At 56.7% G+C, this 83,767-nt stretch carries 67 protein-coding genes and 9 pseudogenes; 47 read left to right on the top strand and 29 right to left on the bottom strand.

Going from position 1 to position 83,767, the window contains the following annotated elements; genetic code table 11:
• The first annotated feature begins 155 nt into the window (after positions 1–155).
• Together ACSQ3J_RS27480 and ACSQ3J_RS27485 are read left to right on the top strand one after the other, a co-directional pair.
• Positions 156–608 (top strand): DUF1810 domain-containing protein, encoded by a 453-nt coding sequence (locus ACSQ3J_RS27480; RefSeq protein ID WP_060504938.1) that lies wholly within the window; start codon positions 156–158, stop codon positions 606–608.
• 841 nt (positions 609–1,449) lie between these two features.
• Positions 1,450–1,701 (top strand): DUF3606 domain-containing protein, encoded by a 252-nt coding sequence (locus ACSQ3J_RS27485; protein WP_436040745.1) that lies wholly within the window; start codon positions 1,450–1,452, stop codon positions 1,699–1,701.
• A gap of 324 nt (positions 1,702–2,025) precedes the next feature.
• Here ACSQ3J_RS27485 and ACSQ3J_RS27490 read toward each other — a convergent pair whose 3' ends face one another.
• Positions 2,026–2,208, bottom strand: a complete 183-nt coding sequence (locus ACSQ3J_RS27490) for a hypothetical protein (protein WP_060504929.1) — start codon at positions 2,206–2,208, stop codon at positions 2,026–2,028.
• Here ACSQ3J_RS27490 and ACSQ3J_RS27495 point away from each other — a divergent pair.
• Together ACSQ3J_RS27495 and ACSQ3J_RS27500 are read left to right on the top strand one after the other, a co-directional pair.
• Entirely contained in the window at positions 2,134–2,469 is a 336-nt protein-coding gene (locus ACSQ3J_RS27495) for a hypothetical protein (protein ID WP_436040775.1), read from the top strand. The genes ACSQ3J_RS27490 and ACSQ3J_RS27495 overlap by 75 nt on opposite strands.
• Positions 2,466–2,711: a DUF6894 family protein gene (locus tag ACSQ3J_RS27500; RefSeq protein WP_060504930.1), complete on the top strand. Its 246-nt coding sequence runs from the start codon at positions 2,466–2,468 to the stop codon at positions 2,709–2,711. Before ACSQ3J_RS27495 ends, ACSQ3J_RS27500 begins: the two co-directional genes overlap by 4 nt.
• 786 nt (positions 2,712–3,497) lie before the next feature.
• On the opposite strand, the gene ACSQ3J_RS27505 is transcribed toward ACSQ3J_RS27500, so the two are convergent.
• The 6 genes and pseudogenes from ACSQ3J_RS27505 to ACSQ3J_RS27530 all read right to left on the bottom strand — a co-directional run.
• The gene (locus tag ACSQ3J_RS27505) at positions 3,498–3,713 is read right to left on the bottom strand and encodes a hypothetical protein (protein WP_060504931.1); all 216 of its coding nucleotides are present in this window, start codon (positions 3,711–3,713) and stop codon (positions 3,498–3,500) included.
• A gap of 4 nt (positions 3,714–3,717) precedes the next feature.
• A complete protein-coding gene (locus ACSQ3J_RS27510; RefSeq protein WP_436040746.1) occupies positions 3,718–4,047 on the bottom strand; it encodes a hypothetical protein in 330 nt (109 codons plus the stop codon).
• A 638-nt stretch (positions 4,048–4,685) separates the two neighbouring features.
• Positions 4,686–5,091 (bottom strand): annotated as a pseudogene (locus ACSQ3J_RS27515) (transposase); the annotation flags it as partial.
• Positions 5,092–5,311: 220 nt separating this feature from the next.
• The gene (locus ACSQ3J_RS27520) at positions 5,312–7,009 is read right to left on the bottom strand and encodes a sensor domain-containing phosphodiesterase (protein ID WP_436040747.1); all 1,698 of its coding nucleotides are present in this window, start codon (positions 7,007–7,009) and stop codon (positions 5,312–5,314) included.
• Between the two features lie 1,197 nt (positions 7,010–8,206).
• Entirely contained in the window at positions 8,207–8,683 is a 477-nt protein-coding gene (locus ACSQ3J_RS27525) for a hypothetical protein (protein ID WP_060504934.1), read from the bottom strand.
• Between the two features lie 178 nt (positions 8,684–8,861).
• Positions 8,862–9,223: pseudogene (locus ACSQ3J_RS27530) on the bottom strand (zinc-binding dehydrogenase); the annotation flags it as partial.
• On the opposite strand from ACSQ3J_RS27530, the pseudogene ACSQ3J_RS27535 reads away from it, so the two are divergent.
• Both ACSQ3J_RS27535 and ACSQ3J_RS27540 read left to right on the top strand, forming a co-directional pair.
• Positions 9,168–10,035 (top strand): annotated as a pseudogene (locus ACSQ3J_RS27535) (LysR substrate-binding domain-containing protein). The pseudogenes ACSQ3J_RS27530 and ACSQ3J_RS27535 overlap by 56 nt on opposite strands.
• 623 nt (positions 10,036–10,658) lie before the next feature.
• Positions 10,659–12,140: a pyridoxal phosphate-dependent decarboxylase family protein gene (locus tag ACSQ3J_RS27540; RefSeq protein WP_436040748.1), complete on the top strand. Its 1,482-nt coding sequence runs from the start codon at positions 10,659–10,661 to the stop codon at positions 12,138–12,140.
• Positions 12,141–12,273: 133 nt separating this feature from the next.
• Here ACSQ3J_RS27540 and ACSQ3J_RS27545 read toward each other — a convergent pair whose 3' ends face one another.
• Positions 12,274–12,459 (bottom strand): hypothetical protein, encoded by a 186-nt coding sequence (locus ACSQ3J_RS27545; RefSeq protein ID WP_156397681.1) that lies wholly within the window; start codon positions 12,457–12,459, stop codon positions 12,274–12,276.
• A 32-nt stretch (positions 12,460–12,491) separates the two neighbouring features.
• On the opposite strand from ACSQ3J_RS27545, the pseudogene ACSQ3J_RS27550 reads away from it, so the two are divergent.
• Positions 12,492–12,871: pseudogene (locus tag ACSQ3J_RS27550) on the top strand (Tn3 family transposase); the annotation flags it as partial.
• A gap of 335 nt (positions 12,872–13,206) precedes the next feature.
• Here ACSQ3J_RS27550 and ACSQ3J_RS27555 read toward each other — a convergent pair.
• The 4 genes from ACSQ3J_RS27555 to ACSQ3J_RS27570 form a co-directional block, all read right to left on the bottom strand.
• Positions 13,207–14,130, bottom strand: a complete 924-nt coding sequence (locus tag ACSQ3J_RS27555; RefSeq protein WP_060504172.1) for a homocysteine S-methyltransferase family protein — start codon at positions 14,128–14,130, stop codon at positions 13,207–13,209.
• An 821-nt stretch (positions 14,131–14,951) separates the two neighbouring features.
• Positions 14,952–16,265: an adenylate/guanylate cyclase domain-containing protein gene (locus ACSQ3J_RS27560; RefSeq protein WP_244482094.1), complete on the bottom strand. Its 1,314-nt coding sequence runs from the start codon at positions 16,263–16,265 to the stop codon at positions 14,952–14,954.
• 499 nt (positions 16,266–16,764) lie between these two features.
• Positions 16,765–17,130, bottom strand: coding sequence for a DUF4180 domain-containing protein (locus ACSQ3J_RS27565; RefSeq protein WP_436040749.1), 366 nt, complete (start codon positions 17,128–17,130; stop codon positions 16,765–16,767).
• A gap of 734 nt (positions 17,131–17,864) precedes the next feature.
• The gene (locus tag ACSQ3J_RS27570; protein WP_060504218.1) at positions 17,865–19,610 is read right to left on the bottom strand and encodes a tetratricopeptide repeat protein; all 1,746 of its coding nucleotides are present in this window, start codon (positions 19,608–19,610) and stop codon (positions 17,865–17,867) included.
• A gap of 217 nt (positions 19,611–19,827) precedes the next feature.
• On the opposite strand from ACSQ3J_RS27570, the pseudogene ACSQ3J_RS27575 reads away from it, so the two are divergent.
• The 9 genes and pseudogenes from ACSQ3J_RS27575 to ACSQ3J_RS27615 all read left to right on the top strand — a co-directional run bounded on the left by ACSQ3J_RS27575 (position 19,828) and on the right by ACSQ3J_RS27615 (position 25,248).
• A pseudogene (locus ACSQ3J_RS27575) lies at positions 19,828–20,222 on the top strand (PIN domain-containing protein).
• 382 nt (positions 20,223–20,604) lie between these two features.
• Complete coding sequence (locus tag ACSQ3J_RS27580) at positions 20,605–21,144, top strand: DNA-3-methyladenine glycosylase (protein WP_082512109.1); 540 nt, start codon at positions 20,605–20,607, stop codon at positions 21,142–21,144.
• Between the two features lie 114 nt (positions 21,145–21,258).
• Positions 21,259–21,496, top strand: a pseudogene (locus ACSQ3J_RS27585) (DUF763 domain-containing protein); the annotation flags it as partial.
• 171 nt (positions 21,497–21,667) lie between these two features.
• Entirely contained in the window at positions 21,668–21,871 is a 204-nt protein-coding gene (locus tag ACSQ3J_RS27590) for a hypothetical protein (RefSeq protein WP_060504219.1), read from the top strand.
• Positions 21,871–22,113 (top strand): hypothetical protein, encoded by a 243-nt coding sequence (locus ACSQ3J_RS27595; protein ID WP_060504178.1) that lies wholly within the window; start codon positions 21,871–21,873, stop codon positions 22,111–22,113. Before ACSQ3J_RS27590 ends, ACSQ3J_RS27595 begins: the two co-directional genes overlap by 1 nt.
• 760 nt (positions 22,114–22,873) lie before the next feature.
• Positions 22,874–23,131: pseudogene (locus ACSQ3J_RS27600) on the top strand (cysteine hydrolase family protein); the annotation flags it as partial.
• A gap of 745 nt (positions 23,132–23,876) precedes the next feature.
• Positions 23,877–24,272, top strand: coding sequence for a hypothetical protein (locus ACSQ3J_RS27605; RefSeq protein WP_060504180.1), 396 nt, complete (start codon positions 23,877–23,879; stop codon positions 24,270–24,272).
• A 36-nt stretch (positions 24,273–24,308) separates the two neighbouring features.
• Positions 24,309–24,581, top strand: a complete 273-nt coding sequence (locus tag ACSQ3J_RS27610) for a hypothetical protein (RefSeq protein WP_060504181.1) — start codon at positions 24,309–24,311, stop codon at positions 24,579–24,581.
• Positions 24,582–24,801: 220 nt separating this feature from the next.
• Positions 24,802–25,248: a hypothetical protein gene (locus ACSQ3J_RS27615; protein WP_060504182.1), complete on the top strand. Its 447-nt coding sequence runs from the start codon at positions 24,802–24,804 to the stop codon at positions 25,246–25,248.
• Positions 25,249–25,701: 453 nt separating this feature from the next.
• On the opposite strand, the gene glgX is transcribed toward ACSQ3J_RS27615, so the two are convergent.
• Both glgX and ACSQ3J_RS27625 read right to left on the bottom strand, forming a co-directional pair.
• Positions 25,702–27,783, bottom strand: a complete 2,082-nt coding sequence (gene glgX / locus ACSQ3J_RS27620) for a glycogen debranching protein GlgX (RefSeq protein WP_436040750.1) — start codon at positions 27,781–27,783, stop codon at positions 25,702–25,704.
• Positions 27,784–28,954: 1,171 nt separating this feature from the next.
• A complete protein-coding gene (locus ACSQ3J_RS27625; RefSeq protein ID WP_060504184.1) occupies positions 28,955–29,203 on the bottom strand; it encodes a hypothetical protein in 249 nt (82 codons plus the stop codon).
• A gap of 749 nt (positions 29,204–29,952) precedes the next feature.
• Here ACSQ3J_RS27625 and ACSQ3J_RS27630 point away from each other — a divergent pair.
• From ACSQ3J_RS27630 to ACSQ3J_RS27640, 3 genes are all read left to right on the top strand, one after another.
• On the top strand, positions 29,953–31,002 hold the full coding sequence (locus tag ACSQ3J_RS27630; RefSeq protein WP_060504185.1) for a chemotaxis protein CheB: 1,050 nt from the start codon (positions 29,953–29,955) through the stop codon (positions 31,000–31,002).
• A gap of 87 nt (positions 31,003–31,089) precedes the next feature.
• Positions 31,090–35,031 carry a CheR family methyltransferase gene (locus ACSQ3J_RS27635; protein ID WP_436040752.1) on the top strand — a complete coding sequence of 1,314 codons (3,942 nt, stop codon included), beginning with the start codon at positions 31,090–31,092 and terminating at the stop codon, positions 35,029–35,031.
• 1,291 nt (positions 35,032–36,322) lie between these two features.
• On the top strand, positions 36,323–36,685 hold the full coding sequence (locus tag ACSQ3J_RS27640; RefSeq protein ID WP_060504187.1) for a response regulator: 363 nt from the start codon (positions 36,323–36,325) through the stop codon (positions 36,683–36,685).
• A 1,906-nt stretch (positions 36,686–38,591) separates the two neighbouring features.
• Here the strand turns inward: ACSQ3J_RS27640 and ACSQ3J_RS27645 are convergent.
• Positions 38,592–38,786: a hypothetical protein gene (locus ACSQ3J_RS27645; RefSeq protein WP_060504189.1), complete on the bottom strand. Its 195-nt coding sequence runs from the start codon at positions 38,784–38,786 to the stop codon at positions 38,592–38,594.
• A gap of 226 nt (positions 38,787–39,012) precedes the next feature.
• On the opposite strand from ACSQ3J_RS27645, the gene istA reads away from it, so the two are divergent.
• Both istA and istB read left to right on the top strand, forming a co-directional pair.
• Positions 39,013–40,299: an IS21 family transposase gene (gene istA, locus ACSQ3J_RS27650; RefSeq protein ID WP_060504190.1), complete on the top strand. Its 1,287-nt coding sequence runs from the start codon at positions 39,013–39,015 to the stop codon at positions 40,297–40,299.
• Positions 40,299–41,098 (top strand): annotated as a pseudogene (gene istB, locus ACSQ3J_RS27655) (IS21-like element helper ATPase IstB). The gene istA and the pseudogene istB overlap by 1 nt, the downstream one beginning before the upstream one ends.
• Positions 41,099–41,780: 682 nt before the next feature.
• On the opposite strand, the gene ACSQ3J_RS27660 reads toward istB, so the two are convergent.
• From ACSQ3J_RS27660 to ACSQ3J_RS27675, 4 genes and pseudogenes are all read right to left on the bottom strand, one after another.
• Complete coding sequence (locus tag ACSQ3J_RS27660; protein WP_060504191.1) at positions 41,781–42,218, bottom strand: GFA family protein; 438 nt, start codon at positions 42,216–42,218, stop codon at positions 41,781–41,783.
• Positions 42,219–42,310: 92 nt separating this feature from the next.
• Positions 42,311–42,595, bottom strand: coding sequence for an SDR family oxidoreductase (locus ACSQ3J_RS27665; RefSeq protein WP_436040754.1), 285 nt, complete (start codon positions 42,593–42,595; stop codon positions 42,311–42,313).
• 100 nt (positions 42,596–42,695) lie between these two features.
• Positions 42,696–43,028: pseudogene (locus ACSQ3J_RS27670) on the bottom strand (SDR family NAD(P)-dependent oxidoreductase); the annotation flags it as partial.
• A gap of 407 nt (positions 43,029–43,435) precedes the next feature.
• Entirely contained in the window at positions 43,436–44,155 is a 720-nt protein-coding gene (locus ACSQ3J_RS27675) for a Crp/Fnr family transcriptional regulator (RefSeq protein WP_060504192.1), read from the bottom strand.
• A gap of 89 nt (positions 44,156–44,244) precedes the next feature.
• Between ACSQ3J_RS27675 and ACSQ3J_RS27680 the strand changes: the two genes are divergently transcribed.
• From ACSQ3J_RS27680 to ACSQ3J_RS27690, 3 genes are all read left to right on the top strand, one after another.
• Entirely contained in the window at positions 44,245–44,490 is a 246-nt protein-coding gene (locus ACSQ3J_RS27680) for a DUF6894 family protein (protein WP_060504193.1), read from the top strand.
• Positions 44,491–44,823: 333 nt separating this feature from the next.
• Entirely contained in the window at positions 44,824–45,192 is a 369-nt protein-coding gene (locus ACSQ3J_RS27685; protein WP_156397540.1) for a response regulator, read from the top strand.
• Between the two features lie 35 nt (positions 45,193–45,227).
• The gene (locus tag ACSQ3J_RS27690) at positions 45,228–45,620 is read left to right on the top strand and encodes a response regulator (protein WP_436040756.1); all 393 of its coding nucleotides are present in this window, start codon (positions 45,228–45,230) and stop codon (positions 45,618–45,620) included.
• Positions 45,621–45,631: 11 nt separating this feature from the next.
• Here ACSQ3J_RS27690 and ACSQ3J_RS27695 read toward each other — a convergent pair whose 3' ends face one another.
• Complete coding sequence (locus ACSQ3J_RS27695; protein WP_436040757.1) at positions 45,632–46,120, bottom strand: sigma-70 family RNA polymerase sigma factor; 489 nt, start codon at positions 46,118–46,120, stop codon at positions 45,632–45,634.
• 123 nt (positions 46,121–46,243) lie between these two features.
• Positions 46,244–46,552, bottom strand: a complete 309-nt coding sequence (locus ACSQ3J_RS27700) for a hypothetical protein (RefSeq protein ID WP_156397535.1) — start codon at positions 46,550–46,552, stop codon at positions 46,244–46,246.
• Positions 46,553–46,703: 151 nt separating this feature from the next.
• On the opposite strand from ACSQ3J_RS27700, the gene ACSQ3J_RS27705 reads away from it, so the two are divergent.
• Positions 46,704–47,177 (top strand): NUDIX hydrolase, encoded by a 474-nt coding sequence (locus ACSQ3J_RS27705; protein WP_060504197.1) that lies wholly within the window; start codon positions 46,704–46,706, stop codon positions 47,175–47,177.
• 5 nt (positions 47,178–47,182) lie between these two features.
• Here ACSQ3J_RS27705 and ACSQ3J_RS27710 read toward each other — a convergent pair whose 3' ends face one another.
• Both ACSQ3J_RS27710 and ACSQ3J_RS27715 read right to left on the bottom strand, forming a co-directional pair.
• Entirely contained in the window at positions 47,183–47,533 is a 351-nt protein-coding gene (locus tag ACSQ3J_RS27710; RefSeq protein ID WP_280140013.1) for a PAS domain-containing protein, read from the bottom strand.
• Complete coding sequence (locus ACSQ3J_RS27715; RefSeq protein ID WP_436040759.1) at positions 47,487–50,174, bottom strand: PAS domain S-box protein; 2,688 nt, start codon at positions 50,172–50,174, stop codon at positions 47,487–47,489. The genes ACSQ3J_RS27710 and ACSQ3J_RS27715 overlap by 47 nt, the downstream gene beginning before the upstream one ends.
• 441 nt (positions 50,175–50,615) lie before the next feature.
• On the opposite strand from ACSQ3J_RS27715, the gene ACSQ3J_RS27720 reads away from it, so the two are divergent.
• The 9 genes from ACSQ3J_RS27720 to ACSQ3J_RS27760 all read left to right on the top strand — a co-directional run bounded on the left by ACSQ3J_RS27720 (position 50,616) and on the right by ACSQ3J_RS27760 (position 64,652).
• Positions 50,616–51,134 (top strand): alpha/beta hydrolase fold domain-containing protein, encoded by a 519-nt coding sequence (locus ACSQ3J_RS27720; RefSeq protein WP_060504200.1) that lies wholly within the window; start codon positions 50,616–50,618, stop codon positions 51,132–51,134.
• Positions 51,109–51,558 carry a DUF4142 domain-containing protein gene (locus ACSQ3J_RS27725; protein ID WP_436040761.1) on the top strand — a complete coding sequence of 150 codons (450 nt, stop codon included), beginning with the start codon at positions 51,109–51,111 and terminating at the stop codon, positions 51,556–51,558. The genes ACSQ3J_RS27720 and ACSQ3J_RS27725 overlap by 26 nt, the downstream gene beginning before the upstream one ends.
• The gene (locus ACSQ3J_RS27730) at positions 51,555–53,363 is read left to right on the top strand and encodes a YbhB/YbcL family Raf kinase inhibitor-like protein (protein WP_436040762.1); all 1,809 of its coding nucleotides are present in this window, start codon (positions 51,555–51,557) and stop codon (positions 53,361–53,363) included. Before ACSQ3J_RS27725 ends, ACSQ3J_RS27730 begins: the two co-directional genes overlap by 4 nt.
• Positions 53,364–53,374: 11 nt before the next feature.
• A complete protein-coding gene (locus tag ACSQ3J_RS27735; protein ID WP_060504203.1) occupies positions 53,375–54,544 on the top strand; it encodes a zinc-dependent alcohol dehydrogenase in 1,170 nt (389 codons plus the stop codon).
• 17 nt (positions 54,545–54,561) lie between these two features.
• The gene (locus tag ACSQ3J_RS27740; protein ID WP_436040764.1) at positions 54,562–55,356 is read left to right on the top strand and encodes an SDR family NAD(P)-dependent oxidoreductase; all 795 of its coding nucleotides are present in this window, start codon (positions 54,562–54,564) and stop codon (positions 55,354–55,356) included.
• Positions 55,357–55,580: 224 nt separating this feature from the next.
• Positions 55,581–56,744, top strand: coding sequence for a glycosyltransferase (locus ACSQ3J_RS27745; RefSeq protein ID WP_436040766.1), 1,164 nt, complete (start codon positions 55,581–55,583; stop codon positions 56,742–56,744).
• A 74-nt stretch (positions 56,745–56,818) separates the two neighbouring features.
• Positions 56,819–59,176, top strand: a complete 2,358-nt coding sequence (gene glf, locus ACSQ3J_RS27750) for a UDP-galactopyranose mutase (protein WP_436040767.1) — start codon at positions 56,819–56,821, stop codon at positions 59,174–59,176.
• Between the two features lie 65 nt (positions 59,177–59,241).
• Positions 59,242–62,412 (top strand): glycosyltransferase, encoded by a 3,171-nt coding sequence (locus tag ACSQ3J_RS27755; protein WP_082512115.1) that lies wholly within the window; start codon positions 59,242–59,244, stop codon positions 62,410–62,412.
• Positions 62,409–64,652 (top strand): glycosyltransferase family 4 protein, encoded by a 2,244-nt coding sequence (locus ACSQ3J_RS27760; RefSeq protein WP_060504206.1) that lies wholly within the window; start codon positions 62,409–62,411, stop codon positions 64,650–64,652. Before ACSQ3J_RS27755 ends, ACSQ3J_RS27760 begins: the two co-directional genes overlap by 4 nt.
• A 249-nt stretch (positions 64,653–64,901) precedes the next feature.
• On the opposite strand, the gene ACSQ3J_RS27765 is transcribed toward ACSQ3J_RS27760, so the two are convergent.
• Positions 64,902–65,216, bottom strand: a complete 315-nt coding sequence (locus tag ACSQ3J_RS27765; RefSeq protein ID WP_060504207.1) for a hypothetical protein — start codon at positions 65,214–65,216, stop codon at positions 64,902–64,904.
• Between the two features lie 83 nt (positions 65,217–65,299).
• Positions 65,300–66,397 carry an extracellular catalytic domain type 1 short-chain-length polyhydroxyalkanoate depolymerase gene (locus ACSQ3J_RS27770; protein ID WP_060504208.1) on the bottom strand — a complete coding sequence of 366 codons (1,098 nt, stop codon included), beginning with the start codon at positions 66,395–66,397 and terminating at the stop codon, positions 65,300–65,302.
• Between the two features lie 623 nt (positions 66,398–67,020).
• Between ACSQ3J_RS27770 and ACSQ3J_RS27775 the strand changes: the two genes are divergently transcribed.
• Positions 67,021–67,881, top strand: a complete 861-nt coding sequence (locus ACSQ3J_RS27775; RefSeq protein ID WP_060504209.1) for a Ku protein — start codon at positions 67,021–67,023, stop codon at positions 67,879–67,881.
• 11 nt (positions 67,882–67,892) lie between these two features.
• Here ACSQ3J_RS27775 and ACSQ3J_RS27780 read toward each other — a convergent pair whose 3' ends face one another.
• Entirely contained in the window at positions 67,893–68,690 is a 798-nt protein-coding gene (locus ACSQ3J_RS27780; protein ID WP_060504210.1) for a Ku protein, read from the bottom strand.
• A gap of 402 nt (positions 68,691–69,092) precedes the next feature.
• Between ACSQ3J_RS27780 and ACSQ3J_RS27785 the strand changes: the two genes are divergently transcribed.
• From ACSQ3J_RS27785 to ACSQ3J_RS27815, 7 genes are all read left to right on the top strand, one after another.
• Positions 69,093–69,476, top strand: coding sequence for a hypothetical protein (locus ACSQ3J_RS27785; protein WP_436040769.1), 384 nt, complete (start codon positions 69,093–69,095; stop codon positions 69,474–69,476).
• A 109-nt stretch (positions 69,477–69,585) separates the two neighbouring features.
• Positions 69,586–69,738 carry a BA14K family protein gene (locus tag ACSQ3J_RS27790; RefSeq protein ID WP_244482102.1) on the top strand — a complete coding sequence of 51 codons (153 nt, stop codon included), beginning with the start codon at positions 69,586–69,588 and terminating at the stop codon, positions 69,736–69,738.
• A 126-nt stretch (positions 69,739–69,864) separates the two neighbouring features.
• Complete coding sequence (locus tag ACSQ3J_RS27795; RefSeq protein WP_436040770.1) at positions 69,865–71,265, top strand: sensor histidine kinase; 1,401 nt, start codon at positions 69,865–69,867, stop codon at positions 71,263–71,265.
• Positions 71,262–71,909, top strand: a complete 648-nt coding sequence (locus tag ACSQ3J_RS27800; RefSeq protein WP_060504212.1) for a LuxR C-terminal-related transcriptional regulator — start codon at positions 71,262–71,264, stop codon at positions 71,907–71,909. Before ACSQ3J_RS27795 ends, ACSQ3J_RS27800 begins: the two co-directional genes overlap by 4 nt.
• 132 nt (positions 71,910–72,041) lie before the next feature.
• Complete coding sequence (locus ACSQ3J_RS27805; protein ID WP_060504213.1) at positions 72,042–72,443, top strand: DUF1236 domain-containing protein; 402 nt, start codon at positions 72,042–72,044, stop codon at positions 72,441–72,443.
• Between the two features lie 180 nt (positions 72,444–72,623).
• The gene (locus ACSQ3J_RS27810) at positions 72,624–72,791 is read left to right on the top strand and encodes a hypothetical protein (protein WP_156397537.1); all 168 of its coding nucleotides are present in this window, start codon (positions 72,624–72,626) and stop codon (positions 72,789–72,791) included.
• A 19-nt stretch (positions 72,792–72,810) separates the two neighbouring features.
• Positions 72,811–73,002: a hypothetical protein gene (locus ACSQ3J_RS27815; protein WP_060504214.1), complete on the top strand. Its 192-nt coding sequence runs from the start codon at positions 72,811–72,813 to the stop codon at positions 73,000–73,002.
• Positions 73,003–73,012: 10 nt separating this feature from the next.
• Here the strand turns inward: ACSQ3J_RS27815 and ACSQ3J_RS27820 are convergent, their stop codons facing one another.
• Positions 73,013–73,417, bottom strand: a complete 405-nt coding sequence (locus ACSQ3J_RS27820) for a hypothetical protein (protein ID WP_082512114.1) — start codon at positions 73,415–73,417, stop codon at positions 73,013–73,015.
• A 1,223-nt stretch (positions 73,418–74,640) separates the two neighbouring features.
• Between ACSQ3J_RS27820 and ACSQ3J_RS27825 the strand changes: the two genes are divergently transcribed.
• Positions 74,641–74,961: a PepSY domain-containing protein gene (locus ACSQ3J_RS27825; RefSeq protein WP_060504215.1), complete on the top strand. Its 321-nt coding sequence runs from the start codon at positions 74,641–74,643 to the stop codon at positions 74,959–74,961.
• Positions 74,962–74,977: 16 nt separating this feature from the next.
• On the top strand, positions 74,978–75,586 hold the full coding sequence (locus ACSQ3J_RS27830; protein ID WP_060504216.1) for a general stress protein: 609 nt from the start codon (positions 74,978–74,980) through the stop codon (positions 75,584–75,586).
• A gap of 530 nt (positions 75,587–76,116) precedes the next feature.
• Here ACSQ3J_RS27830 and ACSQ3J_RS27835 read toward each other — a convergent pair.
• On the bottom strand, positions 76,117–76,341 hold the full coding sequence (locus tag ACSQ3J_RS27835; RefSeq protein WP_060504217.1) for a hypothetical protein: 225 nt from the start codon (positions 76,339–76,341) through the stop codon (positions 76,117–76,119).
• Between the two features lie 136 nt (positions 76,342–76,477).
• Complete coding sequence (locus tag ACSQ3J_RS27840; RefSeq protein ID WP_436040773.1) at positions 76,478–78,817, bottom strand: OmpA family protein; 2,340 nt, start codon at positions 78,815–78,817, stop codon at positions 76,478–76,480.
• A 739-nt stretch (positions 78,818–79,556) separates the two neighbouring features.
• Here ACSQ3J_RS27840 and ACSQ3J_RS27845 point away from each other — a divergent pair.
• From ACSQ3J_RS27845 to treZ, 3 genes are all read left to right on the top strand, one after another.
• Entirely contained in the window at positions 79,557–80,216 is a 660-nt protein-coding gene (locus ACSQ3J_RS27845) for a DUF6766 family protein (protein WP_060505607.1), read from the top strand.
• Positions 80,217–80,286: 70 nt separating this feature from the next.
• A complete protein-coding gene (locus ACSQ3J_RS27850; RefSeq protein WP_060505608.1) occupies positions 80,287–81,063 on the top strand; it encodes an SDR family oxidoreductase in 777 nt (258 codons plus the stop codon).
• Positions 81,060–82,850, top strand: a complete 1,791-nt coding sequence (treZ, locus tag ACSQ3J_RS27855; RefSeq protein WP_082512239.1) for a malto-oligosyltrehalose trehalohydrolase — start codon at positions 81,060–81,062, stop codon at positions 82,848–82,850. Before ACSQ3J_RS27850 ends, treZ begins: the two co-directional genes overlap by 4 nt.
• The last annotated feature ends 917 nt before the right edge of the window (positions 82,851–83,767 follow it).

An 83,767-nucleotide genomic window follows, 5' to 3' on the forward strand; every position in this document is an offset into this window, starting at 1 on the left:
ATTGGCCGTCGCCGGAGCGATCACGTCAGCTTCGCTGAGTCGCCAAATAAGTCGTGATGCACTCGGATGATTCACTGACATACTCATCAGAAATGGTAAAATCTGCGGACAGTGCCAGCGGCGCAGGCCAGATTCTCGAGTTTGGAGTACAGCACATGAGCGACCCCTATAATCTCTCACGCTTCATCGAGGCGCAGGCACTCGTTTATGACACTGCCCTTAGAGAGTTGGAGCGGGGCCGCAAACAAAGCCACTGGATGTGGTTCATTTTCCCGCAGGTCGCTGGCCTCGGCCATTCGCCAACCGCGATTAGGTTTTCGATTTCCGGGCTGGACGAAGCTCATGCCTATCTCGCCCACCCGTTGCTTGGTGATCGCCTCGTCCAGTGTACCCGCGCGATTAACGTGGTCCCCAATCGCACTGCCCACGAGATATTCGGCTCTCCCGATGATCTAAAACTGCACTCGTCGATGACGCTGTTTCGGGAGACTGCCAACGATCCCGAGCCGTTCCGCACAGCCATCGAGCGCTACTTCGGCGGTAAGGCCGATGCGAGGACCCTCGAACTCCTTAAAGAAGGACTTGGCAGGGCAGGACCTCGATCGTAGGCATTTTATTAGGATTGTTGGCAAAGAGTCCTTGCTTGTAGCCGACCGAATTCGTCGGGAGTGCGTTGTATTCGCGATGTCCGCGCCAGGCGGAGGAAGGTGCTGTCGATTGGGTCGTTCGGCGACGGCGCTCCAATTATTCGCGGGTCTTGAAAACCCCGCTTGCCAATCTCATTTATGGACATCACCCGTTTCGATGGCTTGCCACAGTGACTTCGTCGCGTGGCGTGCTGCCCGGGTCTGCGAAGGGCGCTCTCCAGAAATGGATCGAGCGCCCTTCGTGTTTCACGGTCGGCTTTTCGGGCGACCAATGAAAGCCATCCGCTGGCGCGGCTACCATGCCAGCATTTTCATCACCGCCTTGCGGTTCTTCAGTTCCGTCGCCAGGGACTTCTTCAGGGCATCCATGATGTTCACAACGTTAGAACAATGCCCTCGTCTCGGGGTTCCAGCACGACAGCACGTTCGCGGCGGCCGATTACCACACGCTAATCGAAAAGGAAGAGAGCACTCCGCGGACACTCTAGCCACGAGACGGTAAATTTTAGACAACAGGGGATTGGACAATGATCGCCGGGACGGACCTTCTTCAAATATCCCTTGCTCGCGAGAACGTGGATCGAGCTGCCCTCGAGACGGCAGGCGTTATCGAGCGCGGCCAAGCAGGCGATAAGGCGTGGTCAAACTTTGGACGTGACATGGATACGTTCATACTCAAGCTGCCGGAAGAGCGACGTGCCGCCATGGCCCTTATCATTCAGCAGGCTTCGTTGATGAATGAGACGCCTCCTGAATGCATCGTTCAGATCTGCTCCCAAAAGCGACGCAGAGGCTGCCGAATATGCTGATTGTCAGTCGCGGTCGACGAAACCTGAAGGGCAGGGAGGAGTTAAGCCGTTTTCGAAACGGAGTTTTGAAAATGGCAACTGGCACTCGCGGAAGAAATCAGGATCGAGCGCGTGTCGCAGCCGGACAACATCACGAGCTGAGCTACGAAGCGAAGAAAGAGGTCCTATCGAAGGCTCAGGTGAAGGAAGCCGTGAACGTCGCGGGTGACAACCGGAGTATGGTTGAGGAAAAGCTCGAAAAATGACCGAAAGCGGTACGGACAATTCCCTGCCAGAAGTCCAACGGGCAGAAGTTTCGTTGATGGTAGCTAAGGAGAGCGGCTTTCGCGCGCGGGCGGAAATTGCAAATCGCGGACTGTTGTCCGTTGCAGTTCTGGTATCCTCAATCTCCCCTCTACCGCGGTTCTCGTCCATGCGGCCGTTCGCGCGCAACGGGGGGACGAGATAATCAGCCTCGCCATAACGCCGCGCACGTGGAGCTGCCTCATTCGAATTCCATTCGATCTTCGGTCTCACCCACCCGGTGCTGAGCGACGTACGTCCATCTGCACCATTTGAGGAACTATTCGTCATGTTAAAGATTTATGGCGGATGGAAAAAGCAGAATTCGAAAGCTCGCGATACCGATCGCACTTATCGTGGATGACGAACCCTTGATCCTCATGGACACCGCCGACATGCTCGCGGACGAGGGAGATGTCGGCGTAGAAGCCACGACCGCCGGCCAGGCATACGAATTCCTCAACCGGCATTCTTCGCTCCAGCTTGTTGTCACGGACGTGCAGACGCCTGGCGAACTAGACGGTTTCGTCCTCGCCCGTGTCGTTGCGGAACGTTGGCCCCACATCTGCGTCGTCATCGCCTCCGGAGCAGCCTGCTGCAGGAGACGTACCCCGAAACGCCACCTTCATTTCCAAGCCGTTGACCCCGGAGTTAGTCCATCAGCTCCTTCGAAAACACTGCGACCATATCAATTCCGCCAAGATGCCATCACGAGAGCTCCGCAACGATGACGACCCGATACTTTTTCGACATCCATAACGGCGACGGTCAGGTGATTGACGATGTCGGCATGCTGATTTCATCAAAGGCAGACTTGCCGAGAGAGGTCGCGCGGATCATGTCGGATATCGCGAGAGACGAGCTTCCCTATGACGAGCATCGCGGGATAGTAACCGTGAAAGTCAGAGACGGCTCCGGCAAGTCGATCTCTGTCGGATCGCTGACATTCACTTACGAAGTGACATCTGAATGACACTTACGAAGTGACATCTGAATGACCGCTTCCCGAGAGTCGTCCCATTACAAGGGGGATTGGTGTACATGTCTATACCCGCCAGTACTGGACGGACCCAAGGTCAGGCTTGGAACAAAAGCGGGGTTATCGCTATCCCTTCTCCTCCACGAGCTGGCCACCCACGCCATCAAGTACGGGGCTTTTTCAAACGATGTCGGACGTGTGTCGGTGAAACGGTGGTGCAAAAGGTGAAGCGGTGTTGTCGCCGAGACGCCTGTCTCGGCTCTACGACACCGCCTTCAAGGAATTGGAGAATGGCCGGAAGCAAGGCCTCTGGATTGTGGTTCATCTTCCCGCAGCTCGAGGGCTTAAGCCATTCTCCATTTCCGGGCTCAATGGCCCATGCCTATCTCGCTCACCCTGTGCTTGGCGGACGGTCTTGAAGATATACCTTTGTAGGTCAACCGCGGTATTACTTTTGCTGCGTATCCAGTTCTGGCACGGGTACGTGCTTGGCCGCAGGTCAAACGATATCGTTGTGTAGTTTACGTGCGTCTCCAAATTCTGCCTCGGGACAAGTTCGCCCGTAAAAGAAGCATGTTTGAACAATGACTTATAGAGGAAGCTATTGGAGTGGAATCGCTATAGACGCTCCGTGTAGGAGGTGATGCGTGCGAGGAGTCTTTCAGGCTGGGCCGGCCGTAATAATAGAGCGCCGCCGTCCGTTCGTCTACTCGGTCGTAAAGCCCAAACGTCCCGGCGTCGGAAAGGCTAAAAGCGGGATCGCTGCCGATGTCCTGATTGTCAGCCTTCGGGATGATTTTTGTGCACAACATGGGCTTCCGTACCGATGAAGTCTTGCACTTCCGGCTGGTCCAGTAGGCAAAACACGTTGTAATAGTGCCGCAGGAAATTAGCGGGAAACTGGCCGGTTTCCTGCTGTTCGCGATATTTGGTGGAAATGGTATGGAGCTTCTCGACCAGCGTGTAGCCGGGCTCGTAGCAGGGAACGGCCAGCACGCGATTATCGATCAGCTCGACGCGCGATGCCGCGTAATTTTAGGCCAGGAGCTGATATCCTTGTCGATATTGGGAGCCACCGTGTCGAAGCCGGCTTCGAGCAACACGCCGTTCTTGAGATCCGATTCGTGCCGGACGTCTCGGGGTAGTAGAGGCGGATGCAGCCACTGCGATACGTCTCATTGTCGAATTCGGTATCGCGCTCTATCTTTTGGATACCGTTGATCGTGATCGTGATCGTGATCGTGATCGTCTCGGCCAGCCAGTCATAGAAGGCCTTCCGGCTTTCACGATGCGCCGTCTTGTCGTGATTGGGGCCGGTTTTTACGTCCATTGCCTTCCGGGGCGGATCACCCCTTCGAAGATTCATCTGCGGCGGATAGGCAGCGGGGCCCCCCACCCGATCATTTTTCACTGACAGTTTGGACCCAAACGGAAGGCATGGCTTTCTGGTTTTTGCGTTCGGCTGCCCAGCGGCTGGCCAGCTATAGGGTTGCGTGGCTTCATGACTACGCATCGCGGCGGCGCCGTCACCATGATTAATGCGGCATCGGGGGCGTGTCCAAAAACAACTGATGGCTATCAGCAGGTAAGTAGCTGCCCGGGTTGGAAAATCTAATACGAATACATCTGCTGAACGACGGGCCGTCGGTTCGCATCCTCTCACATCAGGATCCTTGTCAATTGTTCATCCGAGTGGCATCGAATTTCTCCTTCGTAGGCAACGGGCTTGGCAATCGGATTCACACACCATGACGGTGCGTTCATATGTACGGCCTTTGAGTGCGGTACATGACCGCTGGCCTCGTTGAGATCCGCGAAACGAGGAGCTAAATCACATCCACGCACTTTAAGTGCAGCGTCGGCGGCTTCACTCGTTCCGGAATTTCGTCCCATGGGTTCATGGCTTGCAGTAGCCCCTGCATCTGCCGGACGACGCCGGCCAGATCAGTTTATCGGTGCCGAGACTCGTCAGATTGTCGCAGCAATTGAGGATGGCTCGGGAGGATTGTAGATCCCGCCCTTAGTCAGAAGGGCCCAGATGATCCGTGCCATCGTGTTGACTATGCGACAGCAGCAACCTTGAAGGGACGCCTGGCGAGCAGCGCTTTCAGCCAAGGTCGCGCGCGGTCACGTTCGGGGCAATCCGCAGAACGGCTGGTGCCGCGAGAACGAGGTGAACACGAAGTTCGGGATTGCCCATTTTGCAGATTCCACCCAATCGCTCCTTACCTCCGCTGGAATGAGGTCTGGGTGTCAGCCCAACCCAAGCAGCAAAGTGGCGCGCCGACTTGAACCCGCCTGGATCAGGAACCAAAGCCTTTATCGTCGCCGCGGTGATGGGACCAACCCCGGGAACCGTCGTTTGTCGGCGCATGCCATAACCAATGCGTTCAATGTAGCGGACGGATCAAGCGGCTCGTCGTCGGCTATTAGCACCCTTCGAATGACATCGTGACCAGGGCAGGGTGTCAGAGGTTGATTCACGGCGAGGCATGTTCCATTCTGCGGCTTGAGACAAGTGCTGCCGGTCTCGTATCCGCAAGAACGGCGCTGCGTCCCTTTTCACACCTTCAGCTCAAGCTTAACGTCAGAAACTAACGTGCTAGTAGATGTTGCTTAAATGCCTCGGCTTCGAGCGGCTTGGCAAACAGGTACCCCTGCAACTCATCACAGCCCCATTGGACGAGTTTCTCTTTGATATCGGCCGTTTCAACGCCTTCGCCGACAATGCGATAGCCGAGTTGATGACCCATCGCGATGATGGAGGCGGTGGCGGTAGCGTACGAAGGCTTGGTCAGTATGCCAGCCACGATGGAGCGCTCGAGCTTGAGCACCGTGGCTGGAAGTTCCAGAAGATAGGCAAGATTGCTGTATCCGCTGCCGAAATCGTCGATTGCGATGGTGACTCCGAGATCTCGGATGGCGATCAATCTGGACAAGATCGTCTCATTTTCGGTGGCTGAGACGTCTTCCACAATTTCGATTTCCAGCCAGCGGGGATCGACGGCATGCTCCGCCATTACGCTGGCGAGTCGTTCCACGAAATCGTCCTCTTCCAGATTGCGGGCACTGACGTTGAATGAACAGCGCATATTAAGGTTTTCCGCCTGCCAGCTGCCGAGCTGCCTACACACTGCATCCATGACCCAGTCGGTCACATCCCGAATCAGCGGCGTCTTCGTAATCAGCGGTAAAAAATTTCCGGGGGTTAAGACGCCGAGCGATGGATGGCGCCAACGCAATAAAGCCTCGGCGCCTTCCCACAATTCGGACTGTGCGTTAACGCGAGGCTGATATACAAGAAAAAGCTCATCTGCGCTAAGCGCACGCGGCATTTCGACAACCAGCGAAAAGGCTTGTCGATGGGCCCCGTCGGCGATCGGATCATAAAGCGCGACACCTCGGGGACTATCACGCGCTTCACGCGCGGCTTGAAGGAGCGTGCGTAAAACCTCGGGAGCAAACAGTTCCGCGCCGGTTATGTTGCGGGCGCCACAGCCAGGTGCGAGCTTCGCAGGAATGCCTGAGCTGGTAATGAACGGCTGGCGCAGTCTCGCCACGACGCTATCAAGGATTTGAAGCGCATCTTTATCCTTATCCAGGCAGAAGGCAAGGTGGGCAGGCCCGACATGATAAACCGTCGCGTTATCAACGGTGAAACGTATCCGTTCCGCGGAGTGGGCGATTTGATCGTAGATATATCCGAGCCCAAGAGCCCGGACGGCGTCGTTTGCCTCATGCATGCCCATCAATTCGATCAACACAACCCACTTGTCCTGCGCCTCGTGCGTGCGGCCGAATTCGGCGAGGTCCGTGAAGAATTGAATGCGGTTAGGCATGTTTGTAGCGGTATCGCGGTGGGTCAGGTCACTGTCCACGCGCATCTGCGGCATCACAAGATCAGCTAGGGCCTGCAGCATATACTGATCTTCGTGCTCGAACCGTCTCGGCTGTTTGTCCATCACACAAATCGTGCCTATGGGATAGCCTTCATGGGTCAGCAGCGGTGCGCCGGCATAAAAGCGAATGTGGGGAGCGCCAACGACGAGAGCGTTGTCGTGAAACTGCGGATCGTCTGGGGCGTTCTCAACGACCAATACTTGTTTAGCCGTCATGGCATGGGTGCAGAAACTCTGAGTGCACGGAGTCTGTGTCAAGTCCGTTCCAAGGCGGGACTTGAACCAATGCCGATCGCCATCGATGAATGTGATCAGGGCAATATCTGTTGCAAAAACCCTCTTGGCGATTCCGGCTATGCGGTCATAAGCGTCCTGACTACCGTCGTTATTCATCAACCCTAGTTCTCGGACGAGTCCGGTGCGGCGCAGTTCGTAGGATTCTAGTGATGGGCCCTCCCGCATTGAGAACTCCCTTTTGTGACGGCAAAATACGCTGCTTCTGCTTTATCGCGGTAAACTACTATCAACCCCCGACACTCAGATTAGTTCGCCAAGGGGGGAAATAAGCCCTTAAATACGTGAGATCCACTACGAGCGTCGCAGGTTTTGCTGCGAGGCTCAGCGACATGTGGCAACAGTCCGCAGGCTATGTCCCCGCCCTCTGTCACGCATCTTGGGACATCTAGGCCATCGACCGATTTCGGCTGACTTCACGGACGATCAATTCTGGCCGAAAGCTGACGCCAGGTGCCACACGGGTAGCCACTTCGGAGACGGGCTATGTTCCGACCATACCGTCTGACGACGATTATCCATTAGCCGTCACACCTGAATCCTCTCGGGCCAGACTACAATGACACATTTTCTACAACCTCTAAAAACGACGTTTTTAAAGGCACCCGGCCGCCGCCCGACTAAAGCGACGGGCTTGGTGCTTGGCGTGTCACGGCGCAAAGCTGTTGGCGCATATCAAATAAACATTAGTAGTGGAAGAGATAGGATAGCCAACGTTAGCCCCAGCCCTGTCGTGATGCGTGCCGCCCTGGCTAGCCGGTTCCGTCGTCCATCCCAATCGTAAGTCATTGCTACCCCTCGCTTGTGCACAGACTTGGTGTGGCGCGGCAGAAGGTCAATACCTACAATCCCATAAAATCAACATGATCCGTGCCTCAACGGCGAGGCCTGATCGCGCCAGGCAGGCGAGGCCTCCAACTGGCGATCCGAGGGAGTGGTTCGAAAGCCAGCTGTCTAGCAGCTGCCACGCCGATCTATCATGATCTTTCGCAAGCACACATAGTGGGCGTCGGGAACCTCACGGCCACTCCCCCCGGTTGAAACAGGATAGTCTGCGAACGCGCGAGGGAGTCATGGGGCGGCATAGTGAAGTTGTCGCGAACTACATAGCCGACGCCGCTACGCCCCGCGATGACGCTAACGCGTCACGAGCATCTCTCCGACCTCGAAATTCTTGACTATTGACCACGGGGCGGAGGAACGAGTTTCGTTTTATCATATTTTATCTCGTGCCAGAAAGAGGAGAAACCCATGCCGGCGGAGCGACTCTTTGACGTTGCGTTAGTTGGCCGTCGTCTAATCGCGTGAGGCAAGGCAGGGGTCGAGAACCGCGTGTTTGCGATCTTGGATTTCCAACGCGCCCGCCAGAACGACGTGATCGCCTGTCTTCATGCCATTGTCGGAATAGGTGATGCACATCACGCGAATTCCAGTGTCCGGACAGACTGCAAGATACCAGAGGACCTTGTCGGTATGCACGAGCGTAAGCGGACCGGAGATCCAAAGATCAACCCGATCCCGCTGTGGCTGGAAGCCATCCAGTGTCTGTTTGATGGTTTTGCAGGTCGCAATTTCAAGCGGAGTCCCCTCTGGCTCGGCGAGACCTGGCCGCCCAACGTAAAGCGTCTCTTGAGAAAACGCCCGATTGCCGAGCCCCGACCAGCTGACGGCTGCCCATAACGCAACTATCGTCATCGGTCGTATGGTGCCGTACATCCAGAAGCCCGCGATATTTCGCCGCCGTGTCCGTCGTTGATCAACCCAGTTAAGCATCAATAGTTCTCCTCCCAGAATGTCTGGTCTGCCAGCTTCTCTAGGAAATCAAAATGGCGAGAATGTCATTGCAATGGAAGCATGCTGCGGGGCTCACCACCTTGGTTGACTTTTCGCAGCATGAGGACACGAAGTGCGACTGATGTCGCCCGAGTACGTTCGCTCTACCGATTTGGCATCAAATCCTCACGACGATCTTGCCGAATTGTTCGTTCGATTCCAAGTAGCGATGCGCTTCGACAATCTGGTCAAACGGAAAGATTTTGGCGATTTCCGGTTGAAGCTCGCCGGACGCCAGTCCTTCAAGGATGAATGCCTTTGCCGCGTCCAGGCGCACCGGGTCGCCACGATCTCGTGGACGAGGTAGCCGCGCAGCGTCAAGCGCTTGCTCAAGACCGCGAACAGCGGGAAGGGCGCTGGCCTCGGGCGCTAAGCCACGGCTGTCAGTGCCTCGAAGATCGAACCTCCGATGGGATCAAACACCATGCGGGCGCCAGTGGGGGCGGCAATTTCTTTCAGCCGCAGTTCAAGATCCTCCTTGTCGGTCTTCGTGAAGGCCGTTGATCTGGGCTCGTTCGCGGCGGTGGCCGCGGCACTCGGTATGTCCGGACCAACATATACGCCTATTCGAGGAATGCCTGGGAGTGCGTCTGATCAACCGAACTACGCGCCGTCAGAGCCTGACGGACTTCGGGCGCGACTACGACGAGCGATGCCGGCAAATTCTTGCTGAGATCGACGCGGCCGATGCTCTTGCGGCCGAACAGCTATCGGAACCGCGTGGAAGGCTGCGCGTTACGATGCCCGCCCTTCTCGGGCGGCGATGCGTGAGCCCGATTCTCGTGAAGCTTGCGCGGCAATATCCTGCCATGGAACTGGATCTGTCGTTCCGTGATGACATCGCCGACCTTGCCGAGGATGGGTATGATTTGGCCATCCGGACAGGCGGTCTCGAGAATAGGGCGGGATTGATCGCACGACGCATCGCCCGTCACAGCATGGTCGTTTGCGCTTCGCCGGCTTATCTCGAGATCAACGGCAGGCCGCTTAAACTGGAGGACCTCGACCGGCATCACGCCATTCGCTATAGTCGGCCCGGGTGGTCCCATCCCTGGCTGTTTCCGCGTAATGGGCAACCTGCGGCCGAGATCACGCTGAACAGTCGGTTGCGCCTGGACGATCTTGAAGGAATTGCCGATGCCGCGATGGCGGGCATGGGGATCGCCTGGCTTCCCTCCTGGCTCATTCGCGAACGCGTAGAAGCTGGCATGCTCATGCCGCTGTTGCAGGGTGAGCCGGGGCACGTATTTGAGAATTACGCCCTGTGGTTGCGAACACCTCATCTTGCGTGAAAAGTTCGCCTTGTTGTCGATACGCTGGCCACCGAATTGCCGAAGCTGATGATGTAAATATGCCAGCGGCTACTTTTTTGGAACGGGACGCAGTCGCGTTCAACTTGCTCGCGTGCGAGATTGCGTGTCCTCGAATTCTGGCGTGGCCTTTGCAGGGACTTATCAACTGCAGTTGGTGCCGTCCTCCAACACGAGCGTAACCAAGCTGTGGCGTTGCGTGTGCGATCCCATCCGGCTTGGCGGTCTGGGCCGCCGCAATGACGATGTTATAGAGCTGCCGCGCGCTGTCCGGGGACCGGTCCTCGCGTACCCCGTCAAGGCGAGGAACCCACCTCCCACGGACCGGAAGGCGCGCGAGGCAGCAGCCGTTGAGCGCACCGATTGATCTCGCTTGGGACTTCAAGGTGTCGGAGAACTTGACGCAATGGCGTGACGCAGCGGTCACCGCAAGATTGCGATTTTCACAAGCCTGGTAGACGTCCATTGAAACCTTGAGAAAGAAGCCACAAGCTGACCGAAGGCGCCAGTTGACAGTATCGGACCCAATCGCGAACCCCGTTGGATAGCTTTCATAAGGAGATGCGTATATAATCTTAAGGCATCAGTATTTTTTGGGGGTTCTGATGGTTGACGTTACAGCAGCAAGCCCGATCGAAGAAACGCTTGACCCAACCAACTGGTCGGAAGTTGAAGATATAGCGCACAAAATCGTCGATGATGGAGTTAGGTATCTGCGTGACGTCCGCGACCGTCCAGTTTGGCGGGAGATGCCGGCGGAGGTAAGGGTATTCTTCACATCCCCCTTGCCAAGATCACCGGCACGACTGGCTGATGTTTATCGCGAGGTAACCGAAAACGTGATGCCCTATCCCATGGGCAACGTGCATCCGCGCTTTTGGGCCTGGTATATGGGGGCAAGCAATTTTACGGGGGCGCTGGGAGATTTTTTGGCGGCCATCCAAGGCTCGAATGTTGGCGGCGGAAACCATGCGGCCCCAATGGTCGATCAACAACTGGTGGCCTGGTGCAAAGAGATGGTCCGCTTTCCTGTGTCTGCCAGCGGCACGTTGGTGGCCGGCGGCTCGATGGCCAATATTATCGGCTTGAACGTGGCTCGAAATGTGAAGGCGGGCGTCGACGTGCGTGAGCACGGTGTCGCAGCCATGGCGAAGCCCTTGCGTTTCTACGGCTCTGATCAAATTCACAGTTGCCACCGCAAGGGAATGGAGGTGTTGGGGCTCGGGAATCGGGCCCTGCGACGCATTCCAACAGATAGCGCGCTGCGCATTGATCTAACGGCTTTGCGGGCGGCGATTGCGGAGGACCGTGCGGCGGGGCTCCAGCCTGCATGTTTGATCGGCACGGCCGGGACAGTCAATACCGGCGCTATAGACGATCTGCAGGCTCTCGCCAGCTTAGCGGAACAGGAGAACCTCTGGTTCCATGTCGATGGCTGCATCGGCGCTTTGGTCGCCATTGCCCCGTCGAATTCCTATCGCGTTGCGGGCATCGAACGCGCCGATTCCGTTGCGCTCGATCCACACAAATGGCTACACTCGCCAATTGAGGCCGGGTGCGCCTTGATCCGGGATGCCACAGCGCATCGCAATACATTTGCAGTGACACCGGAATATCTGGAGATGACACCACGCGGCCTTGCATCGACCAATTGGCTTTCCGACTACAGCTTGCAGACCTCCCGCGGGTTTCGGGCGCTTAAGGTCTGGATGGCTATCAAGGAACATGGCATCGAGAAGTTTGGTCGCCTGATCGATCAGAATATTGAGCAGGCCCACTATCTCAGCGCACTGGTTGAGGCCGAACCTCTTTTGGAGCTGGTCGCACCGACAAACATCAGCATCGTCTGCTTTCGCTATCGCGCGGAAGGGATGAGCGCCGGGGATCTGAAGGCACTCAATATGGAGATAATGCTGAGACTCCAGGAAGAAGGAACTGCGGTGCTATCGGATACGACAGTTAACGGCGCTCATTGCTTGCGGGTCGCGATAGACAATCACAGAACGCGGCGCAGCGATCTGACCCTGCTGGTCCGGGAAATAATTGGGCTTGGGGACACGATTGTGAAAGAAAGCATGGCTGGCTGACGTTCGAGAGACCGGCGTTGTGAAAGGAACCCACTCTTTACAATGTGTTTTGGTACGTCAAAAATCTAAAGAGCCCGTCATGAACCGCGTTATCTATGTTGTGGGCCTCGTCATTATCGTAATCGCGGACTTGTCATTCTTTGGCCTGCGGTGAAGCCGCCATCCATTGAGTAGCCAATCCAAACGCCGCGGCGACTACCGCGGCATTTTTACACCAAGTGCAGGCCCGGCTTGCGCAGATCGCTACGAAACGGCGCGCGGTAATCCCCAGACCAGAGGCGAGCCCCGACAGGATGACGAGGCCGACGACGGCGCCCATGAGATGCGGCCTCGTGAACTGATACTAGAAGGAAAGCAAATCGGCGACTTTACGAGATCGCGACGCTAAACTCACTTTCGTGACCGGCTGCGCTCGGGAGATGTCTGGGTCGAGGCCAGTCGCTCGTTCCGGCCTGTAGACGAACATCTCATGCCCAAATCCGCTTTCGTTGCACTGAAGCAGGACGACAAGCTCGGCCTTGGCGTCTAGAACGACGGCGTGGCGTGGCTTACCGACGTCTGGCAAATGATGGACTTCAACCTGAAGCGGCCGGCTTGGCGCGCCCGCAATGGAAAAACTCGAGGGCGACAGGATGGGAAACAGCACCTTGATCGTGGCACCGCACGCCAGCGACGAAGCTGCCGGGGCAGAAGTCCGTTCGGCCTTAGCGCAGGGTTTTGAACCGCTCTTGTTCTAACTTCAGCAGGCGGCTATCGACCAGGGTTTGAGCCTTGAATGCGAACACAGTCACTGGATTTCAAGATCATTTGCTTTCGCCGTCTCGAACCACTCGCGATTGCGCTGCTCGTCCTGCACTGCCTTGAGAAAAGGGCTTTCAATCCGGATATCGCATCCTCTTGCAGGGAAGCCAGCTCGTAAGTCGTCTTCTGTCGTCTTCGTTGGTCTACATTGCCTTTAGTATCACGCAGTCAGCCGCTAAATCGGCAAGCGCGACCTTGCTCGGCATTTGCTGGTAGTCCCCACGCACAACAGAGCCAGCTATTAAAAAACTTGGACATTTGGGGCTCAGACCCCCGCCGCGATCAAAGCCTTGATGTGCCGAATATCTGAGCCGCAGCATCCGCCCACAACGCGCAGCCCAGGGAGGCGCTGTGCCATTTCAGCGTAAAGCGTGCCGAACTCCTGTGGATTACCGTCGTCAAGGTCGGTGGCTTCATCCAATTCGGCATGGCTCCGGCGCGAGGCGTTTGGCCGGACCATGCCGATCCGGCTGAGCCAACGCGACGGCATTAGTTTGCTGAAATGATCAGGATGAGCGCAGTTGATCCCGTAATAGCGAGCGTAGCCTCCTGTTGCGGCCTCGACCTCACTCAGTGCCGAGTCAAGGTCTTGCCCGGTCGGCAAACGTCCGTCGGTCTCCACTGTAAATGAAAGCGCAAAAGGCAGGCCCAGTTCACGCGCCCGGTTGACCATCCCGATCGCCTCGCCAGGATGCGTGATGGTAAATGCTGATGCGATGTCGACACCTTCCTCGGCAAAGGTCTCGAGCTGGGCGGTGTGCAGGTGGGCCGCTTCACTCGGGGTTAAAAGGTGCTCGGGAGCGTAGCCGTCGCCGGCTGGCCCGAGCGCTCCCTCGATCAATATGTGGTCACGCCAGGGATGGCTGCGTCGCAAATCTTGTGCAAACGCGACAGCGCGCCGGTTAATGTTTCGGATGCCAGCGTCGTCCAGTCCCAGCTTCGGCCCCCAGCCGCCATTGGCCCGCCAGGTCGGCGTGCCCATCACAAAGCCTCGGCTCGCTGCTTGGGCCATGTCGAAATAAGAAACCGCGTAGCTCCGCAGCATCTCGCGACCCTCTGGGCTGTCAAGCAAGACGAACGAGGCGAACAGCGGCAAATCGGCGCCCTTGTGGAAGATGAGGTCGGTCTCCATGCCCCCGTCGCTAATGAAGGGGTTTGTTGATAACAAGAGGCGGTCAACTAGATCCATGATATCCTTCCCAAGGAAATATATTAAATTCTGGTGACGCGGTAGAACTACGCACAGCGCGACGGGGGTATTGCACACGCCCTCGCCTTGGTGTTGATCTCCCGCCCATGGCCGTCAGCCCCCTTTCTGGTGGCCGACATCTCTTGTCGGGACCGGGAGTCGAGGTCGAGGTGGTTTTAGATCGACCGGGTCTGCGCAGCCTGCATCACATCGCTCTTTGCTGCCACGAATGAAGGCAACGCGCGCGTTCTCGGTAACCACCTTTCCGTCGAATGGTCCATCCGAGTACCGGACTTTAACTGCATCAGGCCATTCAGATTTGTTCGTGCCAGAGTAACCCTATTCTTATCCGCAATTATATATCAGTGATGCCTAAAACACAAAGCACCTGATGCGGGACCTGACCCATCAACTTTTTCGACGGGGAACTGCCAAAAAGAGAAAAGGCCGGCGAAACTCACATCAACTTCCCTCGTCACTCACGCCGCCGCCAGTACATCTGTGGTCAACATTGCAAGGAACTTTGCAAGTAACACGGCCCCGTAAATCAGGATCGGCAGCGACTGATTGTTCGAAACCCAGTCATTCGGTTTAATGATGCAGTGGCCCAATTGGTTGCGAAGCGTGCCCGAGACCTGCTAACGAATGGCCCACTCCCTCAGTCACGCATCCCGCGTTGCCAAACTCGCAAGCCCCAGAGTCCGTAATCAGCGTCAATATCGCAGACTTAAGATTCGATGGCTGCTTCAGGTGAATTACTGGCGCGGCTCAAATGCGTTAACAGCCGTCAATCACCGGAAAATGCAACGATTAGGAGCCTGTCACCAATCGTCAGGACGCTTCGGATCAACGGTTACAGCGTAGATGTGCCACTTTCCAGGAACGCCACGCAGATCCGTTTCACCACGTGTCTCGAACGCAACGCCGGAGCCAACGACGAGGTCCTTCACCGTCCCCGAGGCCACGACTTCTCCGGCATCGGCGTGAGCTAGAAGGCGCGAAGCAAGATGGACGGCTATCCCGCCCAATTCGCCACCGCGCCTTTCACACTCGCCAGTGTGTAGGGCGGCACGAATACCCAGTCCCAACATTGCCGCGCTATCGCGGATTGCGCAACCGCAACGTATAGCCTGGCTTGGCTGCTGGAAAGTGGCTAGAACGCCGTCGCCCATCGTCTTTATTTCCTTGCCATCGTAGCGAGAAAGTCCGACGCGCACCGCTTCGTCATGGCGGCGCAATAAGTCTTGCCAGCTTCGATCGCCCAGCTTGGCGGCTATGGACGTAGAGCCGACAATGTCGGTAAACAGCACAGTGAGAAGAACGCGTTCAGAGGCCGGCTGCGGGCGGATACCGGTGAGGAATTCTTCGATCTCATCCAATGTACGATCCGCGTCACCAGCCCAGATCACGTGGTCATCACCTTGCAGTTCTACCCATTTTGCCCCCGGTATCCGATCGGCGAGATAGCGGCCTTCTTCGACCTGCACCCAGCGATCGCCAGTTCTGTGAAGGACGAGCGTGGGAACGTGGATGGCACTCAAGATGCCGCGAACGTCGATCTCGGTATTCCAGCGCCAGAGAGACACAGCGTCCTGCGGCGAGGCCGAGTTGCGCAGGAAACCTGCAAACCAATCGCGCGCCTCCCGGTCACCGACAAGACTTGGTGCTCCGTTACTGAGATCGAATGGTCCACCCCAGTCCCGCGCGATGACGACCAGCTCTTCCTCAACCTTCTCACGGGTCTTGCCCCAAGGGTAGTCCTCCGACCAAAGCCCTCTCGCGAAGGCCCCGTGGAGAACAAGTGCGATGGACCTCTCCGGATAAGTCGCCGCGAACAACATGCAAAGGTTGCCGCCCTCGGACGTGCCCATCAGCGCAGCTCGCTGCGAGCCAGCCGCATCCATGACTGCCTGCATGTCTTGCATGCGCTCCTCAAGAGTTGGATAACCGACGTTGCGGTCCGAGAGCCCGGTTCCGCGCTTGTCAAAGAGGATCAGCCGGGCAAAAGCGCTCAGCCGCTCGAACATGTGCACCACGGGTGGAAATGCCCAGGCGTAATCAAGATTCGACACCCAGCCTGGGACGTAGATGATATCAAGGGGCCCGTCACCGATCACTTGATAGGCGATGTTCAACTCACCACTTTTTGCATAGCGCGTACTCGGTCGCATGGCAGAAACATAGCATATTATCGTGAGGAAGGCACGACTAACGATGCTGTTTATGGTTGGTGCGGGAACGCCATCCTTCTGCTACATGATCTGGAACCGGCGCAGTCGTCGGCGGTCGCCGTCGGTTGAACGCCCGAGGAAGGTTGGCTGGCTATCGACGTCAGGAAGATATGTCGTCAATCAACTATTGGCGCAGCGGCTGACAGGCGGGTTGGGGGCCTGCATAGTGAGGCTCCCTTGTTGAAGAAGCTCGTCATGTTCCGCCCTTACCAGACGATGTTCAACTCAGGTGCGATCTGCAGCCCGAACCTCGATTTCAACCCCCAGACGCCCTCTCGCGCAGCGGGTTGGTTCGACGGCTCGAAGCGGTCGTCTCCATCAACAAGGGATGTCCCTTTAGATCGGGAAGCTTGAAGGCGATTGAGATGAAATGTTTTCTGCGCATCCTTTGAAAGGTGAAGAATCAATCATTCCGGCGCAGCTTGTCCTCCAGTTCTGTCCGCTCAGCAACAAAGAGATGATATCCCATCCGGTTGGTTTCGCTGACAAAGTCACGAAGCGCTTTGCTTGCCGCCATGGGGACAGAAATGTCGCCGAGGATCACGAGACGCATCCGGTAGTTCTGCATTTTCTGAAAAAAATGTCCCGCAAGTCTGCTGCTGAGGTCGTAAAAATCAGGTGAGAAACGATTGGCGGGCACAACAATGACATCAATTTCCTTGCCATAGGTTTGGCCCAACAGGTCCAGTGCATCTTGCTCAGTCCCGAAGACAGGGCCGTCAGTATCGACAAAAAACAAGCTGAGGCCTATACTGTTCTCTGTGCTCATGAAAACTTCCTCGGATTCTCTCTTATGCTCATTTAACCGAGAGAACAAAGCTGAACAACGGCCTTCCGCAGCGGCCGCTTGTGGTGCAAACGGGCCATATCTGAAATCCACTCCGTCGGGTTCACATCGAGCGACTGGCCCGGCTGGATTGTCGACATGACGCGAGTTACACCATCGTCAATCGATCACTCGGAACTTAGTTCTGAGAAAATTGCGCTTACTGCTCCCTGCAATGAAAGCAGGACTTTTTCCGGGGAAATAAGCGAGAACAATAATCGCTCCGGCTTGGAAAGTCCGAGAGCGCGAGGTCAGCGAATAATTGCCTTATTTCGCGCGTGATTTTGCGGTCACCAGCGGACTGCTGATCGCCGCTTAACTGAGCCTCTGACATCGCCCTATCAAATATTGCAGATGGCATAGCCTATCGCACGTCCGATAGAGCGCGGCTCTCGGCAGGAGAGGCTGCCGCAATGCCATTTTATGCAGCTGTGCGAACCTGGATGCGTTAGGTTTGCTTTCGACCAAACAGTGTTCCGGATCTGCGGAAGCATCGGTTCACGCCGCCGATCTCTCCTCTCCATCAACAAGCAATTGTTGTTCAGTAGGAGCGGCTTGAAGCGCCGCGTATCTGCCGCCGACACACCGGGAAGCGAACAAGTAACAATCAGGGGGATCGACATGCAAGCATAACTGCCCCAGACGAATTCCCTTAAATTAAGCAGTTGATCACGTGCCTACTCCGGTAATCCTGCCATCCGCAGTCCTTCGACATATTTAGCGAGGAGCGCCTTATCCCGATAGGGCGCTCGGGTCATGTATCGCTTAATCGAAAAGTCCGGATTGATTTTTAGCAATTCGGTCGCTGCGCTGCTCGCTTCGTCCAACCGCCCTAATTGTGCATATGTTGCCGCCAGTAGTCGATATGCAGGCCCTGGCTCTGTCATTTTTTCTAGAAGAGACAGCGCACCAACATAGTCACCGGAAAGATACTTGCTGGCCGCAATGTCCCACAGGTACCAGTCGGGTCGACTTGGATTGAGACGCACGGCCATTTCGCCGATCCTGATCGCGTCTTCAAGACGCCCTAAATAGCCCAACGCATCGCAATACTCGGCGAGCAGATCACAGTTGTAAGGAGCGAGTTCGCGAGCCCGATCGTAGCATCCTATGGCACGCTCAGTCTCCCCTCTCCATAAGTGGATTACGCCAAGCGCAAAATGGGCGTCGGATTCAGAGGGGTTGAGCTGCAGTGCTTTGCTCGCCCATGTGAACGCAGTGGCCAGTGCGAAGTCAATGTCGACGCTTTCATTCCATTTCAGCTTCAGCAGCTCGATCCAGGCGAGCCCCAGGTATGGGCGTGAATAATTCGGATCATCCGCGATCGCGGCAACGAACATCTTTTTCGCTATCCCGATGTCCTCCGGCCGCCGGCTCTGTTGAAGATGCTTCCCTCGCAAATAAAAGTCATAGGCCCTCAGAGCAGACACCGGTTTAGCAAGAACGCGTTGACGTTCAGCCTCTTCGATCTTGACGTTTAGCGCGGCCGGGATCGATTGAGCCAGCTCGTCCTGAATGGAGAAAACGTCGACAAGGTCGAAGTCGTATTTTTCCGCCCAGATATGTTCGCCAGAAACGTTGGTCAGGCTGGCATTCACTCGGACTCGATTGCCGAGCCGTCTGACACTGCCCTCAAGGATGTAATAGGTAGTCGATCCGATAGGGCGGGGCTCTAAACGGGGTGGTCGAACTATCACGTTCAACCGCGAGAAGCGCGACAAGGCGGTCACGACATCCTCCGCAATGCCCGCCGCAAAGTAATCCTGGTTTGGATCGCCGCCAAGGTTTGAAAACCTTGAAACATACAGGATCGTTCTGTTCGACTCGGAGCCCAGATCATTTTGTATGCAGGCCGGTGGCACTGCCAAGGCCGAACCGGGGGCATCTTTCGGTTGCGCAGTTTTGTAATCATCAAAAAGGACATTGAAGACGCGGAGCGGTCGATCGATATTCTTCAATCTCTGCTCACCTGCATCCTCGAAGCCGATATTCAGACGGTTGCCCACGGTGTCACGCATCGATGCGGATACCGCGATGCCTCCGGGCTTAGCGATCGTTTCAATGCGCGATGCAACGTTCACGCCATCACCATACACATCGTCATCTTCAAAAAGGATATCCCCTATGTTAATGCCAATCCGAAACTCAATTCGGCGATCGGGGGAAACATCCGCGTTCCTTGTCCGCATTTCTCGTTGGATTGCGACAGCGCAGGTAATTGCCTCCTCGGCGGTCCGGAACTCTGTCAGCATCCCGTCGCCGACGAGCTTGACGATCCGCCCATGATTCTGGGCGATTTTGACATCGAGGAGTTCATGTCGGTGCCGTTTGAGAGTCGACAGGGTGCCTCTCTCATCGAAGCCCATCAGGCGGCTGTATCCAACGACGTCTGACGCCATTATGACCGAGAGCTTTTGTTCCATCGGCACCCCCACGTCGATTTCGTGGCTAACCAGTATATAGCACGCCACAATTTTCGTGGCGTCATTCTTCTGCCCGCAAGGTCGTTAGAACTGGGTACCGTCATGGGCATCCCGTGCCCGCGCTCGGCATGTCAATCGGAGGCAGAGACTTGCTTGAGCGCTGAATCAGGGACTGACCTCGACCTCGAGGCTGTCGTCCGCGAAAGTCGCCGTCCGCATCGGGGCGTCGAACTTTGATTTCCTTGATAGCAATGTCGTTTCCGAGACTTTCAAAAAGCGTCAAACGAGCCGGTCATCGAATGGCTGATGCGGTTTGATGCGGAGCTGGCCCTTCCGACGGTCACGATCGCTGAGATTTACTTTCGGGATACAAAACGTAAGACCGGCTCAGCGTGCCGATCGGTTGGAACAGGGATTGCTCGACTGGCGCCATCGTTTCGCCGATCGGATTTTCGGTTTGAAGCCGCACTTGCCTACAGCGAAATTATGGGCGGCGCCGCTCTTAGGGGGCGGGGAATGTCGGCACCTGATGGAATGATCGCGGCGATTGCTCGGGTGAACGGCGGCCGCCTAGCTGCCCGTAATATCGATAATCCGCAAGCGCCGTGCTGAGACACGGCGCAGAGTCTTGGAAAAGAAATTAGGGTTCTGCGCGACAATACCGCCACTCTCGCGATCGTCATTTATAATGACGGATAATCCAACGTTATCGGACGAAATATTGAAGTGGCGGGCGGTGCGGTTTGAGGGGATTTTGCACTAAAAAACGCTCATTACGTTTCGCCCTGTGGGCAAGAATTTCGCATCCGCGCCACAGGACGAAAATCGGCTTAGCCCCATGAGCGAGATTTCTCGGAATCCGACGCTGCTCTGGCCGCCGCCGCCCCGAAATCGCTCGATAGGACGGTCAATAACTTTGTAGTCGAGGGCTATAAATTTCCTTGTGTGGCTGCTGAAAGAGAGAGAGTTATCGATGCTACCTGACCGAAACTGGATGAGCACTTTTTTTGACCGGCCTGCGCCCGTCGTCGCTGTCGATCTGATCGGTGCAGAGTTTGTCATTGCGGGCGTTGGCGGCCTGATCGTGGAAACGGAAGCCTATACCGATGAGGATCCGGCGTCCCACTCCTATAATGGTCAAACCGCTCGGAACCGGGCGATGTTCGGTCCTCCGGCGACGCTCTACATTTACCGATCCTACGGCATACACTGGTGCCTGAATTTTGTCTGTCAGGAGGGAAGCGCCGTCTTGATCCGCGCCCTGGAACCGACAACCGGGTTGGATCTTATGCGTCAGAGACGGGCGCTGGAAAGCCCTGTTTTGCTTTGTTCCGGACCTGGTCGCCTGTGCCAGGCGCTTGCCGCAACGGGTGAACTCAACGGCCGATCGCTGGCTGCGGACCCTTTTCATGTAAGCCTCCCGTCTGAGCCATGGGCGGCATCATCCGGATGTCGCATTGGTATCACCAAAGCCGCCGATGTGCGCTGGCGTTTCGGTGTTAGGGGTTCGCCATTTTTAAGCAAAAAGCTGTGAAACGACGCTCTGTACTCCATATTGTATTGGGAGTTAGCCAACGGCTGGGTTGATATAATTGCCGGGGGCGGTCGCGGGCCTAGGTGCTTATCCCGCAATGCCTGTCGGAAACCGATCGGAGACGATTTTCCGACACAGCGGGCAGGTAGCGTGGATCTTCCATTGCGGGACGGACGCGTGCCCAAATGGCCTTGGTGGGCGGATGACAAGAGTCGGTGCTGTCATTACCGAGGCGATTGTCCAGCAGTATGGACGCGAGGAGATTTTGCGCCGACTGGCATGCCCGTTCTGGTTCCAGTCTTTCGGCGCCGTCATGGGGATGGACTGGCATTCCTCCGGCATTACCACGGCGTGGTCATGTGGCTTGCTCGGAATGACGTCCCCGCGGGTCCTTTGTGACAGAAGCTCCCAGCGGCTAGGTTCCCGTTCGAGGTTCATTATCATCGGCATGGACGGAACATCCGAAGCGGCCCGCCGTTAAGTGTGCATGAAATCGCGAAAACGCCATTTGGAGGAAAAAAAGATGAAACAGGAAACACCAAAACCGGGCATCCCCGGAACCACAGATCAATCGCCGCGTTGGGAAGGACCCGAAGAAACCCGCCCGCGTGGCTACCTTCCCGCGGTAGACAACCCGGAAACCGACCGCGACGCAGCGGGAGAGAATCTGAACGATCCCGATCGCTCCAAAACCACGGACGCGGGCAAAACGGGGGGAGCTAAGTGATGTCAGGGCCTGTGAAGGACAAAGCACCCGTGAAGACAATCCACGACGATGCAAAGGGTCAGTATGCCAGAGGCCTGAAGCGCAGTAACAATAACGGGGTGGCCAGCGCAAAGCCGCGGGTCATCACGGGCTCTGATGATGCCACAGCACATAAAGCTCCTCCGGGAGCGAAACCGGTCGGCAAGGAATGGGATCTAAACTATGATAAGCGCGAGATGGAGGAAGGCGACTTCAAGGGATAGTCACGATGCAGGCTATTCCTCACGTCGCCCGCTCCTCGGGCCAACTGGGTGACGCCCTCTCACAGCACGCACGTGCTTACACGCTGGGGGCGGAGTCAGTTTCTGGATAAATGCTTGGGCTCTTGACGATCTCATCAATCATCACCAGAAAAGCCCGCCAGAGCGGGCACCTCAAATTCGCCCGCCTCCCTCCGTCCACTCTCGGGTCCTCGTCTTCGTGGAGCGTATTCTCCGATGTCAGCGATCGTCAGCATGGAGAAGGCGGATATCTCAACTTCTCGAAGCGAAGTTGGCTAGAGAATCCTCAATGATCTCATCGCCTGCCATCTTATGCCAATTCCCGCCATGCCGCTCTAAATGAACGCACTCAGTCCTTCAACGCGGAATGTCCCTCGTCGCGGATACGTTGCTCCAGTTTTTAAGTCAGCTCCGGATAGCTTTTCGATGTGCTCAAGCTGCGGCTTCATCATCGATAGAGCTTGGCTCTCGATGGCATGCGAGTTGCGTAATTCGATGACGAAATTTCTCGGTCTTGTTTGCAGCCCTCAAGCCCTTCTTGTTTCGAAGCTAACGGAGCTGGTTAATCCGACACTTGTTCCGCACAACCCGGAACTGATTTGGTTTCAGCCAGTTGAAGGACACAGAGGAGCAGACCGCATCTATGGTTGAGTTGGGCAACTGGAAGCACCTGGTATCGACATGCAGCGCCTGTTCGCTGAAGACACGCTATGGCCGTCCAGTGGATGGCCAGCGTGCTGCCGAAGGTGGTCTCCATGCCACCCTCGCTCGTGAGGAGGTGGAAACACTCGTTATCACGGGTGGTGAAACAGATGTCTGTGTCCTTGCCGCAGTGGTTGGGGCAGTTGATCTTGGGTATCGTGTTGTCTTGCTATCCTACGGAGCGTGCAGTGGGGAGGACGCTACACACGACGCATCGCTAAAACTGCTCGGCGACAGATTTTCGGTTCAGCTCGACCTCCAACCGACTGAGGAGTTCCTGAGAAATGTCTTCGGCTGATAGGATCGCGAATGACACTACACTGAGGAGCGTGTGCTTGCTATTCGCTGGTTACGCGATTGGGCAAGGATCGCTGAGGCGCCGGTATATCCGCTGGAATGTCGCCACCTGCAGGCGGCGGTCGAAATTTGAAATAGTGTTTTTGCGCTTAGTCAACAATGGCGCGGAGCTGGAACGGCCGCCCGCAGCCGAATGGATGTCGGCATTTCCTCGAGTTTGCCTATTGCCCTCTCCTAGGGTTTGACCGCGTCATTCCAACAACGCGCGAAAAATTGAACCCAGGAAAGCGCACCAGCCGCCAGCGATCCCCTTTCAACTCCTTTTCCTTTAGAAAAGAGAGGGAATCCAGCAGGGATCGAGAAAGCCCTGCTGGCGGGGGGCTTGTGAAATGAGCGCTGGCCGCCGCGGCCGGTCTTTCGTAAGGCCGGCCTTGAGCGCGAAGCCAAGGCGGCCGACAGCCAGATCGACGGTGACACAGATTTCATGATGCTGTCACAGCTCTGGACAGACGGCGAGATCGAAATCGCAGAGAAAGCGCGCGCGTTATCGCCAAGTTCGCGCGACTCGGCTGGACGAGCGTGGAACTCCCCCTTTGCCGAGGACTTTCCACCAACTGGAGAGACGCTTGCCTCTGCCGACGACCTTCTCGCGAGATCGGGCGAATGTCGCGTTCCGAAGGCAATTGAAACCGGCGGAACATTCCCGCGCGCCATTGGTTAAGGAAGGTGAAAAAGAGGAATAATCCATGAATAGCTTCAAGGACGAACGCGGCGATACGCTTTCAAGTGTGCAGACGCAGAAGATCGTGGAAGCTACGCCCGTGCAGGCGCGGCAGGGATTGCTTGGGCGACCGGTACTGATGGTGCTGATAGGTGGTCTCGTGTTGGCCGCCATCGCCTGGGCTATCGCGGGGATGTATGGAGAGGCGGTCGATAATGACGCCGTCACGGAAACGAAGCAAACCACCACGCACGGTACGAAGGCGGTGGTCACACCGACCGATCAGAAGGTCATCGACAACACTCCACCTGCTGGAGAAACCATGCAGACCTCGCCAACAGATCGAGATCCCACGGCTGAATCTGGTACGGGTGGCGATTCGCAATCGGTCGCTCCGACGGGCACCGAGAAAACCCAGTAATAAACCTCCGAAAAAACCTCCTATAGGAGTTTAAACATGACAGATCATCAGGTCGCACCAGACACTCCGGAAGAGCCAGCACCGCTCGTCGATGAAGCGCTGGCGGCGACAGACTGGAAAGCCGACAATCAGGAAGAACTCAGGGCGTTGTGGTCGGAAGTCGCCCGGTTAAGGGATTCGCTTCAGGACGCTGCGTCCGCAGCGGGCAGCCTGGCGACTGAAGAGTTCCGCGCCAAGGTGCGTTCGCAGCCGATTACGGCTGCGGTTGGAGTCGGTTTCCTAGGCTTTTTGTACGGGGTCACACGATGATCGTCACCAATCGGTCGAAAGATCGGGCCATGAAATACGTGAGGCTCGGAACAGCGCCGCGCGGTGCTAGACGAAAATCTCGTCTCCACCCGAGAAAGGGCGGAAGACACTGCGCAGCCGAAGGTCTTCTGGCGTCATGAGATTGAAAGCCTGCCGTCCCTGACAGGAATCACACTGCTTGATCCTCTTCCGACAACGTTAATTCATAAGGAGCCCTCCGATGTCGAACGCAACGAACGACCAGAGCCACCTTGGCCCTTCAACTGGAACCAGTCCGACCGAATTCGGTCAGTCTGTCGAGAGCCGTGCTCAGGTTCTGGACTCGTCAACCACTTCGGGGAAAGAGGCTGAACTCCTGAATATCTATCGCCTCGTTCCCATAGCCGAAGCCAACGACCCGCGGTGGGACAACTCGCCTTACCAGGGCCAAGTGTTGGTCGCCGCTCGGACAACGGGCGATGCGCGCATCGTTGCTGCCGAACGAGAACTTGATTTCATGGAAATCGATTCAGCTCCTGCCGAGGGCGTGACGACGAGCAACGCGAGTGCGTTCCGGTCGGAAAAACTCTATACCGTCATTGAGGTGGACCATGCGCGCCGTGATTTCCCACGCGGGGTGATCGAGGGCGAAATCAGCGTCGATACCATCAAACCGGTTCAAGTCTGACGCTCGCAGGCTCGTTTGATTCCCCGAAATGAGTTTGACATAAATAAACCTGATCGGTGAAAACGCGTTTGAATTCAAAACGATGCACCCAGAGAAAGTTATATTGCCCGCGGCGGAACTTTATCTGCAACATGCGTGTCTGACCCGGGGAGCGCCCGGCAAAGTCTAGTTCCTACTTTAAGTTTAGGGATCAAAACGGCGATGTGACGAGTGATTAGAGCTACGAATTTTCGCATCTGTTCGCCGAGTTGCGGAGGACGAGCGTGTGCAAAAGCCGCATCCCGCCCGATTCCCAGACTTGTTCACCCTCTGCGGGCCCTTTCAGCATACCCGAGGTCCCGCTTTCTAGCGATGGCGAAAACGACCGTGTGGGATTTTGTTCCCGCACACCGAAATGGCTAATTCCCGAATTGAGGGTTCTTGCGCTTACTTACTCGACCAAGCTCCTCGGCCTCAATTTGCCGAGAAAAGCACCAAGCTGCGAGGCGGCATTTGGACGACGGCCTCCTTACTGGAGAGGTTGTCCGCTTCGTTCATCTGGGCCGTCGTGAGCACAAGGGTCCAGCTACCGAACTCCGACCGCGGCATTCTGAAGGGTACAGGCCCATCGTGCGGGTTAAAAATCAATAGCAGCTCACGCCAGGCGCCTTTCGTCACTGTCATATTCTTGCAGCCGAGATGGAGACCAATCGTCGTGCTTCCTTCGTCCTGCCAGTGCTCCGGTGTCTGTTCCCCGCCGCCGGCATTGACCCAGGTGGCTGTCAGACCGTCTCGCCAGCTTTCACGGCGAAGCAGTGGCTGCTCGACGCGCAGCTTGATCAATTGTCGGACGAAATCACGCATCTCCTCAGCGCTGCCCGACAGGCCTTCCCAATGCACCCAGCTAATCTCGCTATCCTGGCAGTAGCAATTGTTGTTGCCGAGCTGGCTGCGGCCGAACTCGTCGCCGGCAAGCAGCATCGGCGTGCCATGCGAGAGTAGCAGCGTCGCGAGGAGGTTACGTTTGTGCCTGTCGCGGCTGGCGTTGATCGCCGCATTGTCGGTTGGACCTTCGGCGCCATGGTTGGAGCTGCGGTTGTCGCTGTGTCCGTCGTTGTTGTGTTCCCCGTTCGCCTCGTTGTGCTTGTCATTGTAGGAAACGAGGTCGTTGAGGGTGAAACCGTCGTGGGCGGTAATGAAGTTGACGCTGGACCAAGGCCGTCGTCCTCGCAGATCGTACATATCCGCCGATCCCATGAAGCGCGCGGCGAACTCGGGTGCGGTTCCATCCATATCCTTCCAATAGTCGCGCATGGTGTCGCGGTATTTGTCATTCCATTCCGCCCAGCCAGGCGGAAAGCCCCCGATCTGATAGCCGCCAGGCCCGATGTCCCAAGGTTCGCCCACAAGTTTGACAGTGGCTAGCACCGGGTCCTGTGTTACCGCATCGAAGAAGCCACCACGCTGGTCGAACCCCTCCGGTTCGCGGCCAAGGATAGTGCCGAGATCAAAACGAAATCCGTCGACATGCATTTCCTCGACCCAATAACGCAGCGAATCCGTGATCATCTGCAAGACGCGCGGATGCGACGTGTTGACGGTATTTCCGGTGCCAGTGTCGTTGATGTAGTAACGAGGATCGTCGGGTAGAGTCCGATAGTAGGAGAAATTGTCGATGCCCTTGAAGGACAAAGTGGGGCCCAGCTCGTTTCCTTCGGCTGTGTGGTTATAGACCACATCGAGAATGACCTCGATACCGCCGTCGTGCAGCGCGCGCACCATGTCGCGAAGGCCGTCCATGCCGCGCGGGCCATAATAGCGGCTCGCCGGCGCGAAGAATCCGAGGCTGTTGTAACCCCAATAGTTGCGCAAACCCTTGTCGATCAAATGTTTGTCATCAAGAAAGTAATGGATGGGCAGGAGCTCCACCGAGGTAATGCCAAGGGACTTCAGATAGTCGACAATCGCCTTGTCCGCGAGCCCCTCGAACGTGCCCCGAAGTTTTTCCGGAACAGCCGGATGAAGCTGGGTGAACCCTTTCACATGGGCTTCGTAAAAAATGGTCCGGGACCAGGCTATCGCGGGAGGGCGATCGGATTTCCAGTCATAGTTTTTCGATTCGACCACACGGCACTTCGGCATGGAAGCGGCGCTATCGCTTCGATTAAACGATAGGTCTTTGTCCAGGCTTCCGACGTCATAGCCAAAATGCGAATTTGACCACGTGATGTCGCCGACCAACTCGCGCGCGTAGGGATCAATGAGCAGTTTGTTGGCATTGAACCGGTGGCCGGCGGATGGATCGTAGGGTCCATGCACGCGGTATCCATAGAGCGCACCGGCCTTTAGTCCAGGCACGTAACCGTGCCAGATTTCGTTGGTGAATTCCGGCAGTTCAAGCCGTGCGGTTTCGGTCTCTCCATTTTCGTCGAATAGGCAGAGTTCCACCGATTCGGCGTGTGCGGAAAACAGCGCGAAATTGACGCCATCGGCGTCAGGGATGGCACCCAATTTCTGCCACCGTCCCGGTTGGATCTCAACAGGGCCCCTTTTCATGAATCCGCTCCCCTTTAAGTCCAGGATTTTTCCGGGTATTCCGCGTCAAATGCGTCATTTAAAGATGCTTGTCGGGTGACCGCGGTATTGTGGGGTCGCGACCACGCGCGCACCCAACAGCGGATCCGAGCGGGATATGTCTTCCAGTGACAGGATCCCGGCCAGCTGCCGGGCGCCATCGACAACAATGAACCCTTTGGGTTTGTCAGTCGATCATTGTCCGTCCTGCGCGGAGAATGCTTTATGGCACCAACAGGGCGGTGTTCCACTGGCAGGAAAGCGACGCCCGCTCCGGCCATGAGACCCGCGGCCAACTGTACAGAATAGCTCGGGGAAATCGTATAGATCGTGGCTTTCTTGACCGAGCGCACCCCGGCCAGTCCCTTATGGGCGTCCATCAGCCAGACTCCTGCCGTTGATAGAAGCGGGAACGGCTATTTCCTGAACGGTTTTCTTCGGGAAGGCAAGGTCAACTACCTGGGGCACCATTATCTGCGGTTCGCGCCGGTTGACAGGCGGTCGTGACCATTTTGGGTTTGTCGAGCTATACCAGAAGCGTTTAACGCGAGATTTCATCAACTTTCCCCTTCTTCTGCCATCTCAGGTGCTTTCCAACTTGTGAAAACGATATTAGTTCCCTTTCCCGAAACGAGCGGCGAAGGGATATGACGCCTTTGCAAATCGGCGTTAACGCGAGTCCGTGCCATCAGCTTCTCGGCGGCAGAGCCAGGTTCTAAGCACCCCGACTCTACCGGAAATCACCGATGGCTATGAAATCCAGCTACACCACTCGCTGGGACACGATCCCTTTTACCTTCAAAACGTCTACCGTTCTGTAATGTAGCGGTGCCTATCGGATGCCTCGGTGTGGCCCAATCAAGGCGACACCTCTCCAGACCAACTTGGCACTCGAGGATCGGCAGCCAAACCGCACGAGCGCGCGATCGTACACATTCAGTCCAAGCGAGACGCCATCGTCCAGGTGGCAGATCTGGGCAACCGGAGATCTCTACTGCATGACTCCAAGCTTTTAACAGCGTCTGGAATGGCCTACGGACAGAAACGACGGCCCTACACCACACCGGGCCCGGCCTCTCCAGCTATGCTTCGATGATCCATTTGCGGCAGAGCACTGTGCAGCCCCACCGCTCTGCCGTTTTTCTTTCTGTGCCTAAACAACCGGTGGTTTGAATGGCAGTACGACAGCCGTTTCGTGAGACGAATGGAAACGTTCCATCTCATCAAAAATCTCTTCGAAATCCTCGAGAACTTCCGCAGCGCGTGAAAGATCGGCTTCGAACTTAATTCTCTGGTCAACTAAAGCCCGCCGCGCAGCAATAACTTCAAACCGGTTGTAAAAGTATCCAAGGACAAAGCCGAAAGCGCAAACTGCGATCATGATGGCGAAGACGGAAACCATGGATTTATCTCATCAGGGTTCATTGGGGACATTCGAACCCTTCCGTCTGGATCTTGTTCCCTGTCGAAGCGAAAAAAGTTTCCGCTACGAAATTGCCCGTGCTCTGTCCCATTTAAGGGTGTGTTTCCGACTTAATCGCAGGAGGTTGCCATCGCGATTTCCGGCAGGAGAATGGCGATGCACGACATGTTCGACTTAGCGTTTTCTTGAATGCAGACATCTGCTCTACGGCGCGCTTTAACACATGTTGCCGAGAGGAGGTCGATGCATGGGGGACCGGGTGCCGTCCGTCACTAAACTGGCTGTCGTGAGTGTTCGTCTACTTAGCGCGGGTCTGATGATCTTCCGATATCGCCGCGTCGCAGCGAGGGAAGTTCGAAATTGTTTGCGGATAGCCTATGCTGTTATCAATTGCCGGGGCAACGCCGCCTACAGCTGATTGGCTGATCCGCCGCGATCTTTCCGTCGCCCCGTCACTGTTGGTGAGCTCAAGGCCATGCGCACACATGAGTCTCTTTCGATAGCCCGCGCCTGACCTTAGGGGCACCACGTCGAAGTGTTCCAACGGGAGAAATCACCCAACAGCCTTTCAGGCATCGATCAGACGGGCGCCACAACACTGCGTAATGGATCTAGGATCAAATAGTTCAAGCGCGATATCGCTAGACGACCGGTCATCCTGGAGCCATCTTGCTCAGGTTAGGCAACCTTTAGCATGGGACGGAGTTTTAGAATAAAAGGATAGTCCTATGTCGAACAGAAACGTTGTCGCCATCGGTGGCTCAGCTGGGGCAATCAAGCCACTAAACGCCATACTGGAGAAGCTGCCTCGAGACTTGAATGCTACGATCATCGTGGTCATTCACATACCCGCGGATAGCTCTGGCGTCCATACAGCGATCGCCTCCCGCAGCCCGTTTCCTGTAGTCATAGTGCAGGACGGGATGGCGCTGGAGTCGGGAAAAGTGTTTATAGCGCCTCCGGATCATCACCTCCTGCTGATCGGGGACGTCTTCAAACTTGGCAAGGGGCCTCGGGAAAACCTCGCGCGACCGGCTATCGATCCGCTCTTTCGTTCCGTGGCGCTTTCGGTCGGTCCAAGAGCGATCGGACTGATCCTCAGTGGAATGCTGAACGATGGCGCCTCGGGGCTATCTTCGATCAAGCGATGCGGCGGCGTTGCCTTGGTTCAAGCACCGAGTACCTCAGAAGCCGCCGCTATGCCGATAGCGGCCCTCGAAGCGACGCCGATGGACCTCAGCGCTGGCGCAGGTGAGCTTGCATCTGCGATAGCCAGGTACGTGCAAGAAGAAGCTGGTCCTGCTCGACCCGTACCTTCTGAACTGAGACTAGAGGTCGAGATTGCCGCTGGCGCTGCTTCCACGACGGGCAGCATGGGGAAACTCGGCCACCCGGTTGCATTAACGTGTCCTGATTGCGGGGGCGTCCTTTCCGAGATTGAAGGCTCCCATCCACTCCGATTTCGTTGCCAGGTCGGACACGGCTATACCGGCAAGGTATTGATGATGGAGAAGCAGAGCGCAGTGGACGAGGCGATGCGCGTGGCCCTGAGGATCGTCGAGGAGCGTGCCGAACTGATGTCTCGCATGGGACGGGACGCTCGTGCCTCTGGAAGAGAGGGGATGGCGGAAAACTTCCTTCAGAAGTCGGATGAATATCGAGCCCACGCCGATATCCTGCGGCAAGCCCTCCTGCAACTGATGGAAGGCGAGCCGGACGGCGCAGAGGAACTTGAAATTCCATCCTATGAAGGTCGTGCTGTGCTGAAGGAGGGGTAGCGGGCGGACGGAAGGCTACGCACGACGGGCGTACGATTAGGTTTGACGCCATGCGCGTTTTCTCGATACTCAAAGAGATAAATTCATATGAGCGACGCCATGACGGACGAAGAATACCTCCTGCCTGCAAACCGCAAGTTTATCCCTGTCTGTGCTATCGGCGCTTCAGCGGGAGGGGTAACCGCGCTTCAGGATTTGCTCCGCCTAGTGCCACCTGATCTCGGCCTCGCCTACGTCGTAATCCTGCATCTGTCGCCCGACGAACCGAGCGCATTGAGTGAAGTCCTGGCGCAGCATACGCGCATGCCTGTTCATCTGGTTGGTGAGTCGCCAAAGCTCAAGCCGAACTGCGTCTTCGTCATTCCGCCCGACCGTGAACTTGTTATCGACGGAGACAGCATCACAGCCCGCGGGTTTACCGAGCCGCGTGGGCAGCGCGCGCCGATCGACATGTTCTTCTGCTCTATTGCTGCTGCCCGCGGGGACGGGGTTGCGATGGTCCTGTCAGGCGCAGGCTCGGACGGCGCGCTGGGGGTCACTGCCGTCAAGGAGGCCGGCGGCGTCATTATGGTCCAGGAGCCAACAGAGGCAACTTTTTCCTCAATGCCTCAGAGCGCGATCGCAACAGGCGCCGCAGACTTTGTCGCACCAGTCGCACGTTTGGCAGAACGGTTGGCGGAGGTCGCCCATAGCAAGGAGGCGGTGCGGTCATTGGATATGATCGGCGCCGCCAATGACCTTCGCCGCATCGTCGCCTTGCTACGAACTCGTGTGGGCCACGATTTCTCAGGGTACAAGCGTGCAACGGTCATGCGCCGTGTGGTTCGCCGGATGCAGGTGTGCCGCAAGGACACGCTGGCAGATTATGCCGATCACCTTCTGACCACGCCGGAGGAGGCCCAAAACCTCTTCTCCGACCTCCTGATATCGGTGACGACGTTTTTCCGAGATGAACAGGCATTTGAGGCGCTTGCATCTCAGGTTCTGAAACCTTTGGTAGACATGGCCGACCATCATGAAGAGGAAAGCATCCGGATTTGGGTGGTTGGTTGCGCTACCGGTGAGGAGGCTTACTCCGTAGCTATGCTGTTGCATGAGGAAATGGCACGACGGAAGATGAAGGTGCCCTTCCAAATCTTTGCAACGGATCTGGATGAGACAGCATTAACGACAGCAAGGGAAGGCCGCTATCCGCGCGCTATCGAAGCTGACGTGACGCCAGAAAGGCTTGCGCGCTTCTTCATCGATGAAGGAACACACTTTCGGGTGCGAAAGGAGCTTCGCGAAAGCGTGCTGTTTGCAAAGCACAGCATTCTTAAAGAACCGCCGTTCATGCGGCTCGACCTGATCTCCTGTCGCAACCTTTTGATCTACCTCGAACGAAGCCTTCAGGCTCAGGTGTGTTCGATCTTCCATTATAGTCTGAGGCCCGGCCGCTACCTGTTTCTAGGATCGGCAGAGACAGCCGACGTCGCGACAGACTTGTTTGCCCCAGTCGACCGGCACGCACGCCTTTACAGTTCCCGACCGCAGTCGAGCCATCTCCTGCCCATCCTGCCGCAGTTCGCAGCGCCAGAGCAGGCAAACCACACAGAGCGCCCCACGCCGATTGGAACCGAACGGTCGGGGTTGCCGGCCGCCTTGCATGTTGCGGCCCTGGAGCAAAACGCGCCCGCAAGTGTACTTGTCGATGACGGGCAGAATATCCTTCACCTGTCTCCGACGGCCGGTCGCTTCCTCTTCCTCTCGGCGGGGCCCGTCTCAAGGTCGCTATCGTCCGTGGTAAAACCGGAATTGCGCCTTGATCTCAGACTGGCATTGGCCCGTGCAATCGAACAAGGCGAGCCTACCATCACTTTGCCGACCGTCGTCGCCTTCGAACAGCATCGTCGTCGCGTGTCTATGCACGTGACACCGGTGGCGACTGAAGCGCAGCGTGGCAGCCAGGCGCTCGTCTTTTTTCTCGATGGCGGCGAAGTCCGAGATGGTGAGGAGGCCGGCTCCACCGGTGAGGCGAGGCCTGACGAGGTGAGGCGCCTTTATGCCGAGCTCAAAGCAGCGCAGGAGGCTTTGCTCATCAGTCGGAACAGTCAGGAGTCTTCGATGCAGGAGCTTCGGGCGGCCAATGAAGAGCTGCAGTCGATGAACGAGGAGTACCGTTCCACAGCGGAGGAGCTGGAGACTTCGAAGGAAGAACTTCAGTCGATAAACGAAGAGCTTCATACGGTCAACGCAGAGCTGAAAAGCAAGCTGGAGAACATCTCGGCGGCCCATAGCGATCTACAGAACCTGTCGGCCGCCACCGAAATCGGCACCCTCTTCCTCGACCAAAACATGCGCATCAAGATGTTTACGTCCCCGATCGCGGACCTCTTCAACATCACCAGGCATGATATCGGACGCGCCATCACCGACTTTACCCACCAGCTCAACTATGACGACATTCGCGTCGATGCGGAAAAGGTCCTGAAGGATTTGATCCCGATCGAGCGGGAGGTCAGCAGCAAAGGAGGGCAACGATTCGCCATGCGGCTGCGACCCTACCGCACCGTGGAAGACCGCATCGACGGTACGGTCGTGAGTTTTGTCGATATATCTGAACGTGCACGCGTTGAAACCGCGTTGCGGGAAAGCGAGGAGCGCCTGCGTCAATTCGGCGAGGCATCCCAGGACGTCCTCTGGATTCGTGATGCGGAGACTATGCAGTGGGAATATCTAACGCCCGCTTTCGAAGCGATCTACGGCCTTGACCGCGAGGCGGCACTGCGTGGCGATAACATGGTAGGCTGGCTGGAGCTGATCGTCCCTGATGACCGCGAACTCGCCGCGGCTAATCTCCGGCGGGTGCGCGACGGCGAATGGATGACCTTTGAATACCGCATTCAACGGCCGGTTGATGGTGCAATACGATGGCTGCGAAACACGGACTTTCCAATCAAGGACGAAGCCGGTCGCGTCGGCCATATTGGCGGCATCGGTCATGACATCACCGAGATCAAGGAGACGGAACAGGCACTCGCGGCTGCCGAACAGAGACAGCGTGTTCTCCTTGAAGGTATCCCGCAGTTGGTGTGGCGCGCCATCGATGGCGGTCACTGGACCTGGGCAAGTCCGCAATGGACACAATATACCGGCCAGCGCGAAGAGGAGAGCCATGGACATGGGTGGCTGGAGCCGGTGCATCCCGATGACCGGGACGTTGCGAAAACAGCGTGGTCCGAGGCTTTGGCTACAGGAGGCTTCGAAGTCGAGTATCGGCTGCGTCAGAGCGAGACAGACGCCTATCGCTGGTTCCACACACGGGCAGCCTACGTACGGGACAAAAAGGGCGCGATCGTTGAGTGGCTTGGCACGTCCACGGACGTTGATGACATCCGAGGCCTGCACAAACGCCAGGAGGTGTTGGTCGCCGAACTGCAGCACAGGACCCGGAACCTTCTCGGCGTTATCCGCTCAATGGCGGACAACACGGCTCGTTCGAGCAGCGGCCTCGAAGACTTCCACGACCGTTTCAAAAACCGGCTGGAAGCCCTGGCTCGCGTCCAGGGGTTGCTATCGCGACTGAACGAGCATGATCGGGTCACCTTTGACGAACTGGTCAGGGTTGAACTCGGCGCCATGAACGGTTCCAGCGATCGCCTATCGCTTGAGGGGCCGGACGGAATCCGCTTGCGTTCATCTACAGTCCAGACCCTTGCAATGGCCTTGCACGAACTCGCCACCAATGCGGTCAAATACGGAGCCTTGGGCCAGGACGCGGCGCGGCTAAATGTTCGCTGGTCGCTGGAGGTCGATGGAAAGGGTAGCCAACCGTGGCTGCACATCGACTGGCGCGAGGAAAATGTTGCGATGCCTGCTCTGGGATCAATGCCGACTGGCACGGGGCAGGGTCGGGAACTGATCGAACGCGCGTTGCCGTATCAGCTCAAGGCGCGAACAAGCTATACGCTTGGCGACGACGGTGTGCATTGCACGATCTCGATTCCTGTTTCTAAAAGTACCGCTGCGGGTGATGACGATGGCGTGTAAGGGGCTGTCGTGTTCCGTGTCTGCAGTCCTGGAACTTCACCTTTCCCGCTTGGTTAGAGCCGGCTTTATTCGGAGATCTACATGACCGAGCCTGCCGACTTGAGGGGCAAGAAAATCCTCGTCGTGGAAGACTAATACTTTCTCGCCACCGATATTGTGCGCGCCCTGACGGCAGCAAGGGCGAACGTCCTTGGCCCATGTCCGGACGCTGAAGCGGCGCGCAATGTTCTGGCCGAAGAGATACCATCAGCCGTGCTTCTGGATATCACCTTGGCGATGGCGCGGATTTCGGGTCGCTGCCGCGTTGGTGAAGCTCAAGATTCCGTTCGTTTTCGCGACCGGTTAAGATCCGGAAGTCATTCCAGCAGAATTTTCGACCATCCCATGCCTGCAAAAGCCCCTTCGCCTCAATGAAATCATTCAGACGTTTGGAGGGGATCTCTCGGTTAAGCGTGCATCCGTTCGATGAGGTGGGTGCTGGGCTCAACGTGGGAGCGCATTCTGGATTGGCCCCAGTGCGAAGCAATTTTCTCATCAAGCGGCAATAAAGATTTCCAACCAGCAACGACAGGCCTATTGTCATCATCGATCGAGTGAGATCGGACGGCATTGGTGCCGTTAGAAGATTATACCGCTTGATGAAGACTGGGCATGTTCAAGCTCAAGGTGTCGTGAACACATGACGCAGCCGGTCATTGTTCCACGAGCAGACCCTAATTGCATTACGTCGCGTGCCGAACGCCTTTGCCAGCTTCTCAGGAAGAGATCTACAGAATCCCTAGCGACGGAGGAAAACGCCTCGCCAACGCATTGAGCACGGGAGCCTGACGAGCTGAATACAACTGGGTCTGCTTGATCGTTGCGACTGCCTGCTCCTTTGCAGGCAATCGTTCAAATGGGCGATCGACCGACACGGTGGGGGAACGGTGACGAAGCGTCACGCGAGTTTCGGGGAGGTCGGATTATCCTGTTCTTGGCACCCTCCCCAGGGCCGCTCCCTCAAGTTACTAGCTAAGTGATGTCAAGTCGTTCCAGTGACTCAGACGCAAATCGTTCGGCCAAAGGAGCGTGATTGGTGATGTTGGTGGGCCTAGCACGCTGCCGAGCAGCATTTCTTGCGATCAACCCTTGCAATTTGAAATCCTTATGGAACACAGTTGGCTGTCGGAAGTTCGATAAGGTTGGAGCTGTCGCTTTCGACCTGCCTGCCGTAATGTATCCCAGGCGGACGAACGTGGTGGAAGCACCCCACTGACGGAGACTGTCGCGAAAGGCCGAATGGAGACGGTTCATGCCCAAGGGAAATCTGGAAGGCCGCCGCATACTCGTGGTCGAAGACGAATATATCCTGGCGAGCGAGCTGTGTGATGAACTGGAACGTGAAGGAGCCATCGTTGTCGGCCCTGTCGGTCAACTGGAAAAGGCGATCGAGCTAATCGAGGCCACCGATCGGATCGACTACGCCATACTTGACGTCAATCTCGGTAACGAACCCGTTTTTCCGGTTGCTGATCTGCTTGCCAAGCGAAAAGTGCCGTTCGTCTTTGCCACCGGCTATGATGCCTCGATAATGCCGCCGAGGTTCAGGGGCGTTTCCACTTGGGGAAAGCCAATCGATCTTGGCAAGGTGAGGGCCATGATGCTGAGCGATTGATTCCGGCAGTCGTTACCGCTACAGATACCGCCAGTTTCTGAGCACAAATCGTCGAACGATTCCCCTCCACGGCACATCACCGTCTACATATTTCTTCTCGAACGCCGGGAACAAGCCACGCTGCGGGTAAGTGGCGCAATCGGAGGCTTGGGGCATAGCGGCGTCGGGATCAGGTTCGTCGGCTTTTGGGCTTGTCCGTTTTCCAGCTTGCTTTGTTCGGCGATTAGGCTGCCGTCGTCCATCCCAGCGGGCCGGTGGCTATCCTTGGGCCAACTTTGGCACCTCGTCCCAACATGCACGGCGTGCTGGCCGCTCCTCTTTCGTATCGTTTAATATTATACAGGTGAAAAACGATACCAAAAATGTGTTTGAAAATCCCCTATAATTGCATTTGATCTCTGCCCTTTCTGGGAGGGAGAATACTGCATTTCCTATACTAAAGATCTACATTGTGAGCCACTCTAGCGTCGCCATTTACTGCCGGGAGTGGCGGCTTTTTTATTGACCCTTAAAAAACCGCCTCAAACCCTGCATCCTTTTGCCCGCACCTGCGTTGTTCGGTTACCGTAAAAAGGAGCAAGTTGATCATGCGCGGAAGCAGCACAAAATCGGGCAAATGGGGCCTCTCCAGCAGGCGGAACGAACTGGAGGATTCTTTCGAGGGTCTAGAGAATGACGATGGGAACGCCCCTCGAAGTACGTCCAAAGAGGAAAAAGTTGGTCTGTCCCAAGCTGAAGAGCTTCGCCGCCTCACCGCCTACGTCGCACATCTCCGAGAACAGGTGTCGGAGGTGGAAAAATCCCGTGTTTCGGATTTTAAACCGGTCTCGCATTCCGCGGGTACCACTGTTGGCCTCGCGATTCTCGTGGGCATCACCTCTTTTAGGCTAGGTATCGTTTTGCGCCGGATGTCGCGGTTTGCATAGCTAGCCGGGCGTCTCGCCGTAGGTCGCCGCGGCGCCAGCCGCGACAATCATTTTCCATTGAATTAGCTTTTCAGCAAATTCACCGAAGGCCAAAAAACGATAGAATTGCGATGACAATCACGACGAGTCCAACGATGTAGATTATGCGGTTCATGACGGGTCCTTTCTATCTGAACGTGTCAAAACGCACAGGTGGGTTTATTGGTTCCCCGCATTTTCCGCAGTGGCTGCGTGCGACCCACTGGCTCACTAATCGCGGCCGCGTCTGTGCACGATCTCGACTTCACAGTTCCAGTTGGACCTTGTAGAGCCAAAAGCCATATCGCAGTTTCGGACTGCAATGTGCCAAGGCGGGATATGGTGTTCAGGGATCACCCGCACATATGATGACATTTGAATATATCAACTTCAAGTCATCCCCTTCCCTGCATCTTAGGCGTCACTGCGAGTCGAGACCCGGATTGGTAGCCAAGGGAATCGGTTCGCGATCCATTTCGGGAGGACGTGGACTGTCTGTGACCAAAGATGCAGCGCGTTTGCCGTTGATCTCGCGTTTTGCCTCGAACGAGTGGTCCTCGTAGCGCCCGGTGGCTTATCGTTCGGTCTCCGACAGCGAATAAGCTCGTCTTCAACAAGCTACTCCTTGTCTATCCTCCATTGAGAAACTCTTGACCAGGGAGGCCATCTCACAGCACCTCGCATCCATGCCGGCGGCCCATTCGGCTGAGGGCGGGGGGACGCATGGAAGGGCGCGCCATCATCAAATCACAGTGGGTCCGATGGTGCCGAACGGCCAATGCCGCATTAGTTTCGAGCCTGGAAGATTATTTTGATGGAGCGCAGTGCCAATTTATAAGCCTGTGGCCGGGGGCAGCCACTGGCTCGCTTCAATTGCCGGATCGGGCGCAGGAAGCGACCGACGTTGTAGGGACCGTCGGCATGCAGAAACCGCGCAGCCAGCCGATAGTTTCACCGTGTTATTATCGCTTCGGTTTCTGTTTTTCGTCAGGGCTCTTGCCGTCAGAACTCCGTGAGCGTTCTTCAACGCGCGCTGCCCCCTTGGCAAAATCCGAGCCCTTTCGAGATTCAATTTTTTTCTCCTCCCCAGCGGCACTTCTGCGCAGGCCCTTGGCAGCTTCCTTGCCTTGTTTAGTCGGAGCTTGTTCGACACCAATCGGTACCTCCTCCACGTAATATTACAATGTTCTGAAACGGCGGCTGATTGAGTTTGTTCCGCGTCAAGGCTCTGATGCGATCGCTCTATGTCTCCTAGTGGCCCATATTCATTCTTCAGTGCTTAGTCTTCGGCCTTCCCGGCGCACTATTTGTCAGGCGAAGTGAGAAACTGCCTCCCTAACGAAATGAAGAACTGCCCCCTCGTTTCAGAACGAGGAGAGATGGATGATGAGCATGATTTCAGCGCATCCTGCATTGTCGCGGACAATGCAGGGCGAAGATATGCTTCAGGCTGATGAGGTGGTGGCAATGTTGCGGCTTCACGAGCTTGGTTGGGGTGCCAAGCGCTTATCAAAAGAGTTTGGCTGTGCTCGCAACACTGTCCGGCGATATTTGCGGGAGGGCGGAGCAGCCTCATTCAAGAAGCCGGTTCGCCGCACTGCCTTCGATGGCTTGGTTGATTGGCTGCGCGAACGCTTCTTCCGGCACGACGGCAATGCCGATGTGATCCGGCAGGAGCTGGCCAGCGAGCATGGAATTATCATCGGTTTGCGCTCGGTTGAGCTTCGGGTCCGGGAATGGCGGCGCGAACTCAAAGCGCAGAAGCGGGCAACAGTCCGGTTTGAGACGCCACCAGGCCGTCAATTGCAGATCGACTTTGGGCAGACTCGTGTCTGGATTGGCGATGAGCGAATCCGGGTAAACGTCTTTGTCGCCACGCTGAGCTATTCCCGACGCATCCATATACGTGCCTCACTGCGAGAAGGACAGACCGACTGGTTCGAGGGCATGGAAGGCGCGTTTCTTCGGTTCGGCGGCGTTCCTGGTGAGGTTCTGCTGGATAATGCGAATGCGCTTGTCGAGCATCACGACGCGGTTAGCCGGGAGGTGCGCTTCAACGCACGGCTATGGGCATTTGCACGTTACTGGGGCTTCATGCCACGCGCGTGCGCTCCATACCGGGCCCAGACAAAGGGAAAGGATGAGCGCGGGGTCGGCTACGTCAAGAAGAACGCCATCGCAGGTCGCCGGTTTAAGAGCTGGGCCTCCTTCGAGGCACATCTGGATCGTTGGATACGTGAGGTCGCCGATCAGCGCGACCACGGCACGACTGGCGAACCTCCAATTGAGCGCTTCGCTGGCGAGGTCGATGCCCTTCGGCCTCTGTCAGGCCGTGCACCGTTTGGTCAGCTGCGCGATCTCGTGCGCAAGGTGCAGGCAGACTGCGCCATCGATCTCGACACCAACAGTTACTCCGTACCCTGGCGTCTCATAGGTGAAAGCGTCCAGGTCGTTGTACTTGCGGGTCGTGTCATCGTCCGCCACGCCGGCCATGTCGTAGCTGATCATGCTCTGTGCCAGGGACGGCGACAACGGATCGTGGACCGGACCCACTTCGTCGGCGTTGCGGGTATCGAAGGGCTGGTTCGTTCCGCTCCAATCGAGACGACGCCAGCAGCCCTGCTGCGCCCGCTTGCGGAATACGAGGCTGTGGTTGGAGGTGGCTGGTGATGACAACCGTAGACAATGATCTACTCATCGCAACGCTCGATCGCCTGAAGCTGACAGCAATCCGCGATCAACTCGACAGCCTGCTAGACGAGGCCGCTCGCTCGAAAATGACGCTGCGCGAGGCATTGGCGTTCCTGGTATCGCGTGAGATTGCACGGCGCGACGAGCGGCGCTTCTCCATGTCGAGCAAACTGGCGCAGTTCCCGTTCGTGCGTGGACTCGACGGCTTCGACTTCGAGGCACAGCCATCGGTGGATCGTGGACAGATCAGAGAGTTGGCGACCTGCCGCTGGATCGCTCACGGCGATACAGTCTTATTCCTGGGGCCACCCGGAACCGGAAAACTCATCTTGCCGTCAGTCTCGGCCGCGAAGCGATCCGTCAAAATTACAATGTCCAGTTTGTGACCGCAGCCACACTCGTCGCCATGCTGGCAAAGGCCCACAGCGACGGAACCCTAGACAAGCAATTGACGACCCTGTCACGACCGAAACTGCTTATCATCGATGAGCTCGGATATCTGCCCTTCGAAGCGAACGCGGCTCACTTGTTCTTCCAACTGGTCTCTCGCCGCTACGAGAAAGGATCAATCCTGATTACCTCAAATCGATCAGTCGGTGAGTGGGGGAGCGTCTTCGGAGACCCTGTTGTCGCCACCGCGATATTAGACCGCCTTTTGCACCACTCGACAGTGATCACCATTCGAGGTGATAGCTACAGGCTTCGCGAAAAGCGCCGTTCCGGCCTTCTGCAGAAGACCGGAACGGCGCTCGAGACAAACGAAACAGCAAATCAATGAAGGGGGTCAGTTCTTCGTTTCGCCTACGGGGTCAAATCTTCACTTCGCTTGACACTATTCATTCGCCCACCTGGCGATTATGCGACGAAAGCGTATGAGGCAAGATTCAGCAGCGCTACCGCATCGAACCGCGAAGAGCGATCAATGTAGGCGGCTGGTATAGCCGCTATTCCCGATTTCATGGCGCGGAATCAAATCAAGCCTCGTGAAAGCGAGGCTTTTTGTCCGGATAATTGCTGGTTTGGCAGGACGGTCCCTAATAGCCAGCTCCTGAAGGAAATTACCTCAACGCGGGGAGGGACAGAGGGGAGCAATGCGCCCTGCGGGTATGAGGAATGTTTGTGCGATCGGCACTGATTGTAATCGGTCTACCAGCGGGGACGACAATCGTTCTTCACATTCTGTCAAAAGGCGTCTTCATCGTCTTTCGGGATGACGTGCCACGCTTTCTGGACCTTACAAGGATCAAAAGACTGCTGTAGCCGTCGGCGAGATATACTGCCAGAAGCTTGGATGATTGCCGGGTCTAACCTAACGATCGGAGTTAACGCGCGTCGGCAACATCAACCTCAGCGATAACGGGTCCAGAGGGCACCGATGATGTTGATGTAGCGGCGCATTCTGATACCGGAAAATAGGCTGGGTTCATCATTGATCAACGCCGCATCAAACCAAGTAGTGGTCACCGATCCCTGGGGTCACCGAATGTCCTTTGCCGTGGCCGTGTGTATCGGGCCTCCCGTGGAAGATCGTCGCGCAGATCAACAAACGGCAAGCGTTCTTCGTAAAAGCCGTGGGCGACCGGTTCGAAACGAACGGGATCATCCATGAAGCCGATGCACAGGTAGGTTTCGCCCGGAAGACCGGCATCCTGATAGGCGATTGACGTTCCGCAATCCGCGCAGAAAGACCGCAGAACGCCGCGTGTCTTCGAAAACACCTTCGGCCGGCCCGCGACATAGGTAATTTGATCCGCCTTGTATCCGATCCAGATGGTCATCGGACTGCCTAGCGCCTTGCGGCAGTCGCGGTCATGATCCCAATTGATCCAGAAAGGCTTGCCGGTCACCTCAGCCCTGATTGCGCCGCAGAAGCAGGAGCCATATTCAATCCTGGACATCACAATCTCCGATGAAATTAAACTGAAGCGGGCGGGCGGCCTTCTTTGCACCGTTCGTGTTACCTGAGACTCTCCGAGCTGGGTAAGGACCGTTAGGGCTGCCCATCGCCTCCTGCAGCTCCGTAAATCTGTCCGGTCGCATAGCTTGCGTCGGACGCTGCAAGCTGCACATAAATCGAGGCCAATTCCGAAGGTTGTCCGGGACGACCGAGTGGCGTGTCGCCGCCGAGCTTCGTGAGTTTCTCCATCGTAGCTCCGCCAGACACCTGCAGCGGGGTCCAGATTGGACCAGGAGCCACGCCGTTCATCCGAATTCCCTTCGGCCCGAGTTGACGGGCCATCGACTTGGTAAAATTCATGACGGCCGCCTTTGTCATCGCGTAGTCGACAAGTCTTCGGATGGATCGTGGGCACAGGAGTGAAATGGATGATCACGGAGCCAGGCTTAAGATGCTTCAAAGCGGCTTTGGTCAGAAGGAAAGCCGCGTAAACGTTGGTTTTCATCGTCGCGTCGAAATCTTCGTAAGAGATATCTTCCAACGTCGGCTTGGTCTGTTGGCGAGCCGCATTGTTGACGAGAACATCGAGACCACCCAACGCGGCCACAGCATCTTCAACAAGCTTCTGGCAAAACTTTTCGTCGCGGAGGTCGCCTGGAAGAGCGACAGCTGCGTTCGGCTTTCTCAATAAGAACAACAACTTGCCGAGCATCCTCTTCTTCTGCAAGAAGGTAGTTAATAGCGACATCAGCACCTTCCAGCGCGTACGCGATAGCTGCCGCCCGACCCATACCGAACTCCCTCCGGTAATGAGTGCTTTTCGCGCATCAAGACGGCCTGATCCCTTGTAGCTCTCCTCTCCGTGGTCCGGGACGGGATCCCTTTTGGACGCGAGGCCGGGCCATGGCTGTTGTTGCTGTTTGAAATCTGACCTTGGTAGACGCGGCGATTAGTGAAGCTGGAAACGCCCCCACGGTAGCCGCGAGCGTGGTGCCGGCCACGAGGGTCCAACCTTGCGAATCCCCCATGGTTCCCCCGAGCGATCAGAATTTTCAAACTTACGAAAAATTGCGATCAGGCCCTCCACAGTGTTCAGACCACCGGCCCGGCGTCACCGTAGATGTTTCAGGCGGACGTGACCTCGAACAGATTAGATTTTCCCAACAACCCCAGTGCCCTACCAACCGTTTCGCTCCGACGCGACAAAACCGCTATCGCCTATCTGGGCTCATGCACGAGGTTGAGATATGTGTCGTCGAATTCAGCGATTTTCGTAAGTTTGATCCAGTCCAGAATAGAGACCTTTTGACCATCCCATCGAAATACCCCATCTCGCCGAAGGCTTTGCAACGTCTTGTTAAGATGCACTATTGAGATACCTAGGACGTCAGCTGTGACCGCCTGCGACAATGCCAAATGGAAGCTGCCGTTGTCTGTTTTTCCGACGATCTTCAGTCGAATATACACTTCACAAATCAGGTGGGCGAGGTGGGCCTTGGTGCTGCGTCGGCCCATGGAGGCGATCCACTCACGGTGGATGGCGCCGTCGATCACTGTCAGCAGCCAAAGCAGGCGCGTGAGGTGAGGCATCGTTTCCGTCGTACGCTGCAAATCCGAATGCGTGGCAATCGCAATGCGGCATCGCGACAAGGCTAACACGCCCTGATCCATGGTTTTCAGAAGGAAAGCATGAAGATCCATAAAGTCCCCGGGCACATGCAAAGCCGTGATTTGTCGTTTGCCATCGTTCATCACGCGATAACGCGCGGCGATACCGTCAAGCAGCAGCACCGAGGTCATCGGCCGCGACCCTTCCGGAACGATATCTTGACCGGGCGCCACTAGTCGCTCGCTCGTCACAATCGTTGCAAGATGCGCAATCTCCTGCGCATTGAGTTCGTCGCGAGCATTTAGATTGTCTATCAGAACGTCAATCATACGGCGCCTGACTACAGTTTCTTGCTTTGCAGCGCCGGACAGGGGAACAATCGTCCGCGCCCTTCATTTGTGACGAAGGGAGATATGCAATGACGCGGTATTTTTTCGATATTGATAACGGCGATGGCTTCATACCGGACCAGATGGGCAAAAACCTGGACCGAAATGTCGAAATCACGGACGAGATCGCGCAGATTGTGACGGATATCTCCAACGACGAAATCAACGGGAGAGATGATTTCCGCGTGAAGGTTTCAGTCCGAGATGAGGCCGGAAACCCCATTGCTGTCTCAACTATGACTTTCGCCACGGAATGGCTCAAGAAGGAAAGTTGATGATGGAACGCCGAAAGACCTCTGGCCGTTTGCCCATGGCAAGTGCCGTTTGTTAGCGCCAGGCGATGTCTTGCGCTTCCGCTCGTGATCACACAAGAGCACGTTTCAGTCATATGCACCTCCCCGCCTTCACCACCACAAAAATCCGTCTAACCAAGCATTTCGCAGATTGTTCCCAAGGCAACGGAAGTGGATCAGACCTCTAGCGGGAATCGACACGCGAGATGTCGCATCTACTTTCGCGTTCAAAGGGAACCTATCGACGGTTGGCTGGTTCGTGTCTTCATCGGATGTTTTTGCCGTGCTCGTTTGTCACACGTTGAAGAGCGGACCGTGGCTCGACTTCGTCACCTTGAGGATAAATGCTATCTCGTTGTCGAGGATGAATTTCTTGTCGCGTTCGCCCTCTCCGACGCGCTTGTCGGTGAGGGCGCACGGATTGTCGGCCCGGTGGGACGTCTCGATGAGGCGCAAGAACTTCTTGAGAACGAGGGTTGGCGTATCAACGCGGCAATTCTTGATGTTAATCTCAGCGGAACGACTTGCTTTTCCCTGGCGGATTCGCTCAGCGATCACGGCATGCCAGTTGTGTTCGTAACAGGCTATGATTCCTGCATCCTGCCGGAAAGGTTCCACACTGCGCGGTGCGTCCTGAAGCCCTATGACACAGAAAAGCTGGTTACCTTGCTGCCCAAACTGTAACAGACATCATCAATTCACGAGAGGCGTGACGGCGAATGCACTCAACGGACCCTTTACGACTATTTGCCGGCAAACGAATTCTTGTCGTGGAAGATGAATATTTTCTCGCAGATGACACCCGCCGAACGTTAGTGAATTTGCAAGCGCTTGTCGTTGGACCCGTCGCAACGGTAGCGGATGCTCTGGCTCTCATCGGAGGACAGGAGATTGACGCGGCCATTTTGGATATTCATCTCGGCGATGAACTCGTGTTTCCGGTCGCTGATAAACTTGAGGAAAGGAACATCCCGTTCGTGTTTGCTACGGGCTTCGATCCATCAATCGTACCGCAAAGATTCGCGGGCTTCGTGCTTTGCCAGAAACCGACCGAGCTACAAAAAATTGCCCGCGCCTTGTTCGACCCCCCGGGCAATGAGGCGATGAATTAACCGGCGGCAGATCAATCCAGCGCTTTACAGAGCATGTTACGGGCACGGCTGACGCGGCTTTTGATTGTCCCTATTGGACAGCCGCATTTATTGGCCGCCACCTCATAGCTGACTTCCTGAATAAAAATCAGCTCGATGACCGTCCGAAACTTTTCCGGGAGCTTGTAAATAGCTTCCTCAAGCTCCTGGGCTCTAACGAAGTCCTCCTGGGAAGGCTTGATCGAAATGCGATTTTCGCAGTCTGGGGTCAGGCCCACCTGTTCCCGTTTCGTCAAGCCGTACCTTGTGCAGAAGGTGTTGCGCATGATCGTGAACAGCCACGATTTCATCCGCGTTCCGGCTTCGAACTTGTCTAGATTGTTGAGGGCCTTCGCCAAAGTTTCCTGAACGAGATCATCAACATCATTGGGCGAATTATGAAAGCGTCGGGCAAAGTTTCGTAGCGCCGGAATATGCGACACCAATTCCGCCTCTATGCGATGTTCAGGGCTACTTGTCATAGTCGCCTCCAGATCATCAAACGGCCTTCTGCGCAGAACGTTCCGCCATGGACGCAAAAGAGTGGGCGGCGTGCCATCTTTCTTCGTTGTCAACTTATTGGTACTCGGATCACTCTTAATCTGTCAGATCGTGCACGCGGATATTGTGCATTGGTAGCGTTCCGAGTTTCTCTGCGCGAATGTCTTCAAGGCGAGGTCGGCTGCCTGAAGTTCGAAGTCATTCGAAACCGCGGCCTCTTGCGCGAATTCCTGAGGAGATGGGCTTTTCTGCGCCAAGACAGGGGGGCGGGCATAACAAAGAGTATCGCCGCCAAAATTGTGTTGTTGGCCATAAATTGCAGGTAGTAGCGAAACGCGGCCTTGATCGAAAGTTCCCGACGAATGCGCGCGTTCCGGCGTTTTCACACGATAGCTGCGGAAGTGGATCACCATTCCAGACTACCAATCAACTAGCCTCGCATTCCTCGATCAAACCCTATTCGCCTTCGATCCAGGGACGATTTCCATTGGATGTCTACGGAAACTCAGATCGAGGGAACATCAATGCCTTTGTGCAGTTCGTGCTGAAGATTGGCGGTGATTAATGGACATTTCAAACAGCGACCAGCCATCGTCTACTGCATCCTGTCAGCAAATCGGTGCTTTTTGCATCCGTTCGCAGGACGATGGCCCAGAAATTTTGATGATTACCACGCGCGAAACGAAGCGGTGGATGATCCCGAAGGGCTGGCCCATTGATGGACTTGCTCCTCACGAGGTCGCAGCGCGCGAAGCCTGGGAGGAGGCCGGCGTCCTCGGCAAGGTTAAGCGTAAGCTCTTCGGCAAGTTCCGCTATGCGAAAATCTTGTCCGATGGGAGCCAGGTCGAACCTTTAGTCGCAGTATACATCCTGAAAGTTCGACGTCGTAAAAAGAAATTTCCGGAAATGACCGAACGAGACCTCGCTTGGATGAAGCCGCATGACGCTGCTCGAAAAGTTCGAGAACCGGAGTTGCGGAAGCTTCTTATGATGGTGTCCCGCCGATTTGGCGCGAGCCAGGAACGGATCCCGGCTTAATCGGTTCATGGACACTGGAACGAAAAGGCGCAACTTCCCGCGTTGCACATAGTCGCGTGATGTTTCTGCAGCACGCCTTGGTGCTCAACGGCCATTTTTGTTTCGGTGACGTCTTCAGCGATGCCGCCAACGCGCTCCATATTGCCTTTCCGGTCATAGAGTGGAAAGTCTGTGTTCCTGATCCAGCGGAACGAGCCATCGTCTCGCCGGATGCGCAACTCGTGGATGGCAGGTTCACCGTCGCGAGCCTGCTTGATGTGATCCATAGCGGCGTCCCGATCTTCGGGTACGATCTTTGCGGCCCAGCGTTCAATCTCCGATGAGAGCCTCGGGTGCAGTTCCGTAGATCGTAGCAATGGCAGCGCTGACGAACTCCATTCTCAGCGTTTCGGCATCCCTGATCCAGAGGCCGGACGCAGATGCATTGGCAAACTGTTGGAAGCGTTCCTCGCTGCGGCGGAGGGCGGCTTCTGCGTTGGCACGTTCTACCGCAGCCCAGGTGCGCTCCGCCACATCTTCAACAAGGGAGATTTCCTGTTTTGTCCACTCACGCGGTTGCCGATCATGCAGCGTCAGGGTGATTGCTATCCGACCCTCTCTCAACAGAGGAACAGAGATTGCTGACGGAGAAGCTGCGTTACGCAACACATCGCGCTGCTCGTCCGTAATCCGATCGTCAGCTTCGATATCGGTGAGTATGACATTTCTTCCACTGCGGAGGAGATCTACGAGTTTCACGCCGTAGGCATTCATCAAGAAGCGCCGGACAAGCAACGGCCCCGACCCAAGGGATTCGCCTCGAACTTCGGCTATTTCCGCTCCCGGCGTATTGTCTATCATCACCGTATATTGAGCGCGACTGCCGTTAAGCTCCTTAACAAGCAATCTGCAGGCCTCATCGGCCACGAGGTCGGGATCGGTTATGGCGCGAAGAGCGTCGCTGAGCTTCAGCAGGAAGGCCTGACGATCATCGCTCTCACGCAGCGCCACCTCAGCGCGCTTGCGCTCAGTAATGTTGGTGAAAAGCACGGCGACCCGGTTTCTTTCGCGATCCAGCGTGAAGATATTAAGGTCGAAGACCCGATCAAGCGTCGGCTCCGCCTCCTCGATGCGAATCGCCTCGCCGGTGTCCAGCGCTCGCCCGTAGAGCTGCGTCCAGCGCGGATTAGGTGCGCCCAACAACTCAGTCGCGGTCTGGCCGACGGGATAGGGCATGCTGGTATGGGCGATGAAGGCAGGGTTGACCTCGACAAAGCGGAAATCCACCCAGGCCCCGGCCTCGTCCTTCAGCACATCGACGACGGCATAGGCCTCGTCCATCGACTCGAACAGCGCGTGATAGCGCGCCTCGCTTTCGCCGAGCGCTTCTTGCGCCCGCTTCGCCATATCAATGTCGCCGATCACGGAAACGACGCCGGTTACATTGCCGCCGTGGTCGCGGATAGGGGCAGTGGCGACCTTAGTCCAGATCTCACGCCCCCTCTCGTCGGTGAACAGCATGTCCTGGCCGGGAGTTACGATTTCACCCCGTAGCGCCCGAGCGCTTGGCCAATCCTCAGGCGCCAGTGCCGTGCCGAGCGGGTCCCAAGCACGCCAGCGGAATGTATTTTCCGCGTCGCGCGATGCAGTGACGCTGTTCGGCAGGAAACGGCGATACTCGGCGTTGGAAAGGATGACGCGCCCGTACATGTCGACCACGGCGACCCCCGCAGGGACGCTTTGGAACGCGGCGGCGAGGCGAGCTTCGCTTTCCCGCAAGGCCTCGGTCGATCTCTTCTGCTCGGTCACATCCGTATGCGCCCCAACAAGCCGCACCGCCTTGCCGTCAGCATCGCGCTCGATGTCAGCGCGTGCATGGATCCAACGCACCGAGCCGTCCGACGGGCGGACGATGCGATATTCGCTGTCGTAACTGAGGGTGTCGCTCTCTGGTGCATCGAATAGGGCGCGTTCGGCTCCGTCGCGATCATCGGGACAGACCCTGGCCAGCCAGTCGGAATGGCTCTCCTCGCGGCCGTCCTGGGGCAGACCATGAAGACGTAGATACTCGGGCGAGCGGGCGCTACGCAGCCCGTGCGCGATATCAATGTCGAGCCCACCGACCTCTCCGATCCGCTGCACCCGTGCAAGATCGGCCTCACGCTCGCGCAGGGCTTTTTCGGCCTTCTTTCTGACGGAGATCTCGTCGGACAGGATGCTGAACCGATCGCCAGCCTGTGGATATATTTTTGCTTCGTACCACCTGCCGGTCGTGGCCACCTCGTTCTCGACTTGCCCTGGAAGGCCGCTGCGCGCGATGCGGTCGTATTCCTGTATCCACCAAACGTCGAGATCGGGGATCATCTCGAGTAAAGTCCGGCCACGCGCCTCGGCCACGGAGATGCCGGTCAGGCGCTCATATTGCGGGTTCAATTCGAGATAACGGATATCGAGGGGGCGGCCATCCGGGCCACGGATGATCTTGAGTTCCGCATAACCTTGGCCCATCGTCTCAAACAGCGAGCGATATTTCGCCTCACTTTCGCGCAACTCCGCCTCGGCGCGCTTGTGAGCGTCGATGTCAATGTTCATCCCGGCCCATTTCTCGATACCTCCCGCTTTATCGATCACGGGAGCGGCGCGGACATTGGTCCAACGCCACCCCCCGTCCGGGGCACGGAGGCGAAATTCGGCGTTGACCAAGCTGCGTGCCGCCATCGCCTCTCGCCACTGCCGCTCGGCATAGGCACGGTCGTCTGGGTGGATTGCGTCCAGCCACCCGTATCCAAGCCAACCATCCTCTGTCTGACCGGTGTAGGCTCCCCAGCTGGGGCTGTCGGCCGTGACAACACCTGCGGCGTCAGTCTCCCAAACGGCTTGAGCCCAGGTGCCAAGGAGGAGACGATGCCGCGTATCGCTTTCTCGCGCAGCCGCCTCAAGTCTGGATTTCTCGGCCAATTGCGCCTCGGCCCGAGCCAGGCGCTCCTCCAGCAACCTTATGGTTTCGGAAGCCTCCATGAAGTATGTCTCCCATTCCAGCAGTATGATGATGCCCGAGACAGTGGAATCTTAACCCATCTTCCATGTTTGGCTATGATGCCTCCTGCTTTGAGCCGATAAGGGACCTGGCAGACTACGGCGGTTGGATCGCTTCTGTCCATTTGTTTGGGAACTGGACGGCTCGTAGACGACATGGGGCTGTCCTATGGTAAGGGCCGTACAGCTGATCTTCCACCCCGACGCGCGGACAACGCTGAACCAATGGCGGATCCCGGCGTTGAGGGCCCATGACGACTGATCCTGACAGGCCGCGCGGGAAAACGAATGGAAAGATTCGTTCCGAATCTTTCGCTTGATGGAGCGAGTGGAAATAGTTGTTTCTCGTGAATTGCCATCCCTATCGGAACAAAGCGCGGATGGGCTGGTTAGGGCACCACGTTCAACCGAGGTACTCTTTCCGTGACCCCAAAAATCCTGAAATTTCTGGCACTTGCATCTGCGTTCATTCTCCCGCTCTGCTTCGGCGGTGTCGGCCATGCGGCAGATGTCGCGAAGCCGACCGCCGAAATGCAGGCGGTTCTCGACAAGCTTGCGGCTCTTGAGGCAAAGCCATTTTCGACGTTGACCGTACCCGAGGCACGTACCCAGGCAAGCCCTGCCGATGCGGCTCACGCCGTCCAGTGGGAAAAGCGAATCTCATCCGAACCCGAAGCACAGGTGACCACGAAGGATATCGCCATCCCGTCGAAGGCCGGCACCCTTGCGGCCCGTGTCTATATCCCCAGCGGCAAGGGGCCGTTCCCGGTCGTCGTCTATTATCACGGTGGCGGGTGGGTTGTGGCCGATATCAATGTTTACGACGGCGCACCGCGCGCGCTGTCGCTCGGCGCCAATGCCATTGTTGTTTCGGTCGAATACAGGCATGCGTCCGAACACAAGTTTCCGGCAGCGCATGACGACGCTTGGGAAGCTGGCTGAGCAGAAGGTGAAGGACGTCGATGTCAAGGAATTCGCAGCCGCGATGATCAAGGATCATACTATGGCGGCCGAAGAGCTGAACAGGGCCGCCAAGCTGGACGATGCGCCGGCGAAGCTGTCATCCAAGCACGCCGCCATGCTCGAACTCCTGAAGGGCGCGTCCGACAAAGACTTCAAGCCGCTCTACATCGAAATGCAGACGGTGGGCGCATATGGAGGCAGTTTCGCTGTTTGCCACCTGTGCCAAGGGCGGCGACGACGAGGCGGTCAAGGCCTTTGCAGTCAAGACACTGCCCAAATTGGAAATGCACAAGATGCATGTGATGCACCTAGTGGCAGCTCACTGATCCGATCGCCCGTGATGAAGTCCGATCTCTTCGATCGGGCTCTCCTTTCTATCCCAATGGTCCGGGAGGTCCCATGAATATCCGTTTGTCCGCACTTTTGTTGTCCGCTTCCGCCTTGACGTTGTCGTTGCCTCCGATGTCTGCTGCACAGGTTAAGGGAGCAGTGGGCCGCGCCTCTGATGTCGTCATCCAGGGCTCGATCCTGGAGCCGGAAAAGCTTCAGGTGAAGGACGACGCCAAGCTCACGGCGCTGATCAAGGCACCTGAAGGCTTTAAAGTGGAGGTCTTCGCTCGCGACCTGATCAATCCGCGCATGCTGGCGGTCTCCGACAAGGGCATCGTCTATGCCACGCGCCGGTCCGTTGGTGACGTCATTATGCTCAAGGATGCCGACGGCGACGGCAAGGCGGATGGGGCCGTTACGGTCGCGAGCCGCCCCGGCATGCATGGCATTGCCTTCGACGGGAACACGGTTTTCCTGGTGACGATTCATGATGTTTACACCGCCGACTTCAAGGAAGACGGAACGTTCGGCCCGCTAAAACGCATCATCAACGACCTGCCGGATGCCGGACAGCATGCCAACCGCACGCTCGGCATTGGCCCTGACGGCATGCTTTATATCGGCTCGGGCAGCACCTGCAATGAATGCCAGGACGACAATCCTGAAAACGCCACGGTACTGCGGGCGAAGAAAGACGGAACATCGCGCTCGATCTTCGCCAGCGGCCTGCGCAACACGATCGGCTTCGACTGGGAACCGACAACGGGCGCGCTCTACGGTATGGATCACGGCATCGACTGGCTCGGCGACGAGGTCCAGGTCGAGGAACTGAACCGCATCGAGCAGGGCAAGAAATATGGCTGGCCGTATGTCTTTGGCATGGGAGGGCTGAACCCGCGCATGGATCCGCCCGAAGGTGTCACACTCGAAGACTGGGCGAAGCAATCCACCGAACCGGTCCTCGGTTACACCGCCCACAGCGCACCGATGCAGATGGCGTTCTATAACGGAAACGCTTTTCCAGCAGATTATTGGGGCGACGCCTTCATAGCTATGCGCGGCTCTTGGAACCGCCGTCCCCCGAGCGGCTACGAGATCGTCCGGGTCAATTTTGAAGATGGCAAACCTGTTGCCTTCGAGCCTTTTCTCCAAGGCTTCCTGCTTCAGCAGGAAAACGGCAAATACGGTTATCTCGGACGCCTGACGGGAGTGGCCGTCGGCAAGAACGGCTCGCTGTTCGTCGCAGATGACAGCAACGGCACGATCTACAAAGTCTCCTATAACGGCGAGGCGACGGCAAAGGCTGCAGCCGGGGGTACCATTCCCAATGTCGTCACTGACATGCCGGCGTCGAAGATCGCTATCGACCTGATCGATGCCAAGGGCAGCGAACCCATCACTGTGAAGTCCGCCTTCGAAAAGGACGACCCCATCCCACTGCAATATGCCGCCGAGGGCGACAATGCTTCGCCCGCGCTTGACTGGAGTGAAGCGCCAGAGGGCACAAAGTCCTTCGTAGTCATCTGCGACGATCCCGATGCCGCCGAGCCAAAACCCTTCACACACTGGATCGCCTATGACATCCCGGCGGCCACTACGAAGCTGCGGGAAGGCATTCCCGGATCGCCCATCCTTCAGGAGCCGAAGGGCATGAAGCAGGGCGCCAATAGCATGGGGTCGACTGGTTACACAGGGCCAAAACCGCCGGCCGGCGATCCAGCCCATCACTATCATTTCCAGGTCTTCGCGCTCGATATCGAAACGCTTGGGCTGGAGCCAGGCGCGAAACGGGATGCGGTGCTAAAGGCGATGGAAGGACACGTGCTCACCGAAGGTCAGATTGTCGGCACACTCGAACGCAACATGGCATCGAAATAAGGAGACGCGAGATGAAAGCACTGACCTGGCACGGCAAGCATGACATCCGCTGCGAAAGCGTTCCAGACCCCACGATCGAGGATGGGCGCGACGCCATCATCAGGGTGACGGCTTGCGCGATTTGCGGCTCCGATCTTCACCTCTACAACGGCATCATGCCCGACATGCACAGCGGCGATATCATGGGACACGAAACCATGGGGGAGGTCGTCGAAGTCGGTAAAGACAACAAGAAGCTGAAAGTGGGCGATCGCGTGGTGGTGCCCTTCACAATCGCCTGCGGTGAGTGCTTCTTCTGCAAACGCGGCTTCTTCTCCGGTTGCGAGCGGTCCAACCCAAAGCCCGAAAAAGTCACGAAAATGTGGGGCAATTCACCCGCTGGCCTGTTCGGCTATACTCATCTGCTCGGGGGCTTCAGCGGCGGCCAGGCCGAGTATCTCCGAGTACCCTACGCCGATGTCGGACCGATTAAGGTTCCTGATGGGCTAAGCGACGAGCAGGTGCTATTCCTGTCCGACATTTTTCCGACGGGCTACATGGCCGCCGATTTCTGCAACATTCATCCTGGCGATACGATTGCCATATGGGGCTGTGGTCCCGTCGGGCAGATGGCGATCAAGTCCGCCTTTATCCTTGGAGCGGAACGCGTCATCGCGATCGACACTGTTCCGGAACGTCTGGCACTTGCTGAGAAGTCTGGCGCAATTACACTCGATTACATGGACAAGGATATCTACGACCGGATCATGGAACTGACGAACGGGCGTGGTGCGGATGCCTGCATTGACGCTGTCGGAACTGAATCCGATCCATCGGCAAGCTGGGACGCCCGCATCGATCGCATCAAGGTCGCGACCTTCATGGGAACCGACCGTCCGCATGTGCTTCGTCAGGCAATCCATTGCTGCCGCAATTTCGGAACGGTTTCGATTGTCGGCGTTTACGGCGGGTTTCTCGACAAAATCCCGATGGGGTCGGCGATCAATCGTGGCCTGACCTTCAAGATGGCTCAGACGCCGGTTCAACACTATCTGCCGATCCTGATGGATCGCATTCAGAACGGCGAAATCGACCCTTCGTTCATCATCACCCATACGGGAAGCCTGGAGGATGGACCGGATCTTTACAAGACATTCCTAGACAAGAAGGACGGCTGCGTGAAGGTCGTTCTCAAACCGTAAGAAATGTGGAGATGATCATGGGAAACCCTCAAAACCAGCTTGCCGTCGTAACCGGGGCATCCTCCGGTATCGGTCTGGAGCTTGCGAAGATCGCGGCCGAAAAGGGCTACGACCTCGTTATCGCCGCCGACGAAGACGATATCGACCTTGCCGCGGAAATCCTGCGCTCCATCGGCGTATCCGTAGACGCAATGCAGGTCGATCTCTCCACCAAGGAGGGAGCGGCCGATTTCGCGAGGTTCATCACTGACAAGGGACAGCCAGTCGATATTCTGATTGCCAACGCGGGCAGGGGGCTCGGAAAGAGTTTTCTCGATCAGGATCTCAACCAGGCACTTGATGTGGTCGATACCAACGTAACCGGAACTATCGCGCTCATCCACACGGTGGGCAATGACATGCGGGCGCGCGGCTCAGGCAAGATCCTGATCACAGGATCGATTGCAGGGTTCATCCCCGGCACCTATCAGGCGGTCTACAACGGGACGAAGGCGTTCCTGAATTCCTTCTCGTTTGCCCTTAGGCATGAACTGAAAGATACCGGTGTCAGCGTCACCTGCCTGATGCCAGGTGCCACGGAAACCCGGTTCTTCGAGCGGGCGGACATGCTCGACACCGAAGTGGGGCAATCGGAAAAAGATGATCCGGCCGATGTTGCCAAGGCTGGGTTCGACGCCTTGATGAAAAACGAAGGCGACATCGTCGCTGGCTGGAAGAACAAGCTCCAGACGGTAATGGCAAACGTTACGCCGGCTGGAGTACTGGCCGAACAGCACGCCAAAATGGCGGCTCCCGGAACAACAAAGAGATAGGCTGTTACTGGTCCCGTTTGTGACGTCGCGACGGCAGGGAAGTGGTAGTTCTCGTCGCTAACTCACCATACGGCAGCACCGACGCCATCTCAATTTGTTCACGGTTCGGTTTTGTTGGTGTCGGTACTTCTCCAAGTCCGGCGACGGAGATCGAAGAAGCTATCCTTTGACCCCACGGCGCCGTCGTGGGGTAAAAGGAAATATAGCATGGAGCGACGGACAAGATGGTGATCCAAATGCCCAAACAGCGGCGTCTCGTCGTCGTCAGCGATTTTCAGGATGGGCAAATATGCGATCGGATTGTACCTGCGATTGATGATTTCCGCGAGCAGTGGAAGAGCGGGGCGCGCGGAAATCCCGTTATCAATGAAAATGGAAACCACAATGTTGCGGTTGAGGGCGGCTATCTTGAGCGCTTGCCACTGGCTTGCCTGAAGGCAGATATTGTCGATACTGTTGAGATATGGACGCACTGGCGCGGAGATTGCCCCCCGCCCGCCGATCTGCGGGCCGCGCCGGAGCTGGTCAGGCGCGCGTTCCAGATGAACGATCCCAAGGCACCGTTTTCATCCAACGACATGATGGCACATTTACTGACATTCGGCGCGCCCGAAATCCTATGCGTCTGGGGGCTTGGTATTGCTGAAGATCTCCTCATGGCCTGCAAAGACAGCTACAAAATCTATAACTCTATCGATGCGCCGGCATTGCGAATTCCGCCGGAGGTTAGCCGCCATTTTAATCTGATGCTGACCGGTGCCGCATGGCAGTCGGACGAGGTGAACAGCCGACATCCCGGGATGAGAACCGCCATTTTGCCAATCGGGCCGGAATTTGCGTCAGAAAGCATGTTTTTTCCTGTTGCGGGGCCAAAGCCATACGACATCATCTATGTCGCGGCAGCCCAGGACTACAAGCGGCATGACATCCTGTTTAAGGCCTTGGCAAAACTCCCGCGTTCCATCCGTGCGCTGTGCGTCTTCGGATATGGGGAACTGGCCGGGGAATTGCGCTGCCTTGCTCGAGAGCTGCAGATCAATGTAGACTTCGTGGGCCCACCAGGAGTTCCATTCATTGACGTCAACCGGCTGATGAACTCCGCTAAGATCGGTGTAGTTTGTGGTATCAATGATGGCGCTCCGGCGATCCTGACAGAGTATATGCTTGCCGGTCTCCCAGTTCTTGCCAACGATGCGCTTCGATGTGGCCTTCAATATATAACGCCGCAGACGGGCAGGGTCGCAACGTCCGACGCTTTTCACGAAGCAATTTTAGATATGCTGGCGACACTTCCCTCCTATTCACCGAGACAGACCGTCCTCGACAATTGGACGTGGCATCATTCCGTGCGCAAGTTGCAGGCGGCGATGGATTTTAAAGAAAGTTAGAATTGTTTTAAGAATAGTCCGGAACAAAGACTTGATATCGTAGTTTGCATCCGTCTCTCAATAGCGGATGTACAATGAATCTCTCCAGTTCGTTTATCCAAGCGCCACAGGCGGTGCCTGCTCGCAATGCGCCGCTGATTTGTTTTTCCCATCTACGATGGGACTTCGTTCTGCAGCGGCCACAACACCTGATGCAGAGGTTCGCAAGCGATCGGCAAGTCTTCTTCTTTGAAGAGTATATTCCGACAGACCATCATCTGGCATATCTCGAAATACATGCTTTCGAAGGTACCACTGTCAAGGCTGTCCGGCCCCGCATTCCGCACGGATGGAGTGAGGGTGATCGTGAAGAAGCTCTGCGTAAATTGCTGGATGAGCTTCTGGAGTTGAACAACGCCGCGCGTCCGATTTTGTGGTTTTACACACCGGTCATGTACGGTTTCGCAAGCCATATAGATGCCGGTGCAGTTGTCTACGACTGTATGGACGAATTGGCCAATTTCAAGTTTGCGCCGCCCGGCCTGAAAGAAATGGAAACAGCGCTAATTGCTCGGGCCGATGTCATGTTCACGGGAGGGCACAGCCTCTATGAGGCAAAACGCCATCTGCACGGCAGCATCCATCCTTTCCCGTCAAGTGTCGACGCCGCTCATTTTCAAAGGGCGCGGGATGATTCCGAAGAACCGTTCGACCAGAAAGTGATCACTGGCCCGAAAGTCGGCTACTACGGTGTAATCGACGAGCGGCTCGATTTGGCCCTAATAGGGGCGGTAGCCAAGGCCAGACCAGGCTTGTCGTTTATCTTCATCGGGCCTGTCACCAAGATAGCACCAGAGGATCTGCCCAAGGCGTCCAACATTCACTATCTCGGGCAAAAAAGTTATAAGGACTTGCCTGCCTACCTGTCAGGATGGGAGGCGGCATTGATGCCTTTTGCCCTGAATGAGGCGACAAAGTTTATCAGTCCGACTAAGACCCCCGAATATTTGGCCGCCGGTCGTCCTGTCGTGAGTACGCCGGTTACCGATATAATCCGGCACTATGGCCGTACAGACGGTGTCTTTATTGCGCGGGATGCCAATAATTTTGCCTCCGCATGCGATGATGCAATCGCATTGAAAAAAAAGCTGGACACCGGCTGGCTCGCAGCAGTCGATACCATGCTTCGAGGTTCATCCTGGGACGCGACATACTCGGCGATGAGCGCCTTGGTTGACGAAGCAGTCACGCGGCGCCTTCTGCCAGAGCGGAATGCGAAAGGCAATCATCATCACAACCTCTCACGCGCTAAACCTTCGGCCGATTATGATTACTTGATTGTCGGTGCGGGATTTGCCGGCTCGGTTTTAGCCGAAAGGCTGGCGTGCGATGGCAGAAAGCGGGTGTTGCTCTGCGACCGGCGGCCACACGTGGCCGGCAATGCCTATGATTTTCGCAATGACGACGGCATTTTGGTCCACCAATACGGCCCCCATATCTTCCACACCAACAGCCAAGAGGTTTTTAGCTACCTTTCTCGGTTTACCGACTGGAGACCTTACGAGCACCGGGTGCTTGCAGATGTCGGCGGTAGACAACTGCCTATTCCAATCAACAGAACGACGCTGAACGGTCTTTATGGACTTGATCTTGGCAGTGACGAACAGGCGGCACACTTTCTGGCCAGCCGTGCCGAGCCGTGCAATCCAATTGTAACATCGAGGGACGTAGTGGTATCGCAAGTGGGGAGCGATCTGTACCGGACCTTTTTCGAGGGTTATACCCGAAAGCAATGGGGACTTGATCCCTCCCAGCTCGACAAGTCGGTGACAGCCCGGATTCCGACACGGGTAAATACGGATGACCGGTATTTTCTGGATGCCTATCAGGCAATGCCCCGTAACGGTTACACGGAAATGTTCGAAAAGATGCTCGATCACGAGAACATCACGGTGATGACCGGGACGGAGTATTCGGCAATCAAAAACGATCGACTTGCCAAGCATACGATCTTCACAGGGCCTATTGACGAGTATTTCGATTTTCGGTTTGGACAGCTGCCCTATCGCAGCCTCAAATTCAGACACGAAACGCATGATGTCAGACGTCTGCTTCCTGTTGGAGTGGTCAACTATCCATCCGAATCCGTTCCGTATACCCGCGTTACCGAGTACAAGCATCTGACCGGCCAAATCCATCCCAAGACCAGTATTTCATACGAATTCGCCTGCGCTGACGGAGACCCCTATTATCCAATACCTCGGCCAGAAAATCAGGCGCTTTACAAGCAGTATGAAGCGCTGGCGAGAGAGCGTACTGACGTAACCTTCGTAGGCCGACTTGGAACATATAGATACTACAATATGGACCAGGTGGTGGGCCAGGCCCTGGCTACTTATAGGCGGATGGGCAAAACTAACTCAACTGCTATAGCAGCCAGCGCACAATGGTGAACAGAAACCGGTTGCGCATAGTCCTTGCGACGGACAGTCTCGACCCATCTGGCATGGGCGAGCATATGCTGACACTGGGCCGAGCGCTTCAGCCTCAGCTTGATGTGACGATAACCGCTTTGGAAGCGCTTGACGCAAACCTGCTGGTCAGAGCCGCTGCTGCCGGACTGGCGGTTAAGGCCCTTGATGAGGGTGGCGCGTTCGAAGAATGGCTGCATTCTTACGGTGCCTCCATTCTTCATGTGCATGCTGGCATAGGTTGGGAAGGACACGCAATCGCACAGGCGGGAGCGGCATGCGGCATCCCTGTCATACGAACAGAACATCTGCCCTATCTCCTGACGGATAGTTGTCAGATAGAGCAATATGCGCGGCAAAGCGCGGCTCTGTCGCATCATATCGTTGTATCTGAGGCGTCGCGGTCGGCTTTCGAAAACAACGGTGTTGCCTCCGATCACATGACCGTCGTGCGCAACGGGATCTTCCCACCGATTGTAGCTGGCCAGCCGGCACATGATGCCCTCGGCCTGGACGGAAAAGTCGTTCTGCTTACCGTAGCGCGTTTTGCCAAACAGAAGGATCACGCGACTCTGATCAGGGCGATGCCGGCGGTGCTTGCGGTCTACCCAACAGCGGTTCTGCTCCTTGCCGGTAGGGGTGAAGAACTTGAAGCGGTCGGCTCACTGGTCGAAGACTTGGCGCTAGGCCCGAATGTGCGGTTCCTTGGCCATCGCTGCGATATCGCAGAGATCATGGCCAGCGCTGACCTTTTCGTCCTGCCTTCGCTGTTTGAGGGGCTTCCTCTCGCGGTTCTCGAAGCGATGTCGCTTCGGCTGCCCATTGTAGCAACCCGGATCGCCAGCACGGTCGAGGCACTCGGAACGGATTACCCATTCCTCACGGAGTGCGGGAACCCCGCCGCTCTCGCTTCTTCAATACTCGATGCTCTCGCATCGCCCGAACGCACTCAGAGTGCGGCTCAGGCCAGCCAAGACCGGTTTTTTGCCGAATTTTCGGCACAGCGCATGGCAGATGAAACAGCCGCTGTCTACCGGCGGTTCCTTTCCGGGCAGACAGACAAGCAACAAGGACATGGTTTCATGAACAAGATACGTATCGGCTTCATCGGCGTCGGCGGCATCGCACAACGGCACCTCGATCTTCTGTCCAGCTTCGACGACGTGGCACTGGTGGCCTTCGCTGACCCCGACTTCGATCGTGCCATAAAGGCCGCCTCCCGATTTGGTGCGCGCGCGTTTGACAACCATAGCAGAATGCTGGTGGAAGAGGTTCTTGATGCGGTTTACATCTGCGTTCCACCGTTTGCCCATGGGGACGCCGAGCGCGATCTTATTGCACGCGGTATTCCCTTCTTTGTTGAAAAACCGATTACGCTCGATGTCGGGTTGGCCGAAGAATTGTCGGCGGCGATCGATCGCGCGAAACTGATCACAGCTGTCGGATACCATTGGCGCTATCTCGATACGGTGGAAGAGGCACGCAGAATTTTGGCCGACAATCCTGCTCAGCTTTTGTCTGGGTATTGGCTAGACCAGACGCCACCGCCGCAATGGTGGTGGAAGACCGATCGCTCAGGCGGCCAGATGGTTGAGCAGACGACGCATATCATCGATCTTGCCCGTTACCTGATTGGAGAAGTTACAGAAGTCTACGGGCGTACCGGCTTCAAAGACCGACCGGAGTTTCCTGGCCTCGACGTGCCGGCCGTCACGACCGCGAACCTCACCTTCCAGTCGGGCGTTATCGCCAACATTTCTTCCACTTGCCTTCTCGGATGGAGTCACAGGGTCGGCCTGAACATCTTCGCCGACCGGCTGGCGATCGAATTGACCGACCATGATATCATGGTCGATGTCGGCGCCGGCCGGCCCGTGCGGAACGCCGAAGGCGACCCGGTCTGGCGCGAAGACCGCGATTTCATCGACGCGGTGAGCGGCAGCGAAAATCATATCCGGTGCGACTATAAGGACGCGCTGGCAACACACAGGCTGGCGCTCGCCGTCGAAATTTCAGCGCGTTGCGGCGAACCGGTCAAGCTTTCCGTGCCGGTGCTGGACCGCAAGCCGGCCTCGCCGCTTAAGAACCCCCCGCAGAAAGAACTTCCACAGAGTCTGCCTCCGGGCCATCGTCACATTCGCTCGCTTGGGATCGAAAGTCGGGGAAAGCCTTACTTCCTGCAGTATGAAGAAGGCCCACCTGCTGACGGGCATGTCCGGTTGGAAACGCTTTACACCGGTTTTTCCGCCGGGACCGAGTTAACCTTCATGAAAAATACCAATCCCTACTTCCATTCCCGTTTTGACGGTGGCCGTGGGGTATTTATCGAACATGAACCCGACCTGCGCTATCCCGTGCCTTTCCTGGGTTACATGGAAGTGGCACGTGTCTCGGAGTCGAGAGCACCGGGCTTTGAGACCGGCGACGTCGTTGCCTCGAGCTACGCCCACAAAAGCGGTCATACGGCCGATCCCTTCCAGGATGTGCTGGTGCCATTGCCCGCCGGATTCGATCCAATACTCGGCATATTTGTCGCGCAGATGGGCCCGATTGCTGCCAATGGCATTTTGCATGCCGACGCGGATGCATTTGGAGCCAACGTATCGAGCTTCGGCGCGGGTATCGCGGGACGTAACGTGGTCGTGTTCGGTGCCGGCACCGTGGGTTTGATGACAGCTCTTTTTGCAGAGAAACGGGGCGCGTCAGGTGTCATCGTCGCTGACCCCTCGGAATTTCGCCGGGACAAAGCCCGTGCCATGGGCCTGATGGCCATGAGTGAAGAGGAAGTGTGGCATTATGCGAAATCGCGCTGGCATAACGGTGGCAACGATCGCGGCGGCGATGTGGTGTTCCAAACGCGCGCACATTCCCGCAGCCTGCATGTAGCGCTAAAAACATTGCGTCCGCAAGGTACTGTGATCGACCTCGCCTTCTATCAAGGCGGCGCCGATGCGTTGCGGCTGGGCGAGGAGTTTCATCATAACGGTCTCAACATCCGCTGCGCTCAGATTAATCGCGTGCCTCGCGGTCTGGAATCGCTCTGGGACAGGCGGCGACTGGCTGGCGAAACCGTGCAGCTGATGAAAAGTCACGGCACTCTCATTCGAGAGCATATGATTACCCATGTCGTCCCGTTTGACGACGGTCCTAAATTTCTCGCCGATTTGGTGGAAAACCGGCCGGAATTTGTGCAGATCGTTTTTAAGGTCCACGCATGACCCCGCAGGAACCGCCGATCCGCATACTCTTTGTCTTCGCGTGGCTGGTGGTCGGGGGCGAGGAAACCGAAGTCCGGCTTCTAGCAACACACCTCGATCAGGCCCGCTTCAAACTCGATGTTGTCGCATGCTTTCGCAAACCCAACATGCCGTTACAGACACATGAGCAACTCGCGGCGCTCGGCGTCGATGTCGATACGACGCCTTACGAACTTTCCTTTGAGGATACGGTTTCCTATCTAGCAGGCAAGATATCGGGCTATGACGTGGTAGTCTCATGCCAAAACGTCGCCGATATTTATCCTGCGCTGGAGCGTATTCATCTGCGGCCTGCCCTGATCGAGCATGGAGGCCTCGTGTCAGAAGCCCTTGCAGGGCCAAAACACTTCACTAATCGGTACGTTGGTGTCTGCAAATCTATTCGGGATGCCGCGGCCACCATTATGCCGGGACGCGAAAACGATGCGATCGAAATTCCTTCGATGGTCGATCTTTCGGAATTTGATCCCTTGCAAAGGACCGCCATGCGCGCGTCGCTCGCCATAGCGGAAAGCGATGTTCTGATCGCCTGGGTAGGCCGTCTCGACCCCAAGAAAAACGTCGATCAGTTCATTGAGGCCGCGGCGATCGTACATGCAGACGACACGACTTCGCGCTTCGTCATAGTCGGTGGTCCGGATGCATTCTTACCGGATTATGCCGAGCAGCTACGCTCACTCGCCGCCGCCCGCGGATTGACCGGTGCGCTGACATTTCTCGGCGATCGCACAGATATCCCAGCTCTCCTCTCCGCTTGCGACGTCTTCGCCTGGCTGTCGAAGGGAGAGGGAATGCCGCATGTAATTGCCGAGGCGGGTGCCGCTGGTTTGCCTGTCATCGCCACTCCCGACAATGGCGCCGTGCAGCAAATTGATGATGGCGTGTCAGGACTATTTGTACCGTACGACGACCCAGCAGCCGTTGCCAAGGCCATGAGGATGCTGATTTCATCCGCCCAGCTACGAAAGCGGCTTGGACAAGCTCTGCGGCGGAGGGTCGAAACGCACTATAGCGCTACCGCCGTCATTCCCCAATGGGAGAGGCTTATTCGGGACGTCGCATCCGAACGGGCTGGTTCGAAGCCCACAGGGCTGTTTCAATCATTTCTCCAGGGTGGCTTCGAGTGTTCCACGCACCGGATCCGTGCACGGCCTGGAGAAGCGATTGGAAGACGCCTCGATGTGATCGCTCAAACCGGGCATGATGTTCATGCAGCAAACGACTATACCCAACTGGCCCAACATTCGATGCACACCGTGCGCGACGGGTTGCGATGGCATCTGATCGAGGCAGTCCCCGGGCAATATGAGTGGTCGAGTTTCCTTCCTATGCTCAGGGCATCGACGGAGACTGGAACTCAGGTCATCTGGGATTTATTGCATTATGGCTGGCCCGACAGCATTGACATCTGGTCGCAGGATTTCGTCGCGCGTTTCGCACGCTTTGCCGGAGCAGTAGCGCGGATTGTAGCCAAGGAGAGCAACTCAGTGGCGTTTTATTGCCCCGTTAATGAAATCTCTTTCTTCTCGTGGGGCGGTGGCGACGCAGGCTATCTAAATCCTTTTGCCCATGGACGGGGTTTTGAGCTCAAAGTTCAGTTGGCGCGCGCTTCGATTGCTGCCATGGACGCGATTGTTTCTGTCGATCCGAGGGCGCGGTTCGTTCACTGTGACCCGGTAATCAACGTTGTCACCGATCCGGCCCGCCCATGGGAACGAAGAGTTGCCGACGGTCACCGTCAGTCACAATATCAAGGATGGGATCTGATCGCCGGCCGGATGTGGCCGCAGATCGGCGGCGCTGAAAAGTATCTCGACATCGTCGGCGTGAATTATTATCACAACAACCAGTGGATCCACGGAGGGCCTCCCATCGATATCGACCACCGACTTTATAAGCCGTTGCGCACGATCCTGGTCGAGACCTACGCCCGCTATGGGAAACCGATCTTTATATCGGAAACTGGTATCGAGGCAGAAAGACGCCCAGCTTGGATCACTTACGTTAACGCCGAGGTCCGCGCAGCCATGCGCAGAGGGGTTCCTGTCGAGGGTATTTGCCTGTATCCTATTATCAACCATGCAGGATGGGACGACGGGAGGCCCTGCGACAACGGGTTACTGTCGATGCGCTGCGAGGGAATTGAGCGGCAAGTATATGAGCCGCTTGCGCGTGCGTTGCGTGATATGCAACGGCTGTAAGAGCTGATCTTAAAGGCGGTCACCGAGCGATGAGGCTTACACCCATTCTTGACGATTTGCCGGATCGGGAAAGCGAACACGCCAGCGCTTACGTGGTTCGGCCCTCTCGTCGGGGAAAACGTATTCGTTTTGCCACATGACTGTCGGGTTTGGCCACTCCCGCTGGCCGTGAGAGCTCACTGAAATAGCCACAGCAGCAATTGTTCGGGCGCAAGAGCCACCGACTGCCGGAACAATGGCGTGACGGGACTATCGGCGATCCTCGTCCATAAGGCGGCCGATCTCGGTTTCCAGGTCGAAGGAGCGTGCAGGCTCAGCTCCAGCGGTCGTCTCCGTCTGTTGTAGAGCCTCAAATACGTGAGCATTGGTGTCTGCACGACGGGCGGCCGAGCGTTCGATAATTAAGGCACGGTAGCGCATTGCAACATCCGGCATTGTTATTCGCCCGGCAATCCATTCCTCAACCCATTCGTGGAACCGTGGGTCCTGCTCGATAGCATGGCCCGCCCGCTGCGCACGTTGAAACGCGCTCGCAGCCGCACGTCGTCTTATTTCTGCTGACATTTATCTCTCACATTCCCTTTAGCTCGATAGCGCTGAGAGAGGGCTACAAGGCGTTTACGGAAAACCCTCCCGGAGTGCCTGTGTTATTTCATCAGACCGGCTGCTCGCAATGCGTCCTCGATCGTGTTTTGAATTCCGCTTGTCGGGCCAGATGAGGACACTCGCGTCGTAACAGACATGGGCTGAATGGGTAGATTGAAATCAAGATCTTGTTCCTGTCGTCTATCGAACGATGCGACCAATCCCCAGGTCCGGGCTATATGAAATGTGGACGAAATACCGACGTCGAGCATATAGGGCCCGCTCCTTCCATAGCCGGACCTCGGATCGATCGGTGTCCCATGTCCCATCCCACTGATGCTGAAATGCTCGATGACAGCTCTTCCGTCGGCTGATTTCCAAGCTTGGCGGGTATGGCCATCAAACGTCTCGATGAGATCAGGCTTTGGTGGCACGTCATGAACGCCGCGCCATTGATCAATTATGAACATCGCGTTGGACGGAGCCACTGTTGCGTCCCGCGTCCCTTGCCATACCGAAATCGTTGGCCAGGGCCCCTTATGCCCTGATGCATTGCGGAGAAGAGATTGCAGTGTCGTCGCGTCGGGAGTGCCATAACCGCGCATCCGGTCAAATGCCGCTGGAATGGTCGTTGCCGTGCGATATGGAAGGCCAGCGATTATTGCGCCTCCAGCAAATACTTCGGGGTATGTTACGAGCATGACGTTCGCCATGGCACCGCCCGCAGATAAGCCGGTGATGAAAATGCGGCGGCGGTCTATATCATAACGTAGCGTTGCAGTCTCTATCATCTGTCGGATCGACGCGGCTTCTCCCCGACCCCGCCCGATGTCGTCAGGGACGAACCAGTTGAAGCAGGTGTTGGCATTGTTGCTCTGGGTCTGTTGAGGGAAGAGAACCGCAAAGCCGTAGTCGTCTGCTAGTCGTGACCATCCAGAGCCATAATCGTAGCCGCTCGCGGTCTGAGTGCATCCATGAAGGACGACGACGAGTGCGGAGTGGAGCGGCAACCTCGCGGGAATGTGTGCTCGCGCCTCCAATCCACCAGGGTTGGTGCCGAAAGGCCCAAGGTCCGACAATACTCCGTCAGGGTGGAATGCTTGGCCCTTAGCCGCGCGCAATTTACGCAACCGTTCGATCGTATCGGAAATGGATCGCATCTAAGGTCTCCCTCGCGGCTGACGACGACTGCCACGTGCCCCTCAACGCGTGAGAAGCGAGTTTGTTGCTGCACTGCACAAAGTTATTTTGAAACGTTTGGTTTTCGCATTCTTTCGGTCGTTCAATGCTTTACCGGCCGAACGCCCATAAGTCGCCCGATAGTATCGTCAAAAATGTACCGCTTTGAAATGAACTGATCATTCTAAGACACACCGATATCAGCTGAGGTCAGCCTGCCTCAAAGCCAACAATGCCCGGTCTGAGGCCTTGGTGGACGATATTAGGTCCGTCTTCAGTTGAAGGTTACGTCTGGCCGCAGCCAGACGGCGGAGCAAAGGCTCCGACGTTGACCACCGCGTAACCCCTGCTTGATCGGAAGTTTTGGGTCAGCCAATAGTCTCAGTCGGCAAATGCACCAGTGCACCGCAGTAGTGGCGGGTTACCTGCGTCATAGCAGCTTGGGTAACCTCGAGTGTCGACTTCATGCTTTCAGCTCTTCGGGCACGTCTGCTCCAGCCGCTGCTTCGGCACTAACGGGGGAAAGTTCAACTCGGTCGTGAGCACTGCTCGCGGAACTAAAGTTGTTCGTGGACATTTTTCACTTTTGCAGGAGAGAAGACAGATGGCGCCACGGGCGAACTGGAAGGGGTTTCTCAAGATCGGTGAGCTAACGTGCGCTGTATCGCTCTACACCGCCGCTTCAACCTCAGAGCGCATAGCTTTCCACACCCTCAATCGCAAGACAGGAAATCGCGTCCGTCGTGAGTTCGTGGATAGCGAAACCGGCAAGGTCGTGCAGCGGGAGGACCAGGTCAAAGGATATGAAGAGTCCGACGGCCACTACGTCGTCTTCGAGCCTGAAGAGGTTGCCGCGACAGTGCCGGACGCAGACAAAATACTCGACGCGGAAATGTTCATCAAGTGCGATGACATTGATGACGTCTATTTCGACAAGCCCTACTACCTCTCTCCCTCGGACAAGCAAAGTCTCGAAGTTTTCACTCTGATCCGTGATGGATTGGAAAAGAAGCAAGTCGCCGCCATTGCTGAAACCGTGCTGTTCCGCCGTGTCCGAAAGCTTTTGATCAGACCGCATGGAAAAGGGCTGGTCGCGTCGACCCTCAATTTCGAATACGAAGTCCGCTCGGCAGAAGATGCCTTTAGCGACACGCCAAAGCTTGAAATCGAAAAGGAACTGCTCGATCTCGCCGACCACATTATCGGCGGAAAAATGGGTAAATTCGATCCCAGCAAGTTCGACGATCGCTATGAACAGGCGCTTACGGATGTTGTGAAGGCCAAGCTTGAAGGTCGGAAGATCAAGCCGCGCCCCGCTCCAGAACCGGCGAAGGTCGTGGATCTGATGGATGCCTTGCGCCAGAGTGCGGGTATTAAGGCTGAAGCCAAAAAGCCGAGCAAAAAATCCAAGAAGAGCACCGGCACTCAACCCAAGAAGACTGCCCCGACCCGAAAGGCAGGCTGATGGTTAGGCGGTCATTTTTTCTTAGTGGCATCCAGGCTCTTTTTAAGCGCGTCCATGATGTTGATGACGTTGTTCGGACCTTTGGCCTCAATCTTGCGGGCCACCGTTTTCTTCGATTTGGCCTTTTTCTTGGTGGCGATCATGTCGAGGATGCGATCTTGTACCGGGTCATCAACGATCGAAGGGTCCCATGGCGTTGAACGCGCCTCAATGAATTTTCCCATGAGCTGCATGTAGTGGGATTCGGATTTCTGTGCCCCGATCGCCTTGAAATATTGGTTGGGATCACGCACTTCGTCGCCGTAGCGCAGCGTCCACAGGACGATGCCATTGTCGCGTGGTTCGAGCATCACGGCCCGTTCGCGCCGATACATGACCAAGCGAGCTATTCCGACCACGCCCTTGGCGGCCATCGCCTCGCGGATAACGGCAAACGCTTCCTCTCCAACCTTATCGCTGGGAGTGAGATAATGCGGTGTGTCGTACCAGATCCATTCAATTGAATCTTTTGGGACAAAGGTTTCGATATCGATCGTACGTGTACTTTCAAGCGCGACAGCATCTATCTCGTCGTCTTCAAGCATCACATATTCATCTTCGCCCCGCTGGAAACCCTTGACCTCGTCATCTTCGTCAACTTCCCGCCCTGTCACGGAATCGACAAAGCGGCTGACAACACGGTTCTCTGTGGCTCGGTTCAGGGTGTGAAACCGTACTTTTTCACTCTCGGTGGTCGCGGGGATCATGGACACCGCGCAGTTCACCAAAGAAAGCTTGAGATAGCCTTTCCAGAATGACCGAGGTGCCATGCAAGATACTCCGTGGGAATTCTTCGTGAACGGCGGGATGACGCGTTTGTTCCTCGCTTGGAGGCACTTTGCGGAAAGCGCAGACCAGCGCGTGAAAGAAATGCTCAACTTCGCGACGCGCAGGACGCCAAGTGGCGGGTCGGCATCGATAGATCTAAAGCAATGATTGAGCGCTCTCAGACATGATGCCATTCAGGGCTTTAGTCCTGATTTTTCAACAGCAAAGGGCTAATAGGGCCGGTATCGGCATTGTTAGCTGGAACTCGCGTACCCTGGCGGCGTTTGGTGGCTCAGAACACTGTCGGGATGAGGCGCGCGAGTTCACGCTGAAACCTACACGGAATAACCGTTCTCCCTTTCCTCAATTGGCGTGGGAACCATCGGAACGCAGGAGCCCCGTTCATGACTTATTCTATCCTGCCCATCGTGGGCATAACACTCTCGCTCACCGCGATAGCGGGTAATGTCATGGCAATCTCCAGTCACCTTCCCGAGGATGAAATCAAAAACCTGAACAGCATAGACATTACCTCGCTCTGGACGTCCAAACCCTCGTCAGTCGATCCCAGCAAGCAGAATTTTGAGCGCCTTCCAGCCCTCGTCACCGACCTGCCGAAATCGGCGGACCTAACTCCTGCCGTGGACAACATTGTCGCAAGCGCCACCCAACTTTCAAGGAAACTCTCCCATCCCAATCTGAGCGGCGAAGGTGAAACGGCGAGCGTGGGCCTGCCCTCAAGTTTCCAGGCCGGCACTGAAGCGGCCAAGTGGTGCGCCGAGCGATAACACGTCCTATCGTTCGTCGGACAACACATTCAAGCCGTACAACGGCGCACGCCGCCGATGTGAGCCGTCGTTCGCATCTCCCCCCCAGAACACTGTGCCCGCGGAGGTGGTGGAGCAAGATTCCCACATCGGTAAGATCGAATATTCCGGAACGATCCACGCCCAGTGGTGCTTCGCGCGCTACCGCTCCTATAACCCGGGTAACAATACGTATAGGGCATTCAGCGGTGAAATCCGGTCCTGCGTCTCTCCGTACATTTGAAAAAAAACGCGGCCGTTGGATTCGCCGACGATCGCACTCCCAATCGTTGACGAAACGCAGTACCGCCTTAGTTTGTGACAGACACTTCGCAGGCTAGCAATGTGGCGTTGGGATCTTTTGTCAAGCATGCACCCGTTCATCAAAGGCAATCATTGGAAGGCGCTTTCGCTGGCTCAGCAGTTTCTTCTCGTCGGAGGCTTGGTCACGCTCTTCGCAACTCTCATCGTTGGGGCGTTCGTCACTAGCCTCATTGAGGATGCGGTCACAAGAAATTCTGGAGCCGCGACTGCACTATACGTCGATAGCGTCATCGCACCGCTGCTGCCGGACATGCAAGCCAGCACCGACTTGAGCGACTCCGTAAAGCAGGCGCTAGACGAGACGCTTGGCCAGGGAGCACTCGGAAGGCGTCTGATGTCTTTTAAGCTTTGGCGGCCCGACGGGACGATTCTTTACTCCAACAACAGACAGCATATCGGGCAGAAGCTGCCGATCAGCGACGGCCTGCAGACGGCGCTCACTGGAATAATGGTCACCGAATATGACAACATCGACGATGTCGGGAGCGAGAGCGAACGCGAAGCCGGCGATCCGCTCCTTGAGGTCTACAATCCGGTTCTGCAGCCTTGGTCCGGGGATGTCGTCGCCGTCCTCGAGTTCTATGAGATTGCGACCGATTTCCAACACAGCCTGAACCGCGCACGCCTACAAAGCTGGATTGCTGTCGTGGCATTTACCATGACATTCTTCGCCATCCTGTCGCTGCTCGTGTCCAGAGGCAGCAGGACGATCGACAGCCAGCGAGAAGCGTTGAAGGAGCGGATCCAGGACCTATACGACCTTTTGACGCAGAACGGCGAACTTAGTGCGAAGCTCCAGCGCGCCAGCCAGCGCACAACGGCGTTGAACGAGCGATATCTACGACGTCTCGGAGCCGAACTGCACGATGGACCGGCACAGCTTGTCGCTCTCGCGGCGCTGAAGGTCGACAGCGATCTCATCAGCAATCACCGCACGTCGCCGAAGATGCGGGAACGAGAGATCAAGTCTATCAAATCCAGTCTCGATGACGCCATGCAGGAAATACGAACGATCTGCAGCGGCCTCGTCCTTCCGCAGATCGAAGGAGCCGATCTCGGGGAGATTATCGAACGAGCACTCAAGGCTCATATGCAGCGCACGGGCACAACAGTGAGGCTCTCGATGCCTCCGAAATCCCCGCCGCTGTCGTTATCGGTAAAAATCTGCGTCTTCCGATTTCTGCAAGAGGCGCTCAACAACGGGTTCCGACATGGTGGCGCAGCCGGACAGTATGTCGTTCAGACCTTCGATGGGCAGAACCTATTCATAACAGTTGGTGACAGCGGCCCAGGCTTCGACCCGGCGAAGATCGAACCGTCGAGCCTTGGCCTGTCAGGCTTGCGCGAACGGGTTGAAAGCTTGGGTGGACATTTCGACTTGAAGACTTCGAACCGGGGAACCGTGCTGCGCATGTCCCTGAACCTACGTGGGATGGAGCCCGCATGAAAGAGATAACAATAGCCGTGGTTGATGATCATCCGCTGTTTCGCGAAGGTGTCATGCGCATCCTTTCGGAAATACCTGGTTTCCGGATCGTAGGCGAAGGATCCACTTCGCAAGAGGCGCTTGCATTGAGCGCCACCCTTAGGCCGAGTATCCTGCTCATGGATATCTCGATGCCGGGCGGCGGACTGAATGCGATCCTCCCCGTATTGCACGAGAATCCCGGCCAGAAAATTATTATGCTGACAGTCTCGGAAACGGGCGACGATGTGATGAGCGCGTTGTCAAAAGGCGCAAAAGGCTACGTGCTGAAAGGCGTCGGGTCGCGAATGTTGGCGGATATCGTCAGATCGGTAGATGCGGGCGACACCTATGTCTCACCGACGTTGTCGGCCAGACTACTGTCAGACATGTCATCATCCGAAGCCCGGGCGAGGCAGGCCAATCCGATCGACGCTCTGACGAACCGCGAGCAGGAAGTCTTGCATCTCGTGGCCGAGGGCCTCAGCAATAAGCGGATTGCACTCCGGCTTGGCGTGCACGAGAAGACGATCAAGCAGCACATGACCCATATCTTCTCGAAGCTGGGAATTAGCAACAGAACGGAAGCGGCCATGACGCTGCGCAACGCGATGATGCCCTATTAAATGGCTTCAGGTTTTCCGCGACGCAGCGATGGAGGACTTAAGTCCTGTAGCGTCGAGGTATAGGTCGTGGCGGGGAACAGGTTTGATTTCGTGTCGTTTAGCTCCTGTGAAAAAGAACATTTGGAGACTATCATGAACACGAAACTCATTTTTGCATCGGCCTTTGTTACGCTCGCTCTTGGCAGTTCTGCCTATGCCGATGACGCCAACAGCGCGGTCACGGGTGCCGCAGGTGGTGCGGTTACGGGTGCGATCGTGGGTGGCCCTGTCGGCGCTGCCATTGGTGGTGCTGCCGGCCTCATTGTAGGGGCTGCCATCGACCCGCCGCCGGCACGCGTCGTCACCTACGTCCAGCAACAGCCTGTTCAAAACTCGGTTGTCGTCAAGCAGCCGATCGTTATCGGGAAGCCTATCCCGCAGGAGGTCGTCCTTATGCCGATCGCCGAAGATCCGCGCTATTCGTACACCGTCGTTAACGAGCAGCGCGTCATTGTCGATCCGCAGACCCGCACCGTGGTTCAGATCATCCAGTAACGCCAGGAAGTGCGGGTAACCTGCCCGCGCAGGAGAGAGATTATGAACAGCTTGATCTGGCTCGTCGGAGCCGTCGTGATCATCGGCGCAATCCTGTCATTCGTCGGATTCGCTTGAACCATTGGCCGAGGCGACGTTGCAGCGTCGCCTCGGCCATATCGTCACCTTGGAGGGGCCAGCATGTCCTACAATAACTCTCATGAACCAGCCGCGTCCCTTGGTGGACCACTCATCCTGTTGTTCGTGATCGTGGCGACAGCGACAGTCGCAATTTTGTCGGAGGGCCGCTCTGGTCATAAAGAGCGGCGCGTGGCGGTGGTTTTGCCGTCGGTCGATGAAACCCGTTAACCCGCTGAAGGAACACCTCATGTGGCTGGAACTGACATCTGAAAACGACGAGAAATTGTACATGAATGTAGATCAGTTTGTCGCCATCTATCCCGTGAACAACAACAAACTCACGAAAGTCGTGACGCCAGCCGGTCCGATCATGATCAAGGAGCCCCTTGCGTTCATACAGTCGAAGCTCGAACAGCTGGCCGCCCGAGCATCGGCTTGATGTGCAACGTTCAATGACGAAAAAACCGCAGGCGGACCTCGTCTCCCAAGGTGGCGCGGCGGTTGACGATGGTTCGGCCCTTGGAGTCTTTCATGATGTATCTGCCATCGCGTACGGCTTCACTCATCCCATCGTCATGGCGAACCGAAAGCGAGGGGCGGCTGCCCTTAGTCCTCACGCCCTTGTTGGCTCCTTGAGTGTTCGACTTTCCGGGCGTTTCGCTCTTCCCGCCCTTGCTGCCACCGCTGCCATTACCACTTCCGCCATTGCCGTTGTTGCCGTTTTTTGCCAAAGCGCTCTGCAGAGAGAAACCGATTGAGTAGTCCGAGATGCTCGCCGAGCACGGAGCCATCGCGATCAGCGCGCTCAGGACGATCGAAAGCGGACGCTGACGGGTACTTCGGCGCGTTGCCATGGTTTAATCCCTCATAGCAAAGCTACATGCTATCCGGTCATCACCAGCAAACGGGCCAAAACCACGACAGATTTGAGACGAACGGAGCACCTTGCTCAGCCTGTACTCTGGATAAATGCGAATGGATCGTCAACGTAAAGCCATTCGCTTTCTACGGAAACACAACCTTTCCCTCATTTCTTATGAGACCAAGGCCCCGTGAAGTGGTGGCTGAAGTCCTGGGGCGGAGCCTTCCGTAGCGGAACGATGTTGCCCGCCTCAACCGCCGAAGGTCTAAGCCCTGCCCGGAACTGAAGTCGGATGCCGGGGTGAAGAACATGCGCTACGATCGTTTGCAGCCTGATCAAAAACGCATGGCGCGGCATCACGCAGGCGCAGCGCAACGGAGTAGTGGTTGGACTATCAAAGCGGGCGGGCTAATCGACGTCCAGAAGGTCACGACCGGAGTCTCATGATGTGCACCAAATTCTGATGCTGCCGGGACTAGCGCCGCCAGGTTGGTTGACCAGTGGCCCTTGGCGGGACGAACTACCTGCCGATGAGCGATTTGTGTTCGATGAAGGCAGCGCAAATGAGTAGTCGGTGGTCTGGACGAAGGTCGCCTACGGCCCTGGCGATGGGAGCTAATTGTTCTCGGCGAATACCCACACTGCTGGCAAGCGTTTCAAACGCTTGTTGTTCGTGCGAGGAAGATTGTTAAGCCCTGGTAAAGCCTGCCGCTATCGCATGGCGCGACGTGCTGGGTGGTCATGGTATTCCATGGGAAAAGACAGGGGCAGGCGGGTAACGGAGAAGGGGAGAGCCGTACTTCTGGATCGATGCAATTTTCTGAAGGTGAGACAGGGCGGTCATCCCTGCCGCCCATTAGCGAAGGTAGAGCATACCGAGGTTTGTCGATACCACTAGCTCCAAAAGTGGTTCGGCCGTTGCCGGTGCGCTGAGACTCAAACTCTTCTCCCATCGCGCAAATTGCAAATGCAGGTTCACAGTCCCAAAAAGAATTTCTGACATGATCAAGCCGATATGGTGCGGAGAGAGCATAGTGTTGGACGCCATGTTGAAATGCCTTTTACTAAAACCGTTGGGCCTAAAGCAGGACTTAAGTCCGGGACAGATCCTTCAAAGGTCTAGGGCGTGCTTGGCGACCGGAATCTTCGGAACCATTTGATTCCTTAAGTGTTCCCTTGCCGAGGATCATTCAACGATCCCGCAAGGAGAACCTCATGAAAAAACTTCTTATTGCGTCGGCTGCCGTCGCCTTTTCCGCAACCTCGGTATTCGCACAGGAAACCAAGCCGGCGGCAAATCCGGACGGCGATACGCCAGCAGTAGCGTCTCCGTCCGATCAGAACGCGACCGCGCCAGTCGAAGGCGCTAATAGCTTCACGGAAGATCAGGCCAAGGAGCGCATCATCGAAGCCGGTTATGCCGACGTCACCGAGCTGAAGCTCGACGACCAGGGCGTCTGGCAGGGCAAAGCGACCAAGGACGGCAAGGCAGTAATGGTGTCTATGGACTACCAAGGCAACATTGTTGCCAAGTAACCTGGAGGAGAAATCTATGACGAAAACAGTAACAGGGCTTTTTGACACGTATTCCGATGCAAGCTCGGCTGTCGAGCAGCTCAAGGCAGCAGGCATTTCGGACAACGACATCAGCATCGTCTCCAACAATTCGGACGGACGCTACAAGGACGACGATAATGACGCCGCCGAAGACGCAGGCGCTGGCGCTGGTATCGGTGCCGCCGTTGGCGGCGTGGGCGGTCTGCTGACGGGTCTTGGCATCATGGCCATTCCAGGCGTCGGCCCGGTGGTTGCAGCAGGCTGGCTGGCTGCCACGGCTGCGGGTGCTGTTGCTGGCGCGGTCGTCGGTGGCGCCGCAGGCGGCATCGTCGGTGCACTCACCGATTCGGGCGTCAATGAGCGCGACGCCCATGTCTATGCCGAAGGGGTGCGCCGGGGCGGTACCCTGGTGACCGCGAAGGTTGCTGATGCCCGCGCCCATGAGGTCGAAGCAATCCTTCAACGCTCGAACTGGGTCGATATTCCGGCACGCCGGACTGCTTATGAAGGTCTGGGATGGACAGCTTTCGACGACAAGTCAGCTCCTTACTCGCAAGCTGAGATCGATGCGGAGCGTGCACGTTACGCAGGCCGCGCATTGTAAGCCACATATCTCGCGTCTGGAATACAACGGGGCCAAATCGGCCCCGTTCGTTGTCGGCCGATCATGCTTCTATTAGATCCGGAGAGCAGTCCGCCCCACTTAGCCCCTGCTAACTCACGGCGACTACTGAGCCTTGCCCTTTTTCCCCGGGTGACCCACTCGGGGTAGGCGTTCTTTTAGGGCAGCGGGTTGTCGCTGGTCCGTTCGTCAACGGTTCAGCGTTGGAAGCGGGTATCAAGTAATCATAGTTGAGGATGCGTGTCCGGTTGCCGTCTGGGACAGGCGTGAGAAGTGGCGCTGTGGCAAAACTCGAGGCCGGTGTGCGGTTGACGGATGTCGGCTGCTGTTGCGGCTATTGGCGCTGCTCAAGGCTGAAGTCTTCCCGAACTTCCGGTTTCATATGCTCGGCGCGCAGGGGGCGAGTTGCGGCGGCGCAGATTTGCCGGGAGGCTGGCTTTCCAGCCTCCGCTGGGCGGCGCTGACGCCGTTCAAACCTGCTGCCTCGACGCGCAGCAAGGTCGAACGCCCGATTACCCATCATAATATGGCTGTTGGACCAAGGTTCGTCGGTCGTCAGGAACCAGGTCTCTGTTAAAGCGGAGACGCAGCCACATAAGGTCTTCTTGCATCGCCTCCACCGTCTCGACCGACTTCCACCCTTTTAATGATGGCCAGTAGAATGCTCCCACACACTCCTGATGTTGCAGGTCGCGGTCGGGATGGTTTTCGCATACCCGGTGGACTTCGATCTGCATTGTGTTCCTCCTTGAACTCCACGATAGCCAATCTTGTTTCCTCACGGGCTAGGTTGCGCCCCTCTGCAGTAGACCGAACGGACGTCGCGGCGCCTGATTAAGAATGTTTCGCGGTTATTTCTGTTAAAAGCCTTCATTATTTCTGGGCCACCGGACGGACCAGCGGCGTCACGCGGCGGATTGTCACGCGGCGGTTTTCCTGTTCGGCAGACTGCGTGCGGACCTTGAGGAAGCGCTCGCCATAACCCTGGGTCACCAGGTTTTCGGCCGGGATGTCGTAGACTTCACTCAGCAGTGAGGCGACCGATTCGGCGCGTTCGTCGGAAAGCACCAGATTGGACTCGTCGCTGCCGACCGCGTCGGTATGACCTTCGATGAAGAAGGTTTCGCCGGGATCCTTCTCGATCACTTCTAGCATGGCATCCGCCACCTTGCGCAGGGTTTTGGCCTGCGACATCGGCACTTCAGCGCTGCCGGTGGCGAAAGTGATTGTATCGAGATCGATACGGCGCACCTTGTCGCGGATACGGGCCGAGTTCTTCACCTCGTCGATCGTGTAGGTCCGTTCGACCCGCTCTACCGGCGGTTCGGCCAGGAAGTCGTAATAGTCGCGGTCAGGCTCGCTCGATGTGTCGATGATGTAATCACGAACAGGCACGCGCAGACGCATCGGCGGCAGATCCTCACCGACGTCATAGGCTGGCGGCCGCGGCCCCTCGTCGGCTTCCGGCGCATAGATCATCAGATATTCGCGGCCGTCCTGATCGATTCGCGACCGCTGCAGGATGTCGCCATAGCGATTGTAGATGGTCACGATGCGCACGCCATTCGGCCGTTCGATCGTCTCGCGGGATCGGCCGCGCGACAGTTCCTCATAATAGGTTTCCTGGGCGTTGCGGCGCAGACGCGGACGGTCGTCGCTGCGAACGATGATCTGGTCACCGAAATCGAGAACCGTTCGGTTGTCGCGGGATTCGTCGATACGCGGGCGCCGGCCGTTGTTGCCGGTGAACGCCTCGATCAGGTCGTTGACACCGAATTCCGGCACGCGCTCGACACGGCGGCCCTCTTCCCGCAGATTAGCCCCCAGCTCCTCTCGGCTCGGGCGGCGATCCCTGCGGCTCGATTGGGCTTCGGCATCGCTCTTTGGAACCTCGACATTGTCGTCTTCGGCGCGAGCGCGTTCACGCTGCTTGCGGCGCTTTTCACGGGCATTGCTGTCTGCGTTGTCGGCATCCTTGTCGCTATCGAGAACAGCTGCGCCATTATCGACAGGAAGCACCACCGTTTCGTCACTCTTGGACGGGTCGCGGGCAATCTCCTGCTTTTCTTCCTGACTGCGCGTATCGACCACTTCCGGGATCGGCTTACGGCGGTCGGGACGCTTGGCTGGTTCACCATCACCATCGATTGCGGGACGCAATTCGTCCTCTGCGACCGGCGGCTGGCCGTCGTCCTGCTGGCCGGCCTGTGCCCGGGCCTTCTCTTCGGCACGGATGCGACGACGCTCCTCGGCAGCCTTTTGCGCGGCCTCGTCATCGTCGGACGGTTGAGCCTGCTCTTCCTGCTGTTGCTGTTCGGCCTGCTGCTTGCGGCGCTCGGCACGAGCCTTGGCCTTCTCTTCAGCAGCCTTTGCCGCCTTATCGTCGCCAGAAGGCTGGGCCTGCTCCTCTTGCTGCTGCTGTTCAGCCTTCTGCTTGCGACGCTCTGCGCGAGCCTTAGCCCTCTCCTCGGCAGCCTTTGCCGCCTCGTCGTCACCGGACGGCTGGGCCTGCTCTTCTTGCTGCTGCTGTTCAGCCTTCTGCTTGCGGCGCTCGGCGCGAGCCTTGGCCTTCTCTTCAGCAGCCTTTGCCGCCTCATCGTCGCCAGAAGGCTGGGCCTGCTCCTCTTGCTGCTGCTGTTCAGCCTTCTGCTTACGACGCTCTGCGCGAGCCTTAGCCCTCTCCTCGGCAGCCTTTGCCGCCTCATCGTCACCGGACGGCTGGGCCTGCTCTTCTTGCTGCTGCTGTTCAGCCTTCTGCTTGCGGCGTTCGGCGCGAGCCCTGGCCCTCTCTTCAGCAGCCTTTGCCGCCTCGTCGTCGCCGGAAGGCTGGGCCTGCTCCTCTTGCTGCTGCTGTTCGGCCCGCTGCTTCCTGCGTTCGGCGCGGCTCGGCTGCTCTTCCTGTGCGGGCTGCGTTTCCTGTGCCGGCTGTTCCTGCTGCTGCTCGGCATCCTGGCGCGCCTTGCGGCGCTCGGCGCGGCTCGGTTGCTGCTCTTCTTCCTGGGCGGGCTGCTCTTCGGACTGCTCGCCGCGCGGACGGCGCTTCTTGATGATCTCTTCCGGTGCCTGTTCACCACCATCCGCCTGCGCGACGCTATCTTCCTGCGCGACTTCGAACGGTTTCATCAGGCTATCGGCCAAAGCCGGCTGGACGGCGATCGATATCGACAGCATGGGAAACGCCACGGTCGCGAAAAGTTTGGATCGGATGCTCATAAATGTCTCCTCCTTCAGAGATAAAGGCTTTCCAAGTGGCGGTCACCTAAGCCCGCAATCAATCGTACTCACGGGACGCAACCAGTTTTGAATGACGTTCTCCGCAGGTCGGGCCTGCAATTTTCTTGCCGGAGTTCACTCCGATGCCGATTCCTCGTCCTTTGCATATTTATGGCGTTTAGTGTGGGAACTGCATTAACGTCGTGACCGTTGTGTAGGCTCGGTAGCTCCGGTGGCGCACCATTCAACGTGACTCCCGCCGTCGCAAACCGGCTGATCAGAAACGGCTTCTCCAAATGAGGGCGCAGGCCCTGCGCCAATCGTCGCCAAGCTGTCGGCAACTTTCATCTCAGGGCCGCGTTGAGCGAATTGTGAGGTGAGCTCCCGTAAAGGCTTCTGCCGGGGGCGAATAAGGTCGCCAACATTACGACCGAAAGCGCCATGGGCGCGATCTTCGCGCCTAAACATTTGCATTGTTGTAATCTCTGTGCTTGCCGATTGCTTCCTAGCCACATCAACTACCCAGATGCACTTCTGTTCCGCAAATCCATGGTTTGGGACCTTTGCGCAATTTGTATAGGACCTTGGTCCGATATTGCGTCGAGCCGCCCGATTTGATGGCTCCGCCACCGAAAGTCTACGAAGCGACATTAGTTCCAGAGGTGCTACCGCGCTCTTGCCGAGAGCGTTAGCGGCCATATCTACAGTCAAGATTGCATCTTACCTTGCAGGCAGAACCATGAAATTTTTAAAAGATAACGGCCTCACCATCGTGCTGATTGTCCTGTCTGTCGCGACCGTGTCGGGAATGGTGCTGACGGGCTGGTCCGTTTACAATCACGAGCTGACCGAGCACGGGGCGGCGCAGATCGGTCTCGGTGCTTACGCTGCATCCGGCCACTTCCTGTCATCTTTGTTCGAGAATTGGGAATCCGAATTTTTGCAAATGTCGGCGTATGTGATGCTAACCGCATTCTTGTTCCAGCGGGGCTCGGCGGAATCCAAGGATCCGGACGGGCCCTCCGAGGTGGACAGGAACCCAGCGGATAAAGCTGCTGACCCAGAGGCACCGTGGCCCGTGCGAATTGGAGGATGGATGCGGACGGCTTATTCCTACTCGCTGGGCACCGCGTTGGCGTCCCTATTCGTTCTGACATTCGTCTTGCACCTCAAGTACAGCGCCGAGGCCGAGAACGTCCAAGCAGTAATCCACGGTCAACCTACGAGCTCGATGATAGATCACCTAGCGAGCGCGCAATTCTGGTTCGAGTCCTTGCAGAACTGGCAAAGCGAGTTCCTGTCGACTGCCGTCATCGTCGTGCTGTCGATTTTCCTGCGGTTCAGAGGATCGCCAGAATCCAAGGCTGTCGCCGCGCCCCACGGGCAGACGGGCTCTTGATGAACCTCACGCCTCGGAACCAAACTTAAACCAGTTAGTTTCCCTGATCTTCACGAGGGGGAAAAGCTCAATGGCGAATCGGGTTGCGTTGGTAACAGGAGCAGGATCCGGGATTGGGCGAGCTTGCGCTGTCTCACTCGCCGCCAACGGCTACGCGGTCGGCGTCCTCGGGCATAGCGGCGATGAACTTCAAGAAGTTGTCTTGAAAATCGAGGCCAACGGCCATGAAGCGATTTCGCTCGATGCAGACATCTCCGACGAGGACCAGATGCGGACTGCCGTTGCCACGCTCGTCAAACAGTATGGCCGTCTGGACGTTGTTGTTGCGAACGCCGGAATCAACGGCGTCTGGGCACCGATTGACGACCTCAGCTTGGAAGAATGGAACAAGACGATCGCTGTCAATCTCACCGGGACCTTTCTGACGATCGCGACCGCTGTTCCCCTTTTGAAGGCTTCAGGGGGAGGTTCTATCATCGTAGTATCCTCGATTAACGGAACCAGAACGTTCACAACACCTGGTGCGACCGCATACACGGCGACCAAAGCAGGACAGGTAGCCATGGTTCAACAGCTCGCTCTGGAACTGGCGCGCCATCATATCCGTATCAACGCCGTCTGTCCCGGCGAGATCGACACGAATATCGAGTCTAACACCTTGTTACGACACGAACACGAAACCGCGATCCCTGTGGTCTGGCCCGAAGGACAGGTGCCCATAACAGGGGGGCGACCCGGCCGCAGCGAAGACGTTGCCGACGTCATAACGTTTCTTGCGTCGGACCAGGCCCGGCACATCACTGGATCCCCAATTTGGGTCGATGGCGGGCAGGGGTTGCTGCGATGAACGCGGATATGCTTAGTTTTGCAGCAAATAAGCACGAACGCCATTGGGGGCCGCGCGCTCTTTCAGGAGGTAACCACCGGTTCCAACTTTGGGCTCCTGCGGAACAACAGATCGGCCTTGTTCTCAACGGGATTGAGGTACCGATGGCGAGAACAGAAGACGGCTGGCACCACGTAGAGACGAAAGCGGCGATCGGCAGCGCATACGCCTTTGCCCTTGGAGACGGGCGAGTTGTCGGCGATCCGGCCTCAAGACAACAGGCCGGCCCTCTTGATGGACCGTCCATTCTGACGGACCCCGACAGTTTTGCTTGGCAGCATATCCGTTGGATGGGCCGGCCTTGGGAAGAGACAATACTTTATGAAATCCACATTGGCACCTTTACAGAGCGGGGGACGTTTCGGGCTGCAATCGAACGGCTGCAGCACCTAGCGGAGTTAGGAATCACAGCTATCGAAATCATGCCGCTTGCCCATTTTCCCGGAAACCGGGGTTGGGGATATGACGGCGTCCTTCAATTCGCGCCGCATTCTACATATGGCTCGCCCGACGACTTAAAAGCTCTAGTCGACGCTGCCCATGGGCTGGGGATGATGGTGTTCCTCGACGTCGTCTACAATCACTTCGGACCAGAAGGAAACTACCTCGGGCAGTACGCCCCGGGTTTCTTCCGCCAAGGTGCGTCAACGCCGTGGGGTGATGCGATCGCTTATGAGAAGCCGGAGGTCCGCGCCTATTTCATCGAGAATGTGCTGTATTGGCTGCTCGATTTTAGGCTAGACGGCCTTAGGTTCGACGCCATCGATCAAATTCAAGATAGCAGTGATATTCATATCCTCGAGCAGATCGCGCTACTTGTCCGTAAGGAGGTCGTCGGCAGGCAAGTTCATCTCATCACCGAAAACCCGGCCAATGGAACAGATTTGACGGCCGACCGGCCCGGAGGCCGATATTTCAAGGCTGATTGGAACGATGACTTCCATCACGGGCTTCACGTGGCCGTCACAGGTGAGGCCGTCGGCCACTACGAGCCTTTTAAAGAGGATACCTGGGAAAAGGTCCGCCACGCCATGGCCTATGGGTATCTGAGCCCCGGCAAGCCGATTATAGGTGACGACCCGCCCCCAACTGCATCTTTACCGCCCACCGCGTTCATTCATTTCTTACAAAACCACGATCAGGTTGGAAACCGCGCCCTTGGCGATAGGTTACACCTCGGCATTGATCGCCATGTCTACCGGGCGCTAACAGAGATGTTGTTGCTCGCCCCACAAATCCCATTGGTCTTTATGGGTGACGACCATCTTTCGCTGCGGCCGTTCCATTTCTTTGCTGACTATCAGGGAGATCTCGCCGAGGCGGTACGAACAAGTCGTCCAAAGGAAGCGGCAAATTTCGGAGGCTTCCCACGAGGCTCATTGCAAGCCGACATCCCTGATCCGAACGATATTGGTACGTTTCTGGCGAGCACGCTCGATTGGCGTGAGCACGAAACCGAAGGTGGACGAGCATGGGCTCAGCATATTCGCTATTTGATAAGTCTGAGGCAGCAGAAAATCATACCGCTTCTTGGCAAATCACAGGGTTCGTCTGGACACGTCGTTAATGCACCGGACTGCTGCATTTACATTGACTGGGAATTCGGCGCCCAGATCCTGCAGTTAAGAGCGAACTTCTCCAGAAATGATATTCCTTTGCCGAACGGATTAGGTCAACGGATTTTTCCAGAGAAAGACATGGACGCCGACTTTCTTGGCGCTGCCACGGTTCAAATCCTCCTTAGGTGAAAACGTGATGGCCCATACAGTATGGCTCGGAGTGCCACCGGCAAGCACGCAACATTGCGATGGGAATTGCAGGCCGTTTTCCACAAATGCCGAACTGGTGTGCAAGACCGGTGAGGATGAGATCGAGGTCCGAGGGGGCGGTGGACTCACTACCGGGAGCGCCATCGCGCAGGGTGATTTGGAGGCCATGCGCATTCTATTCGCGGCCGTCGACGGTAGCCTGCGATGAAGGACGATCTTGACCATACTACATCTCGGGCGGATCGTCGCTGTAGCGAAGATCGCTGGTAGAGGTCAACGAAGGCCCAACTGCCCAATGACTCTGAGAACGGGTGCCTCGGCGTTTCAACAACCGTTAACGCACCCGCCGCTCGACGAAGACCGAGCTGCGTAGGACGTCACATACGGAACCATCTCACGCGGCTGAGCTCTGGGTCTGCAAGAGCCACCCGTGGTCAGTACCAGGAACGACGTATGAGGCGAGTAAAGACGCTTCGTAGGCGCATGTCAAAGAGGCCGCCAGGAACGCTGGCAATTTCTCGCACGAAGGTGGAGTACAAGCTTAGCGAAACTAATGGTCGGCGGCGTGCGCCTTGAAGCCCCTCATGACGATAGCAGAGTCGATCTACCCGCGGTCTTCTGAGTGCATGGCCGTTGAGGGCGGTCGCAGAGCAACGATTTTGGATATAAATCGTCCGCATTTGATTCAATCACGAGCCGGGCGGTCTCAGTCGAGATTAGTGATGTCTAGCGCTCGAGGATCAGAGTTGTGGTGACCTGAGACCCATCTTTCCTCCAGTTTCCAGGAGAGTCTTGGGTTTTCAATCTGGCCTTATGCGGCCTGTTTTTCCATAGCCGTTTTCATCGCGAATTCATTGGGTGTGATGTTGCCCAGTGAAGAGTGTGGTCTGTTTCGA

Origin of the sequence: Rhizobium sp. LjRoot98, assembly GCF_964252935.1 — a bacterium.
In the GTDB taxonomy this organism is placed as follows: Bacteria; Pseudomonadota; Alphaproteobacteria; order Rhizobiales; family Rhizobiaceae; genus Pararhizobium.

Coding starts and splice junctions, on each gene's coding strand:
- ACSQ3J_RS27480 (WP_060504938.1), top strand. CDS start 156: ATGAGCGACCCCTATAATCTCTCACGCTTCATCGAGGCGCAGGCACTC.
- ACSQ3J_RS27485 (WP_436040745.1), top strand. CDS start 1,450: ATGCTGATTGTCAGTCGCGGTCGACGAAACCTGAAGGGCAGGGAGGAG.
- ACSQ3J_RS27495 (WP_436040775.1), top strand. CDS start 2,134: ATGCTCGCGGACGAGGGAGATGTCGGCGTAGAAGCCACGACCGCCGGC.
- ACSQ3J_RS27490 (WP_060504929.1), bottom strand. CDS start 2,208: ATGCCGGTTGAGGAATTCGTATGCCTGGCCGGCGGTCGTGGCTTCTAC.
- ACSQ3J_RS27500 (WP_060504930.1), top strand. CDS start 2,466: ATGACGACCCGATACTTTTTCGACATCCATAACGGCGACGGTCAGGTG.
- ACSQ3J_RS27510 (WP_436040746.1), bottom strand. CDS start 4,047: ATGGACGTAAAAACCGGCCCCAATCACGACAAGACGGCGCATCGTGAA.
- ACSQ3J_RS27520 (WP_436040747.1), bottom strand. CDS start 7,009: ATGAATAACGACGGTAGTCAGGACGCTTATGACCGCATAGCCGGAATC.
- ACSQ3J_RS27525 (WP_060504934.1), bottom strand. CDS start 8,683: ATGCTTAACTGGGTTGATCAACGACGGACACGGCGGCGAAATATCGCG.
- ACSQ3J_RS27540 (WP_436040748.1), top strand. CDS start 10,659: ATGGTTGACGTTACAGCAGCAAGCCCGATCGAAGAAACGCTTGACCCA.
- ACSQ3J_RS27545 (WP_156397681.1), bottom strand. CDS start 12,459: ATGGGCGCCGTCGTCGGCCTCGTCATCCTGTCGGGGCTCGCCTCTGGT.
- ACSQ3J_RS27555 (WP_060504172.1), bottom strand. CDS start 14,130: ATGGATCTAGTTGACCGCCTCTTGTTATCAACAAACCCCTTCATTAGC.
- ACSQ3J_RS27565 (WP_436040749.1), bottom strand. CDS start 17,130: ATGAGCACAGAGAACAGTATAGGCCTCAGCTTGTTTTTTGTCGATACT.
- ACSQ3J_RS27570 (WP_060504218.1), bottom strand. CDS start 19,610: ATGGAACAAAAGCTCTCGGTCATAATGGCGTCAGACGTCGTTGGATAC.
- ACSQ3J_RS27580 (WP_082512109.1), top strand. CDS start 20,605: ATGAGCACTTTTTTTGACCGGCCTGCGCCCGTCGTCGCTGTCGATCTG.
- ACSQ3J_RS27590 (WP_060504219.1), top strand. CDS start 21,668: ATGAAACAGGAAACACCAAAACCGGGCATCCCCGGAACCACAGATCAA.
- ACSQ3J_RS27595 (WP_060504178.1), top strand. CDS start 21,871: ATGTCAGGGCCTGTGAAGGACAAAGCACCCGTGAAGACAATCCACGAC.
- ACSQ3J_RS27605 (WP_060504180.1), top strand. CDS start 23,877: ATGAATAGCTTCAAGGACGAACGCGGCGATACGCTTTCAAGTGTGCAG.
- ACSQ3J_RS27610 (WP_060504181.1), top strand. CDS start 24,309: ATGACAGATCATCAGGTCGCACCAGACACTCCGGAAGAGCCAGCACCG.
- ACSQ3J_RS27615 (WP_060504182.1), top strand. CDS start 24,802: ATGTCGAACGCAACGAACGACCAGAGCCACCTTGGCCCTTCAACTGGA.
- glgX (WP_436040750.1), bottom strand. CDS start 27,783: ATGAAAAGGGGCCCTGTTGAGATCCAACCGGGACGGTGGCAGAAATTG.
- ACSQ3J_RS27625 (WP_060504184.1), bottom strand. CDS start 29,203: ATGGTTTCCGTCTTCGCCATCATGATCGCAGTTTGCGCTTTCGGCTTT.
- ACSQ3J_RS27630 (WP_060504185.1), top strand. CDS start 29,953: ATGTCGAACAGAAACGTTGTCGCCATCGGTGGCTCAGCTGGGGCAATC.
- ACSQ3J_RS27635 (WP_436040752.1), top strand. CDS start 31,090: ATGAGCGACGCCATGACGGACGAAGAATACCTCCTGCCTGCAAACCGC.
- ACSQ3J_RS27640 (WP_060504187.1), top strand. CDS start 36,323: ATGCCCAAGGGAAATCTGGAAGGCCGCCGCATACTCGTGGTCGAAGAC.
- istA (WP_060504190.1), top strand. CDS start 39,013: ATGATGAGCATGATTTCAGCGCATCCTGCATTGTCGCGGACAATGCAG.
- ACSQ3J_RS27660 (WP_060504191.1), bottom strand. CDS start 42,218: ATGTCCAGGATTGAATATGGCTCCTGCTTCTGCGGCGCAATCAGGGCT.
- ACSQ3J_RS27665 (WP_436040754.1), bottom strand. CDS start 42,595: ATGACAAAGGCGGCCGTCATGAATTTTACCAAGTCGATGGCCCGTCAA.
- ACSQ3J_RS27675 (WP_060504192.1), bottom strand. CDS start 44,155: ATGATTGACGTTCTGATAGACAATCTAAATGCTCGCGACGAACTCAAT.
- ACSQ3J_RS27680 (WP_060504193.1), top strand. CDS start 44,245: ATGACGCGGTATTTTTTCGATATTGATAACGGCGATGGCTTCATACCG.
- ACSQ3J_RS27690 (WP_436040756.1), top strand. CDS start 45,228: ATGCACTCAACGGACCCTTTACGACTATTTGCCGGCAAACGAATTCTT.
- ACSQ3J_RS27695 (WP_436040757.1), bottom strand. CDS start 46,120: ATGACAAGTAGCCCTGAACATCGCATAGAGGCGGAATTGGTGTCGCAT.
- ACSQ3J_RS27700 (WP_156397535.1), bottom strand. CDS start 46,552: ATGGTGATCCACTTCCGCAGCTATCGTGTGAAAACGCCGGAACGCGCG.
- ACSQ3J_RS27705 (WP_060504197.1), top strand. CDS start 46,704: ATGGACATTTCAAACAGCGACCAGCCATCGTCTACTGCATCCTGTCAG.
- ACSQ3J_RS27715 (WP_436040759.1), bottom strand. CDS start 50,174: ATGGAGGCTTCCGAAACCATAAGGTTGCTGGAGGAGCGCCTGGCTCGG.
- ACSQ3J_RS27725 (WP_436040761.1), top strand. CDS start 51,109: ATGACGACGCTTGGGAAGCTGGCTGAGCAGAAGGTGAAGGACGTCGAT.
- ACSQ3J_RS27730 (WP_436040762.1), top strand. CDS start 51,555: ATGAATATCCGTTTGTCCGCACTTTTGTTGTCCGCTTCCGCCTTGACG.
- ACSQ3J_RS27735 (WP_060504203.1), top strand. CDS start 53,375: ATGAAAGCACTGACCTGGCACGGCAAGCATGACATCCGCTGCGAAAGC.
- ACSQ3J_RS27740 (WP_436040764.1), top strand. CDS start 54,562: ATGGGAAACCCTCAAAACCAGCTTGCCGTCGTAACCGGGGCATCCTCC.
- ACSQ3J_RS27745 (WP_436040766.1), top strand. CDS start 55,581: ATGGTGATCCAAATGCCCAAACAGCGGCGTCTCGTCGTCGTCAGCGAT.
- glf (WP_436040767.1), top strand. CDS start 56,819: ATGAATCTCTCCAGTTCGTTTATCCAAGCGCCACAGGCGGTGCCTGCT.
- ACSQ3J_RS27755 (WP_082512115.1), top strand. CDS start 59,242: ATGCTGACACTGGGCCGAGCGCTTCAGCCTCAGCTTGATGTGACGATA.
- ACSQ3J_RS27760 (WP_060504206.1), top strand. CDS start 62,409: ATGACCCCGCAGGAACCGCCGATCCGCATACTCTTTGTCTTCGCGTGG.
- ACSQ3J_RS27765 (WP_060504207.1), bottom strand. CDS start 65,216: ATGTCAGCAGAAATAAGACGACGTGCGGCTGCGAGCGCGTTTCAACGT.
- ACSQ3J_RS27770 (WP_060504208.1), bottom strand. CDS start 66,397: ATGCGATCCATTTCCGATACGATCGAACGGTTGCGTAAATTGCGCGCG.
- ACSQ3J_RS27775 (WP_060504209.1), top strand. CDS start 67,021: ATGGCGCCACGGGCGAACTGGAAGGGGTTTCTCAAGATCGGTGAGCTA.
- ACSQ3J_RS27780 (WP_060504210.1), bottom strand. CDS start 68,690: ATGGCACCTCGGTCATTCTGGAAAGGCTATCTCAAGCTTTCTTTGGTG.
- ACSQ3J_RS27785 (WP_436040769.1), top strand. CDS start 69,093: ATGACTTATTCTATCCTGCCCATCGTGGGCATAACACTCTCGCTCACC.
- ACSQ3J_RS27795 (WP_436040770.1), top strand. CDS start 69,865: ATGCACCCGTTCATCAAAGGCAATCATTGGAAGGCGCTTTCGCTGGCT.
- ACSQ3J_RS27800 (WP_060504212.1), top strand. CDS start 71,262: ATGAAAGAGATAACAATAGCCGTGGTTGATGATCATCCGCTGTTTCGC.
- ACSQ3J_RS27805 (WP_060504213.1), top strand. CDS start 72,042: ATGAACACGAAACTCATTTTTGCATCGGCCTTTGTTACGCTCGCTCTT.
- ACSQ3J_RS27810 (WP_156397537.1), top strand. CDS start 72,624: ATGTCCTACAATAACTCTCATGAACCAGCCGCGTCCCTTGGTGGACCA.
- ACSQ3J_RS27815 (WP_060504214.1), top strand. CDS start 72,811: ATGTGGCTGGAACTGACATCTGAAAACGACGAGAAATTGTACATGAAT.
- ACSQ3J_RS27820 (WP_082512114.1), bottom strand. CDS start 73,417: ATGGCAACGCGCCGAAGTACCCGTCAGCGTCCGCTTTCGATCGTCCTG.
- ACSQ3J_RS27825 (WP_060504215.1), top strand. CDS start 74,641: ATGAAAAAACTTCTTATTGCGTCGGCTGCCGTCGCCTTTTCCGCAACC.
- ACSQ3J_RS27830 (WP_060504216.1), top strand. CDS start 74,978: ATGACGAAAACAGTAACAGGGCTTTTTGACACGTATTCCGATGCAAGC.
- ACSQ3J_RS27835 (WP_060504217.1), bottom strand. CDS start 76,341: ATGCAGATCGAAGTCCACCGGGTATGCGAAAACCATCCCGACCGCGAC.
- ACSQ3J_RS27840 (WP_436040773.1), bottom strand. CDS start 78,817: ATGAGCATCCGATCCAAACTTTTCGCGACCGTGGCGTTTCCCATGCTG.
- ACSQ3J_RS27845 (WP_060505607.1), top strand. CDS start 79,557: ATGAAATTTTTAAAAGATAACGGCCTCACCATCGTGCTGATTGTCCTG.
- ACSQ3J_RS27850 (WP_060505608.1), top strand. CDS start 80,287: ATGGCGAATCGGGTTGCGTTGGTAACAGGAGCAGGATCCGGGATTGGG.
- treZ (WP_082512239.1), top strand. CDS start 81,060: ATGAACGCGGATATGCTTAGTTTTGCAGCAAATAAGCACGAACGCCAT.